This is a genomic window from Blastococcus jejuensis, assembly GCF_039534705.1.
GTDB lineage: Bacteria > Actinomycetota > Actinomycetes > Mycobacteriales > Geodermatophilaceae > Blastococcus_B > Blastococcus_B jejuensis.
This window is the reverse complement of record NZ_BAAAVV010000001.1, coordinates 113,864-229,206: the sequence shown is the minus strand read 5'-3', so window position 1 is coordinate 229,206 and position 115,343 is coordinate 113,864. Positions and strand designations below refer to the sequence as shown.

The 115,343-nt window shown below is 73.6% G+C and carries 97 protein-coding genes (2 of these 97 running past the window's edge); 53 read left to right on the top strand and 44 right to left on the bottom strand.

What is annotated here, in order from left to right; all coding sequences use genetic code 11:
• The 5 genes from ABD644_RS01020 to ABD644_RS01000 all read left to right on the top strand — a co-directional run.
• Window positions 1-486, top strand: partial view of a thymidine phosphorylase gene (locus tag ABD644_RS01020; RefSeq protein ID WP_344686619.1) — the 3' portion only. The gene continues 795 nt to the left of window position 1, outside the view; only the last 486 of its 1,281 coding nucleotides appear in the window; its start codon lies off the left edge, out of view; the stop codon is at window positions 484-486.
• A gap of 154 nt (window positions 487-640) precedes the next feature.
• Window positions 641-1,588, top strand: a complete 948-nt coding sequence (locus tag ABD644_RS01015) for an ABC transporter ATP-binding protein (RefSeq protein WP_344686618.1) — start codon at window positions 641-643, stop codon at window positions 1,586-1,588.
• Window positions 1,585-2,397 (top strand): ABC transporter permease, encoded by an 813-nt coding sequence (locus ABD644_RS01010; RefSeq protein WP_344686617.1) that lies wholly within the window; start codon window positions 1,585-1,587, stop codon window positions 2,395-2,397. The genes ABD644_RS01015 and ABD644_RS01010 overlap by 4 nt, the downstream gene beginning before the upstream one ends.
• 123 nt (window positions 2,398-2,520) lie before the next feature.
• Window positions 2,521-3,597 (top strand): adenosine deaminase, encoded by a 1,077-nt coding sequence (locus ABD644_RS01005; RefSeq protein WP_344686616.1) that lies wholly within the window; start codon window positions 2,521-2,523, stop codon window positions 3,595-3,597.
• Between the two features lie 233 nt (window positions 3,598-3,830).
• Window positions 3,831-5,267: a DEAD/DEAH box helicase gene (locus tag ABD644_RS01000; RefSeq protein ID WP_344686615.1), complete on the top strand. Its 1,437-nt coding sequence runs from the start codon at window positions 3,831-3,833 to the stop codon at window positions 5,265-5,267.
• A gap of 119 nt (window positions 5,268-5,386) precedes the next feature.
• Here the strand turns inward: ABD644_RS01000 and ABD644_RS00995 are convergent, their stop codons facing one another.
• The 4 genes from ABD644_RS00995 to deoC all read right to left on the bottom strand — a co-directional run bounded on the left by ABD644_RS00995 (window position 5,387) and on the right by deoC (window position 10,188).
• Window positions 5,387-6,742 (bottom strand): hypothetical protein, encoded by a 1,356-nt coding sequence (locus ABD644_RS00995; RefSeq protein WP_344686614.1) that lies wholly within the window; start codon window positions 6,740-6,742, stop codon window positions 5,387-5,389.
• Window positions 6,743-6,869: 127 nt separating this feature from the next.
• Window positions 6,870-7,736, bottom strand: coding sequence for an aldehyde dehydrogenase family protein (locus tag ABD644_RS00990; protein WP_344686613.1), 867 nt, complete (start codon window positions 7,734-7,736; stop codon window positions 6,870-6,872).
• Window positions 7,733-9,184: an aldehyde dehydrogenase family protein gene (locus tag ABD644_RS00985; protein WP_344686612.1), complete on the bottom strand. Its 1,452-nt coding sequence runs from the start codon at window positions 9,182-9,184 to the stop codon at window positions 7,733-7,735. The genes ABD644_RS00990 and ABD644_RS00985 overlap by 4 nt, the downstream gene beginning before the upstream one ends.
• 8 nt (window positions 9,185-9,192) lie before the next feature.
• Window positions 9,193-10,188: a deoxyribose-phosphate aldolase gene (gene deoC, locus ABD644_RS00980; protein WP_425547346.1), complete on the bottom strand. Its 996-nt coding sequence runs from the start codon at window positions 10,186-10,188 to the stop codon at window positions 9,193-9,195.
• 142 nt (window positions 10,189-10,330) lie between these two features.
• Here deoC and upp point away from each other — a divergent pair, with 142 nt between their 5' ends.
• Both upp and ABD644_RS00970 read left to right on the top strand, forming a co-directional pair.
• Entirely contained in the window at window positions 10,331-10,954 is a 624-nt protein-coding gene (gene upp, locus ABD644_RS00975; protein ID WP_344686611.1) for a uracil phosphoribosyltransferase, read from the top strand.
• 2 nt (window positions 10,955-10,956) lie between these two features.
• Window positions 10,957-11,847, top strand: a complete 891-nt coding sequence (locus tag ABD644_RS00970; protein ID WP_344686610.1) for a Gfo/Idh/MocA family protein — start codon at window positions 10,957-10,959, stop codon at window positions 11,845-11,847.
• Between the two features lie 64 nt (window positions 11,848-11,911).
• Here ABD644_RS00970 and ABD644_RS00965 read toward each other — a convergent pair whose 3' ends face one another.
• The 6 genes from ABD644_RS00965 to ABD644_RS00940 form a co-directional block, all read right to left on the bottom strand.
• On the bottom strand, window positions 11,912-12,364 hold the full coding sequence (locus tag ABD644_RS00965) for a hypothetical protein (RefSeq protein WP_344686609.1): 453 nt from the start codon (window positions 12,362-12,364) through the stop codon (window positions 11,912-11,914).
• A 454-nt stretch (window positions 12,365-12,818) separates the two neighbouring features.
• Window positions 12,819-13,397: a DUF6318 family protein gene (locus tag ABD644_RS00960; RefSeq protein ID WP_344686608.1), complete on the bottom strand. Its 579-nt coding sequence runs from the start codon at window positions 13,395-13,397 to the stop codon at window positions 12,819-12,821.
• Window positions 13,398-13,615: 218 nt separating this feature from the next.
• Window positions 13,616-14,308: a haloacid dehalogenase type II gene (locus tag ABD644_RS00955; protein WP_344686607.1), complete on the bottom strand. Its 693-nt coding sequence runs from the start codon at window positions 14,306-14,308 to the stop codon at window positions 13,616-13,618.
• A 2-nt stretch (window positions 14,309-14,310) separates the two neighbouring features.
• The gene (locus ABD644_RS00950) at window positions 14,311-15,930 is read right to left on the bottom strand and encodes a phospho-sugar mutase (RefSeq protein ID WP_344686606.1); all 1,620 of its coding nucleotides are present in this window, start codon (window positions 15,928-15,930) and stop codon (window positions 14,311-14,313) included.
• On the bottom strand, window positions 15,927-16,757 hold the full coding sequence (locus ABD644_RS00945) for an NAD-dependent epimerase/dehydratase family protein (protein ID WP_344686605.1): 831 nt from the start codon (window positions 16,755-16,757) through the stop codon (window positions 15,927-15,929). Before ABD644_RS00945 ends, ABD644_RS00950 begins: the two co-directional genes overlap by 4 nt.
• Window positions 16,754-17,563 (bottom strand): purine-nucleoside phosphorylase, encoded by an 810-nt coding sequence (locus ABD644_RS00940; RefSeq protein WP_344686604.1) that lies wholly within the window; start codon window positions 17,561-17,563, stop codon window positions 16,754-16,756. Before ABD644_RS00940 ends, ABD644_RS00945 begins: the two co-directional genes overlap by 4 nt.
• A 55-nt stretch (window positions 17,564-17,618) precedes the next feature.
• Between ABD644_RS00940 and ABD644_RS00935 the strand changes: the two genes are divergently transcribed.
• Complete coding sequence (locus tag ABD644_RS00935) at window positions 17,619-18,173, top strand: GNAT family N-acetyltransferase (RefSeq protein ID WP_344686603.1); 555 nt, start codon at window positions 17,619-17,621, stop codon at window positions 18,171-18,173.
• Between the two features lie 69 nt (window positions 18,174-18,242).
• Here the strand turns inward: ABD644_RS00935 and ABD644_RS00930 are convergent, their stop codons facing one another.
• Window positions 18,243-18,488 (bottom strand): hypothetical protein, encoded by a 246-nt coding sequence (locus tag ABD644_RS00930; RefSeq protein WP_344686602.1) that lies wholly within the window; start codon window positions 18,486-18,488, stop codon window positions 18,243-18,245.
• Between the two features lie 244 nt (window positions 18,489-18,732).
• Here ABD644_RS00930 and ABD644_RS00925 point away from each other — a divergent pair, with 244 nt between their 5' ends.
• The 6 genes from ABD644_RS00925 (at window position 18,733) to ABD644_RS00900 (ending at window position 27,344) form a co-directional block, all read left to right on the top strand.
• Window positions 18,733-19,917: a glutamate--cysteine ligase gene (locus ABD644_RS00925; RefSeq protein ID WP_344686601.1), complete on the top strand. Its 1,185-nt coding sequence runs from the start codon at window positions 18,733-18,735 to the stop codon at window positions 19,915-19,917.
• A complete protein-coding gene (locus tag ABD644_RS00920) occupies window positions 19,914-21,209 on the top strand; it encodes an amidohydrolase (protein ID WP_344686600.1) in 1,296 nt (431 codons plus the stop codon). Before ABD644_RS00925 ends, ABD644_RS00920 begins: the two co-directional genes overlap by 4 nt.
• Window positions 21,178-23,067 carry a methylmalonyl-CoA mutase family protein gene (locus ABD644_RS00915; RefSeq protein WP_344686599.1) on the top strand — a complete coding sequence of 630 codons (1,890 nt, stop codon included), beginning with the start codon at window positions 21,178-21,180 and terminating at the stop codon, window positions 23,065-23,067. Before ABD644_RS00920 ends, ABD644_RS00915 begins: the two co-directional genes overlap by 32 nt.
• Window positions 23,064-25,286 (top strand): methylmalonyl-CoA mutase, encoded by a 2,223-nt coding sequence (gene scpA, locus ABD644_RS00910; RefSeq protein WP_344686598.1) that lies wholly within the window; start codon window positions 23,064-23,066, stop codon window positions 25,284-25,286. Before ABD644_RS00915 ends, scpA begins: the two co-directional genes overlap by 4 nt.
• On the top strand, window positions 25,283-26,263 hold the full coding sequence (gene meaB / locus ABD644_RS00905) for a methylmalonyl Co-A mutase-associated GTPase MeaB (RefSeq protein WP_344686597.1): 981 nt from the start codon (window positions 25,283-25,285) through the stop codon (window positions 26,261-26,263). The genes scpA and meaB overlap by 4 nt, the downstream gene beginning before the upstream one ends.
• 136 nt (window positions 26,264-26,399) lie before the next feature.
• On the top strand, window positions 26,400-27,344 hold the full coding sequence (locus ABD644_RS00900; protein WP_344686596.1) for a hypothetical protein: 945 nt from the start codon (window positions 26,400-26,402) through the stop codon (window positions 27,342-27,344).
• A 55-nt stretch (window positions 27,345-27,399) separates the two neighbouring features.
• On the opposite strand, the gene ABD644_RS00895 is transcribed toward ABD644_RS00900, so the two are convergent.
• Window positions 27,400-27,855, bottom strand: coding sequence for a gamma-glutamylcyclotransferase (locus ABD644_RS00895; protein ID WP_344686595.1), 456 nt, complete (start codon window positions 27,853-27,855; stop codon window positions 27,400-27,402).
• A gap of 138 nt (window positions 27,856-27,993) precedes the next feature.
• Here ABD644_RS00895 and ABD644_RS00890 point away from each other — a divergent pair, with 138 nt between their 5' ends.
• The 8 genes from ABD644_RS00890 (at window position 27,994) to ABD644_RS00855 (ending at window position 40,624) form a co-directional block, all read left to right on the top strand.
• Window positions 27,994-29,400, top strand: a complete 1,407-nt coding sequence (locus ABD644_RS00890; protein WP_344686594.1) for an NAD(P)H-quinone dehydrogenase — start codon at window positions 27,994-27,996, stop codon at window positions 29,398-29,400.
• A gap of 176 nt (window positions 29,401-29,576) precedes the next feature.
• Window positions 29,577-31,190: a zinc-dependent metalloprotease family protein gene (locus tag ABD644_RS00885; protein WP_344686593.1), complete on the top strand. Its 1,614-nt coding sequence runs from the start codon at window positions 29,577-29,579 to the stop codon at window positions 31,188-31,190.
• A 110-nt stretch (window positions 31,191-31,300) separates the two neighbouring features.
• Window positions 31,301-34,204, top strand: coding sequence for a M12 family metallo-peptidase (locus ABD644_RS00880; RefSeq protein WP_344686592.1), 2,904 nt, complete (start codon window positions 31,301-31,303; stop codon window positions 34,202-34,204).
• A gap of 186 nt (window positions 34,205-34,390) precedes the next feature.
• Window positions 34,391-35,755 (top strand): rhamnosyltransferase WsaF family glycosyltransferase, encoded by a 1,365-nt coding sequence (locus tag ABD644_RS00875; RefSeq protein ID WP_344686591.1) that lies wholly within the window; start codon window positions 34,391-34,393, stop codon window positions 35,753-35,755.
• Window positions 35,748-36,671, top strand: a complete 924-nt coding sequence (locus ABD644_RS00870) for an NAD-dependent epimerase/dehydratase family protein (protein ID WP_344686590.1) — start codon at window positions 35,748-35,750, stop codon at window positions 36,669-36,671. The genes ABD644_RS00875 and ABD644_RS00870 overlap by 8 nt, the downstream gene beginning before the upstream one ends.
• Complete coding sequence (locus ABD644_RS00865) at window positions 36,664-37,728, top strand: glycosyltransferase family 2 protein (RefSeq protein ID WP_344686589.1); 1,065 nt, start codon at window positions 36,664-36,666, stop codon at window positions 37,726-37,728. The genes ABD644_RS00870 and ABD644_RS00865 overlap by 8 nt, the downstream gene beginning before the upstream one ends.
• Window positions 37,725-39,590 (top strand): class I SAM-dependent methyltransferase, encoded by a 1,866-nt coding sequence (locus ABD644_RS00860; protein WP_344686588.1) that lies wholly within the window; start codon window positions 37,725-37,727, stop codon window positions 39,588-39,590. Before ABD644_RS00865 ends, ABD644_RS00860 begins: the two co-directional genes overlap by 4 nt.
• Window positions 39,587-40,624 carry a glycosyltransferase family 2 protein gene (locus ABD644_RS00855; protein ID WP_344686587.1) on the top strand — a complete coding sequence of 346 codons (1,038 nt, stop codon included), beginning with the start codon at window positions 39,587-39,589 and terminating at the stop codon, window positions 40,622-40,624. Before ABD644_RS00860 ends, ABD644_RS00855 begins: the two co-directional genes overlap by 4 nt.
• A gap of 18 nt (window positions 40,625-40,642) precedes the next feature.
• On the opposite strand, the gene ABD644_RS00850 is transcribed toward ABD644_RS00855, so the two are convergent.
• Both ABD644_RS00850 and ABD644_RS00845 read right to left on the bottom strand, forming a co-directional pair.
• On the bottom strand, window positions 40,643-41,839 hold the full coding sequence (locus ABD644_RS00850) for an ABC transporter ATP-binding protein (protein ID WP_344686586.1): 1,197 nt from the start codon (window positions 41,837-41,839) through the stop codon (window positions 40,643-40,645).
• Between the two features lie 5 nt (window positions 41,840-41,844).
• Window positions 41,845-42,753 carry an ABC transporter permease gene (locus ABD644_RS00845; RefSeq protein WP_344686585.1) on the bottom strand — a complete coding sequence of 303 codons (909 nt, stop codon included), beginning with the start codon at window positions 42,751-42,753 and terminating at the stop codon, window positions 41,845-41,847.
• A 265-nt stretch (window positions 42,754-43,018) separates the two neighbouring features.
• Between ABD644_RS00845 and ABD644_RS00840 the strand changes: the two genes are divergently transcribed.
• Window positions 43,019-45,730, top strand: a complete 2,712-nt coding sequence (locus ABD644_RS00840) for a peptidoglycan recognition protein family protein (protein ID WP_344686584.1) — start codon at window positions 43,019-43,021, stop codon at window positions 45,728-45,730.
• On the top strand, window positions 45,727-48,033 hold the full coding sequence (locus tag ABD644_RS00835; RefSeq protein ID WP_344686583.1) for a hypothetical protein: 2,307 nt from the start codon (window positions 45,727-45,729) through the stop codon (window positions 48,031-48,033). The genes ABD644_RS00840 and ABD644_RS00835 overlap by 4 nt, the downstream gene beginning before the upstream one ends.
• A 71-nt stretch (window positions 48,034-48,104) precedes the next feature.
• Here the strand turns inward: ABD644_RS00835 and ABD644_RS00830 are convergent, their stop codons facing one another.
• The 4 genes from ABD644_RS00830 to ABD644_RS00815 form a co-directional block, all read right to left on the bottom strand.
• On the bottom strand, window positions 48,105-49,874 hold the full coding sequence (locus ABD644_RS00830) for an acetyl/propionyl/methylcrotonyl-CoA carboxylase subunit alpha (protein WP_344686582.1): 1,770 nt from the start codon (window positions 49,872-49,874) through the stop codon (window positions 48,105-48,107).
• 73 nt (window positions 49,875-49,947) lie between these two features.
• A complete protein-coding gene (locus ABD644_RS00825; protein WP_344686581.1) occupies window positions 49,948-50,556 on the bottom strand; it encodes a Maf family protein in 609 nt (202 codons plus the stop codon).
• Window positions 50,553-50,765 (bottom strand): acyl-CoA carboxylase subunit epsilon, encoded by a 213-nt coding sequence (locus tag ABD644_RS00820; protein ID WP_344686580.1) that lies wholly within the window; start codon window positions 50,763-50,765, stop codon window positions 50,553-50,555. Before ABD644_RS00820 ends, ABD644_RS00825 begins: the two co-directional genes overlap by 4 nt.
• A gap of 70 nt (window positions 50,766-50,835) precedes the next feature.
• Entirely contained in the window at window positions 50,836-52,464 is a 1,629-nt protein-coding gene (locus ABD644_RS00815; protein WP_344686579.1) for an acyl-CoA carboxylase subunit beta, read from the bottom strand.
• Between the two features lie 18 nt (window positions 52,465-52,482).
• Here ABD644_RS00815 and ABD644_RS00810 point away from each other — a divergent pair, with 18 nt between their 5' ends.
• Both ABD644_RS00810 and ABD644_RS00805 read left to right on the top strand, forming a co-directional pair.
• Window positions 52,483-53,310, top strand: coding sequence for a biotin--[acetyl-CoA-carboxylase] ligase (locus tag ABD644_RS00810; protein ID WP_344686578.1), 828 nt, complete (start codon window positions 52,483-52,485; stop codon window positions 53,308-53,310).
• A gap of 241 nt (window positions 53,311-53,551) precedes the next feature.
• The gene (locus ABD644_RS00805; RefSeq protein ID WP_344686577.1) at window positions 53,552-53,797 is read left to right on the top strand and encodes a hypothetical protein; all 246 of its coding nucleotides are present in this window, start codon (window positions 53,552-53,554) and stop codon (window positions 53,795-53,797) included.
• 46 nt (window positions 53,798-53,843) lie between these two features.
• On the opposite strand, the gene ABD644_RS00800 is transcribed toward ABD644_RS00805, so the two are convergent.
• A complete protein-coding gene (locus ABD644_RS00800) occupies window positions 53,844-54,254 on the bottom strand; it encodes a hypothetical protein (RefSeq protein WP_344686576.1) in 411 nt (136 codons plus the stop codon).
• 209 nt (window positions 54,255-54,463) lie between these two features.
• Here ABD644_RS00800 and ABD644_RS00795 point away from each other — a divergent pair, with 209 nt between their 5' ends.
• The gene (locus ABD644_RS00795) at window positions 54,464-55,039 is read left to right on the top strand and encodes a PH domain-containing protein (RefSeq protein WP_344686575.1); all 576 of its coding nucleotides are present in this window, start codon (window positions 54,464-54,466) and stop codon (window positions 55,037-55,039) included.
• Window positions 55,040-55,062: 23 nt separating this feature from the next.
• Here ABD644_RS00795 and ABD644_RS00790 read toward each other — a convergent pair whose 3' ends face one another.
• Window positions 55,063-57,618 (bottom strand): protein kinase domain-containing protein, encoded by a 2,556-nt coding sequence (locus ABD644_RS00790; RefSeq protein WP_344686574.1) that lies wholly within the window; start codon window positions 57,616-57,618, stop codon window positions 55,063-55,065.
• 144 nt (window positions 57,619-57,762) lie between these two features.
• Here ABD644_RS00790 and ABD644_RS00785 point away from each other — a divergent pair, with 144 nt between their 5' ends.
• From ABD644_RS00785 to ABD644_RS00775, 3 genes are all read left to right on the top strand, one after another.
• Window positions 57,763-58,911, top strand: coding sequence for an exonuclease SbcCD subunit D (locus ABD644_RS00785; protein ID WP_344686573.1), 1,149 nt, complete (start codon window positions 57,763-57,765; stop codon window positions 58,909-58,911).
• Complete coding sequence (locus ABD644_RS00780; RefSeq protein ID WP_344686572.1) at window positions 58,908-61,868, top strand: AAA family ATPase; 2,961 nt, start codon at window positions 58,908-58,910, stop codon at window positions 61,866-61,868. Before ABD644_RS00785 ends, ABD644_RS00780 begins: the two co-directional genes overlap by 4 nt.
• A gap of 145 nt (window positions 61,869-62,013) precedes the next feature.
• The gene (locus ABD644_RS00775) at window positions 62,014-63,915 is read left to right on the top strand and encodes a hypothetical protein (RefSeq protein WP_344686571.1); all 1,902 of its coding nucleotides are present in this window, start codon (window positions 62,014-62,016) and stop codon (window positions 63,913-63,915) included.
• A gap of 1,732 nt (window positions 63,916-65,647) precedes the next feature.
• Here the strand turns inward: ABD644_RS00775 and ABD644_RS00770 are convergent.
• The 9 genes from ABD644_RS00770 to ABD644_RS00730 all read right to left on the bottom strand — a co-directional run bounded on the left by ABD644_RS00770 (window position 65,648) and on the right by ABD644_RS00730 (window position 74,787).
• Window positions 65,648-66,376: an HAD family hydrolase gene (locus tag ABD644_RS00770; protein WP_344686570.1), complete on the bottom strand. Its 729-nt coding sequence runs from the start codon at window positions 66,374-66,376 to the stop codon at window positions 65,648-65,650.
• Window positions 66,373-68,508, bottom strand: a complete 2,136-nt coding sequence (locus tag ABD644_RS00765) for a glycosyltransferase 87 family protein (RefSeq protein ID WP_344686569.1) — start codon at window positions 68,506-68,508, stop codon at window positions 66,373-66,375. Before ABD644_RS00765 ends, ABD644_RS00770 begins: the two co-directional genes overlap by 4 nt.
• Window positions 68,472-69,089 (bottom strand): PI-PLC domain-containing protein, encoded by a 618-nt coding sequence (locus ABD644_RS00760; protein ID WP_344686568.1) that lies wholly within the window; start codon window positions 69,087-69,089, stop codon window positions 68,472-68,474. The genes ABD644_RS00765 and ABD644_RS00760 overlap by 37 nt, the downstream gene beginning before the upstream one ends.
• The gene (locus tag ABD644_RS00755) at window positions 69,086-69,835 is read right to left on the bottom strand and encodes a glycosyltransferase family 2 protein (RefSeq protein ID WP_344686567.1); all 750 of its coding nucleotides are present in this window, start codon (window positions 69,833-69,835) and stop codon (window positions 69,086-69,088) included. Before ABD644_RS00755 ends, ABD644_RS00760 begins: the two co-directional genes overlap by 4 nt.
• Window positions 69,813-70,235: a GtrA family protein gene (locus ABD644_RS00750; protein ID WP_344686566.1), complete on the bottom strand. Its 423-nt coding sequence runs from the start codon at window positions 70,233-70,235 to the stop codon at window positions 69,813-69,815. Before ABD644_RS00750 ends, ABD644_RS00755 begins: the two co-directional genes overlap by 23 nt.
• Window positions 70,225-71,907 (bottom strand): NTP transferase domain-containing protein, encoded by a 1,683-nt coding sequence (locus tag ABD644_RS00745; RefSeq protein WP_344686565.1) that lies wholly within the window; start codon window positions 71,905-71,907, stop codon window positions 70,225-70,227. The genes ABD644_RS00750 and ABD644_RS00745 overlap by 11 nt, the downstream gene beginning before the upstream one ends.
• Window positions 71,904-72,893: a class II aldolase/adducin family protein gene (locus ABD644_RS00740; protein WP_344686564.1), complete on the bottom strand. Its 990-nt coding sequence runs from the start codon at window positions 72,891-72,893 to the stop codon at window positions 71,904-71,906. Before ABD644_RS00740 ends, ABD644_RS00745 begins: the two co-directional genes overlap by 4 nt.
• 178 nt (window positions 72,894-73,071) lie before the next feature.
• Complete coding sequence (locus ABD644_RS00735) at window positions 73,072-73,596, bottom strand: GtrA family protein (RefSeq protein ID WP_344686563.1); 525 nt, start codon at window positions 73,594-73,596, stop codon at window positions 73,072-73,074.
• A gap of 66 nt (window positions 73,597-73,662) precedes the next feature.
• Window positions 73,663-74,787 (bottom strand): acyltransferase family protein, encoded by a 1,125-nt coding sequence (locus ABD644_RS00730; protein ID WP_344686562.1) that lies wholly within the window; start codon window positions 74,785-74,787, stop codon window positions 73,663-73,665.
• A 101-nt stretch (window positions 74,788-74,888) separates the two neighbouring features.
• Here ABD644_RS00730 and ABD644_RS00725 point away from each other — a divergent pair, with 101 nt between their 5' ends.
• From ABD644_RS00725 to ABD644_RS00715, 3 genes are read left to right on the top strand one after another with little or no spacing between them, the layout of a single operon-like run.
• A complete protein-coding gene (locus ABD644_RS00725; protein WP_344686561.1) occupies window positions 74,889-76,193 on the top strand; it encodes a 5-(carboxyamino)imidazole ribonucleotide synthase in 1,305 nt (434 codons plus the stop codon).
• Window positions 76,186-76,692: a 5-(carboxyamino)imidazole ribonucleotide mutase gene (gene purE, locus ABD644_RS00720; RefSeq protein ID WP_344686560.1), complete on the top strand. Its 507-nt coding sequence runs from the start codon at window positions 76,186-76,188 to the stop codon at window positions 76,690-76,692. Before ABD644_RS00725 ends, purE begins: the two co-directional genes overlap by 8 nt.
• A gap of 21 nt (window positions 76,693-76,713) precedes the next feature.
• Window positions 76,714-77,868 carry an acyl-CoA dehydrogenase family protein gene (locus tag ABD644_RS00715; protein WP_344686559.1) on the top strand — a complete coding sequence of 385 codons (1,155 nt, stop codon included), beginning with the start codon at window positions 76,714-76,716 and terminating at the stop codon, window positions 77,866-77,868.
• 7 nt (window positions 77,869-77,875) lie between these two features.
• Here ABD644_RS00715 and ABD644_RS00710 read toward each other — a convergent pair whose 3' ends face one another.
• Genes ABD644_RS00710 through ABD644_RS00700 form a run of 3 tightly spaced genes read right to left on the bottom strand, consistent with a single transcriptional unit; the run spans window position 77,876 to window position 81,115 of the window.
• The gene (locus ABD644_RS00710) at window positions 77,876-78,697 is read right to left on the bottom strand and encodes a DUF1028 domain-containing protein (RefSeq protein ID WP_344686558.1); all 822 of its coding nucleotides are present in this window, start codon (window positions 78,695-78,697) and stop codon (window positions 77,876-77,878) included.
• Window positions 78,694-79,503, bottom strand: coding sequence for a TIGR03089 family protein (locus tag ABD644_RS00705; RefSeq protein ID WP_344686557.1), 810 nt, complete (start codon window positions 79,501-79,503; stop codon window positions 78,694-78,696). Before ABD644_RS00705 ends, ABD644_RS00710 begins: the two co-directional genes overlap by 4 nt.
• Window positions 79,504-79,552: 49 nt before the next feature.
• On the bottom strand, window positions 79,553-81,115 hold the full coding sequence (locus ABD644_RS00700; protein WP_344686556.1) for an LCP family protein: 1,563 nt from the start codon (window positions 81,113-81,115) through the stop codon (window positions 79,553-79,555).
• Window positions 81,116-81,312: 197 nt separating this feature from the next.
• Between ABD644_RS00700 and rfbB the strand changes: the two genes are divergently transcribed.
• The 3 genes from rfbB to ABD644_RS00685 are packed head-to-tail and all read left to right on the top strand — an operon-like array spanning window position 81,313 to window position 85,035.
• On the top strand, window positions 81,313-82,332 hold the full coding sequence (gene rfbB, locus ABD644_RS00695) for a dTDP-glucose 4,6-dehydratase (RefSeq protein ID WP_344686555.1): 1,020 nt from the start codon (window positions 81,313-81,315) through the stop codon (window positions 82,330-82,332).
• Window positions 82,329-83,237, top strand: coding sequence for a dTDP-4-dehydrorhamnose reductase (rfbD, locus tag ABD644_RS00690; RefSeq protein WP_344686554.1), 909 nt, complete (start codon window positions 82,329-82,331; stop codon window positions 83,235-83,237). The genes rfbB and rfbD overlap by 4 nt, the downstream gene beginning before the upstream one ends.
• Before the next feature lie 34 nt (window positions 83,238-83,271).
• Entirely contained in the window at window positions 83,272-85,035 is a 1,764-nt protein-coding gene (locus ABD644_RS00685; protein WP_344686553.1) for a hypothetical protein, read from the top strand.
• Here ABD644_RS00685 and ABD644_RS00680 read toward each other — a convergent pair.
• The 3 genes from ABD644_RS00680 to ABD644_RS00670 form a co-directional block, all read right to left on the bottom strand.
• On the bottom strand, window positions 84,923-86,263 hold the full coding sequence (locus ABD644_RS00680; RefSeq protein ID WP_344686552.1) for a glycosyltransferase family 2 protein: 1,341 nt from the start codon (window positions 86,261-86,263) through the stop codon (window positions 84,923-84,925). The genes ABD644_RS00685 and ABD644_RS00680 overlap by 113 nt on opposite strands.
• Before the next feature lie 186 nt (window positions 86,264-86,449).
• Window positions 86,450-88,108 (bottom strand): LCP family protein, encoded by a 1,659-nt coding sequence (locus tag ABD644_RS00675; RefSeq protein WP_344686551.1) that lies wholly within the window; start codon window positions 88,106-88,108, stop codon window positions 86,450-86,452.
• Window positions 88,109-88,309: 201 nt separating this feature from the next.
• Complete coding sequence (locus tag ABD644_RS00670; RefSeq protein ID WP_344686550.1) at window positions 88,310-91,105, bottom strand: YfhO family protein; 2,796 nt, start codon at window positions 91,103-91,105, stop codon at window positions 88,310-88,312.
• A 155-nt stretch (window positions 91,106-91,260) separates the two neighbouring features.
• Between ABD644_RS00670 and ABD644_RS00665 the strand changes: the two genes are divergently transcribed.
• Window positions 91,261-92,208 (top strand): glycosyltransferase family 2 protein, encoded by a 948-nt coding sequence (locus ABD644_RS00665; protein ID WP_344686549.1) that lies wholly within the window; start codon window positions 91,261-91,263, stop codon window positions 92,206-92,208.
• A 30-nt stretch (window positions 92,209-92,238) separates the two neighbouring features.
• On the opposite strand, the gene ABD644_RS00660 is transcribed toward ABD644_RS00665, so the two are convergent.
• On the bottom strand, window positions 92,239-92,979 hold the full coding sequence (locus tag ABD644_RS00660; protein WP_344686548.1) for a class I SAM-dependent methyltransferase: 741 nt from the start codon (window positions 92,977-92,979) through the stop codon (window positions 92,239-92,241).
• Window positions 92,976-94,115 carry a glycosyltransferase gene (locus ABD644_RS00655; RefSeq protein WP_344686547.1) on the bottom strand — a complete coding sequence of 380 codons (1,140 nt, stop codon included), beginning with the start codon at window positions 94,113-94,115 and terminating at the stop codon, window positions 92,976-92,978. The genes ABD644_RS00660 and ABD644_RS00655 overlap by 4 nt, the downstream gene beginning before the upstream one ends.
• A gap of 72 nt (window positions 94,116-94,187) precedes the next feature.
• On the opposite strand from ABD644_RS00655, the gene ABD644_RS00650 reads away from it, so the two are divergent.
• Window positions 94,188-95,174 carry a lysylphosphatidylglycerol synthase domain-containing protein gene (locus tag ABD644_RS00650; protein WP_344686546.1) on the top strand — a complete coding sequence of 329 codons (987 nt, stop codon included), beginning with the start codon at window positions 94,188-94,190 and terminating at the stop codon, window positions 95,172-95,174.
• Window positions 95,175-95,195: 21 nt separating this feature from the next.
• On the opposite strand, the gene ABD644_RS00645 is transcribed toward ABD644_RS00650, so the two are convergent.
• A complete protein-coding gene (locus ABD644_RS00645; protein WP_344686545.1) occupies window positions 95,196-96,023 on the bottom strand; it encodes a class I SAM-dependent methyltransferase in 828 nt (275 codons plus the stop codon).
• Between the two features lie 118 nt (window positions 96,024-96,141).
• Between ABD644_RS00645 and ABD644_RS00640 the strand changes: the two genes are divergently transcribed.
• Window positions 96,142-97,293 (top strand): glycosyltransferase, encoded by a 1,152-nt coding sequence (locus tag ABD644_RS00640; protein ID WP_344686544.1) that lies wholly within the window; start codon window positions 96,142-96,144, stop codon window positions 97,291-97,293.
• Window positions 97,294-97,324: 31 nt separating this feature from the next.
• Here ABD644_RS00640 and rfbA read toward each other — a convergent pair whose 3' ends face one another.
• Window positions 97,325-98,197, bottom strand: a complete 873-nt coding sequence (gene rfbA, locus ABD644_RS00635) for a glucose-1-phosphate thymidylyltransferase RfbA (RefSeq protein WP_344686543.1) — start codon at window positions 98,195-98,197, stop codon at window positions 97,325-97,327.
• A 137-nt stretch (window positions 98,198-98,334) separates the two neighbouring features.
• Between rfbA and ABD644_RS00630 the strand changes: the two genes are divergently transcribed.
• From ABD644_RS00630 to ABD644_RS00610, 5 genes are all read left to right on the top strand, one after another.
• Complete coding sequence (locus tag ABD644_RS00630) at window positions 98,335-99,435, top strand: glycosyltransferase family 4 protein (RefSeq protein ID WP_344686542.1); 1,101 nt, start codon at window positions 98,335-98,337, stop codon at window positions 99,433-99,435.
• A complete protein-coding gene (locus tag ABD644_RS00625; RefSeq protein WP_344686541.1) occupies window positions 99,432-100,349 on the top strand; it encodes a glycosyltransferase family 2 protein in 918 nt (305 codons plus the stop codon). Before ABD644_RS00630 ends, ABD644_RS00625 begins: the two co-directional genes overlap by 4 nt.
• Window positions 100,350-100,374: 25 nt before the next feature.
• On the top strand, window positions 100,375-101,475 hold the full coding sequence (locus tag ABD644_RS00620) for a mannose-1-phosphate guanylyltransferase (protein ID WP_344686540.1): 1,101 nt from the start codon (window positions 100,375-100,377) through the stop codon (window positions 101,473-101,475).
• A gap of 82 nt (window positions 101,476-101,557) precedes the next feature.
• Window positions 101,558-102,328 (top strand): SDR family NAD(P)-dependent oxidoreductase, encoded by a 771-nt coding sequence (locus ABD644_RS00615; RefSeq protein WP_344686539.1) that lies wholly within the window; start codon window positions 101,558-101,560, stop codon window positions 102,326-102,328.
• A gap of 160 nt (window positions 102,329-102,488) precedes the next feature.
• Window positions 102,489-103,307 carry a DNA-3-methyladenine glycosylase family protein gene (locus tag ABD644_RS00610; RefSeq protein WP_344686538.1) on the top strand — a complete coding sequence of 273 codons (819 nt, stop codon included), beginning with the start codon at window positions 102,489-102,491 and terminating at the stop codon, window positions 103,305-103,307.
• 4 nt (window positions 103,308-103,311) lie between these two features.
• Here the strand turns inward: ABD644_RS00610 and ABD644_RS00605 are convergent, their stop codons facing one another.
• The 3 genes from ABD644_RS00605 to cofD are packed head-to-tail and all read right to left on the bottom strand — an operon-like array spanning window position 103,312 to window position 105,964.
• Window positions 103,312-103,917, bottom strand: a complete 606-nt coding sequence (locus ABD644_RS00605; RefSeq protein WP_344686537.1) for a dTDP-4-dehydrorhamnose 3,5-epimerase family protein — start codon at window positions 103,915-103,917, stop codon at window positions 103,312-103,314.
• A gap of 48 nt (window positions 103,918-103,965) precedes the next feature.
• Complete coding sequence (locus tag ABD644_RS00600) at window positions 103,966-104,994, bottom strand: coenzyme F420-0:L-glutamate ligase (protein WP_344686536.1); 1,029 nt, start codon at window positions 104,992-104,994, stop codon at window positions 103,966-103,968.
• A 19-nt stretch (window positions 104,995-105,013) separates the two neighbouring features.
• Window positions 105,014-105,964 carry a 2-phospho-L-lactate transferase gene (gene cofD, locus ABD644_RS00595; protein WP_344686535.1) on the bottom strand — a complete coding sequence of 317 codons (951 nt, stop codon included), beginning with the start codon at window positions 105,962-105,964 and terminating at the stop codon, window positions 105,014-105,016.
• A 360-nt stretch (window positions 105,965-106,324) separates the two neighbouring features.
• Between cofD and ABD644_RS00590 the strand changes: the two genes are divergently transcribed.
• On the top strand, window positions 106,325-106,579 hold the full coding sequence (locus tag ABD644_RS00590; protein WP_425547377.1) for a WhiB family transcriptional regulator: 255 nt from the start codon (window positions 106,325-106,327) through the stop codon (window positions 106,577-106,579).
• 70 nt (window positions 106,580-106,649) lie between these two features.
• The gene (locus tag ABD644_RS00585) at window positions 106,650-107,474 is read left to right on the top strand and encodes a hypothetical protein (protein WP_344686534.1); all 825 of its coding nucleotides are present in this window, start codon (window positions 106,650-106,652) and stop codon (window positions 107,472-107,474) included.
• 3 nt (window positions 107,475-107,477) lie between these two features.
• Here ABD644_RS00585 and ABD644_RS00580 read toward each other — a convergent pair whose 3' ends face one another.
• Both ABD644_RS00580 and ABD644_RS00575 read right to left on the bottom strand, forming a co-directional pair.
• Entirely contained in the window at window positions 107,478-108,377 is a 900-nt protein-coding gene (locus ABD644_RS00580) for a hypothetical protein (RefSeq protein ID WP_344686533.1), read from the bottom strand.
• 78 nt (window positions 108,378-108,455) lie between these two features.
• The gene (locus ABD644_RS00575) at window positions 108,456-108,929 is read right to left on the bottom strand and encodes a metallopeptidase family protein (protein WP_344686532.1); all 474 of its coding nucleotides are present in this window, start codon (window positions 108,927-108,929) and stop codon (window positions 108,456-108,458) included.
• A gap of 168 nt (window positions 108,930-109,097) precedes the next feature.
• On the opposite strand from ABD644_RS00575, the gene ABD644_RS00570 reads away from it, so the two are divergent.
• The 7 genes from ABD644_RS00570 to manA all read left to right on the top strand — a co-directional run.
• Complete coding sequence (locus ABD644_RS00570) at window positions 109,098-109,448, top strand: DUF3499 domain-containing protein (RefSeq protein WP_344686531.1); 351 nt, start codon at window positions 109,098-109,100, stop codon at window positions 109,446-109,448.
• A 72-nt stretch (window positions 109,449-109,520) separates the two neighbouring features.
• Window positions 109,521-110,885 (top strand): phosphomannomutase/phosphoglucomutase, encoded by a 1,365-nt coding sequence (locus ABD644_RS00565; protein ID WP_344686530.1) that lies wholly within the window; start codon window positions 109,521-109,523, stop codon window positions 110,883-110,885.
• On the top strand, window positions 110,882-111,082 hold the full coding sequence (locus ABD644_RS00560; RefSeq protein WP_425547342.1) for a Trm112 family protein: 201 nt from the start codon (window positions 110,882-110,884) through the stop codon (window positions 111,080-111,082). The genes ABD644_RS00565 and ABD644_RS00560 overlap by 4 nt, the downstream gene beginning before the upstream one ends.
• A 10-nt stretch (window positions 111,083-111,092) precedes the next feature.
• Complete coding sequence (locus ABD644_RS00555; protein ID WP_344686529.1) at window positions 111,093-112,235, top strand: SIS domain-containing protein; 1,143 nt, start codon at window positions 111,093-111,095, stop codon at window positions 112,233-112,235.
• 108 nt (window positions 112,236-112,343) lie between these two features.
• Window positions 112,344-113,300: a DUF808 domain-containing protein gene (locus ABD644_RS00550; RefSeq protein ID WP_344686528.1), complete on the top strand. Its 957-nt coding sequence runs from the start codon at window positions 112,344-112,346 to the stop codon at window positions 113,298-113,300.
• A gap of 63 nt (window positions 113,301-113,363) precedes the next feature.
• Window positions 113,364-115,136 (top strand): glycerol-3-phosphate dehydrogenase/oxidase, encoded by a 1,773-nt coding sequence (locus tag ABD644_RS00545; RefSeq protein ID WP_344686527.1) that lies wholly within the window; start codon window positions 113,364-113,366, stop codon window positions 115,134-115,136.
• A gap of 62 nt (window positions 115,137-115,198) precedes the next feature.
• On the top strand, window positions 115,199-115,343 hold the 5' end (the start) of the coding sequence (gene manA, locus ABD644_RS00540; protein WP_344686526.1) for a mannose-6-phosphate isomerase, class I. Its footprint extends 1,031 nt past the window's final position; the window shows 145 of its 1,176 coding nt (coding positions 1-145); its start codon is at window positions 115,199-115,201; the stop codon falls past the right edge of the window.

Genomic DNA, 115,343 nt, shown 5'->3' with positions numbered 1-115,343 from the left:
GGCGGCCCCGCCGACGTCGTGGAGCTCACCCTCGCGCTGGCGCGGGAGATGCTCGCCGGTGCGGGCCGGACCGACGTCGACCCAGCCGAGGCGCTGCGCGACGGCCGGGCGATGGACGTGTGGCGCCGGATGATCGCCGCGCAGGGCGGAGACCCCGACGCCCCGCTGCCGCGACCGGCCGAGACGCACGTGGTGACCGCCCCGGCGACCGGAACGCTCACCCGCCTCGACGCCTTCGCGGTCGGCGTCGCCGCCTGGCGGCTCGGGGCCGGCCGGGCGCGCAAGGAGGACCCGGTCTCGGCCGCGGCCGGCGTCACCTGGACCGCCGGCGTGGGGGAGCAGGTGACCGCCGGGCAGCCGCTGCTGGAGCTGCAGACCGACGACGCCGGCCGGATCCCGCGTGCGCTGGAGGCCCTCGAGGGGGCGATCGGCATCGACACCGACGACCGCCCGCTGCCGCTGATCCTGGACCGCATCACCGGGTGAAGCAGGTAGCCGCTTCCATTCCCTGAGCGATCAGGAAGCTCGGGAAGCGACGCGCCGTCCCGGGCCGGGGTGTCGCTTCCCGAACTTCATGATCGTCGCGAAGGGGTGGGGGGAGGCGCAGCGCACCCGGCGCGAAGGGGGAGACTGAGTCCTCGTGACCCGCACTTCTCCGGCCGTCGACCGCGCCGGGCCCGAACCGCTCGACGCGGACGCCGCGATCTCCATCCGCGGGCTGGTGAAGCGCTATGGCGACTTCGCGGCCGTCGACGGGGTGGACCTCGACATCCGGCGCGGCGAGATCTTCGCCCTGCTCGGGCCGAACGGGGCCGGCAAGACGACGACGGTGGAGATCTGCGAGGGCTACCGGGACCGCGACGCGGGTGAGGTCCGGGTGCTCGGCACGGACCCGGCCGACGGGGGACGGGCCTGGAAGGCGCAGCTGGGCATCGTGCTCCAGTCGAACTCCGGGGAGAGCCAGCTGACGGTGCGCGAGACGGTCGCCTCCCGGGCGCACCTGTACGCCGACCCGAGGGACCCCGACGAGGTGCTGGAGCTGGTCGGTCTCACCGAGAAGGCCGGTGCCCGCGGCCGCTCGCTCTCGGGCGGGCAGCGCCGCCGGCTCGACGTGGCGCTGGGCATCGTCGGCCGGCCCACCCTGCTGTTCCTCGACGAGCCGACCACCGGGTTCGACCCGGAGGCGCGGCGGCAGTTCTGGTCGCTGATCCGCTCCCTGCGTGAACTCGGCACCACGATGCTGCTCACCACCCACTACCTCGATGAGGCCGAGGCGCTCGCCGACCGCGTCGGCGTGATCGCGCGCGGGCGGCTGGTCGAGGTGGCGGTGCCCGCAGCGCTGGGCGGACGCGAGTCGGCGCCCGCGGTGGTGAGCTGGACCGAGCACGGGGTGCGTCGCAGCGAGGCGACCGCCACGCCGACGGCGCTGGTGGGGGAGCTCGCGGCGCGGTTCCCCGGGGAGGTCCCCGACCTCGCGGTGGCCCGCCCGACGCTCGAGGACGTGTACCTGGCGATGATCGGCGACGGCGACGGCGACGGCGACGGCGACGCAGCGAACGCCGATCGGACCGAGGGAGAACTTCAGTGACGACGTCGGTGGACCGGGCCGTCGAGTTGCCCTCGGTGCTCGCGGTCAGCCGGTCGCGCGCGCAGGTGGAGCTCAAGGAGTTCTTCCGGCAGCGCGAGGCGGTCGTGTTCACCGTCCTGCTGCCCGTCCTGCTGCTCACCGTGTTCGGGGCGGTGCTCGACTACGACATCGGCTCGGGCGTCACCTTCGTGCAGTACTTCATGGCCGGGATCATCGCGGCCGGCATCCTGGGTGCCAGCCTGCAGAACATGGCGATCAGCATCGCCACCGAGCGCTCCGACGGAACGCTGAAAGCGCTCGCCGGCACGCCGATGCCGAAGAGCGCGTTCTTCGTCGGCAAGGTGGTGCAGGTCCTCGCGGTGACGCTGCTGATCATCGGCGTGCTGCTGCTCATCGGCGTGGTCTTCTACGGGATCGACCTGCCCTCGGGCGGTGAGTGGCTCACCTTCGCCTGGGTGACGGTGCTCGGCGCCGCCGCCTGCACGCTGCTGGGGATCGCGGTGTCGAGCCTGGCGAAGAACGGCCGCTCGGCGTCGGCCACCGTGACGCCGTTCGCCCTGGTCCTGCAGTTCATCTCCGGCGTCTTCTTCCTGTTCAGCTCGCTGCCGCAGTGGATGCAGACCGTCGCCGCGATCTTCCCGCTGAAGTGGATGGGCCAGGGCCTGCGGTCGGTCTTCCTCCCCGACGCGCTCGCGGCCAGCGAGCCGGCCGGCTCGTGGGAGCTGGGCCGGGTGGCGCTCGTGCTCGCCGCCTGGTGCGTCGTGGGTCTGGTCCTCTGCGTGGCGACCTTCCGCTGGCAGGACCGATAGCCCCGCTCCTGATGATCAGGTGACCTGATCATCAGGGGCCCTGGCTCAGCGTCGGCGGTGAGCCAGGACCCCACACGGTGAGCCACGAACGGGCTGCGCCGTCCCATGTCATAGCGTCAGCGCGTGCCCGCACCCCTGAACGCCGACTCGATCCGCCGCGCGCCGAAGGTGCTCCTCCACGACCACCTCGACGGCGGCCTGCGCCCGCAGACGGTGCTCGAGCTCGCCGAGGAGAACGGCTACCGCGACCTGCCCGCGTCCGACGCCGACAGCCTCGGGCGCTGGTTCCGGGAGGCCGCCGACTCGGGCTCCCTCGTGAAGTACCTGGAGACGTTCGCGCACACCGTCGGCGTCATGCAGACCCCCGAGGCCATCCACCGGGTGGCCCGGGAGTGTGCGCTGGACCTGGCGGCCGACGGCGTGGTCTACGCCGAGGTGCGCTTCGCGCCGGAGCTGTCGACGGCGCAGGGCCTGGCCATCGAGGACGTCGTCGAGGCGATGGTGGACGGGTTCGAGGTGGGCGGCCGGGAGGCGACCGAGGCCGGCACCCCGATCCGGGTGGGCGCGCTGCTCTGCGCGATGCGCCAGGCCGACCGGTGGGACGAGGTCGCCGGGTTGGTCGTCCGGTACCGCGACGAGGGCGTCGTGGGCTTCGACCTGGCCGGCCCCGAGATCGGCTTCCCGCCGGACCGGATCCCGTCGGCGATCGGGGTGCTCGACGGCGCCCGCGCGCACCGGACCATCCACGCGGGCGAGGCCGACGGCATCGAGAGCATCCGCGCCGCCCTCGACGGCGCCCACGCGGAGCGGCTGGGCCACGGGGTGCGGATCGCCGACGAGGTGGCCGACGACGGCACTCTCGGCCCGCTGGCGCGGCGCGTGCTCGACGAGCAGATCACCCTCGAGGTCTCGCCGTCGTCGAACGTGCAGACCGGCGCCTACCCGTCGCTGGCCGCGCACCCGGTCGACCGCCTGCACCGGCTGGGCTTCGCGGTGACCGTCAACACCGACAACCGTCTGATGAGCGGGGTGTCGGTCACCAGCGAGGTCGTCGACGTGGCGAGCACGTTCGGCTGGACGTGGGACGACGTCGCGATGGTCACCGAGCGGGCGGTCGCGCGGGCCTTCGTGTCCGACGCGGAGCGGGCCCGGCTGCTCGACGGGGTCATCCGTCCGGGGTACGCGGCCCTGCGGGCGTGAGCACGGCCACCCTGCCTGCGGGAATCGGGGAGCGATCTTCGCTGCTAACCTGGGTGCACCGGCACATCGGCCGGTCATCCTCCCGGACGGAACGTCTGGGCATGAGCGCATCCGTGCAGATCCCGCGCGTTCCATCCTGAGCGCAACGATCGCCAGCGAGGACGCCCGCCATCTGCGGCGCCCTCCACATCCACGGGACGCGCTCCGAGCTGTAAACGGAGCCCCACCCCCGCATGTCTGTGGTCCACCCTGTCTCGTTCGAGTCGAACGACATCGTTCCCACCACCCCTGAAGCACCCGCCGGTCCCACCTTCGGTCAGCTGGGTCTGCCCCAGCTGCTGGTGACCGCGCTCGAGCGGCGTGGCATCCGCCACCCGTTCGCCATCCAGACCTCCGCCCTGCCCGATGCCCTCGCCGGCCGCGACGTTCTCGGCAAGGCCGCCACCGGCTCGGGCAAGACCCTGGCCTTCGGCCTGCCGCTGCTCGCCCGCATCGGCGCCGAGGTGAAGAACGGCCGGCGCGCCCCGCGCGGGCTGGTGCTCGTGCCCACCCGTGAGCTGGCCCAGCAGGTGCACGACAACCTGGCGCCCCTCGGCCAGGCCATCGGCGTCCAGCTGGCCACCGTCTACGGCGGAGCCCCCATGTACCGCCAGATCCAGCAGCTGCGTCGCGGCGTCGACGTCGTCATCGCCACCCCCGGCCGGCTGCAGGACCTGATCAGCCAGGGCGAGGCGACCCTCGCCGAGGTCGTCGTCACCGTGCTGGACGAGGCCGACTTCATGGCCGACCTGGGCTTCCTGCCCGTCGTCAAGGAGCTGCTCGACCAGACCGTGTCCGACGCGCAGCGGCTGCTGTTCTCGGCCACCCTGGACGGCGAGGTCGACTCCCTGGTCCGCCGCTACCTCAAGGACCCGGCCCGGCACGAGGTCGTCCGCCCCGGTGGCGAGGCCCCGCCGGCCGAGCACCTGGCGTTCAGCCTCGCCTTCCGCGACAAGCTGCAGGTCGCGACCGAGCTGGCCGGCCGCCCCGGCCGGACGATCATCTTCGCGCGCACCCAGCTGGGCGTGGACCGGCTGGCCGAGAACCTGAAGGCCGCCGGCATCAAGGCCGAGGCCATCCACGGCGGCCTGCCCCAGTCGGCGCGCAAGCGTGCGCTGGAGGAGTTCACCGACGCCCGCTCGCCGGTCCTGGTCGCCACCGACGTCGCCGCCCGCGGCATCCACGTCGACGACGTCTCGCTGGTGCTGCACTACGACCCGCCGACGGACGCCAAGACCTACCTGCACCGCTCGGGCCGCACTGCCCGCGCCGGTGCCGCCGGCGTCGTCGTGTCGCTGCTGCTGCCCGACCAGGTGGGGCAGTCCAAGCGCCGCTTCCGGACGGCGAAGGTCGACCCGCAGGTCGACCGCATCCGCCCCGGCGACGGCGCGATCGCCGACCTCGTCGCCAAGGGTGTCCACGTGGAGCCCAAGGAGCGCACCCAGCGGGACAACCGCCGTGGTCCGGGTGGACCGGGTGGGCGTCCGCGTCGGGACGGCGACCGTCCCGGTGGCCACCGTGGTGGCCCGCGCCGCTCGTACGGGGACCGCAACCGGTCGTCGTCCTCCGGTGAGCGTTCCTCGGGCGGGTACGGCGGGCGGCCGAGCCGTCCGGCACGCCACTCGAGCTAGCACCCACTGACCGCAGCGGCCGGCTCCCGGAAGATCCCGGGAGCCGGCCGCTGCGTTCAGGCCCCCTTCCAGGGCACCGCCCCGAGCTTGCGAGGGGTGGGGAGGAAGGGGGTCCTTTTTCAGTCGCGGAAGACCAGCGCGTTGCTGACCAGGGTGACGACCTCGTCCCACTCGCGCTTGAGCTCGCCGGCGTCCTCGGCCCGCAGCGTGGCATCGGGTTCCCGCTCGGCCCGCGCGACCGCCCGGCCCAGGGCCGACGAGGGCGCCAGCAGTTCCTCCACGCGCGCGATCCCGGCGTACTCGGCGAGATCCCGCACGCCCTCCACGGGGGCGACGAACGCCCGGTGGTCGACCAGGCCGGCGGCGCCGTCGGCCACCTCGGCGAGCACCTCGGACAGCTCCGTGAGGTCGTAGCGGTCCTGCTCGGCCGGGAGCGGCTCGACGTCGGTGTCGGCGACCTCCGGCCAGGAGGCGATCTCCTCCAGGTCGTGACCCTCGTTGCCGGCGATGAAGCGGGCCAGGTCGGCTGGGGTGGTGAACAGGTAGATCTCGCCGTCGCGGCCGAGGAATCGCGCCACGTCGTCGACGTAGCAGCGCAGGGTCACCCCGGCGCCCTCGGGGACGACGACCTCGACGGGCAGGATGCCCACCGATTCCCAGAACTGCGCGGCCTTGCTGACCGCGGCCTCGCTGGCGGTGATCCGGCTTCCGCCGCGGATCGTGCTGACGCCCGGGGCCGACGCGGCGGGCGCAGCGTCCTCCTCGACGTCGTCGTCGAGCTCCTCCACGTCGAGGACGTCGTCGCTCGCGACCTCCTCGAGCTCCGCCGCGGGCGGGTAGTCCTCCAGGGTCGCGGTGCCGGCGCCGGTCCAGTCGAAGTGCTCCTCGAGCTCGGCGACGACGTCCTCCCACAGGTCGTCGAGGACGCCGCCCACACCGATCCAGGCGTCCTCGCCGGACCGGCCGACGAATGCCTCGACCCCCAGGCCGAGGGAGCCGATCTCCGGCTTGGCCGCGAGCTCGGCGACGGCCTCGAACTGCCCCTCCTCGTCCTCGTCCTCGTCGTCGTCCTCCTCGTCACCGCCGGTGTCGAGGCAGTCGGCGAGCCGGCTGACGATGTCGATGGTCGCGGCGAGCTCGTCGACGGCCCACCGGTCGGGGTTCTCGGCGGCGATGTCGTAGACGCCGTCGAGGTCGAACCGGTGGTCCTCGTCGGGGGTGAGGTCGGCGGCGCCCAGCCCCTGCACGACCGGCCAGACGGGATGGTCGGCGAGGTCGTGGTCGGTGCTGCCGCGGCAGAACGCCGCCAGCGCCGCCGGTGTCGGGAAGAGGTGCACCTTCGCCGTGTCGCCCTCGGTCGTGCCGAGGAACGCCTGCCACTCCTCGCCGTCCTCCTCCCACGGAGGAGCCCAGAGGGTGTAGCCGGTGCGGTCGTCGAGGGTGAGTGCGATGGGGACGATGCTGGGCCTGGCCACGGGCACACCCTGCCAGATGAGGGCCCATGCCCCGAACGGTGCGTTCAGACCCGGATCGGATGCCAGTGGAAGGACCCCGTCCTCCCCACCCCTCGCGCGCTCGCGGTGGGACCCGGGACGGGGCCGTTCAGACGCCGATCGGATGCCAGACTGTTTTGGTCTCCAGGAACGGCGTCATCCGGGACAGGCCGGGGTCGGCGGTCCAGTCCGGTTCGGGGGTCTGCGTGCGCACGACGCGCTTGACCGTGCCGGCCGCCTCCCGCTCCAACTCCATCGCCCGCGAGGCGGGCGCGCCGGTGAGGTCGATGCCGTCGACGTCGGCGTGCTCGGCCAGCCACGGGCCCAGCTCGTCGGCGTCACCGGTGAGCAGGTTGACCACCCCGCCGGGGACGTCACTGGTGGCCAGCACCTCGGCGAGCGTGATCGAGGGCAGCGGACGGTCCTTCGACGTCACGACGACGGCGGTGTTGCCGCCGGCCAGGACCGGGGCCAGGACGCTGACCAGGCCGAGCAGCGACGACTGCTGCGGCGCGAGGACGGCGACGACGCCGGACGGCTCGGGCATCGAGAAGTCGAAGTACGGACCGGCGACCGGGTTGGCGCCCCCGAGGACGGCGGCGAGCTTGTCGGTCCACCCCGCGTACCAGACCCAGCGGTCGATGGCGGCGTCGACGGCGGTCCGCGCTTTGGAGTGCGAGAGCCCCTCGCCGGCCGCGACCTCGTCGCAGAACTGTGCGGCGCGGCCCTCCATCACCTCGGCGACGCGGTAGAGCACCTGGCCGCGGTTGTAGGCGGTCATGGCCGCCCACTTGCCGAAGGCGGCGCGCGCCGCGACGACGGCGTCCCGGGCGTCCTTGCGCGACGCCCAGGCGGCGTTGGCGAGGAAGTGCCCCTTGGGATCGGTCACCTCGTAGCTGCGACCGGACTCCGAGCGCGGGAACGCCCCGTTGACGTAGAGCTTGTAGGTCTTGCGGACGGCCAGCCGGTCACTCACTTGCTGTCAGCTCCCTTCAGGTACGCGGCGAGCCCGTGGCGGCCGCCCTCGCGGCCGTAGCCGGACTGCTTGTAGCCGCCGAAGGGCGACGTCGGGTCGAACTTGTTGAACGTGTTGGCCCACACCACGCCCGCGCGGAGCTGGTTGGCGATCTTGAGGATGCGCGACCCCTTCTCCGTCCAGATCCCGGCGGAGAGGCCGTAGGTGGTGTTGTTGGCCTTGGCGACGGCCTCGTCGGGGGTGCGGAACGTCAGGACGCTGAGCACCGGCCCGAAGACCTCCTCGCGCGCGATGCGGTGCGCGGGGGAGACGTCGGTGAACACCGTCGGCGGGAACCAGAAGCCACGCTCGGGCAGCTCGCAGGTCGGCTGCCAGCGGTTGGCGCCCTCGGCCTCGCCGAAATCGGACAGCTCGCGGATGCGGGCCAGCTGCTCGGCGGAGTTGATCGCGCCGATGTCGGTGTTCTTGTCCAGCGGGTCGCCGACGCGCAGGGTGCCGATGCGCCGCTGGAGGCTCGCGATCAGCTCGTCGTGGATCGACTCCTGGACCAGCAGCCGGGAGCCCGCGCAGCACACGTGGCCCTGGTTGAAGAAGATGCCCTGGACGATGCCCTCGACGGCCTGGTCGATCGGGGCGTCGTCGAACACGATGTTCGCCGCCTTGCCGCCGAGCTCGAGCGTGAGCTTCTTGCGGGTGCCGGCCACGGCGCGGGCGATCGACTTGCCCACCTCGGTCGACCCGGTGAACGCGACCTTGTCGACGTCGCCGTGCTCGACGACCGCGCGACCGGTGTCACCGGCGCCGGTGACGATGTTGACCACGCCCGGCGGGAGGTCGGCCTGGCGGCAGATCTCGGCGAACAGCAGCGCGGTCAGCGGGGTGGTCTCGGCCGGCTTGAGGACGACGGTGTTGCCGGTCGCCAGCGCCGGGGCGACCTTCCACGCCAGCATGAGCAGCGGAAAGTTCCACGGGATGACCTGCCCGGCGACGCCCAGCGCCCGGGGGTTGGGCCCGAGGCCCGCGTGATCGAGCTTGTCGGCCCAGCCCGCGTGGTAGAAGAAGTGCGCCGCGGCGAGCGGGACGTCGACGTCGCGGGACTCCCGGATCGGCTTGCCGTTGTCCAGGGACTCGAGGACGGCGAACTCGCGGGCGCGCTCCTGGAGCAGCCGCGCGATGCGGAACAGGTACTTGCCGCGGTCGGCCGGGCGCATCGGCCCCCACACGCGGGTGTACGCGCGGCGGGCGGCGGCGACGGCGCGGTCGACGTCGGCGGCGGTGCCGGTGGAGACCTCGGTGAGGACCTCCTCGGTGGCCGGGTTGACCGTCTTGAACGGCTCACCGGACCCGTCGACGAACTCGCCGTCGATGAACAGCCCGTAGGACGGCGCGATGTCGACGATCGACCGCGACTCCGGGGCGGGGGCGTACTGGAACGGGTTGCTGCTCACGGGGGGCCTCAGTCGATCGTCACGTAGTCGGGGCCGGAGTAGTGGCCGGTGCGGAGCTTCTGCCGCTGCAGCAGGAGGTCGTTGAGCAGGCTGGAGGCGCCGAAGCGGAACCAGTCGGGGTCGAGCCAGTCGGGGCCGACCGTCTCGTTGATCAGCACGAGGTGCTTCATCGCGTCCTTCGTCGTCCGGATGCCGCCGGCGGGCTTGAACCCGACCTGGCGTCCGGTGGCGGCGCGGAAGTCGCGGACCGCCTCGAGCATCACCAGCGAGACCGGCAGGGTCGCGGCGGGCGAGATCTTGCCGGTGGAGGTCTTGATGAAGTCGCCGCCGGCGAGCATCGCGATCCAGCTGGCGCGGCGGACGTTGTCGAGGGTGACCAGCTCGCCGGTCTCGAGGATGACCTTGAGGTGGGCGTCCCCGCACACCTCCTTCACGGCCACGATCTCCTCGAAGACGTCGAGGTAGCGGCCGGTGAGGAAGGCGCCGCGGTCGATGACCATGTCGATCTCGTCCGCGCCGTTGGCCACGGCGTCCTTCACGTCGGCGAGCTTGACCTCGCGGCTGGCGCGGCCGCTCGGGAAGGCGGTGGCGACGGCGGCGACGTGGATGCCGGTGCCGGCCAGCGTCTCCCGGGCGACGCCGGCGAGGTCGCCGTAGACGCAGACCGCGGCCACCGTCGGGCAGGTCGGGTCACCGGGGTCGGGCTGCTTCGCCTTCGAGGCGAGGCTGCGCACCTTGCCCGGGGTGTCGGCCCCTTCCAGCGTCGTGAGGTCGACCATCGAGATGGCGGTGTCGATCGCCCAGGCCTTGGCCGTGGTCTTGATCGACCGGGTGCCGAGCATCGCGACGCGGGCCTCGGCGCCGACCTGGTCGACGCCCGGCAGGCCGTGCAGGAAGGTGCGGAACGCCGAGTCGGAGCGCGTGACGTCGTCGTACGGCGGCAGGGGTGCCATCAACGCGCGCGCGTCGTCGGGCAGCGCGTCGGGGTCGAGCACGTGGGTCATGGCGACCATTGTCCCCTGTCCGGCCACCCCGTCCGACCGCGCGCCCCTCGTCGGAGGGACCGAACGGGTTCCGGTCCCGCGGCGATCAGACGTCTGCGGCGCCGAAGTGGCGTCACGAGGCTGGGCCGCTACGGTGTCGCGCGTGCAGCTGACCGTCGTCGACCACCCGCTCGCCCGTGCCCGGCTCTCCCGCATGCGGGACGAGCGCACGGACAACGCCAACTTCCGTGCCGCCCTGCGCGACCTCACGCAGATGCTGATGTACGAGGCCACGCGCGACCTCGCCGTCGCCGAGGAGCCGATCCAGACCCCGGTCACCGGCACGACCGGCTACCGGGTGGCCGCGCCCCCGCTGATCGTCCCGGTGCTGCGCGCCGGGCTGGGCATGGCCGACACCGCGCACCGGATGCTGCCCGAGGCGCAGATGGGTTTCGTGGGGCTGGCCCGCAACGAGGCGACCTTCGAGCCCGAGGCGTACATGGCCTCGCTGCCGGAGTCGCTGGTCGACCGCCAGGTGTTCGTGCTCGACCCGATGCTGGCCACCGGCGGCTCGCTCGTGCACTGCTGCGGGCTGCTCACGGCCCGCGGGGCCACCTCGATCACCGTGCTGTGCACGCTGGCCGCACCCGAGGGGCTGCGCCGGCTGGAGGAGAGCGGCCTGCCGCTGCGGGTGTTCACGGCGTCGGTCGACGAGGGCCTCAACGACAAGGCCTACATCGTCCCGGGCCTCGGGGACGCGGGCGACCGCCAGTTCGGCGCGGTCTGACGATGCGCTTCGGGGTGCTCGGCACCGGCTTCTGGGCCCGGGCCGTGCACGCCGCCTCGCTGGCCGAGCACTCCGACGCCGAACTCGCCGGCATCTGGGGCCGTGACCTCGCCAAAGCCAAGGCGGTGGGCGCGGAGTTCGACGTCGAAGGCTTCGACGACCTCGACGCGCTCCTGTCGCGGGTGGACGCGGTCGCGGTGGCCGTCCCACCGGACGTGCAGGTGGACCTCGCGGTGCGGGCCGCGGCCGCCGGCAAGCACCTGCTGCTGGAGAAGCCGATCGCACTGGACGTCGCCGCCGCCGACCGGCTGGTGACGGCGGTGCGCGACGCCGGCGTGGCCTCGGTCGTGTTCTTCACGTTCCGGTTCCGCTCGGCGACGTCGACCTGGCTGGAGCAGGCCTCGCGCACCCGGCTCGCCGGTGGGCACGGCTCGTGGCTGTCGTCGCTGGCCGGGTCGCCCTTCGACTCCTCGCCGTGGCGCAAGGAGCACGGCGCTCTCTGGGACATCGGCCCGCACGCGCTCTCGGTGCTGGTGCCCGCGCTCGGTCCCGTGGTGTCGGTGCAGGCCGGCGCGGGTCTGCGCGACACGGTGCACCTCGTGCTCGGTCACGAGTCCGGGGTCGCGTCGACCGTCACGCTGTCGCACACGGTGGCGCCGATGTCGGCCGGGACCGAGTTCTTCGTGCACGGCGACGCCGGGCGGCTGGTGCTTCTGCCCGAGACCGGTAGCGCGGAGGACGCGTTCGCAGTGGCCGTGGACGAGTTGACGGCCGCGGCGGTGTCCGGCGGGACGCACCCCTGCGACGTCGTCTTCGGGCGGGACGTCGTCGCGGTGCTGGCCGCTGCCCAGCGCGCGCTGGAGTCCGGCTGCCGGGAGTCGGTCGCGCTCTAGGGGTTCTTCTCGCGCCTCCTGGGTTCTGCAGCACGCCGGGACCGCGAACTCGACCCTGGGAGTGTCAGTCGTACGGGTTCGTCAGGACCGGTCGGGCCTGGAGGACGTCGAAGGTGACCGGAGGGCCGTCGGTGGTGGTGGTGCCGGGGACGGCGGTGCTGGCGCCGCCGTCGACGCTGAAGGTGGCGCCCCAGGTGGTGGTCAGCCAGGCGGTGTAGGTGCCGCTGGAGTAGTCGTGGGTGACCGTCTGGTCGGGGTAGGGGGCGCCGGGGTCGGTGCTGGTCAGGTCGGTGCCGTCGCCGGTGTGCCAGGTGAAGCCGGTGGCGGTGGCGACGATGTCGACGGTGAAGCCGCGGATGTCGAGGGTGAAGGTCTGCGTGGTCGGGCTGTCGGTGTAGAAGATGACCGGCAGGCCGACGAGTCCGTCGCCGGGGGGTTGCTGCTGGGTGGTCAGTTCGGGCAGCGGCAGGGTCTGGAAGTAGCGGAACACCTCGGCCGGCGACGGCGGCGGGTTCAACGCCGTGATGTCGACGCAGACGCGCGGCTGAGATGCCCAAGGCCCGACAGGTGTCCCGGGCGCAGCGCCATCAGGATCGAAGGAAGGGTCAATCGTGTTCCCGCCGGGCAGAACGACCAGTCGGCGCTCAACCACCATGACCTGCACGATGCGATCCGGCAGTGACGGGCAGAGCGCATCGTCATCTGGACGACAGACATCGCCCGCGTCCGTGTCCACGGCGCACGGGGTTCGCAGCCGGTAGGTGTAGGGCTGCGGCTCGGGCGGATCGTTGCTTGCGAGCCAGCCGTCGGCCGTCGACGCGACGTAGCTAGCCGTGAGAACCCCGGGACCTGTCGTCACGACAGGGCAAACTCGCTTTGAGCAGTCTGGATCGTCTGCGTAAGCGGATGGCATGGGAAAGGCGCAGGTGACCAGAGTTGCGAGGGCCGCCAGCCGGACCAGGCGCAACATGTCAGCCCAGTGTCAGAACGGTCATGACCCATGTGGCCAGCTCGGAGTTCCATCTCATTGCGGCACCACAGGAAACGTCCGCGAACGCTTCTGAGCTCATTTCCTCGTTGACACTGCCTGCTGCGTCGACCACCTGCAGTCGGGCCTGGTCTGCAAAGAACGCGATCTCCGCTCGGTCGCCTTCCAATCGAGGTTCGCCCATCGACGTGATGCTGAGGAGCCCATCTTCGTAATGGAGGCCATTCGCAGCGTCCTCTTCGGTGCTGCTGGCGATCCGGTTGCAGTCTTCGCAGCCGTCGCTGAACTCGCGGAGGGGTTGGGCGTCCATCACGTCGGACGTGCGGTTGATGAGGGCGATGTAGTACCGGACGAAGGCCTCGGCGCCGGCGGCGTCCTGGGTGCGGGCCTCGGCGGGCATCGGGAGGTCCTCGGGGCCGAGGGGCGGGAGTTCCTCCTCGGTCGGCGACGCGCTCGCGCTGGGCAGGGACTCGTTCGCCGGCTGCTTCTCCGCGCACCCGCTGAGCAGGGTCACACCCGCCAGCACGCCGATCAGCAGGCGCAGGGACCACCGCCGAGCCACGTCGTCACCCCTCGTGTCGATCTCCGGACCCCGGGAGACTACGCAGATCCGGAATGCCAGAGCATCTCCGGTTGTGGACAACCACCCGTCCGCGTTGCCGTCGCCAGGGCCCAGCCGCTTTCGGCGGGGTGCTTCCGGGGTCGATCTCTCGGTCTAGGGGTTCTGCAGGGCCCCGGGAGCGGGAACTCGACCCAGGAAGCCGTCGGTTGCGGCGCCCGTCACGCGCCCAGCCGCTCGGCCAGCTCGACCAGCGAGCCCACCGACAGGTCGGCGTCGGGGTCGCTGACCGGGGGAACCCGCATGCCGCCGAACTCGTCGGGCCGGTGCACGTACGCCGTCCGCAGCCCGCGTCCGCGGGCCGCCGCGAGGTCGTCGACGTGCGCCGCCACCATCAGCACCTCCGACGGCGCGAGCGCGAGCAGGCGGGGTGCGGCGTCGTAGACCTCGGCGTCGGGCTTGTAGTGCTGGACGATCTCGGCGCCGAGCACCAGGTCCCACGGCAGCCCGGCCCGCTTGGCCAGGTCGACGATCAGCGCGACGTTGCCGTTCGACAGCGGCGCGAGCACGTGCGACCGCGCCAGCCGGGTGAGACCCGGGACGACGTCCGGCCACGGGTCGAGCCGGTGCCAGGCCAGCACCAGCTCGTCGCGGGTCGCCGCGTCGACGTCGGTCCGGCCGAGATTGGCCAGCACCTCGTCCAGCGAGATCCGGTGCAGCTCGTCCAGGGGCGTCCAGGGCAGGTCGCCGGTGCGCACGCGCTCCATCGACGGCACGTACCGCGCCCGCCAGGCGTCGGCGAACGCGTGGGCGTCGACGCCCGGCCCGAGCACCCGGCGCACCTCGCGGGCGACGCCCGACCGCCAGTCGACGACCGTCCCGAAGACGTCGAAGACCAGCGCCCGGACGTCCACCGTCAGAGCCCCAGCGCCGCCGACATCTCCGCGCGCAGCTGGTCGAGCTCGTCGGCGCCGCGCCCGCGGGCGGCGATCACCCCGGCGTCGTCGTGCACGGGCACGACCGTCTCCAGGTACGCCTTGAGCTTGGGCTCGGTGCCGCTGGGCCGCACGATCACCCGCACGCCGTCGCCGAGCAGCCGCACCCCGTCGACGGCGGGCTGCTCGGTGAGCAGGTCGGTGAACGCGACGTCCCGCCCGAGCAGCCGGGTGGGCGGCGCGGCCCGCAGTCGCGCCATGGCGTCGGAGATGAGCGTGAGGTCCTCCACGCGCGCCGACAGCTGACCGGTCACGAACAGCCCGTGCTCGACGGCGAGCTCGTCGAGGCGGTCCAGCAGCGTGCGGCCGTCGGCCTTCAGCTCGGCCGCGAGCAGGGCCACCGCCAGCGCGGCCGAGATGCCGTCCTTGTCCTTGACCACCGACGGCGCCACCGAGTACCCGAGCGCCTCCTCGTAGCCGAACACCAGCGGCGACTCGTCGGAGCCGGCCCGCATGATCCACTTGAACCCGGTCGGGGTCTCCTCCGACGGCACCCCGTGCCCTCCGGCGATCACGTGCATCAGCGAGCCGCTCACCAGCGACGACGCGTAGGTCCCGCGCACGCCGCGCCGCAGCAGCCAGTCGGCCAGCAGCGCGCCGACCTCGTCGCCGGTCAGCTGCCGGCCGTCGCAGACGACGGCGCAGCGGTCGGCGTCCGGGTCCTCGGCGATCGCCACGTCGGCACCGACGTCGGCGGCCAGGGCTTTCAGCAGGTCGGTCGCTCCGGGCTCCTCCGGGTTCGGGAACACGACCGTCGGGAACGCCGGGTCCGGCCGGTCCTGCGCGGGCACGCTGTGCGGGGCGGTCAGCCCGGCGGCCGCGAAGACGGCGCGGGTCGTGTCGGCGCCCACGCCGTGCATCGCGGTGTAGGCGACGGTCAGCTCGGCGCGGTTCGCGACCCGGGAGGGCTGCAGCGCGGCCACGACCGCGGCGACGTAGTCGTCGGCGATGTCGTCGTCCAGCGTCAGCCACTCGTCGGACAGCGGGACCTCGCGCGCCGATCCGACGGCGCCGATCGCGGCCTCGATCTCCCGGTCGGCCGGCGGCACCAGCTGGGCGCCGTCGCCGAGGTAGACCTTGTAGCCGTTGTCGTCGGGCGGGTTGTGGCTGGCGGTCACCATGATCCCGGCCGCGCACCCCAGGTGGCGGACGGCGAAGGCGAGCACCGGCGTCGGCAGCTGCCGGGGCATCACCTGGACGGCGAAACCCGCACCGGCGAGCACCGCGGCGGAGATGCGGGCGAACTCGTCGGACCGGCGGCGGGCGTCGTAGCCGATGACCACCCCGGCGCCGGCGTGCCCGGACTCGGCCAGCCATCGACCGAGCCCGGCGGCCGCGCGGGTGACCACGGCCGCGTTCATGCCGGCCGGCCCGGCGCGCAGGGGTCCCCGCAGCCCCGCCGTCCCGAAGGTGAGCGGACCGGCGAACCGCCGGTCGAGCTCCTCGGTGTTCTCCGCCTCGATCAGCGACGCGATCTCGTCGCGGTCACCCGCGTGCGGATCGGCGTCGGCCCACTCCCGGGCCTTCTCCAGGACGCTCACAGCCGGCCTCCCGCCGCTTCGACGTGCTCCGCGTCGAACGCGGGCAGCGTGTACTGGCCGCCGACGCGGGAGTGGACCGGGTCGGTCGGGTCGGGCTCGCCGCACGCCTCGATCAGGGCCTCGGCGTACACCTCGGCGTCGTCGGCCGGCTCGTAGCCGAGCGCGCGGGCGGCGGCGAGGTCCCACCAGTTGCGCGTGTTGGCCGACACGCCCCAGACGATCTGGAAGCCCGGGGCGGGCGCGCGCAGGGCCGCGTCGACCAGCGACACGGTGTCGGCGGGGGAGAGCCAGGTGGCGAGCATGCGGAGCGTCGACGGCTCCGGGAAGGCGCTGCCGATGCGCAGGCAGACGACGTCCATGCCGTAGCGGTCGACGTAGAGCGAGCCCAGGGCCTCCATCGCCACCTTGGCCACGCCGTAGTACGTGTCCGGCCGCGGCGGGGCGTCGGCCTCCGTGAGCAGGCCACTCTCCGGGCGGGACGTGAAGCCGGTCGCGTGGTTGCTGCTGGCCAGGACCACGCGCTGGACACCGGCGCGGCGGGCCGCCTCCAGCGTGCAGTAGGTGCCCTCGATGTTGGCGTGGCTGATGGCCGGCCAGCCGGCCTCGCCCACCAGCCCCGCCATGTGCACGACGGCGTCCACGCCCTCGGCCGCGTCGACCATCGCGGCGAGGTCGGTGACGTCGGCGACGACCTGCTCCTCGCCCGGTCGCTCGTCGGGCAGCGGAGCCACGTCGAGGCTGCGCAGTGCCCAGCCGCGCTCGGGGAGCCCGCCGCGCAGCACCGTGCCGATCCGGCCCGCCGCCCCCGTCAGGAGGACCAGACTCACGGGAGCTTCCCGATGAACTCCACCAGGAAGGCTCCGAGCCGGCCGGCCGCCTCCTTGCCCGCGGCGAGCACCTCCTGGTGGTCGAGCACCTCGCCGGTGACGCCGGCCGCGGCGTTGGTGACCATCGAGAGGCCGAACACCTCCATGCCCGCGGCGCGGGCGGCGATCGCCTCGAGCGCCGTCGACATGCCCACCAGGTCGGCGCCGAGGGTGCGCAGCATCCGGATCTCGGCCGGCGTCTCGTAGTGCGGGCCCGGGAGCGCGGCGTAGACGCCCTCGATCAGCGAGGAGTCGACCTGCCGGGCCAGCTCGCGCAGCCGCGCCGAGTACAGGTCGGTCAGGTCGACGAACGTGGCGCCCACCAGCGGCGAGCGGGCGGTGAGGTTCAGGTGGTCGGAGATGACCACGGCCTGGCCGATCCGGTGCTCCGCGCCGAGACCGCCGGCGGCGTTGGTCAGGATCACCGTCTTCACGCCGGCCGCCGCCGCGGTGCGGATGCCGTGCACGACCGGCTCGACACCGCGGCCCTCGTAGAGGTGCGTGCGGCCGAGGAACAGCAGCACGCGGCGGTCGCCCACCTGCACCGACCGGACCTCGCCGCCGTGCCCCACGGCCGTGGGGGCGGCGAAGCCGGGCAGGTCGCCGATCGCGACGGAGGCCGTGGCGGCGCCGAAGGCGTCCGCGGCGGGCGCCCAGCCCGACCCCATGACGACGGCGACGTCGTGCTCCCCGCCGAGTGCGGCGGTGAGGGCGTCGGCCGCCTGGGCGGCGAGGGCGGCGGGGTCAGAAGCGGGGGGCTGGCTCACGCGGGGACGCTAGCGCAGCGCGGAGACGGCGCGTGCGGCCCGGCAGGATGCACCCGTGGACCCCCGCGCTGACCAACCGACGTTGACCGGGCCCCGCGTGCGGCTGCGGCCGTGGCGCGACGACGACGTCGACGCCGTGTTCGCCGCCTGCCAGGACGCCGAGATCCAGCGGTGGACCGAGGTGCCGGTGCCCTACCGGCGCGAGCACGCCGCCGGGTTCGTGGGGGAGATCGCCGCGCGGACCTGGGCGGCGGGTGGCGGGCAGTTCGCCGTCGAGACGCGGGAGGGCACCGGGCCGGTCGGCGCGATGACCCTGTTCCCGCCGCGGGACGGCGTCGGGGCCGGCGGCTACTGGACCGGCGGAGCGCACCGCGGCCGCGGGTTCACCGGCGAGGCCCTGCGGATCCTGGCCGGCTGGGCGTTCGACGAGCTCGGCCTGCGACGCCTGGAACTCGTCGTCGACCCGGCCAACGCCGGCTCCCGCGGGGTCGCCGAGAGCGCCGGCTTCCGCGCCGAGGGCGTCCTGCGCCAGCGGTCGCTGCACCGCGGGACGCCCGTCGACGACGTGATCTACGGCCTCCTGGCGGGCGATCCGAGGCCGGACGCGTGATCACCACGCGCTGAGGGGTGCCGGGCGGGGCGGGCGACCGTCAGGGCGTGGTGACCGGGGCGGGCCGGCTCACATCTGCGTCTGGCAGACCGGGTTCCGGGACAGGTAGTTGTCGTAGCCGTCGGAGACGAGCTGGACGTCGTCGGTGAGCGTGCCCGGCCACGCCTGGGCCCGGTCGAGGACGTTGCCGCAGGTCTCCGGGTCGAGCGCCGGCGGGTCGGCACCGGCCACGGGGACGCCGAAGCCGATCAGGGCGGCGGTGGCGACGACGGTGAACGAGGCGGCGAGAGCGCGGTGCGAGCGGCGAACGGACATGGGGGAGACCTCCGAGCGAACGCGGACCGGACCGGACCGGACTGCGACGGGCGCAGGGCGGAGGGGTGAGGCCGGTCCGGGATGGGGATGGACCGAGCCGCGGCTGGTGCCCGGTGCGCGCCGAGCGGAGCCGACACCGGGAGGAGACGGCGGCGCGGAACGGGGATACACAGGCGGGTGATCTGGACCTCACCGGGCCGCCGTCGGGGCGCTGACCGAGGGTGATCACTCCTAGACTTCCGACGTGCAGATCCCCTTCTCCTCCTCCGAGCGCGCCAGCCTGGGCGTGGAGTGGGAGCTGCAACTGGTCGACCGGGAGACCCGCGAGCTCTCCCCAGGTGCCGTCGAGATCCTCGAGCAGCTCCGGCCCGAGGGCGCCGCCGAGCACCCGAAGGCCAAGCACGAGCTCCTGCAGTCGACCATCGAGATCATCACCGGCATCTGCAGCACGGTCGCCGAGGCCAAGGCCGACCTGGCCGGCACGCTCGCCGAGGTCGTCGCCGTCGCCGACGAGCGGGGCCTGGGCCTCATGTGCGCCGGCACGCACCCGTTCACCGACTGGCAGACGCAGCTCATCTCGCCCAAGGAGCGCTACCTCCGGCTCGTCGAGCAGATGCAGTGGCCCGCACGGCGGCTGCAGATCTTCGGCGTCCACGTGCACGTCGGCGTCCGGGCGCCCGAGAAGGCGATCCCGGTGGTCAACGCGCTGTGCCAGTACCTGCCGCACTTCCTCGCGCTGTCGGCGTCGTCCCCGTACTGGGTGGGCGCCGACACCGGGCTCGCCTCGGCCCGCACGAAGATTTTCGAGGGCATGCCGACCGCCGGCCTGCCCTACCAGCTCTCCGGCTGGAACGAGTTCGAGAACTACATGGAGACCCAGATCTCCTCGAACGCCATCGAGAGCGTGCGCGAGGTCTGGTGGGACATCCGGCCGCACCCCGACTTCGGCACGGTCGAGCTGCGGATCTGCGACGGACTGCCGACCCTCGACGAGATCGGCGCCGTCGCCGCGCTGTCGCAGTGCCTGGTCGAGCAGTTCGACACGCAGCTGGACCGCGGCTACACCCTCCCGACCCCGGCCCGCTGGGTGCTGCAGGAGAACAAGTGGCGCGCCGCCCGGTACGGCCTCGACGCCGACATCGTCGTCGACGAGAAGGGCACCGTGCGCCCGGTGCGGCAGGCACTGCTCGACCTGGTCGAGGACCTCACGCCCACCGCGCGGAGGCTGGACTGCGTCACCGAGCTGCACGACGTGGAGCGGGTGCTCGCCGTCGGCGCCTCCTACCAGCGCCAGCGCGCGGTCGCCGCCGCGCACGACGGCGACCTGCGGTTCGTCGTCGACAGCCTGCTGGCCGAGATGCGCAATGGCCTCCCCACTCACCCTGGCCCCGCGGCCGAACGGACCCTCGTGGGAGGGGATCCGGGATGACCCCCGTCGTGGAGAAGCTGGGCGCGGCGGTCGACGACTGGGTCGCGGCGCACCACTCCCAACTGGTGTCCACGCGCCGGCACCTGCACGCCCATCCCGAGCTCGCCTTCGCCGAGTTCGAGACGACGTCCTTCCTCGAGCAGCGGCTGCGCACCCACGGGCTCCGGCCGCGGCGGCTGCCCACCGGCACCGGTCTGGTCGTGGACGTGGGCTCCGGCGATCCGGTGGTGGTCCTGCGCGCCGACATCGACGCGTTGCCGCTGGCCGACCTCAAGGACGTGCCCTACGCCTCCACCCGCGAGGGCATGTGCCATGCGTGCGGGCACGACGTGCACACCACCGTCGTCCTCGGGGTCGCGATCGCGCTGGCCGGCCTCGACGGCCTGCCGGGCACCGTCCGCTGCATCTTCCAGCCCGCCGAGGAGACCATTCCCGGCGGCGCCACCGAGGTCGTCGCCTCCGGGGTCCTGGACGGCGCGATGCGTGCTTTCGCCCTGCACTGCGACCCGTCGATCCCGGCCGGGACGGTCGGGCTGCGGACCGGCGCGATCACCGCCGCCTGCGACCGGATCGACGTGACGCTGACCGGCCCCGGCGGGCACACCGCCCGCCCGCAGCTCACCGTCGACCTCGTCGACGCCCTCGGGCGGCTGATCACCGACCTGCCGGGCCTGCTGTCGCGCCAGGTCGACCCGCGGGCCGGGATGTCGCTGGTCTGGGGCGCGGTCAACGCCGGGATCGCCGCCAACGCGATCCCGCAGCGCGGCCAGCTCCGCGGCACCGTCCGGGTGCTCGACCGGGACGCATGGAAGGGCGCCGAGGACCTGATGCGCTCGCTGGTCGAGCGCGTGGCGGCGGCGAGCGGCGCCGGGTGCGACGTCGACTACGTGCGCGGCCTGCCGCCGGTGGTCAACGACCCCCGCGCGGTGGTGCTGATGCGGGCGGCCGCGCTGGAGACGGTCGGCAGCGACCGGGTGGTCCTGACCCCGCAGAGCATGGGCGGCGAGGACTTCGGGTGGTTCGCCGACGTCATGCCGATCGCCCTGGCACGGCTGGGCACGCACGGCGGCGGCGCCCCCCTGGACCTGCACCGGGGCACCTTCGACGTCGACGAGCGGGCGATCGGGGTCGGTGTGCGGCTGCTGGCCCGCACCGCGCTGCACGCGTTGGAGGCCGACGCCGCCCCCGCGCGCACGGGCCGGCCCGCGCCCGGAGACACTTCTGCCCGACGAGCAGCCCACGAGAGGCGGGAACCCGACGATGAGTCCCCCCGATCAGCAGACCGGACATGACGGCGCGGCGACCACCGGCGCCGCGGACGCGGCCGTCCCGGCCGAGCACGAGGTGCCCGACGAGCTGACGCTCGCCGCCGGGTTCGACGCCGCCACCCGGGACGAGTGGCGCGAGTTGGTCGCCGGCGTGCTGCGCAAGGCCGGCCGGGAGGACCTGCCCGACCCGGTCGAGGACGCGCTGCGCGCGCCGGTGGCGACGGGCGTCAGCGTCGCCCCGCTCTACACCGCCGACGACGCCGGCGACCTGCCGACGGCGGTCGGGGTGCCCGGCCTGCCGCCGTTCGTGCGGGGCGGGGCAGCCGCCGGTGCCGTCGTCGAGGGCGGCACGCCGGCCGCCTGGGACATCCGGCAGCGCCACGCGCACCCCGACGTCGCCACCACGAAGGAGGCGATCGCCGCCGACCTGGAGAACGGCGTCACCTCCCTGTGGCTGGTGCTGGGGGAGGGCGCGATCCCGGTCGACTCGCTCGGCGACGTGCTGTCCGACGTCCTGCTCGACCTGGCGCCGGTGGCGGTCTCCGGCGGGCCGTCGGCCGCCGAGGCGTTCCTGGCGCTGGTGGAGGGCCGCACCGATCTGGCGCGGGGTGGCTCGCTCGGTCTCGACCCGCTGGGCGTGCACGCGGCCGGCGGGCAGCAGCAGGATCTCGCCGGGCTGGCCGACGTCGCCCGGCGGGCCGCCGCCCATGCCGGCCTGCGGACCGTCGTCGTCGACGCCACGGTGTACGCCGACGCCGGGGCGTCGGCGGTCGAGGAGCTCGGGTGCTCGCTGGCGGCCGGGGTGGCGTACCTGCGGGCGCTGACCGAGGGCGGGCTGAGCGTCGACGAGGCATTCGGGCAGGTGGAGTTCCGCTACTCCGCGAGCGCCGACCAGTTCACGACCATGGCCGCGCTGCGCGCCGCCCGCCGGCTGTGGGACCGGGTCGGGGAGGTCAGCGGCGCGTCGCCCGAGGCGCGCGCCCAGCGGCAGCACGCGGTCACGTCGTCGGTGATGACCACGAAGCACGACCCGTGGGTGAACATGCTCCGGACGACGGTGGCCTGCTTCGCCGCGGGCGTGGGCGGCGCCGACGCCGTCACCGTGCAGCCGTTCGACGCGGCGCTGGGCCTGCCCGACTCGTTCTCCCGCCGGATCGCCCGCAACACCCAGAACCTGCTGGTCGAGGAGGGGCACCTCGCGCGGGTGCTCGACCCGGCCGGTGGCTCCTGGTACGTGGAGTCGCTCACCGAGTCGCTGGCCCAGGCGGCGTGGGAGTGGTTCACCGAGATCGAGCGGGCCGGCGGCCTGGTCGCGGCGCTCGACTCCGGGCTCGTGCGGGACCGGATCGCCGCGGCGTGGGACGAGCGGGCCCAGCGGCTGGCCACCCGCACCGACGCGATCACCGGCGTCAGCGAGTTCCCGAACCTGGCCGAGCAGCTGCCCTTGCGCGAGCCCGCTGCCTCCGTGCTGCCCAGCGGCGGGCTGCCCCGCGTGCGGGCGGCCCAGGAGTTCGAGGCGCTGCGCGACGCCGCCGACGGTCAGCGGGTCTACCTGGCCACGATCGGGCCGATCGCCAAGCACACCGCGCGGGCCACGTTCGCGGGCAACCTGTTCCAGGCCGGGGGGCTCGAGACGCCCTCGGGTGACGGCACCGAGGGGTTCGCCGACGCGGGCACGACGGTCGCCTGCATCTGCGGCACCGACAAGGACTACGCGGAACACGCCGCCGCGCTGGCGAAGGAGCTCCGGGAGGCCGGGGCGACGCACGTCTGGCTGGCCGGGAAGACCGAGGTCGACGGCGTCGACGGGCACGTCTTCGCCGGGTGCGACGCGCTCGACGTGCTGCGCACGGTGCACGAGCAGTTGGGAGTCAAGGCATGAGCGGGATCCCCGACTTCGGGTCCGTCGAGCTCGGCCGGCCGTCCGGCGATCACTCGGCCGACGACTGGGCGAAGGCGTTCAAGGAGGCCTCCGGCCGGGGCGTCGAGGAGGCGACCTGGGAGACGCCCGAGGGCATCGCCGTCCCCCCGCTGTTCACGCCGGCCGACCTGCGCGGGCTGGACTTCCTCGACACCTATCCGGGCATCGCGCCCTACCTGCGCGGGCCCTACCCGACGATGTACACGACCCAGCCGTGGACGGTCCGGCAGTACGCCGGGTTCTCCACCGCGGCGGAGTCCAACGCGTTCTACCGGCGCAACCTGGCCGCCGGGCAGAAGGGCCTGTCGGTCGCGTTCGACCTGCCCACCCACCGCGGCTACGACTCCGACCACCCGCGGGTGGTGGGTGACGTCGGCATGGCGGGGGTCGCGATCGACTCGATCCTGGACATGCGTCAGCTCTTCGACGGCATCCCACTGGACCGGATGAGCGTGTCGATGACCATGAACGGCGCCGTCCTGCCGGTGCTCGCGCTGTTCATCGTCGCCGCCGAGGAGCAGGGGGTGAAGCCGGAGCAGCTGACCGGCACCATCCAGAACGACATCCTCAAAGAGTTCATGGTGCGCAACACCTACATCTACCCGCCCAAGCCCTCGATGCAGATCATCAGCGACATCTTCGCGTTCACGTCGTCGGAGATGCCGAAGTTCAACTCGATCTCGATCTCCGGCTACCACATCCAGGAGGCCGGGGCGACGGCCGACCTGGAGCTGGCCTACACGCTGGCCGACGGCGTCGAGTACCTGAAGGCCGGCCAGGCCGCCGGGATGGACATCGACGCGTTCGCCCCGCGGTTGAGCTTCTTCTGGGCGATCGGCATGAACTTCTTCATGGAGGTCGCGAAGCTGCGGGCCGGGCGGCTGCTGTGGGCGAAGCTGGTGAAGGAGGCCGGCGCGACCAACCCGAAGTCGCTGTCGCTGCGCACCCACTCGCAGACCTCGGGCTGGTCGCTGACGGCGCAGGACGTCTACAACAACGTCGTCCGCACCTGCCTGGAGGCGATGGCCGCCACCCAGGGGCACACCCAGTCGCTGCACACCAACGCCCTCGACGAGGCGCTGGCGCTGCCCACCGACTTCTCCGCCCGGATCGCCCGCAACACCCAGCTGCTGCTGCAGCAGGAGTCGGGGACGACGCGGGTCATCGACCCGTGGGGCGGGTCGGCGTACGTGGAGAAGCTGACCTACGACCTCGCCCGGCGCGCCTGGGCGCACATCGAGGAGGTCGCCGAGCACGGCGGCATGGCGCAGGCCATCGACGACGGCATCCCGAAGCTGCGCATCGAGGAGGCCGCCGCGCGCACCCAGGCCCGCATCGACTCCGGCCGCCAGCCGGTGATCGGGGTGAACAAGTACCGGGTCGAGGCCGACGAGGCGATCGAGGTGCTGAAGGTCGACAACGCCGACGTGCTCGCCCAGCAGAAGGCCAAGCTGGAGGAGCTGCGCGCTGAGCGCGACTCCTCGGCGGTGCAGGAGGCGCTCTCCCGGCTCACCGACGCCGCGCGCGCGGCCGCGGAGGGACGGCGGGGCAGCGACCTCGACTCGAACCTGCTCAAGCTCGCCGTCGACGCGGCGCGGGCCAAGGCCACCGTCGGGGAGATCTCCGACGCGCTGGAGGAGGTCTACGGACGGCACTCCGGTCAGGTGCGCACCATCTCCGGCGTCTACCGCGACGAGACGTCCGGCCACGAAGGGAGTTCCGGCCCGTTGGACGAGACCCGCCGCATGGCGTCGGAGTTCGAGGAGGCCGAGGGACGGCGGCCGCGCATCCTGGTCGCCAAGATGGGCCAGGACGGCCACGACCGCGGCCAGAAGGTCATCGCCACGGCGTTCGCCGACCTCGGGTTCGACGTCGACGTGGGCCCGCTCTTCCAGACGCCGGAGGAGGTCGCCCGCCAGGCCGTCGAGGCCGACGTGCACGTCGTCGGCGTCTCGTCGCTTGCCGCCGGGCACCTCACCCTCGTGCCGGCGCTCAAGCAGGCGCTCGCCGACCTGGGTGCCGACGACGTGCTGATCGTCGTGGGCGGCGTCATCCCGCCCGACGACGTCCCGACGCTGAAGGAGATGGGCGCGGCCGCGGTGTTCCCGCCGGGCACGGTCATCGCCGAGGCGGCGCAGGAGCTGCTGCGCACCCTGTCCGAGCGTCTCGGCCACGCGTGACCCTCGTCGAGGGAGTGCTCGAGGGCGACCGGCGCGCCATCGCGCGGGCGATCACGCTCGTCGAGTCCCGCCGCGAGGACCACCGGGAGAAGGCGCAGGAGCTGCTCGTCGAGCTGCTGCCGCACGCCGGGGGAGCCCGCCGGGTCGGGATCAGCGGCGTGCCCGGCGTGGGCAAGTCGACGTTCATCGACCAGCTCGGGGTGGACCTCACGGCCGAGGGTTCGAAGGTCGCCGTGCTCGCCGTCGACCCGTCGTCGGCACGGTCCGGCGGCTCGATCCTCGGTGACAAGACGCGCATGGCCCGGCTGGCCGTCGACGAGCACGCGTTCATCCGCCCGTCGCCCACGTCCGGGACGCTCGGCGGGGTGGCCCAGGCGACGCGGGAGTCGATGGTCGTCGTCGAGGCGGCCGGTTACGACGTCGTCCTGGTGGAGACCGTCGGGGTCGGGCAGTCGGAGGTGACCGTCGCCGAGATGGTCGACTCGTTCCTCTTCCTGACCCTGGCGCGCACCGGCGACCAGCTGCAGGGCATCAAGCGCGGGATCCTCGAGATCGCCGACGTCATCGCCGTCAACAAGGCCGACGGCGACGGCGCACCCGATGCGCGGAAGGCGGCACGGGAGCTGTCGGGTGCGATCCGCATGCTGCGGGGTCATCCGGACGACGGCTGGGACGTGCCGGTGCTGACCTGCTCGGGCCTGACCGGCGAGGGGCTCGACGAGGTCTGGGCGAAGATCGTCGAGCACCAGGACCGGCGCAAGGCGTCAGGGGCGTTCGAGGAGCGCCGCCGGTCGCAGCAGGTGCGCTGGACCTGGCAGCTGGTGCGCGACGGGCTGGAATCGGCGCTGCGCCACCACCCCGGCGTCCGGTCTCTCGCCCCCCAGCTGGAGAAGGCGGTGCTGGCGGGCGAGCTCACCCCGGCGCTGGCCGCCCGGCAGATCCGCGACACCTTCCTCGAGGCCCCCTCGTCCGACTGACCGGCCCCTCGTTTGGCGATCATGGGGCCGAGACCACCTCGGGCCGGCACTTGATGGTTCGCGCGCCATGATCGTGCTGGGTCCCCAGCCGGTGCCGCTCTCCACAGATTGATGGCGGCTCTACCGCCTCACCGGATTGGCACCCAGCGTCGTCGGAATGCAGCTGTCGTTCGTCAGAGCCGTCACCCGACAGGGCGGTGCCTTCACCCGCGAGCAGGCGCTGGACATCTGCTCTCCGGCTGAGCTGCGTGCTCGGCTCCGGCGCGGCATCTGGCGGCGAACCCCGTGGCAGGGGCTCTACGTCGACGGGGAGCTTCCGGACGACGTGCCCGCGCTGGTCCGCGCCGCGTCGCTCTGGCTTGGTGGTGACCTGCTCGCCTGCCACACGACAGCGGCCTCGCTATGGGGCTTCGATCTGCGATTCCCGGAAGCCGCGAAGAGCGAGCCGCTGCACTTCCTCGGTCCCGCGGACATCGACAACCGCCGGCTCCGAGGCCTGCAGGTGCACCCGTCATCCCTGGGGACCGACGACGCGGTGATGATCGCGGGTGTGTGGTGCACCCCGCCGGCGCGCACCGCCTGCGATGTCACGCGGCTCGGCGCCCCCATCGATGCGCTGGCAACCCTCGACGCCGCCCTCCGGACCGGCTGGTGCACTCGGGAAGAGCTGAACGCCGCGGCGCTACGCATGCGCGGCATGCGCGGCGCGGCCAGACTCGGCCGGCTCATCCCGCTGGCGGACCGGCGGGCGGAGTCGGCGATGGAATCCCGGATGCGGTGGCGCTTCCTCGACGCGGGGCTGCCGGCTCCCGACCTCCAGATCGAGGTCGGTGCCACAGGTCGTCGGCACCGGCTCGACATCGGCTGGCGCGAACATCGTCTCGGGGCCGAGTTCGACGGCCACGAGGCCCACATGACCCGCGCGCAGCTGGCCGCGGACCGCGATCGGCACAACTGGCTCACCGAGCATCGCTGGACGTTGTTCCACTTCACGGCCGTCGACGTGTATCGACGCTTCGAGCCGATGGTGGCCTACGCGCGCCGGTACCTGCTCTCCCCGACCGTGATCATGGCGCCCTGACCACTTCGGGAGCCCGAATGGTGGTCACGGCGCCATGATCACGAAGAACAGGGGGTCAGAACGCGGTGCGGCAGTCCCGGGCGCGCAGCTCGGCGACGTAGTCGTCGGGGGCGCCGGCGGCCTCGGCGCCGTCGGCGATCGCGCCGAGGTGCCGCGCGGAGGGCAGACCGCCCTCGAAGGCGTCCAGCACGTACACGTACGCGACCACGTCGCCGGCGAGGGTGTGCACCCGCAGGTGGACGCGGTCGTAGAGCCCCTGGTCGGCGCCCTCCCAGGCGTCGAGTGCACGCTCGTCGGCCTCGGTGAGGTCGTAGAGGGCGACGAACACACCGTCGGCGGCGTCCTCGTCGGGGACGAGCGTCGCGAGCGCCCCCTCCCAGCCGTACTCCTCGGCGCCGAAGGTGAGCCGCCAGCCGCGGATCCACCCGGTGCCGGTGTGCGGGGAGGACGGACACCGCCGCAGCATCTGCGCGGGATCCATGTTCGACCCGTAGGCGGCGTAGAGGCCCATCGACGCCGAGCCTAACCAGCGAGGACGGCGACGGCCCGCTCATCGGGGCGGCGGGCCGACAGGGAGCCGGTTCCGACGCCGGTGGGGTGCAGCGGCGACAATGGCCCGGAACGTCCGCTCAGAACCGGGGAAGGACCCATGACCCGCATCGTGATCATCGGCGGGGGACCGGCCGGCTACGAAGCCGCGCTGGTCGCCGCACAGCTCGGGGCCGAGGTCACCGTCATCGAGCGGGACGGCCTCGGCGGCGCCAGCGTCCTGACCGACTGCGTGCCCTCGAAGACGCTCATCGCCGCCGCCGGGACCATGACGTCGGTGCGCGACTCCGCCGTCCTCGGTCTGCGGGGCGCCGACGTCAGTACCGTCGCCCTCGACCTCGGCACGGTCAACCGCCGGGTCAAGGGGCTGGCCATGGCGCAGTCCGCCGACATCCGGGAGCGGCTGCTCGGCGAGGGCGTCCGGATCGTCGCGGGCACCGCGCGGCTCTCCGACGAGATCCGCGGCCTGGCCGAGCACCGGGTGGAGGTCATCGGGTCCGACGGCGCCGCCGGCGAGACGCTGGAGTGCGACGTCGTCCTGATCGCCACCGGCGCCGACCCGCGGGTGCTGGCCGGTGCCGAGCCCGACGGCGAGCGGATCCTGGACTGGCGGGACGTCTACGACCTCGACGAGATGCCCGAGCACCTCGTCGTCGTGGGCTCCGGCGTGACCGGCGCCGAGTTCGCCTCCGGCTACCTCGAGGCGGGCGTGCCGGTCACCCTCGTCTCCTCCCGCGACCAGGTGCTGCCGGGCGAGGACTCCGACGCCGCGGCCGTGGTCGAGGAGGTCTTCAAGGCCCGGGGCGGACGGATCGCCGAGCGGGGCCGCGCCGCGAGCGTGACCCGCACCGAGAAGGGCGTGCGGGTCGACCTGACCGACGGCCGGACGGTCGAGGGGTCGCACGCGCTGATGACCGTCGGCACCGTGCCCAACACCGCCGGGCTCAACCTCGAGCAGTGCGGGGTGGCGGTCTCCGAGTCCGGGCACGTCGTCGTCGACCGCGTCTCCCGCACCTCGGTGTCGGGCATCTACGCCGCCGGCGACGTCACCGGGGTCTTCCAGCTGGCCTCGGTCGCCGCGATGCAGGGCCGGATCGCGATGTGGCACGCGCTCGGCGAGGCGGTCACCCCGATCCGGCTGAAGACCGTCGCGGCCAACGTCTTCACCCATCCCGAGATCGCGACCGTCGGCGTCCAGGAGAAGTCGCTGCCCGAGGGCGTGCCGCTCGACGTCGTCCGGCTGCCCCTGGCGACGAACGCGCGCGCCAAGATGAGCGACCTGCGCGACGGCTTCGTGAAGCTGTTCGCCCGGCAGGCGACGGGGGTCGTCGTCGGCGGCGTGGTGGTGGCGCCGGGCGCGTCCGAGCTGATCCTGCCGATCGCGCTGGCGGTGACCAAGGGCCTCACGGTCTCCGATCTGGCGCACACGTTCGCGATCTACCCGTCGCTCTCGGGGTCGATCACCGAGGCCGGACGGCGGCTGATGGGGGCCGACGCCCTGGCGTAAGGCGGGAGGCGCGGGGGACCCGCGCGCCGGATGCGGCGGATGTGACGCGGATTTCGGCTCAACATCCGCGCTGACGGTGCCGATGGTCCCTGACCCCGCCGATGCAGGAGGGGATGCCTTCTGCCCGGGTCGATCGCCCCCCTGCCGGTCGCCGACGCCTGCTGCGCTCGTGCGCGGTGGCCTCGGCCGTCGCCGCCTCGGCGCTGCTGTCGGCGGTCCTGCCGGGTTCCGTCGCCCTCGCCGACGAGGCGGCCGGCGCCACCGTGGTCGGCGAACTGGTGCAGGCGTGGCCGGAGACCGGTGAGCACGGCGCCGAGGAGGCGCACGAGCCGGTGAGCTGGGTCGAGACCGCCGACGGGGAGGCCGTGCCGGTCGTGACCGGCGACGTCGACGGCGTCCCGGCCGGCTCCACGGTCTCGGTGACCGTCGGGGGGCAGGTCGACGCGGGCGACAGCGGTGAGGCGCACGAGGTTCTCGACTCCGAGGTCATCGAGACCCCGCAGGTCCTGCCCGCGCCGGCGGGCCCGGTGAGCAACCAGGTCACCGTCGTCATGGTCGCCCCCGCCGGTACCCCCGCCGGGTCGCGGACCGCCCTGCAGCAGGTCGTCGACCTGGTCGACGGGCCGGTCGCGGAGTTCTGGGCCGGCGAGACCCGCGGCGCCGTGCGGCTCGCCGTCACCGCCGCCCACGACTGGATCACGACGGCCGCCGGCTGCGGCACCGCCGCCCAGCTCTGGAACGAAGCCGCCGCGAAGGTCGGGTTCGTCGCAGGCCCGGGCAAGCACCTGCTGCTGTACGTGCCCCCGACCGCACCCGGCTGCGCCTACGCGCTGGCCGAGGTCGGCTCCTCGCTCACCTCCGGCGGACGCCTCTACGTGCGGGACACGGCGGCCTCGGTGATCGCCCACGAGCTCGGCCACAACTTCGGCCTGGCGCACTCCTCGGGCCTGCAGTGCGACGGCGGCGCCGACGCCGGCGCCTGCCGCACCACCGGCTACCGCGACTACTACGACGTCATGGGCGCCTCGTGGGCCGAGCTGGGCTCGCTCAACGTGCTCCAGGCCGCGCAGCTGGGCGTGCTCCCGGCGCAGCAGACCTCCCGCGTGCCGGTCACCGCCGCGCCCACCACGGTCACCCTGGCCCCGGTCTCGGGCCGCGACGGCGTGCGCGCCCTGAACCTCGTCGACGGCGACGGCGTCGCCTACTGGCTGGAGTACCGGCCCGCCGCCGCGCGCGACGCGTGGCTGGGCTCGGCGGGCAACCGGTTCGGTCTCGAGGCCGGCGTGCTGCTGCGCCGCGCGGAACGCTTCCCCGACACCTCGCTGCTGCTCGACGCGACCCCGGGCCCCGCGGCCGGCTGGGACGACGACTTCCAGGCCAGCCTGCCCGTGGGCGCGTCTGTCAGCCTCTCCGGCGGCGACTTCACCGTCGTCGTGCGCAGCACGTCCGCGGCCGGCGCGCAGGTCGAGGTCGTCCCCTCCGGCGTGTCCACGCCCGGCCCGGCCGCACTCGCGGGAGCCGGCAGCGTCCCACCCGGCGCCACGCTCCCCGGCGAGGCCGGCACCGCCGTGACGGCTCCGGCCGCGGCGGCCGCCGAGGCGCCCGCGGCCGACGGGGCAAGCACCCTCACCCGTCCGGACGCCGTCCGCGCGGAGCCGGCCACCGCGTCGCAGCACTCGCCGGTCGAGTCGGGGACCGCTACCACCTTCCTCGTCCTCGGTGCCGGGTGCGCCCTGGCCGGGACGCTGCTCGTCGCCGTCCGCACCCTCCGGAGGCGGTTCGCCCGCTGACCTTCCGGGCGGAGCGCCCGTGGACCGGTTCGCCCGATCGAGCGGATCCGGTCCGTTCCGGACCGCCGTGTGCCGATGAACAGCACATCCCCTCGCTCAGGAGTTCTCCCGTGTCCGTTCGTCGCCGGCCCCCGGTCTCCCGGCGGTTCCTGCTCGGCCTGGCCGTCGTGGTCGCCGCCCCGGTCCTCGCGGTACCCGGTGTGGCCGTCGGCGAGGAGGCGACCAGGGAGATCGTGGTGGGCGAGCTCGTCACCGTCTGGCCGGAGTACGAGGACCTGGACGAGACCGAGGAGCACGCCGACGAGGGGCCGCTCAGCTACGTCCGCACCGATGACGGGGACTCGGTCCGGGTCGACACCGCGGACGTCGAGTCGATCGCGAGCGGCGCGACCGTCGAGCTGACCCTGGGCCGGGAGGTCTCCGATCCCGCCTCGGTGGAGCAGGGGTTCGAGGAGGCCCACGAGGTCCTCAGCACGGAGGTGCTCGCGGCGGCTCCCGCCGAGCCGGGGCCCACCGCGCCCGCGAGCCCGCCCTACACGAACTCCGTGACCGTGGTCATGGTGAACCCCGCGGGCGGTGTCCGGGACTCGACGACGCTCACGGACGTGGTGGCCGCGGTGAACGGCCCGGTGGCCGACTTCTGGGAACAGGAGACCGGGGGGGCCGTCAAGGTCGGGGTGACGGCGTCGCACGACTGGATCGACACCGCGGCGTCCTGCGAGAACCCGTACGCCCTCTGGTACGAGGTCGCCGACGACGTGAATTTCGTCGAAGGGGCCGGCAAGCACCTGCTGCTGTACGTGACGAGCGCTCCCGAGGCCCTGCCCGGTTGCGCGTACGGGCTCGCCGAGGTCACCTCCATCCCGAGCTCGGGCAGCTCGGGTGGCTTCGCCTACGTCCGGGACGTCGAGACCTCGGTGATCGCGCACGAGCTCGGCCACAACTTCGGGCTCGGGCACTCGTCGGCCAGGAACTGCCGGGGCAGCGGGTACTCCGGCTCCTGCGCCGTCGCCGAGTACCGCGACTACTACGACGTCATGGGCGCCTCGTGGGACCAGTTGGGCTCCCTGAACGTCGAGCAGTCCCAGAACCTGGGCTACGAGGGCTCGACGAAGCCGTTCGCGCTCGGGTACCCCGCCGAGACCGTGTCGCTGGCCCCCGTGTCGCAACGCTCCGGCTACCGCGTGATCACGCTCGACGCCGGTGGGACCCGCTACTCGTTGGAGTACCGGCCCGCGAGCGGACAGGACGCCTGGCTGTCCAGCGGGGCGAACTGGATCGGCCTGCAGCCCGGCGTGCTCCTGCGCATGAGGTCCACCGGTGACAACACGTCGATGTTGCTCGACGGCACACCGTCGCCGGAAGCCCAGTGGAGTCAGGACCTCGAGGTCGCCCTGCCGGTCGGCACGCCCGTCCGCATCAACGCGAACGACGGGAGCGGCGACGCCTTCCTCGTGACCGTGGAGAGCGTCAGCGCCTCCGAGGCCCGGATCCACCTGGAGATGGCCCCGGTCGCGGGGAGTCCGCTGGTGCGGACCGCGGCCGACCCGGCGGTCTACCTGCTGTCGGGCGAGATGAAGTACGTTGTGCCCGATCTGAGCACCCTGGCGGCGCTGGCCCCCCTGGGCCAGGTCCGGTTCGTCTCGGACCAGGTGCTGAACAACCGGCAGACCTCGCCCCTGGAGATGAAGCGGGTCTTCACCGATCCCGACGGGTCGGCGTACTTCGTCGACGCCGGCATCAAGCTGCCCTTCCCCTCGTGTGCCGAGGTTCTCGAGTTCGGCCGGGCGTGCAGTTCCGCCATCCCGCTGGAGCAGGCGCTCATCGACAGGTTCCACGCCGGTCCGCCGATCACCCAGCTGTACCGGACGACGTCGGGCAAGACGTTCTACGTCGACGACGGGGTCAAGCGGGAGGTCGTCGACGACGCGGCGCTGACGGCCGCGGGCCTGCCGACCACCGGGGTGCGGCTGCTGGAGACCGGCATCGGCTACCTGCCCTACGGTCCGCCGATCACCCGCGACGGGGTCGCGCTGCTCAACCGGATGACCGGCGGGGTCACCCTCAGTGTGGGCGGCGGGTTCGCGGCCGTCCCCGAGCCGCTGCGGGCGGCCACGCCGCTGCGCACGCTGCCCATGCGCGCGCTGGACGACGCCAGCCTGCGCCAGCTGACCCGGCCGGTGATCTCCTCACCCGTGGTGCAGCAAGCCGGCGGCGGTCCGGCGTTCCTGCTGACCGAGACCGGCAAGCGGGAGATCACCGACCCGGGCATGCTACCGGCGGTCCCGACCGAGGTGAGCGCGGGATTCCTCGCGCTGTTCCCCGACGTGGGGAGCTTCGGCGGCACCGGGTTCGTGAAGGGCTCGGCGACGGGCGCGGTGTACGTGCTGGACGAGGGACGCCGGCGGGTGGTCAGCTCCTGGTCGGACCTGCTCGCGCTCAACAGCGGCAACGCCTCCCCGAGCATCCTGACCATCGACCAGCGCCTGGCGTCGTTGCTGCCGACCGGGCCGGCGCAGATGGGGCCGGGGGCGTTGATCCACTCCCCGCGCAGCGGGGCGGTCTTCTTCGTCAACGGGGCCTCGGAGCTGATCCCGGTGGGGTCGTTCAACACCACCGGCGAGTTGGGCGCCACGCGGGTCGTGGCGGTCCCGGACGCCGTCGTCGACAGCTACACGGTCCGGGGATCGGGGTTGGGCACGGCGGTCGACTGCTCCGGCACCCGCTACCTGGGGCTGGGTGGGCAGCTCCACCAGGTCGGCACGGACGTGGCCGCGCACTACGCGCTGGCCTACACGAGCCTCGACCCCCGCGCCTGCGCGGCGCTGCCCAAGGCCTGGAACCTGACCCGGTTCCTGCGCGCGGACACCGGGGCCATCTACTACGTCGAGAACGGGGTGAAGCGCCCGATCCGGTCCTACGGCGCCTACCTGGCGCTCGGCGGCACCCCCGCCAACACGATCCGGGCCTCGGCCTTCGCCCTGTCGCTGGTCCCGACCGGTTCGCCCTGGTGAGCCGTCCGGCCGTGGGCGGAGCCGGACGACGGGCGGGGGCGCCGAGCCGTCGCTGGTAGCGTGGCGCCGGCTGCGGTGGTGGGCCGCCGGGCGCTGCGGGACCGTCGGGGTGTCCCCCGCGCGGGGGCCTGCCGGACGCCACGCGGGCGGCTCCTGGGATCGAGCGCCGAGAAGAAAGAGGCATGCATGGGCGGGGACGCACGGCGAGCGGTCGAGATCCTCCGGACCGAGGGTGCGCGCCCGCTGGCCGTCAAGGCCGCCCGTCGCGCCACGCAGGGTCCGGGCGTGACGGCTCGGGCGCTGCGGACGGTGCGCCGCGCCGCGGTCATCGCCCGCAACGAGGGGATGCGGTCGCTCACGGTCAAGGCGCTGGACCGGACGCGGCAGCGCCTGGTCACCGCGCAGCCCGGGCTGGCGCCCCGCCAGGAGATCCGCATGCTGGTCCGCTACGAGGACGCCCTCGAGGCCGACTGGACCCCCACCCAGCCTTGGGCGGCGTCCCCGCTCGTGGTGCGGGACCGCGGCCTGTCGACCGCCTGGATCATGCATCCGCCGGGGGAGTCCTCGGGTGGGGCGCAGAACATCTTCCGGTTCATCAAGTACCTCGAGGACGCCGGACACCGCGCGAGCATCTACCTGTACCACTCCGCCGACCACGCGATCGACGCCACGTACCTCAAGCAGCTGATCTCGGCCAACACGTCCTACGCGCCGATCGCCGCGGAGTTCCACGCGTACTCGCACGAGCGTGGCGTCGCACCTGACACCGACGCACTGTTCGCCACCGGCTGGGAGACCGCCTACCCGGCGTTCCGCGACACCTCGCCGGCCCGCCGCTTCTACTTCGTGCAGGACTTCGAGCCGGCCTTCTACTCGGTCGGGTCCGAGCACGTGCTGGCCGAGAACACCTACCGCTTCGGCTTCCACGGCATCACGGCCGGCCACTGGCTCGCGGACAAGCTCGCCGCGGAGTACGGCATGCGGACCTCGGCGTTCGGGTTCGGGGCCGACCTGCGGCACTACAGCCTGACGCGGACCGAGGGCCGGGACGGGTTGTTCTTCTACGCGCGCCCCGTGACGACCCGGCGCGGCTTCGAGCTCGGCGTCATGGCGCTGCAGCACGTCGCGCGGGCGCAGCCGGACCGTCCCATCCACCTGGCCGGCTGGGACACCTCGAACTACGACCTGCCGTTCGCGCACATCAACCACGGCATGCTGCGGATCGACCAGCTCAACGACATCTACAACCAGTGCGCCACCGGGCTGGTCCTCTCCCTGACGAACATGTCGCTGCTGCCGCTGGAGCTGCTGGCCAGCGGCGTGATCCCGGTGCTCAACCGCGGTGAGAACAACACCAAGGTCGTGCAGAACGACTTCATCCGGTACGCCGACCCGTCGCCGCACGCGCTCGCCGAGGCGCTGATGGAGGAGATGGCGCGCCCCGATCTGGCCGACCGCGCCCGCCGGGCCGCGGCCAGCGTCGCGCCGATGACGTGGGACCAGCCTGGCCGGGACTTCGTGAACCTCGTGGTGGAGGCCATGCGTGGCTGACTGCCTGGTCATCGGCGGGAACGGCTTCATCGGGTCGCACGTCGTCGACTCCCTGGTGGAGCGCGGGCACCACGTGACCGTCTTCGACCGCCACCGGCAGGGCCCGTCGCGGTTCGAGGGCCGAGCGGTCGAGGTCGTCTCGGGCGATTTCCTCAACGCGGCCGACGTGAAGAAGGCGCTGCGCGGCCAGGAGGTCGTGCTCCACCTGCTGTCGACGACGGACCCCGCCACGGCCGAGGGCGACCCGACGATGGACATCCGGACGAACATCACGTCCAGCGTGCAGCTGCTGTCGGCCTGCGTGGACGCCGGCGTCTCGAAGGTCTACTACGCCTCCAGCGGCGGAGCCATCTACGGCGACCAGGACAAGAAGGTCTTCCGCGAGACCGACGTGACCCTCCCGGTGTCCCCGTACGCGATCGGCAAGCAGGCCATCGAGAGCTACCTGCGCTACTTCCACCGCACGCACGGCCTGGATTCGACGACCTTCCGGATCTCCAACCCGTACGGGCCCCGTCAGAACCCGCTGAAGCGGCAGGGCGTCATCCCGATCTTCCTGCGGCAGGTCGCCGAGGGGTTACCGCTCACCGTCTTCGGCGACGGGTCGATGATCCGCGACTACCTGTACGTGGGCGACCTCGCCGAGATGATCGCCGAGGTGGTCACCGTCGGTGCCCGGGAGAGCCTCTACAACGTGGGCAGCGGTGTGGGGACGTCGATCTCCGAGCTCATCTCGACGATCCAGCAGGTCACCGGCCGCGACGTTGCCGTCCGCCACGTGCCGCGGCCGGCGACCTTCGTGGACCAGGTGGTCCTGAGCGTCGAGCGCTTCGAGGCGGAGTTCACCACCCGCGCGACCACCGCGCTGCCGGCCGGCATCCGCCGCACCTGGGAGGAGATGACCGAGCATGGCTGAGCCCACCCACGAGCTCACCCCCGAGCCCACCCCCGAGCCCACCCCCGAGCCCGCCGACGAGTTCCTGGCGACCGTGGTGGTGCTGACCTACAACGGTGAGCGCTACCTGCGGGACCTGCTCAACGCGGTGACCGTCCAGCGGATCGAGGGCGCCGTCGAGATCCTCGTGATCGACTCGGGGTCGACCGACGCGACCCTCGACATCGTGGCCGACTTCCCGCAGGTCCGGCTCGTCCAGATCCCCAACTCCGAGTTCGGACACGGCCGGACGCGGAACTTCGCCGCGCACCAGGCCAACGGGCGCTACGTGGCCTACCTGACGCACGACGCCGTCCCCGCGCACGACCGGTGGCTCTACGAGCTGCTCAAGCCGTTCGAGCTCAGCGAGCGAGTGGTGGCGGTCATGGGCAGCCAGGTGCCGCGGCCGTGGTGCTTCCCGCTGCTGAAGTACGAGATCAACGCCGTGTTCGAGGGCTTCGGGCCCGGCTTCGGGACGACGCTGTTCTACGACGACGACTTCATCACCAGCGAGGGCGTGCGCAACGCGGTCACGTTCTACTCGGATGTGAACTCCGCCGCCCGGCGCGACATCCTCACCGGGCCCGTGCCGTACCAGGACGTGTCCTACGCCGAGGACCAGCTCTTCGGCCGGGACGTCATCGCGGCGGGCTACATCAAGGCCTACGCGCCGCGGGCCTCGGCCGTGCACTCGAACGACCTGACCCTGGCCGAGTACGACGAGCGCATGGCCGAGGAGACGATGGGGCAGCGGGAGGTCGGCATCGACGTCGCCGTCCCGTCGGTCGGGGTCGTCGGCCGGATGATGCTGCGGGGGATCGCGAAGGACACCATGCGGCTCCTGCGGGACCGCGACTTCCGCGCCCGGCGCAAGGCCTACTACCTCGCCGTCGGCCCCCTGTACCACCTGCAGAAGTGGCGCGGCGTGCGCCGTGGGGCCCGGGCGGAGCTCCCCGCCCCGGTCGTCCCCATCGCATCCGTGCGCGCGGGTGCCGACCACGGTCCCGGCCAGTCATCCGACGAAGGAAGAACAGCATGAGCGAGACGACCCCGCTGCGCGGGCTCGAGGTGCCGACGGAGCACGGGTACCGCGTGCTCTCCGCGCCCGACCTGGGCTACGCCGACGGCGCCGAGGGGCGGCTGCTGGAGATCGTCGAGGCCGCGTCCGACCTCTCGTCGAGTTCCCAGGAGCTGGCGTCCGCAGCCACCGACTGGGGCACGACCTACTCCCTGGTGCCGACCCGCGCCAACGTCATCCGCGCCCTGGACCTGCCGGCGGGCGCGAAGGTCCTCGAGATCGGCTGCGGGTGCGGCCCGATCACCCGGTACCTCGGCGAGCAGTGCGCGGTGGTCGACTCGGTGGAGCCGATGGCGGCCCGCGCGCGCGTCGCCCGCGCCCGGTCGCGCGACCTCGACACGGTCGAGGTGTACGTGGGCACGCTGGACGACGTCCCGCCGGTTCCCGCCTACGACGTCGTCGTGGTCATCGGCGTCCTCGAGTACGTGGCGCGCGGCGCGCTCGACGAGGCCCCGTACCTGGCGTTCCTGCGCCAGTGCCACGCCGTCCTCAAGGACGGCGGGACGCTGGTGGTCGCCATCGAGAACCCGCTCGGCGTCAAGTACATCAGCGGCGCGGTCGAGGACCACACCAACCGGCCCTTCGACTCCCTCGAGGGCTACGCGCTGGAGTCCCCGGCCCGCACGTTCCCGCGCCGCACGCTGGACCGGATGCTGTCCGAGTCCGGGTTCACCGCCGAGTTCCTCGGCGCCTTCCCGGACTACAAGCTCCCGCGGGCCGTCCTCAGCGACGAGCTGTTCCGCTCCTCCGGGCAGCTCGCCGAGGCGTTGCCCCGGTTCCCCAGCCCCGACTACCTCGTCCCGCGCCTGCAGCTCGCCGACGAGAAGCTGACGTGGCGCACGCTGGTGGCCTCGGGGGTGGCGGAGCACTTCGCGAACTCGTTCATCGCCCTGGCGGTCAAGGGGGAGGGGGCCTCGCTCTGGTCCTCGGAGCGGCAGGCGGTGCTGTTCAACTCCGAGCGCCAGCCCGAGTTCGCCGTGCGCAGCGAGGTGCGGGGGAGTGCGGACGACCTGCACCTGGCGCGTTCCCCGCTGTACCCGGACCGCCCCCGCACCGGTGACGGCAAGGACGTCCGCCACACCCCCGCGCCGACCGAGCCCGTGGTGGTGGGCCGCGACCTGCTCCAGGTGCTCCTCGACGAGCCGGGACGCCGCGCGGAGCTGCTGCGCCGGTGGGCGGCCCTGGTGCCCGACGAGGAGTGGGCGCCGGTGGACCTGGTGCCGCACAACCTGGTGCTCCGCGCGGACGACGAGCTGGTCGCGATCGACCAGGAGTGGCAGGTCCGCGGTTTCGACCGCGGGTCGCTGCTCGTCCGGGGGCTGTTCCTGACCGCCGTCCAGCTGGCCTCACGGACCCGGCCCGAGCGGCTGCAGCCGGCGGGAACGGTCGCCGAGCTCGTGGCCGCTCTCGCAGCCGACATCGGCGTGGAGATCGACGACGAGGCGTTCGACCGGTTCTGCGCCCAGGAGTCGGCCTTCCAGGCCGTCGTGAACACCACCGACACGAGCCTGAAGGACCGACGGATCCGTTCGGCCGACGACCTCCGGACGGTGTACCGGCACACGCTCGCGGAGGTCCGCGGCGGCGACCGCTTCGACGTCCAGTGGCAGCGCGCCAGCGCGGACATCGACCGGCTGTACGAGATGGCCCGGCAGCACGAGGAGGAGCGGGAGAAGCTGGTCCGCGACCTCGCCGAGCACCAGAAGGCCTTCGCGGAGGCTCGGGCGGAGATCGCCGGCCTGCGGGGCCGGCAGCCGGTCGCGCTGGCTCGCCGGGTGGCCCGCGGTGTGCTGGCCAGGACCGGCCTGCGCTCTCGCGAGTGACCGCCCGTCCCGCGGCGAGCGTCGTCGTCGTCAACTGGAACGGCGGCGACCTGCTGCAGGACTGCCTGCGCTCACTGGCGGCCGACGCCGAGGGCGCGGGCCCGGGCGGCGTCGAGATCGTCCTGGTCGACAACGCGTCCGAGGACGGGTCGGCAGAGGTCGCGCAGCGGACCGTCGACTCCCTGCGGGTGGTGCAGCGGCAGCGCAACGAGGGTTTCGCGGCCGGCGCCAACGCCGGGATCCGGGCGTCGGGTGGCGAGTTCGTCGTGCTGGTGAACAACGACGCCCGGGTGGAGCCCGGCTTCCTCGCGGCCATCCTGGAGCCGATGCGCCGGCCCGGCGGCGAGGACGTCGCCGCCGTCACCGGTCGCGTCCTGCTCGCCGACCGCTACCGCCCCGCTCCGGCGGGAACCGGACCCGACGAGGGCCTGGTGGGACATGACGGCAGCCGGTGGGTGCGGGTGGGCCCCGACGAGCCCGGGCATCGGCTGCTGAACTCGACGGGCAACCTCATGACCCGGTCCGGCAACGGCCGCGACCGTGACTGGCTCTCGCCCGAGGACTCGCCGCCCGCGGCCGTCGACGTCTTCGGGTTCAACGGCGGCTGCGCCGCCCTCCGCCGCGGCGCCCTGGACCAGGTCGGGCTGCTCGAGGCGAGCCTGTTCATGTACTTCGAGGACACCGACCTGTCGTGGCGGCTGCGCCGGGCCGGATGGCGGATCGTGCACGCCCACGGGGCGGTGACCCAGCACCAGCACGCCGCGTCGTCCGGGACGGCGACCGCGTTCTTCCAGATCCACAACACGCGCAACCGGCTCCTGGTCGCCCTCGCCCAGGCGCCCTGGCCGGTGGTCCTGCGGGCGCTGGCGCGCACGCTCTGGCGGTTCGCCGCCGGGCCGCACCGCGGGCGCACGGCGCGCGCGATGGGGCAGGCCCTCCGCATGGCGCCGTCGGCCCTGCGCCGGCGGCGTGCCACGGACCGGTCGGCGACCGTGTCCCGCCGCGAGGTCGCCGGCTGGCTCGTCCCGGACTGAGGGCAGCCCGGCCGGAGGTCAGGAGAGGACGTCGATCGCGGCGTCGACGGCGATGACGCCGTTGCCCGCGGTGGGCGACTCGACGGCGAAGGTGGCCGCATGGGCCTGGAGGTCGATCATCTCCCCGGCCACCTCACCGGCGCCGATCCGGACGACGTAGTCACCCTCACCCAGCGGGACGGCGGGGAGGGCGAACTCGACCTCGTGCCGGCCGCGGCCGAGCTTGAGCTCGACGCCCTCGGTGTGCGTGTTGACGTGGTAGACCCGCTGACCCAGCGGGGTCTCGATCGCGAACCCCATCATCCAGCGCTCGACGCTGTCGTCGAGATCGATCTCGACCCGGCAGACCATCGGTGACCCGCTGGGCATCGTCTCGAGGGGCTCCCCGGTGTCGGTGAGCAGACGCACGCTCTGGATCTTGCCGCGGTTCACCGGACGGCCGGCGTCACCGCGGCGTTCGGCCTCCTCCCGGCGGTCCTCCTCGAAGCCCGCCCGCAGCTCGCGGATGGCGTCGCGGGGGACGCCGTCGAACTGCATGTGCCCGTCGCGCAGGAGGACCGCGCGGTCGCACAGGTCACCGACCTGCTCGGCCGAGTGGCTGACCAGGACGATCGTCCGGCCCTCCTCCTGGAAGGTGCGGATCTGGTCCATGCACTTGCGCTGGAACGGCTCGTCGCCGACCGCCAGCACCTCGTCGACGAGGAGCAGGTCGGGGTCGACGTGGACGGCGACGGCGAAGGCGAGCCGCACGTACATGCCCGACGAGTAGAACTTCACCTGGGTGTCGATGAAGCTCTCGATGCCGGAGAAGTCGACGATGTCGTCGAAGCTGCGGTCGGTCTCCTGGCGCGTCATCCCGAGGATGGCAGCGTTGAGGTAGACGTTCTCGCGGCCGGTCAGCTCGGGGTGGAAGCCGGCGCCGAGCTCCAGCAGGGCCGCCAGGCGGCCCCGCCGCAGGACCTGGCCGGTGGTCGGCTGGATGATCGAGCCGATCACCTTGAGCAGGGTGCTCTTGCCCGACCCGTTGGAGCCCATGAGCCCCACGGTCGACCCGGCCTCGATGCTGAGGTTGATGTCGCGCAGCGCCCAGAAGTCCTCGACGTGGTCGCTCCTGCGGCCCAGGCGGAGCGCACGCTCCTTGAGGGACTTCTCCTTGTGCAGGACGAACCGCTTGGAGACGTCGGTGACTCGGATGATCTCCGGAGACGTGGTCACGCTGGTCAGAGCTCCTGGGCGAAGTTGCCCTCGAGTCGCGCGAAGACGCGCTGGCTCGCCCAGAGCAGCGCGAGCGAGATGAGGAAGGCGATGCTGAGACGGAGCGGCATGTTCGCGGGGAAGGGCTCGTCGGCGCCCGCGGTCCACATGCCGCGCTGGAAGGCGAGGATCGCGAGGGTCACCGGGTTGGAGAGGTACAGCTCCTCGAGCCAGCTCCCCTCGAGGAAGCTCGTGACGTAGGCGTAGGAGTAGACGATCGGCGAGGCCCAGAACAGGATGAGGATCACGATCTCCATCAGGTGCTGCACGTCGCGCAGGTAGACGTTGATCGCCGACAGCAGGAGCGCGAGGGCCGTGCCGAACACGAGCACGAGCGCGACGGCGACCGGCACGTAGACCAGCCGCTGTGACCAGGGGAAGCTGCCGGCGATGAGGGTGCCGGCGACCAGCACCAGGAACTGGATGCCGAAGTTGAAGATCGCCGCGCCCACCGTGCTCAGCGGGAAGACCTCGCGCGGCAGGTAGACCTTCTTGATCAGCCCGGAGTTGGCGACGATCGACCCGGCGCCACCGCTGACCGTCTCGTTGAACAGCGCCCACATCGTCAGGCCGCTGAACACGAAGATCGCGAACTCGGGGATGGCGCGGGCGGCGCCGAGGAACTGGCCGATGACGACGAAGTAGATGATCAGCTGGGCGACCGGCTTCACCAGGCTCCAGACGAAACCCAGCGAGCTGTTCTTGTACCGGGCCCGGAGCTCGCGCCGCACGAGCAGCGTCGTCAGCTCCCGATAGCGGTGGATGTCGAGCAGGGACGCCCACGTACCCGACACCAGACCGCGCTGGGGGCCCACCGCGGTCAGCTCCAGCTGACCGAGTCGGTTCAGACGCAGCCGTGCGTCCTCGTCCTGCATCCTGACCCATTCCCTCCGTCGGTCGCCCACGAGGGCACCCGGTGGCCCGCAGGAACGGTCCTGTTCACACCACGGGGTTCCGAGTCTAACGCCGACTGCCGGATCGCCCGGTCCCACGGCGTGGCGAGGCGTTTCGTCACCGTCGCTGGAGCTGGCCCACGCCCGCTCCGTCTCATCACTGTGCGCCACGCCGAAGGCACCAGGGGTCACCAATCCGCGGGACTCCTGGGTCAAGATGACACGGTTCTTTACCGAAGGGTTTTCCATGCGTGCCTCACGCGGCCTCCTCGTCTCCTTCCTCACCTGCAGCTTCGTCGCCGTCCCCGTCGTCTCCTTCCCTGCCCTGGGTGCCCCGGGCGACGACGCCGAGGTCACCGACGTGCTCCTGGAGGGCGTCGACGCGGCCTCGGTGAGCTCCGCCCCCCAGGGCCTGGTGGTGTCCGAGGAGCACGCGGGCGAGCCCGGGCACGCCGAAGGCGAGGCCGAGGTCGTCCCCACGGACGAGCCGCCGGCGGTGCTCACCCCCGAGGTGCCCACCGAGGAGTTCACGGCGGTCGGCTTCAGCTGGGACGCGGACTCCGGCGCCGACGGCGTCGTGGTGCAGGTCCGGGTCCGCGAGGACGACGGCTGGTCGGAGTGGTACCCGCTTCCCCAGTCCGACGACGGCCCCGACGACGGCACGGTCAACAGCGAGCGCTCCGGTGACCGCGCGGGCACCGGGCTGCTCCTGACCTCGGGCGCCGAGGCGGTGCAGGTACGCGCCGATGCGGCGACCGAGGCGCCGGTGGAGGATCTCCGCGCCGTCCTGATCGATCCCGGCGACACCGCGGACGAGGGCCCCGCGGCGACCGCCGGTGCGGTCACGAAGCCCGGCGTCATCAGCCGCGCGCAGTGGGGTGCCGGGGCGACGCCGACCGGCGAGTGCGCGCCCGCCTACAGCTCGGAGCTGAAGGCGGCGGTCGTGCACCACACGGTCTCGACGAACAGCTACGCCCCGGAGCAGTCGGCGGGGCTGGTCCGGTCGATCTACCTGTTCCACACCCGCCCGGTGACCCAGGGGGGCCGCGGGTGGTGCGACATCGGGTACAACGCGATCGTCGACCGGTACGGCCAGATCTTCGAGGGGGCGGCCGGCGGCCTCGACCGCAACGTGATCGGCGCGCACGCCGGTGGCTTCAACACCTACACCTTCGGCGTCTCCACCCTCGGTGACTTCCAGCAGGCGGCGCCGCCCGCGGCCCTCACCGAGTCGGTCAGCCAGCTGATCGCCTGGAAGCTCGAGCTGTGGGCCATCGACCCCCGTGGCACGACGCAGCTCACGTCGCGGGGCGGCGGCACCGCGAAGTACGCCGCGGGGACCACCGTCACCCTGCCGGTGATCATGGGCCACCGGGACGTCGGCTCGACGGCGTGCCCCGGTCAGAACCTCTACGACCAGGTCGGTGCCATCCGCGCGCGGGTGACCCAGCTCGTGGGCGACGTCGGCCGCACCCTGCTGCGGACGGCTGAGAACCCCGCGGTGTTCGTGGTGTCCGGGTCGAACAAGTACGAGATCGGTGACCTGGGCACCCTGCAGGCGCTGTCGCCGCTCGGCCCGGTGGGCTACGTCTCGCAGCAGTTCCTCGACCGGCGGACGACGGTGTCGCGGATGTCGCGCGTCGTGCTGTCCCCGGGTGGCTCGGTGTACTTCATCGACGCGGGGATCAAGCTGCCGTTTGGGTCGTGCGCCCAGGTCGCCGCCTTCGGGGCGTCCTGCGACTCCCTCGTGCGGCTCGAGCAGCCGCTGATCGACGCCTTCCACAGCGGTCCGCCGATCACGCCGCTCTACCGGACGACGTCGGGCAAGGCGTTCTACGTGACCGACGGGGTCAAGCGCGAGGTCGTCGACGACGCGGCGCTGACCGCGGCCGGCCTGCCCACGAACGGCGTGCGGCTGCTGGAGTCGGGGATCGGCTACCTGCCCTACGGGGTGCCGGTGACCCGGCCGGGTGTGGTGCTGCAGAACCGGGGGACCGGCGCGGTCACCGTGAGCACGGCGAGCGGGTTCACCACGGTCGCCGAGGGGCTCCGGGCGGCGACGGCGCTGTCCGAGGCTCCGGTGCGCCCCCTCGACGACGCGAGCATGCGGCGCCTCTCGGTCTCGATGGCGCCCGGCGCCATCGTGAAGGAGGCCGGGGGGACGCGGGTCTACCTGCTCACCGACCAGGGACGGCGGCACCTGCTCGACGCGGCGATGCTCCCGGCCTCGGTGCCGGAGGTCAGCGCCGGCTTCCTCGGGATGTTCCCCGATGCCGGCTCGCTGGGCGGCGCCGGCTTCGTGAAGGGCTCGGGCAGCGGCGCGGTCTACGTGCTGCGCGAGGGCCAGCGCCGGGTCGTCTCCTCCTGGTCGGACCTCGTCGCGCTCAACGGCGGCAACGCGTCGCCGGCAATCACGACCATCGACCAGCGGCTGGCCGATCTCCTGCCGGCCGGTCCGGCGCAGCTGGGTCCGGGAGCGCTCGTCCACTCGCCGCGCAGCGCGGCTGTGTTCTTCGTGAACGGTCGTGACGAGCTCATCCCCGTGTGGTCGTTCAGCACCACCGGCGAGCTCGGGGCGAACCGCGTGGTGCGGGTCGCCGACGCCGACGTCGACGCGTACACCGTGCGCGCCGGAGGCCTCGGCACGGCGGTGAACTGCGCCGGGACGCGCTACCTCGGGCTGGGCGGCAAGCTCTACCGGGTCGGGTCCGACGTGTCCGCGCACTACAACCTGAGCTACACCAGCCTGGACGCGCAGGCGTGCGCCGCGCTGCCCAAGGCCGGGTCGCTGACCCGCTTCCTGCGCGCGGACTCCGGGGCCATCTACTACATGGAGAACGGGGTCAAGCGGGCGATCCGTTCCTACGGCGCCTACGTGGCCCTGGGCGGCACCAGCGCCAACACCATCCAGACCTCGGACTTCGCCCTGTCCCTCATCGCCACGGGGCCGGCCTGGTGAGCACGCCGGTGCGCCCCCGGCGGAGGCGGGCGCGGTCCGCCGTCGTCGTGCTGGCCCTGCTGGCCGGGATGGTGATGTGGGTCGGCGGCGGCGAGCGGGGCGCCACCGCCGCGATCGCGGCGGACTTCGACCCCGGCAACATCATCAGCGACAGCGTGTTCTTCAACCCGGCCGCCATGTCCGACGGCGAGATCCAGACCTTCCTGAACGCCCGGGGCGCCAACTGCGTCGCGGGGGAGGAGGCCTGCCTGAAGGACTACACGACGACGACGACGGAGCGGCCGGCCGACGGGCTGTGCCTGGGGTACCAGGGGGGCCTGGTGCACTCGGCGGCGCAGATCATCGGCGGCGTCGCCCGCAGCTGCGGCATCAACCCGCAGGTGCTGATGGTCCTGCTGGAGAAGGAACAGGGCCTGGTGAGCCGGACCAAGCCGACCACGCGGAAGTACCGCGAGGCGGCCGGCTACGCCTGCCCGGACACCGCCCCCTGCGACCCGCGGTACGCCGGCTTCTTCAACCAGCTCTACTCCGCCGCGTGGCGGTACCAGGACTACGCGGCCCGGCCGGGCAGCTTCCGCCACAAGGCCGGCCAGGTGAACAACGTCTACTTCCACCCGGAGATCCAGCGGTGCGGGTCGAGCCCGCTCTACATCGCCAACCAGGCGACCGCCGGCCTCTACAACTACACGCCGTACCAGCCGAACGACGCGGCGATGAACAACCTGTACGGCGAAGGGGACTCCTGCAGCGCGTACGGGAACCGCAACTTCTGGCGGATCTTCACCGACTGGTTCGGCGATCCTCGCGCCGGCAGCCACCTCGTGCGGACGGTGGACAACCCCGCGGTGTACGTGGTGTCGGGCGTGAACAAGTACCTGATCGAGGACCTGGCCACGATGCAGGCGCTGTCGCCGCTGGGCGCGGTGGGCTACGTGTCGCAGCAGTACCTGGACCGGCGGGCCACCGTGTCGCGCATGTCGCGGGTCGTGGTTTCACCGGGTGGCTCGGTGTACTTCATCGACGCGGGCATCAAGCTGCCGTTCGGGTCGTGCGCCCAGGTCGCCGAGTTCGGGGCGTCCTGCGACTCCCTGGTGCGGCTCGAGCAGCCGCTGATCGACGCCTTCCACAGCGGTCCGCCGATCACGCCGCTGTACCGGACGACGTCGGGCAAGGCCTTCTACGTGACAGGAGGGGTCAAGCGCGAGGTCGTCGACGACGCGGCGCTGACCGCGGCCGGCCTGCCGACGTCGGGGGTGCAGCTGCTCGAGTCGGGGCTCGGCTACCTGCCCTACGGGGTGCCGGTGACCCGGCCGGGCGTGGTGCTGCAGAACCGGTCGACCGGTGCGGTGACGCTGAGCGTCACGGGCGGGTTCTCCACGGTCTCGGAGGCGGTGCGCGCGGCGACGGCGCTGTCGGCGCTGCCGGTGCGCCGCCTGGACGACGCGAGCATGCGGCGGTTGTCGGTCTCGAGCGCCCTCGGGGCGATCGTGAAGGAGTCCGGGGGGTCGCGGGTCTACCTGCTGACCGAGACCGGGAAGAAGCAGATCACCGAGCCGCGGATGCTGCCCTCGTCGCCTCCGGAGGTGGGGGCGGCCGTCCTGGGCTACTTCCCGGATGCGGGCACGATCAGCGGCACGGGGTTCATCAAGGGCTCGGCCAGTGGCGCGGTGTACGTGCTGCACGAGGGCCGCCGCCGGGTCGTCTCCTCCTGGTCGGACCTGCTCGCGCTCAACGGCGGCAACCCGTCGCCGAGCATCCTCAGCATCGACCAGCGCCTGGCCGACCTCCTGCCGGTCGGGCCGGCGCAGCTGGGCCCGGGAGCGCTCGTCCACTCGCCGCGCAGCGCGGCGGTCTTCTTCGTCAACGGCCGTGACGAGCTCATCCCCGTGTGGTCGTTCAGCACCACCGGCGAGCTCGGGGCGAACCGCGTGGTGCGGGTCGCCGACGCCGACGTCGACGCCTACGCGGTGCGCGGGTCGGGGATGACCACGGCGGTCGAGTGCTCGGGCACCCGCTACCTGGGGCTGGGCGGGAAGCTCTACCAGGTCGGGCCGGACGTCGCGGCGCACTACAACCTGAGCTACACCACCCTCGACGCGCAGGCATGTGCCGCCCTGCCCAAGGCCGGCGCGCTGACCCGCTTCCTGCGGGCGGACTCAGGGGCCATCTACTACGTGGAGAACGGGGTCAAGCGCCCGATCCGCTCCTACCCGGGGTACGTGGCGCTCGGCGGAACCAGCGCCAACACCATCCAGACCTCGGACTTCGCGCTGTCCCTCATCCCGACCGGACCGGCCTGGTGAGGGCCGCCGACCCCGCCTGAACGGCAGGCCCCGGTGGTCCCTGCGGGGGACGACCGGGGGCCGCCTCAGGTCTACTCGGCCGAGTCGGACGCCGCGTCGGCGATGGTGCAGATGACAGCACCGCTGGTGACGCCGGCGCCGACCTCGGCGTTCAGCCCGCTGATCGTGCCCGCCTTGTGGGCGGTGATGGGCTGCTCCATCTTCATCGCCTCGAGCACGACGACCAGGTCGCCGGCCTCGACGGTGGCGCCGTCCTCGACAGCGACCTTGACGATCGTGCCCTGCATCGGCGAGGTCAGGTCGTCACCCGAGGCCGCCGACCCGCTGCCCCCGCCACCACGCTTGCGTGGCTTCGCGGGAGCGCCGGCTGCCGGCCCCCCGGCGGCGAGCCCGGCGGGCAGCGACACCTCGAGCCGCCGGCCGCCCACCTCGACGACCACCGTCTGCCGCGGCGCCGCCTCGGCCGGCTCCTCGGGAGCGGCGTCGTAGGGCGGGACCTGGTTGTCCCACTCGGTCTCGATCCACCGGGTGTGCACCGTGAACGGCTCGCTGGTGAACGCCTCGTCGCGCACGACCGCGCGGTGGAACGGGATGACCGTCGGCATGCCCTCGACGACGAGTTCGTCCAGTGCGCGACGGGCCCGCTGCAGGGCTTCCTCGCGGGAGGCGCCCGTGATGATCAGCTTGGCGAGCATCGAGTCGAACGCACCGGCGACCTCGCCGCCGGACTCGACCCCGGAGTCCCAGCGCACACCGGGGCCGTGCGGCACCTCCAGGCGCTTCACGGGGCCGGGCGCGGGCATGAAGTTGCGGCCGGCGTCCTCGGCGTTGATGCGGAACTCGATGCTGTGCCCGCGCGGTGTCGGGTCCTCGGTGATCTGCAGCTTCTCGCCGGCGGCGATGCGGAACTGCTGGCGGACCAGGTCGATGCCGGCCGTCTCCTCGCTGACCGGGTGCTCCACCTGCAGACGGGTGTTGACCTCGAGGAAGGAGATCGAGCCGTCGGCGCCCACGAGGTACTCGACGGTGCCGGCGCCGTGGTAGCCGGCCTCGGCGCAGATGGCCTTGGCCGAGGAGTGGATCCGCTCGCGCTGCTCGTCGGTCAGGAACGGCGCGGGCGCCTCCTCGACGAGCTTCTGGTTGCGCCGCTGCAGCGAGCAGTCGCGGGTGCCGACGACGATGACGTTGCCGTGGGTGTCGGCCAGCACCTGGGCCTCGACGTGCCGCGGCTTGTCGAGGAACCGCTCCACGAAGCACTCGCCGCGGCCGAAGGCCGAGACCGCCTCGCGGACGGCGGAGTCGAACAGCTCCGGGATCTCCTCCTTGGTGCGGGCCACCTTGAGGCCGCGGCCCCCGCCACCGAAGGCGGCCTTGATGGCCACCGGCAGCCCGTGCTCCTCGGCGAAGGCGATGACCTCGTCGGCGCCGCCGACCGGGTCCTTGGTGCCGGGGACGAGCGGGGCGCCGGCCTTCGTGGCGATGTGCCGCGCCTGCACCTTGTCGCCGAGGGCGATGATCGCCTCGGGGGAGGGGCCGACCCAGGTCAGCCCCGCGTCGATCACCGCCCGGGCGAAGTCGGCGTTCTCGGACAGGAACCCGTAGCCGGGGTGGACCGCGTCCGCGCCCGACTGCTTCGCCGCGTCGATGATCTTCTCGATCACCAGGTAGGAGTCACCCGGCGTCGTCCCCCCGAGGGCGAAGGCCTCGTCGGCCACCCGGACGTGCAGGGCGTCACGGTCGGGCTCGGCGTAGACGGCGACGCTGGTCAGCCCCTCGTCCTTGCACGCGCGGGCGACGCGCACCGCGATCTCGCCGCGGTTGGCGATCAGGACCTTCTGCACCGGTGTTCTCCCTCTGCTCTGAGCCGGTCGGACTGTAGCTACCCGCCAGTAGTCGTTGCGCGGCAGGCGGACGTCAGCGCCGCCACAGGTCGGTGATCGCGAGCCCCCGCTTGGCCAGCTGGGTGCGCAGGACCGTCAGCGACAACCCGACCACGGCGGCGGGGTCGCCCTCGACGCGGCGCACAAACGGGGCGCCGAGGCCGTCCAGCGTGAACGCGCCGGCGACCGCCATCGGTTCCCCGGTGGCCACGTAGGCCTCCAGCTCCTGCGGTGTCGGCGATGCGAAGTACACGACCGTCGAGGCGACGGCGATGTCGCGGCTGGCGACGGCGCCGTCCTGGACGTCGAACAGCGCCTGGCCGGTGTGCAGCACCCCCGAGCGCCCCGCCATGCGGCGCCACCGGTCGCGGGCGTCGGCGGCGTCGGCCGGCTTGCCCAGCGGCCGGCCGTTGAACTCCAGGAGCGAGTCCGCGCCGATCACCAGGGCATCGGTCTCCTGCTTGGCGACGTCGGCGGCCTTGGCGGCGGCCAGGAGCGCCACCTGCTCGGCGACGCGTGGCGCCGTCACGCCGTTCTCGTCGACCTGGCTGACGACGACCTCGGGGGCGAGGCCGGCCTGGCGCAGCAGCGAGAGCCGCGCCGGGGACGCCGAGGCGAGCACGAGCCTGCGGTCGGAGCTCACGCGAACCTCCCCGCTGCATGCCAGCCGCCCTGTCCGGGCTGCAGCGGACGTCGGTGGGCGTCGCCGTAGGACGCCCAGGCGCCCACCGGCGTCGAGCGGCGGCGTTCGCGGCGCTGCGACAGCGTCGCGACGACGACGGTGAGGGCAGCGAGCTCCTCCATGGTGGGCTCGCCCTTGACGACGTGCAGCAGCGGGCGGTTCTCGCTCACAGTGTCATCTCTCGCTCCGCGAGGCTGTTCGCTCCGCTCCTCGGTCGCTGGCGCTCCCGGCGATGCTCACTCACAGGGGGATGTTCCCGTGCTTCTTGGGCGGCAGGGTCTGCCGCTTGTTGGCCAGCACCCGCAGCGCCTTGGTCACCTGTACGCGGGTGTGCGACGGCGGGATCACCGCGTCGACGTAGCCGCGGTCGGCCGCGATGTAGGGGTTGGCCAGGGTGTCCTCGTACTCGGCGATCAGCTCCGCCCGACGGGCGTCGGGGTCCTTCGCCTCCGCCAGCTCCTTGCGGTACAGGATGCCGACGGCCCCCTGCGCCCCGACCACGGCGATCTGGGCGCTCGGCCAGGCCAGGTTGATGTCGGCGCCGAGGTGCTTGGACCCCATGACGTCGTAGGCGCCGCCGTAGGCCTTGCGCGTGATCACCGTGACCTTCGGGACGGTGGCCTCGGCGTAGGCGTAGATCAGCTTGGCGCCGCGCCGGATGATGCCCTCCCACTCCTGCGAGGTGCCCGGGAGGAAACCCGGCACGTCGACGAAGGTGAGCACCGGGATGTTGAACGCGTCGCAGGTGCGCACGAAGCGCGCCGCCTTCTCGCTGGCGTCGATGTCGAGCGTGCCGGCGAACTGCGTCGGTTGGTTGGCCACCACGCCCACGGGCCGACCCTCGATCCGGCCGAAGCCGATCAGGATGTTCGGCGCGAACAGCGGCTGCACCTCGAGGAACTCGCCGTCGTCGAGGACGTGCTCGATGACGGTGTGCATGTCGTAGGGCGTGTTCGGCGAGTCGGGGATGAACGTGTCGAGCTCGGTGTCCTCGTCGGTCAGCGCCTCGGGCAGCACGGTGTCGACCGGGGCGACCTCGATCGCCGGCAGCGGGTCGAGGTTGTTGCTCGGCAGGTAGGACAGCAGCGCCTTGACGTAGTCGAGGGCGTCGGCCTCGTCCTCGGCCAGGTAGTGCGCGACGCCGGACTTCGTGTTGTGCGTGCGGGCGCCGCCGAGCTCCTCGAGCGTGACCTCCTCGCCGGTGACGGTCTTCACCACGTCGGGGCCGGTGATGAACATCTGGCTGGTCTTGTCGACCATGACGATGAAGTCGGTCAGGGCGGGGGAGTAGACGTGCCCACCGGCCGCCGGGCCCATGACCAAGGAGATCTGCGGGATCACCCCGGAGGCGTGCACGTTGCGCTGGAAGATCTCGCCGTAGAGGCCGAGGGAGACCACGCCCTCCTGGATGCGCGCGCCGCCGCCCTCGTTGATGCCGACGACCGGGCAGCCGTTCTTCATCGCGAAGTCGAGGACCTTGACGATCTTCTCGCCGTAGACCTCGCCGAGGCTGCCGCCGAACACGGTGACGTCCTGGGAGAAGATCGCCACCGGCCGGCCGTCGACGGTGCCGTACCCGGTGACGACGCCGTCGCCGAACGGCCGTTTGGCCTCCATGCCGAACGTCGTCGACCGGTGACGGGCGAACTCGTCGAACTCGGTGAACGACCCGGGGTCGAGCAGCGCGTCGATCCGCTCGCGGGCGGTCATCTTGCCCGCGGCGTGCTGCTTCTCGATGGCGCGCTCCGAGCCCGCGTGCGTTGCCTCCTGCACGCGTCGCTCGAAGTCGGCCAGCTTTCCGGCGGTGGTGTGGATGTCGATGTCGTCGGGGATGTGCTCCCCGCCGCTCGCTCTCTCGGCCGCTGTCACGCGCCGTAGCGTAAGGGAGTGCCCGACGCCCCCTCATCTCGATGGTCGGATCTGGAGCGCCCGGCGCTCGACGGTCCGGCCCTGGCCGCCGCCCTCATCAAGGACAGCGGGCTCTGGCGCTCCCTCGAGGTGGTCCCCGAGATCGGGTCGACCAACGCCGAGCTGGTCCGGGCCGCGGGCGAGGACGCCGCCGAGGGCACCGTGCTGGTCGCCGAGCACCAGGTGGCCGGGCGTGGCCGGCTCGACCGGGTGTGGACGTCGCCGCCGCGGGCGGGCCTGACGGTCTCGTTCCTGCTGCGCCCCGACGTGCCGGCGGCCCGCCGGGGCTGGCTGCCGCTGCTCACCGGCGTCGCCCTCGCCGAGTCGGTCGCCGAGGGGACGGGGGTGCTGGCCTCGCTCAAGTGGCCCAACGACCTGCTCGCCCGCGACGGCCGCAAGCTGGCCGGGATCCTCGCCGAGAGCACGGGGACCGCGGTCGTCGTCGGGGTCGGGCTCAACGTGTCGACGACGGCCGAGGAGCTGCCCGACACCGGCACCTCGCTGACCCGGATCGCCGGGGCCACGGTCGACCGGGGGCCGGTGCTGCTCGCCTTCCTGCGGGCCGTCGAACGCCGGTACCTCCGGTGGACGGAGGCATTGGGCGACCCGGTCCTCTCCGGTCTGGCCGCCGACTACCTGGCCTGGTCGTCGACGGTCGGCGCGACGATCGCCGTCACGCTCCCGGACGGGTCGATCGTCGAGGGGGTCGCGGAGGCCGTCGACTGGGACGGGCGCCTCGTCGTCGCGACCTCCGAGGGCCGGCTGGACCTGGCCAGCGGCGACGTCCGCCACGTCAGGACACGCTGACACCATCTTTGTCTGAGCGAGCCACTCGTGTGGCTGACGACGATTCCGCGAAATCGTCAAGGACTACGGCTTGACGCTTCCGCGGAAGCGCGTCCGTCGAAGACGGGAAGCGCGGGCGTTTGCTGTGTCGGTCTCTCTAGGCGGCACACTATGAGACACCCTGGCTCTACCGGGCTACGCGGCGACGGTGGGCGGCCTCAGGGCGCCGGGCAACCGCTCCCGAGGGAGGAACCGAACAGACGTGGACCTCAACAAGGCACTGGATCGCGTCTCGGACGCCAAGTCGTTGGCTGCTTTTCTTGAGCAGCTTAGAAGGGACCCGATCATGAACGAGGTGGGTTCCGCCGAGATGTTGATCGAGCGTATGCAGGCGTTTCTGATGGATACGGCGACTGACGGTGGCTACATGCAGCGCTATGCGAACGTCACCGGCAAGGGGTGGCGCATGGCGGGGGACCTTGTGTTCTCGTCGTTCATCTACGAATGACCAACCCTCCATGCCCAAGGCCGTGGGAGGCGTCGCACGGCGCGCTCTAGTCGGGGTAGTGGACCCGGCTCACACGGCGACCCAGCTCCCATTCCTGGTTGTCGACCTGGATTCTCAGCACCGGTCGGGAACGGATCAGGCCGCGCCTGTGCTCGACCCGCCCCTCACCGCGTAGGTAGGCGCGGACGACACGAGCGAGCGCACGTAGTACGGCTTCCTTGTCCTCTTCATCGTCGTCGTAGTCGAACAGTGTTGTGGAGACACCGAGGCCGAAGATGGTGGCGTCGAACCATTCGTAGGACGCGCGCAGGCCCGCGTGGCGCTGGCCACTCGGGTCGCTTAGCCGCACGAGATGCAGGTACGGAGTTCTCGGGTTTGTCGAGTACGTCGCTTCGACGTCCGCGTCGAAGACTTCGCCCACTACCCGTCGCAGGAGGGCCTCTACGTCGATCGCCACGGGAACGCAGGTTGCCATGCCCGCACCCAGCGACGCTCTTCACGGCGCGGGTCCAGGTTTGAAGGCAAGTTGTCTCTTAGGCCGCTTTCCGCGACACTCGGTAGGCGGACCGCGGCCACGGTCGGGTTGCCTCGGAACGGTTCGGCGCAGTTCGCGACACCGCGGCTTGGAGCCGTGACGGGGCACCTCTCGTCCGTCATCCTTTCCGCGTGGCGTACCCGGAGAAGCTGCTGGCCGAGGACGAGGAGATCGTCCGGCACCTGCACCCGCACTGGCTGACCGTCTTCTGGCCGATCGTGGCGTTCCTGCTGATCGTCGGCGGGGCGTCCTTCGGTGCCGCCGTCATCCCCGTCGGGAGCAACCAGGGCCTGTACCGCCTACTGGTCATCGCGACGGCCGTCGTCCTGCTGATCGCATTCGTCGTCGTGCCCGTCCTGCGCTGGCGGACGACGCACTACGTGGTCACCACGCACCGACTGCTGTTCCGGCAGGGGATCCTCGCCCGTCACGGCCGTGACATCGGGCTCTCCCGGATCACCGACGTCTCCTACCGCCAGTCCGTGTGGGAGCGGCTGATCAACTCCGGCACGCTGATCATCGAGTCCGCCGGCGACAGCGGCGCCACCGTGCTGCGACAGATCCCCGACAGCGATGGCGTCCAGCAGCTGCTCAACCACATGATCGAGGAGGACGCCGACCGGCGGGCGCAGGAGAACGCCGGGTACATCCGCGGGGAGGAGCCCTACCGCCCCGGCGAGGGAGGACACCCGACGACACGGTTCTGAGCTGCGCGGGGCGGGACGGCGTGCTAGCGAGGGCCCCACGCGGGGGCCGAGTCGTCGGCACCCTCGGGGCCGGCCGGCAGCTGCCGCAGGTCCGACCCGTCGGTGCGCACCAGCCACAGGTGGTTGCCGTCCCGGTCCGAGGGCCCCGAACGGTTGCTCTTGAACGCGATCTGGTCGCCCTCGGGCGACCAGGACGGGTCCTGGTCGAAGCCGGGCCCGCCCGCCAGGGTGCGGGCGCCGGAGCCGTCGGCGTTCATGACGAGGATGTCGGACTCGCCCGAACCATCCAACGGTGCCCGTCGGAACGCGATCTGCTGCCCGTCGGGCGACCACACGGCGTCCGCGTCCTCGGCATCCCCGCCGGCGGTGAGCTGGACGGGGTCGCCGCTGCCGTCGGCGGGGACCTTGAACAGCGCCGAACCCTCGGAACCGTTCCTGGCCCAGAAGACGAGCGTGCTGCCGTCGTGGGAGAACGACACGTCGTCGACGACGTCGAAGCCGACGTCGAGGTCGCGGACCACGGTGCCGTCAACGTCCACGATGTGCAGCGAATGGCCGCCGCCGTCGTCGATGCACACCAGCGCCAGCTGCCGGCCGTCGACGGGGTTCCAGGCCGGCCGCAGCACCGAGCCGCAGCCCGGCGGCGGGGTCTCGAACATCGGCCGGTCGCCGGAGGCGTCGGTGGCCACCACGCGCAGGGAACCCCGGCCGTCCGCCGACTTCTGGATGTAGGCGATGGTGCGGCGGTCGGGCGACAGGAGTGGCGCCGTGTCCGCCTCGGGCGCTGAGGTGAGACGGAGCGTCGTGCTGCCCGTGCCGGTGTCGAGCAGGTAGAGGTCGGTGTTCCCGTCCTGGCTGCGGGGGGCCACCAAGGTGGCGGATGGCAGTTCCTCCGCCGCGGGCAGGCCCGGGATGCCCGGGGGTGTGGTCGACGACGACGTCTGGCTCGCCGACGAGGATCCCGAAGACCCCGGTGTGCCGTCCCGGCTGAACCACCACACGGTTCCGGCCGCCACCACCAGCACCAGGATCACCATCGCGACGAGCAGGAGCCGCCCGCGGCGGGGCGCCGGTGCCGTGCCGCCCGGGTACGCCCGCGGGGCGTCGGGCCCGCCCGGGCCGCCGGGTGGGACCGGCTGGCCCGGGCCATAACCCGTGCCTGCATAACCCGTGCCCCCGGTGACGTGCGGGGAGAGGTAGGCCGGCAGCGGCCTGGGCGGCTGCCGCACGGGTGGCGGCGCGCCGGTCCGCGCCGGGTGCGGCGCTTCGCGGACCGTCGGGCCGAGGGAGGCCCCGGCGCCGGTCGGCGCCGGGGGCGCCTGCGCTGCCGCGATCACCCCCTGCGCCGCGCGCAGGTCGTTGAGGACCGTCGCGGGTGCGGGCGGGTGGTCCGGTGTGGGGGAGAGGTGCTCGATGACGTCGACGAGCGCGTCCAGCGTCGCCGGTCGGCGCGCCTCGTCGAGGTCGGCGGCCACCCGCCCGACCCGCTGCCCCGACCGGATCTCGATCGTCACGGGTCGCCCGCCGCGGGGGCGGTGCCCGGTCGTGGTGCGGCCGGCCACCTCGTGGATGTTCTCCGGTAGGTCGAAGAACCGGGTGCGCCGGACCAGGTCCACCAACCGCTCGGTCGCCTGCTGGGAGAGGGAGTCGGTGATCATGGGCCCCACCACCGGTCCCGTGCCGGTGTGGGCGAGCAGGACCGTGTACGGCGGCCCCGGCGGCTCGGGGAAGTCGGCCAGCGCCCGCGCGGTGGCCGCCGCCATGGCGCGGCAGGTGGGAAAGCGGTCCGCGGGATCCTTGGCCATCGCCCGGGCGACGACGTCGTCGATGCCCGGGGCCAGCCATGGGACCAGGGATGTCGGCCGCGGTGGCGGCAGCTGCAGGTGGCCGTGGATGGCGGCGGCGACGCCCGGGCCCGGGAACGGGACGCGGCCGGTGAGCAGCTTGAACAGCACGCAGCCCAGCGAGTAGATGTCGGACCGGGCGTCGGGGGAGCGGGACTCGATCTGCTCCGGCGAGGCGTAGTCGAAGGTCGCCACCACCGCGCCGGTGCGGGTCAGCCGGGTGTCGCCGGACTCCAGCGACTTGGCGATCCCGAAGTCGGTCAGGAACACCTGTTCCGGATCGTCCTCGTCGGCCGCCGGTGACAGCAGGATGTTCGCCGGCTTCACGTCGCGGTGGATCAGGTGGGCGCGGTGGGCCGCGTCGAGCGCCGCGGCCACCTCGGTCACGATGTGCGCCACCCGCTCGGCCGGCAGCAGCCCGCCCGCTCCCTCCAGCGCCTGCTCGGCGTCGATGCCGTCGACGTACTGCATCGTCAGCCACAGCTGCCCGTCGTCCTCGCCGCGGTCGAGGACGGAGACGATGTTGCGGTGGGAGAGCCCCGCGACGACGTCGGCCTCGCGCAGGAAGCGTCGCGCGAAGTCGGGATCGGCCGACAGCTCCGACCGCAGGAGCTTCAGGGCGTCGTACCGGGGCAGGCGGGGGTGCCGCACCAGGTAGACCGCGCCCATGCCGCCGCTGCCCAGCGGGCGGACCACCGTGTACCCGGCGATCGTTTCGCCCGGGGCGAGTGGCACGGCAGCCTCCTGTGGCCGGGTGGCCAAATGCTATGAGTCCGGCGGGTGGCTGTCATCGACACTCGGCGCCGGTACCGCGGTGTGACGGTTCCGTCACGGCGCGCCTGACCGTTTCTGTCGTACCCCGTGCCTACGTTCCGGGCCATGCGGCTGCTGCACACCTCCGACTGGCATCTCGGCCGGTCGCTGCACGGCACCGACCTGCTCGCCGAGCAGGAGGCCGTGCTGAGCGGGCTGGCGGCGGTGGTCGCGGCCGAGTCCGTCGAGGTCGTCCTCGTCGCCGGTGACGTCTACGACCGGGCCGTCCCGTCGGCCGACGCGACGGCCGTCCTCGACCGGGTCGTCGGGCGTTTGCTGTCCGCGGGGGCCGCGGTGGTCATGACTCCGGGCAACCACGACTCCGCCCGGCGGCTGGGCACCTTCTCCGGGCTGCTCTCGGCGGCGGGGCTGCACGTGCGCGCGTCCACCCCCCGGCTCGACGAGCCGGTGCTGCTGTCCGACGAGCACGGCGACGTCGCCGTCTACGGGCTGCCCTACCTGGAGCCCGAGGTCGCCCGGCACGAGCTGGGCACGGAGGGGGCGCGCAGCCACGAGGCGGTGCTCGGGGCCGCCATGGAGCGGGTCCGCGCTGACCTGTTCCTCCGTCCGGGCACGCGCTCGGTCGTGCTCGCCCACGCGTTCGTGGGCGGTGGCGTGGCCAGCGAGAGCGAGCGCGACATCTGCGTCGGCGGGGTCGACCTCGTGCCCGCGTCGGTGTTCGACGGCGTCGACTACGTCGCGCTCGGGCACCTGCACCGGCCGCAGACCCTGTCCCCCCGGCTGCGCTACAGCGGCTCCCCGCTGGCCTACTCGTTCGGTGAGGCCGGCCAGCAGAAGCAGGCCTGGCTGGTCGAGCTCGACGGCACGGGCCTGGCCGGTGTCCGCCCCGTGCCGCTGCCCACCCCGCGGCGGCTCACGGTGCTCGAGGGCACGCTCGACGAGCTGCTGGCCGATCCGGTCCACGCGGAGGTCGAGGACCACTTCGTCTCCGCCCGGCTCACCGACCCGGCCCGTCCGACCGACCCGATGCGCCGGCTGCAGACGCGCTTCCCGCACTGCGTCCACCTGGAGTGGACCGGTGCCGGGGGTGCCGCCGACGCGCGCAGCTACCAGGAGCGCATGCGCGGCCGCAGCGACGTCGAGATCGCCGGCGAGTTCGTCCAGCACGTCCGCGGGGTGGCCGCGAGCGCCGCCGAGCGAGACCTGCTGGCCCGGGCGCTCGGCGCGCACGGCCGCGCAGAGGCGGCCCGGTGAGGCTGCACCGGCTCTCGCTCTCGGCGTTCGGCCCGTTCGCCGGCACCGCCGAGGTCGACCTCGACGAGGTGGGGCGCGACGGGCTCTTCCTGCTCTGGGGGCCCACCGGCGCGGGCAAGACGACCCTGCTCGACGCGGTCGTCTTCGCGCTCTACGGCACCGTGCCCGGCGCCCGCGGCGAGGAGAAGCGGCTGCGCAGTGACCACGCCGACGCCGCCACGCGCACCGAGGTCACCTGCGAGCTCACGCTGGGCGGCGAGCGGCTGCGGGTGGTGCGTCGTCCCGAGCAGCAGCGGCCGAAGAAGCGGGGCGAGGGCTGGACGACCGAGCAGGCCAAGCTGACCGTCACGCGGCTCACCGACGGCGGGTGGGAGCCGGTCAGCACCCGCATCGACGAGGGGTCCGAGCACCTGCGCCTCCGGCTGGGGCTCGACGTCCACCAGTTCTGCCAGGTGGTGCTGCTGCCCCAGGGTGACTTCGCCCGGTTCCTCCGCGCCGAGCCCGAGCACCGCGCCGAGCTGCTGCGCACCCTGTTCGACGTCGACCGCTTCGCGAAGGCCGAGGAATGGCTGGCCGAGGAGCGGGCGACGGCGCGGGAGCGCGTGGTCGTGCACCGGCAGCGGCTGAGCACCCTGCTGGCCCGGGTGGCGCAGATCGCCGACGTCGACGTGCCCGAGGCGCTGGCCCCGGAGCTGGTCGGTGGCGGTCCCGGCAGCCACGTGGCGCCCTGGGTCGGCGCCGTCCGGACGAGGGCGGCCGGCCGGCTGGCCGCCGCCGAGGAGCAGGCCGATCGCGCCGCGTCCGACGCGCGCACCATCGACGCCGAGCTGGCCGCCGCACGCGCTCTCGACGAGCGGCACGAGCGCCGTGCCCGCGCCGCCCAGGAGCTCGGGAGCCTCACGGCCAAGGAGCCGGCCCTCCTCCCGTTGCGCGCCGAGCGCGACGCCGGGCGCCGGGCCGAGGTGCTCCGCGACGTGCTGGACGCCGCCGGCCGGGCGGCGCTGGCCGCCGAGGAGGCCGCCGACGGTCTCGAGGCGGCACGGGTTGCCTGGCGCCCGGTGTCGGAGCGGCGGGAAGGCACGTCCGCGGTTGCCCGGGAGCTGCGCGACCAGGCGGCGGCCGCGGCCGCGCTCCTGCCCGAGGTCGACCGCGCCGCCACGACCGGCCGTGCGATCGCGAAGCTCGACGCGCTGATCGCCGAGCTGGGGGAGGCCTGCGACGCTGCCGCCCGTACGGGGGAGTCCTGGCCGGCCCGCCTCGCCGAGCAGGAGCGGCTGGTCGCCGAGGCGCAGGCCGCGGCGGTGCGGCTGCCCGCGCTGCGGGCATCGGTCGCGACGACGCAGGCCGCCCTCGACGCGGCCCGCGCCGCCGATCGGCTGGAGGCGACCCTCGCGCGCACCCGCGCCGAGGTGGCGGCGCGCCGCACAGCCTGGAACGACGCCCGCGAGCACTGGCTGGACCTGCGCACCCGCCGCCTCGACGGCATGGCGGCCGAGCTCGCCGCGGGCCTGGTCGACGGCGCCGACTGCCCGGTCTGCGGCGCCGTCGAGCACCCGCGGCCGGCCCTGCACACCGGCCCGGTCGTCACCGCCGACGACGAGCAGGCCGCCCGCGACGCGGTGGAGTCCGCCGAGACGGCATCCAGCGCCGCCACCGCGACGCTCGACCGGCAGGAGCGCGAGCTCGCGGGGCTGCGCGCCCAGGCTGGTCCGGTGCCGGCGGGGGAGCAGGAGGCCGCGCTCGTGGCCGTGCGAGCCGAGACCGCCGCGGTGGGGGAGCTGGCCGACGGGCTGGCGCCTGCGCAGGCCGCGCTGCGCACCCTGCTGGCCGAGCGCGACGAGACCGCCGCCCGGCTGGCCGCCGACCGCGAGGAGCTGGGGGCGCGCACCGCCGAGCGGGAGGCGCTCACCGCCAACCTGTCCGAGCTCCGGGCGCGGCTGACCGCCGCCACCGGCGACGACGTCGACCTCGCCGCCCGGATCGCCCGGCTGGCCGAGGCCGCCGAACGCTGCGAGGCGCTGGTCGCGGCGGAGACCGACGAGCTGCGGGCTCGGGCGACCGCCGACGCGACCCGGCGGACGGCGGAGGAGCGGGCGGCCGACGCCGGCTTCGACGACGTCCTCGACGCGGCCGGAGCGCTGCTGCCCCCCGGGCGGCTCGCCGTCCTCGACCGCGACATCGAGGCCCACGACCGCCAGCTGGCCGTCCTGCGGGCGCGGCTCGCCGAACCAGACCTCACCGACCTGCCCGCCCGGCCCGACCTCGCAGCGCTCGAGGAGCGCTGCGCGACCGTCACCCGGCGGCGGGAGGAAGCGGTCGCCGAGCTCGAGAGCGCCCGGCGCTGCGCCGGCGCGCTCGAAGGGCTGGCCGGCGACGTCACGGCGGCCGAGGTCGAGCTCGCGGACCTGCGCGCATGGTCGGACCAGGTCACGGCGCTGGCCGACCTCGCCCACGGCCGCGGCTCCAACACCAAGCGCATGAGGCTGCAGTCGTTCGTGCTGGCCGCCCGGCTCGAGCAGGTGGCCGAGGTGGCCAGTCTGCGGCTGCAGGACATGTCCGGTGGGCGCTACACCTTCCTGCACAGCGACGCCCACGCCCGCAACGGCGCCCGCGGGGGTCTCGGGCTCGACGTCTTCGACGAGTACACCGGCGTGCGCCGGCCCACCAAGACGCTCAGCGGCGGGGAGAGCTTCATGGCGTCGCTGGCCCTGGCGCTCGGCCTGGCCGACGTCGTCACCGCCGAGACCGGTGGCGTGCAGATCGACACGCTGTTCGTCGACGAGGGGTTCGGCACGCTCGACCCGCAGGCCCTCGACGCCGTCATGAGCGTGCTCGACGAGCTGCGCCGCGGCGGCCGGACGGTGGGCGTCATCAGCCACCTGGAGGAGTTGCGCACGCGGATCCCCACCCGGCTCGAGGTCCTCACCGGACGGCACGGGTCGCGGCTGGCGGGCTGAACAGCGCCGACCGGCAACCTCCCGCAGTTCGCGCACGGTGCGCGGTACCGTCGCCCGAGAGCCGGGGCGCTGTGCAGACCCCTCCCGGTCCGGGGCCGGGTTCCTCGTGCCCCCGCGGCTGCCACCGTGGAGAACGAGGGGGACCGTGACCGCCGGATCACGCGTGGCCGCCTGGTCGACGAGGGCGCGGAACGTCTTCCGGCGGTGGTTCGTCTCCTACCCCCTGGCGGCGCTCGTGGTCGCCGGCGTGTCCACCCTGACGTTCGTGCTGCGCCGGCAGGTGCCGCCCCAGCTGAACATGTCGGGCCTGGACGGCCTGCTGTACGCGCGGCAGGCGGGCTCCATCGCCGCGGGGGACTGGCTGGGCGCCTACGACCACACGACCCTGGCCAAGGTCCCCGGGTACCCCCTGCTGATCGCCGCCGCCACGCACTTCGACGTGGCGCTCAAGGATCTCGAGCACGGGGTGGCGCTGCTCGCGGCGGTGTCCGTCGGCGTCTGCGTCCTGCTGGCGACCCGGCGCATGCTGTGGGCCCTGGCTGCGTTCGTCTTCTGCGCGTTCGACCCGCTCTTCTTCAGCAGTGCCGCCGGCGACGTGCTGCGCGACTCCGTGTTCTCCTCGCTCAGCGTCCTGGTGGTCACCTCCCTGTACCTCGTGAGCTACCTGCTCGTGTTCCGGCGCTCGCGGGTCTGGTCGGTCGTCTGGTCGGTCGTGTGCGCGGCGCTCGCCGGCCTGCTCCTGGCCGGCTACCTGCTCCTGCGGGAGGAAGGGATCGCCGCCGCCCCGATGGTCGTCACGGCGCTCCTGGCGGCGCCGGTGCTGCGGCTCGTCCAGTCGCGCGCCTGGCGAGGTGGCCGGCTGGGGCGCCGGGTGCTGCGTTCCACCGCGCGGGCGCTGCCGAGTGCCCTCGTGCTGGGCGTCTGCGTCGTGCTACCGGTGCAGGCCGTCACCGACCGGAACGAGGAGGAGTACGGGGTTGCGCTCACCAGCGACTGGTCGGAGGGGGCCTTCGCCGAGGCGTACGGCCAGTGGCAGCGCGTGGAGGCCGGTCCCGCGACCTTCCGGGTGCCGCTGACCGGGGCCCAACGCCGGGCGGTCTACCAGATCAGCGAGACCGCGCGGCTGCTCGCGCCGACGCTCGAGGACCCGGAGAACCCCTGGCGGTTCGTCCGGTGCACCACGCGGCCGATCTGCGACTACCAGGGCGGCTGGCTCCCCTGGGCCCTGCGCGACGCCGCCGCCGCGGTCGGGGCCTTCGACTCGGCGCGCCAGGCGCAGTCCTTCTTCACGCGGGTGGCCCGCGACATCGACACGGCCTGCTCGGACGGGCGGCTGACCTGCCGGCCGCGCCTGCCGGCCGCGCTGCAGCCCGTCCTGCGGATCGACCTCGAGCACGTGATCGACGCGTGGACGCGGAACACCGGCGATCTGCTGGTCTCCCGGGGGATGTACGACCAGCTCACCACCCTGGTCGACGTGCCCGACGAGGGCCGCAGGGAGCTGGCGGAGGTCTCGACCAGCGTCCCGCGGACCGAGCGGGCGGCGGCCGAGCAGGTGGCCCGGTTCGAGGAGCACCGGACGCCGTTCCTCTGGCTCGCGCTGGCCTACACCGTCCTGATCCCCGCGGCCGCAGGCCTAGGGCTGGTCCTGCTCGCGGGTGTCGCGTTGAGCCGCCGCGGCCGCGCGCACGCCGGCCCGCTGTTCGGCCTGGCGCTGGCCCTGCTCGTCGCGGTCTTCACCCGGCTCGGGCTGGTGACGATCGTGGACGCGGCCGATTTCGAGACCCCGGCCCGCTACGCCTTCGCGGCGCACACGCTGCTGCTCGCCTTCTCGGCGGTCGCGCTGGCCGAGGGCTTCCGGGCGCTGGACCTCCGGCGGGTGGGTGAGCTGGTGCGAGGGAGCCTCGCTCAGCGCGGCAGCCCCAGCCAGAGCGCCAGCGAGGCGTCGTCGTCGTCGGAGGCGTCCTTCACGGCGACCTCGACCGGCGAGTCGAACACGAGCCGGACCGAGCGGACGTCGGCGAGCAGCGGCGCCGGGACGTCGTAGAACTGCAGCACGCCACCCTCGGCGGGCAGCTCCGCGTCCGCCGCCAGCACCGTCTCCCGATCGTCGTCCTGGGTGATGACGGCCCGTGCCGACACGGACTCGACGCCGTCCGGGGGCCGCACCATCACCGCCACGGACGCGAGCGCGGCGTCCTGCACCGTGCGGGGGACGGGCAGGTCGAGTTCCCAGTCGTCCCCCTCGGGCGAGGCGGGCTGCCACTCGAACGTGACGGGGGTGCCGCCGATGTCCGACAGCGGCACGCAGCCCCGGCCGCCGATCCAGCCGTAGGGGTTGAGGGGAATGCAGACGACGGGCTCGGCGCCGGCCATCACCGGGCTCATCCGCTGCCACTGCGAGGCGTTGCCGTACTGGACGGCGAGCGGTTGGTTGACCGAGACGGCGTACGGCACCCAGCCGACCGCGAGCACCCACGCCGCCAGCACGGCGGTCGCGACCAGGCGCGTCGCCCCCGGTGCCCCCGCGGGCCGGAACCGCCGCACGAGGGCCGCCGTGCGCGGCGACTCCGCGACCATGGCCACGAGCCCGGTCAGTGCCATGAGCACGCCCACGACCGCGCCGACCAGCCGCCGGTCGAAGCCGGGGATCGCCAGCATGCCCATGTCCCTGCCGAAGGCGGCCGCGAACGTGAAGGCGTCGACCAGCATGGTGAAGAACAGCAACGCGACACCGACGCCGACCAGCGCGGAGGCGCGCGACCGCAGGAACACCGCGCCCGCCAGGCAGAGCAGGAGGAAGACCCCGCCGGCGAGCATGAGCGCGCCCGGTCCGAGCGTCGTGCTCGGCGCGAGCACCAGTCGGCCGGCGAAGCCCAGCGTGTACTTGATCGCGGCGATCAGCTTCGACAGCGCCGACTCGTCACTGGCCTGCAGCGGGGTGCCGCCCGCCAGCGCGCTGCGGAAGAGCTGGACCACCTGCACCGCCCCGACCGCCGCGGAGACCAGCGCGATCCGGCGGAACCGGGGGCGGCTGATCAGCGCGACCAGGAGCATGGCGGGCAGCGCCGCCAGCACGGCGGGCTTGGAGAGCATGAACAGCGGGAGCACCCACGCCCAGCCGGGGACGTCGGAGTCCCTCTGGACCGCCGCCAGAGCGGTGACCGCGACGAGCGGGACCACCGCGAAGTAGGTGACGTTGATGAAGGTCCGGGTCTCGAAGTCGGGTGCCAGCATCAGGGTGAGCGCGAGCACCAGCCGCAGCCCGTCGCTGGAGACGACCGGCCGGAACGCGGGCAGGCACACCGTGGCGATGAGCACCGCGCCCAGGACCACCGCCGTCCCGGTGTAGAGATAGGGCACGGCGCCCGGGGTCATCCCGAGCTCGTGCCCGGCCATGGCGATGATGCGCTGCGGGAGCGGGATGTAGCCGGCGTCGGTGGCGAACAGCTGGTCGAGCACCGAGTCCGACTGCGCCTTGACGTAGTAGTTCGTCGCCATCTCGGCCCACATGGAGCCGCTGAGCAGGTACCCGCCCCGGGTCAGGAACTGGTGCAGCACGTAGAACAGCGCCGCGACGACGAAGAACGCGTACGCCCGCCCGGTCGCCGGAGCGGGCGGAGCGGCCTCGTCCAGCCCGAGGATCCGGTCCCGCCGCCCGGAGAGGACCGCCACCGCGTTCCTCCCGCGCTGCCGAGCACGGTGGTGGAGGGGACGGTTCCCCGCCACCGCCGGCCGGGAGGCCGTCGCGGCCGGGCGGGTCGCCTGCTCGGCCGAGCTCACGCCGCCCGGCCGGCGCTGCGCTCGAGCAGGTCCTCCACCTCGCGGACGGAGTTCCAGTGCTGCACCCGCTCCTGCCCGGTGGCACCGTGCACGAAGCCGAAGCCGTCGCGGATGACGCCCTTCTCCACCAGTGCGTCCACGGGGGCGTCGAAGTCCTGGTCGCCGACGAACCAGACGCAGTCCAGCGCGTCGGGGGCCACCCGGGAGGCCAGCAGCTCGAAGGGCTGCAGCGACGCCTTCTCCAGCGCCGTCTCCTCGGAGCAGACCACGTGGTCGATGAGCTTGGCGATGTCGAGGTGGTACAGCTTGCGGAACTGGATCTGCGCGGTGAGGTCGGTGACGATCGCCGTCACCACGTCGTTGAAGCGCAGCGTCTGCAGCAGGTCACCGACACCGGGACGCAGCTCCATCGCCAGCATGTAGTTCCGCCAGTACTCCTGCTCCATCACCAGCGCCACGTGCGGCTCGCTGCGCAGACCGACAAGCTCCATCGCCTCGTGGCAGTACAGCAGCCGGCTGTGGCTGCTCGCCGTCGGCCCGAGCCGCTTCTTCACGTTCACCCGGGCCTGGGCGTACGCCTGCTCGAAGGCCGGCGACATCACCCCGAGCTCCTCGGCCGCGAACCGGAACAGCGCTGCCTTGCCCGCGGCGTCGCAGGGGGCGTACTCGTAGAGGGTGTCGTCGAGGTCGAACACGACCATCGTCGGCATCGTCGTGGCGGTCACCGCACGCGTCCGTTCTTCCGTCGTTCCAGCAGCGCCAGAACGGTGATCAACTGCATGGCGCCCCGGCTCTTGTCCAGCCACACCGGCGTACCGGTGAACAGCTCCTCCGGGCGTTCGATCAGGTGCTGGGCGACCGCCGCCGTGTCCGCCGGTCGCAGGTGCTCCGGGTGGACGACGACGCGCACGGAGCCGGGGGTGCCCAGGTACTCGATCCAGGTCGGGCAGTTCGCGATGGAGATCAGCGCCCGCTGCAGCTTCTCCACGAACGAGGACCCGCGCAGGTACGCGACCAGCGTCATCTCCACCGGCCGGTCGTCCACCCGCTCCTCCACGGGAAGGGGACGCACCGGCTCCAGGCGGAAGACGATGCTGGCGAGGTCGGCCTGCGGCTCGATGAAGCGGTGGGCGTGCGGGTACCGGCGCTCGATCGAGGCCACGACCCCCTCCAGGGCGTGCCCGCGCTGACCGACGTCCCGGTTGATCTTCAGCTGGCGGCGGAGCCGCTCGTCCATCGACGTGAACACCGTCAGGTCGGCCGTGCGGCGCACCTCCTCGGAGGTGAGCGCGTGCAGCCCGTTGACCACCACCAGCTCCCGCTGGCGGATCGGGCGCGGCTTGGTGAACCGCCCCCGGGTGTGGTCGTAGTGCACGGCCGACACCGGCTGGCCCTGCATGAGGGAGAGCGCGTCACGGTTCATCGACGGCAGGTCGTTGGCGGCCGGGTGCAGGTGCGTGGTGACCTTCCACAGCGGCGCTTTCCGGTCGTAGAGGTGGTAGTCGTCGCCCATGAGGAACGACGTCGCGCTCACGCCGAAGACGTTGGCCAGCGAGATGCACAGCGTGTCCTTGCCGGTCCCGCTGTCGCCGGCGATGGCCACCGACATCGGCGACCCGCTGAGCCGGTACATGTCCAGCCGCGGGCGCGCCCGCCGATAGATCAGGACCAGCATCAGGACGCCCACGAGGATGGTGGCGGTGGAGAGCAACGCCCCGAGCGTCCCCGTGCGGTTGACGAAGCTGCCCACCTCGACGAAACGCCCGTCCGGCCCGTCGGACCCGCGCCACGACGCCGGGGACGCGCGCAGCGCCAACGTGACCGTCGCCAACGCCCAGAACACCCAGACGGCGGCGACGGCCTGCCGCCCCAGGGGCGTCGCGAGCACCGCGAGGAAGGGGATCGACCAGACGTACCAGCCGGGGCTGGCCGGGGTCAGCAGCGTGACCGCCGTGAGCATGACGCCGAGGACGAGCACCACGATGTCGGGATTGCCGCGCTTGAACCGGTACAGGAGGCCGGCGAGCGCGAGGTAGACGACCGGCAGGACGACCAGTGACAGCCCGGGGCCCAGCTCCAGGGCGTAGGACACGGCCGTCTGGCTGGTGGGCGTCTCCAGGACCATCGTCCGGTACCCCGGGAACAGGACCGGGAGGACCGTCAGCAGCAACCCGGGCAGCAGCCCGAGGACGTACGCGCGGGTGTGCTCGCGAAAGCGGACGTTGCGCAGCAGGAAGATCAGCACGAGCGGCGGGACGAACACCGACGAGAACTTGGCCGCGACGGCCAGCCCGGCGAGCACCCCCGACGCCGACCACCGGCGCTCCCGCAGAAGCAGGGCGCTGGCGAAGATCAGCACGGTCGGCAGCATGTCCAGCTGCCCGTGGACGTAGCCGGCGTACACCGCCACCGGGCTGAACGCGATGAGCAGCAGCGCGAGCCGGGAGGCCGCCCGGTTCCACCGGGACACGAGCGCCCACAGGAGCAGCTCGAGCACCAGGAGGCCCAGGCTGACACCGATCTGCGTGCCCCAGGGAGCCGGGAGCCAGCTGGTGAGGAAGGCCCACACGCCGAACCAGGCGAACATGACCGGCCCGTAGGGGAACGACGCCGGATCGCCGCCGCGGTCGAGGAAGGACTGCCACGGATCCCACGAGGGGTGCTCGACGGCGTTGTCGAGGAACGGGACGAACCACGCGGCCTGGATGTCGGGGACGACGGCCAGGACGAGCACGAACCGGACGAGCACGGCGATGCCGAGGAGCACCGCCGTCTGCGGCGACAGCGCGGCGAGGGTGCGGCTGGAACGCAGCCGCGCGATCACCCGTCCCACCACGCCGCCTCCGGTCGGTGCCACGTGGCGGGCGACTTCGTGCACACGCCGTGCAATGGCACGCCCGCGTCCACGAAGCGGCCGGTGATGACGTCGATCTCGTCGGCGAGGGACCGGCCCTGCAGCTCCGGGCTCACCACCATGAGGCGGAAGCCGTGCGCGGCCAGCGAGCGCAGCTCGTCGGCGGCCGGCCACCGGCCGGTGAAGGAGTCCACCCACACCCAGTCCGGGCGCGGCTCGAGGGCCAGGGCGGTCACGACCGACTCGTACTCCGAGACCCGGACCATGGTGCGGGTCTCACCGGCACGCAGGCCGCGGACCAGGAACGGGAACGACTGGTCGAGGAACGCCCAGTCGGTGATCCCGCGCTCGTCGAGCAGGGCCGCGATCCGCTGCTCGAGGCCCTCCTCCTTCGTGTTCAGCACGATGAACCGGTGCCGGTAGTCCGCCAGCCACGACTCGAAGTCGGGGCCGGTGGAGAACGGGTCGTGCACCAGCACGAGGCGGTCGCCGTCGGCGTGGAGGTCGATCTCCACGCCCAGCTCGGTGGGTACGTCGCGCAGCGCGGCCGGATCGTTGACGCGGTGGGCGCAGATGAGGGTCACAGCGTCTTCCTCAGCTGGAGGCTGTAGTCCAGCGTCCGGCGGATGAACCGGCGCTTCGCCGACCAGTCGGTGTTCCAGCTCGACACCCCCCACTTCCGGGGCGCGAAGATGACCGGGAAGCGCCGCACGCGGAAACCGGCGTCCAGCGCCGAGTACAGGGCGAAGAGGTCCAGCGAGAAGTCGGTCGGCGGTGTCCCCCACCGGTCGAGCAGTTCGCGGGAGAACAGCGTCGGCTGGGCGTTGATGTCCCGCAGCGGCCGCCGCAGCAGGGCGGTCTCGAACGCCGACATGCCGGCGGTGAAGACCCGGTCGGCGAGGGGCCGCCCGAAGCGGCGGCCCTTGACCAGGAGCCTTTCGCCGCCGTCCTCGAACAGCGCCATCGCGCGCAGGACGTCGGCCGGGTCGGTCTGCAGGTCGGCGTGCGTCCAGCCCACGACGCCGGCCCGCGCGTCGGCGAGCCCGCTGGTGATGCCGAAGCCGTACCCCTGGTTCACCGGGACCCGGACCCAGCGGACGCCGTCGACCCCGTCCGAGCCCGCCGGCCCGAGCCGGCCCTCCAGGACGGCGGCGGAGTCGTCCGCCGAGCCGTTGTCGACCAGGATGACCTCGCCCCGGCCCTCGGCGGCCACGTAGGCGCACCGGCGGATGAGCTCGGGCAGCCCGGCGGCCTCGTTGTAGCAGGGGATGACGAGGGAGAAGGCGAGCCCGGAGGCCCGCTCGTCCTCACCGCTGCGCGACGCGGTCAACGCTGGACTCCTCCCGACGGAACACGAACAGGGACATGCCGATGAAGTTCCAGGCGGCCGACAGCCCGGTCGCCACGAGGAACGCGAGCGTCGCACCGGTCGTCTCCGTGCCCAGCCAGGCGCGGACCGCGGCGTTCGCCGCGATGTTCAGGACCAGGGCGAGCGCGTAGACGGCGACGAACAGCACCTCGCTCCAGCGACTCCGGCGGGCGCCGAAGGTGAAGCGCCAGTTGGCGAAGTACGCGAAGACGGCCCCGCTGACGAAGCCGATGCCCTTGGCCGCGTCGACCGGGACGCCGACCGCTGCCACCGCGACGTAGACGACCGCGTCGATCGCCACCGCGGTGGCCCCGACGAGCGCGAACCGCAGGAGCGAGCGGAGGTGCTGGTCACGCGCCACGACGCGAGGCCTCCGGCGCGGCGAGCACGGGCTGGAACTGCCGGAAGCGGTGGTCGAGCCGGGCCCGGTCGGCCGGACGCGCCAGCGGGTCCGCGGCGAGGGCGTACGAGTGGTGCGCCCACTTGTGGAAGCAGGACTGCCAGTAGAGCAGCGCCTCGTACTCCGCCGGGGTCCCGACCGAGCTGAACGTGTCGACCACCAGCCCGGCGACCGGCAGGCCCTGCTTGATCAGCCGGGCGACGAGGCTGTCGAGGTAGAACTCCCCGTTCACGCGCTCGTCGTCGCTCATCAGCGACTCGATGTGCGCGATGCCCGCGTCGCGGGAGCCGAAGGTGAACGTGCCGATCATGACGCCGGCGGTGGGGTCGGCGGGCGTCGTCTTCAACCAGGACTCGCCGACGGTGCCGTCGTCGAGGATCGAGCACCAGCCGTACTGCCCGGGCCGGCGCGCCGCGGCGTGGTACGGCCGGGCCAGCCAGACGACGAGACCGTCGTGCCCGGCGGTGGCGAGCGCCTCGTCGAACGCGGCCTGGGAGATGGTCGGCAGCGCGTCGCAGGCGCCGACGGTCACGGGGACGTCGCCGCTGACCGCCTCCAGCCCGCGCAGGGCCGACTCGGCCTGCCCGCGGGTCATGCCGGGCAGGGCGACCAGCCGGGCCCCCACCTGCTCGGCCAGCGCCGAGAGCGCCCCGGAGTCGGGCAGGTCCTGCCGGGTCACGAGGACGGTCTCGCTGCCGGGCAGCCCGGCCAGGGCGTGGTCCACGACGGGCCGCCCGGACAGCGGCAGCGCCGGCTTGGGGAGGTCGTAGCCCGCGTCCTTGAAGCGCTGCCCGGCACCGGAGGCCAGCAGCACCCGCGCCTTCGGGCCGTCGTCCCCGGCGCCGGAGGGCCGCACCCGGGGGGCCGTCCACGCCGCGACGGCCCGGCTGGCCTCCCGGTACTCCTCGAAGTCCTGCGGGGTGCCCCACTGCATGAAGTGCTGGAGCTCGAGCACCTCGACCCGGCCGCCGCGAGCCAGCAGCGGCTTGAAGGTGAGGCTCAGGTAGTACTCGCCCTTCAGCAGGTGGCCCTCCTCGACCTGCTGCTCGAGGGAGTCCAGCAGGAGCCGCCCCGACGCGAAGGCGTAGGTCCCGCTGGACGCGAACTCGCGCAGCGGGTCGTCGGTCCAGGGCTGCTTCTCCTGGATGTCGACCACCCGCTGCCCGTCCATGCGGACGTAGGCGTAGGAGGTCGAGTGCGCCATGTGCGGGTGCCCGCCGGTGTAGACCGGGATGACGCCGTCCACCTCGCCGCTCGCCAGCCGCGCGGCCAGCAGGTCGCTGTCCTGGTAGGCGGCGAAGTCGCAGTAGTTCACGACGACCGGCCGATCCAGGGCGATGTGCTCCCGGGCGCGCAGCACGGCGTCCCCCGGGCCCAGGGCGGGCGTGTCGACGCGGACCACCGTCGCTCCCGGTCGCCGGGCGAGCAGGTGCTCCTCCAGGCCGAAGCGGGGATCGTCCAGGTGGACTGCGTTGCAGATGAAGACGACGTCGTCCCAGTCGGGGTACATGTCGACGACGTGGTCGATGACCAGCTGGCCGTCGGTCTCGAGCAGGAACTTGGGCCGGTCGTAGCCGGCCGCGGTGAACCGCGCGCTGACCCCGGTCATCGGGATGACCAGCTGGGGCTTCATCGCTTGAGCTGCTGGCGCCACTTCTCCGCCTCCCAGTTGATCAACGCGTCGATGTGGTCGTCGGTCAGGGTCACCACGTGCGGGTCCTCGACCTGCCGGGCGACGTCGACGAGGCTTGCTGCCACCTCCCGCTCGTCGGCACCCAGGCCGGGCCGCAGCCACACCGAACCGTCGTCGGCGACGAAGCCGGCGTGGGGTGAGCCCCCGTCCTGCGGGGCCGGGCCGCGGTCGATCCGGCCGAACGGCCGGGGGCCGAGGAACACCGCGGAATCCGGCGTCAGGGCGCCGGCACAGAGGACGGCGGCCGCCGTGGCATCCACCGATCCTGGCGGGCACAGCGGCCCGGCGTCGTCCGCGAGGTCGGCGACCGGTGCATCCGTCCTCCGCAAGGTGGACTCGACCTCGTCGAGGATCTCCGCCGCGGTCGCGGTGTCGGAGGCGCCCACGACCAGGCCGTGGTTGCGGAGGATCAGCACCAGCGGGCGCTCGGCGGTCAGGTCCGCGGGAGTCCGGTCGAGGACGGCGCGGGCGAGTTCCACCCCGGGCTTGGCGTACGGCACGACCACGGTGTCGAACCGCGCCGACAACTGCTGCACCGCCTCGAGTGCCCCGTCGCTGAGACCGGCGGCGATGGTGCCCGTCCCGTGGACGTGGACGACCACGGTGTGCGGGAGCAGGACGTGCAGGGCGGTCTCGATGCTGGGTCGCAGACCGCTCGTGCGGGCGGCGGGGAGGACGTACGGAGCGAGCACCTCGGTCGTGGCGACGGCCTCGCGCGTGGCGGCCTCGTCCATGGGGACGAAGATGTCCTGGTCAGCGGCCTGGCTCAGCCGGGTGCCCGAGGCCTTGATCCACAGGACGCCGTCGGACTTGATCGAGAGGTTCCCGCCGGCCCCCTGGACCAGTCGGAGGTCCGACCCGAGGCGGACGCTGCACTGGATCAGGTCCCGCAGGCCCGCGGGCGCGTCTGTTTCGTGTGAACGCATGTCTACTTCCTGCGGCGACGGTCGGGGAGTCTCTGCTCACCCCGTCGCGCACCCCGGATCGTCGGTCAGGCGACTCCAGGCACGGTACCCCGGCGGCTCGGATCCTCCGTGACGCCTGGGGTCCCGGGCGTCGGGTGGGGCGCGCGGGATGGACGTCCCCTCCGTAGGTCCCGGCGCGTCAGCGCCCGGTCTCGGCCACCGGGCGACGGGTGGCGCCGGTCGTCGTCGCCAGGTGCGTCCGCTCGGCCGCGGCATCCGTGGGCCCGACGGCCGGGAAGACCCATCGCCGGTAGCTGAGGTACCGGATGACCGTGCCGACCCCGATGGACGCGATGTTGGCGATCTGCAGGACCAGGGCGCTCTCCTGCTGGAGGGGGTGGCGCACCACGAAGATGATCAGCAGGCCGAGCAGCAGGGTCGCGCCGTTGATCACGACGAACAGCAGGTACTCGCGGCGGACCCCGGTGCGGGCGCGATGGGAGAACGACCAGTAGCGGTGCCCGACGTAGGCGACCGTCATCGACACCAGCGTGGCGAGCAGCTTGGAGAGCACGGCGTCCGCGCCCGCGTAGGTGTAGAGGACCTGGAACAGCACGATGTCCAGCGCGAAGCAGACGGCGCCGACGACGCCGAAGGCGCCGAGTTCCTTGGCCAGCACGCGCCAGGTCGACCTCAGGCGCTTGATCGCCTCTCCACGCCGCACGGCACCGAGTCTAGGTGGCGCGCGCCATCGCCCGGTCGGGCCCGCGTCGGCGCTGCCCCGGAGGGGTCACACCGCGATCTGGCCGGCGCCGCGGGGAGCGCGGTACGGGCGGACCGCCACGTCCGGCCGGATCGGCACGGCGGCCCCGGCTCCTTCGGTCGTCCGCGCGGCGAGCACGCGGCCCAGCCGGATGCTCGGCCGCTCGACGAGACGGTAGGTCGCCTCGCTGACGCCGAGGACGACGACGGTCCACACGGCCGCGGTAAGGAGCGGGTGCGGGGTGGCCGGGACGGCGAGCAGCACCACGGCCTGGACGAGGTAGACGGAGTAGCTGATCGTGCCCAGGCGGCGCAGCCAGCCCGGGACGGCGCGACGACGCAGCGCCACCCCCAGGCCGAAGACCGCGTACGCGCCCAGCCACGCGGTCAGCATCGGCGCGGCAGCCGTGCCGGTGGACACGAGCATCGCGACCCCACCGAGCAGGGTGCCGGCAGCGCAGCCGAGCACCCCCCGGAGCCGCACGTCGCCGGCGTGCCAGCGGTGGACGACGGTGCCCAGGAACATCGTGGCCAGGCAGAACAGCCCCAGTGGTGCGGGGCGGCCCAGCAGCGGCTGCGCCGTCGCCGCCGCGGCCAGGCAGGCGCCCGACGCGGCGAGGGAGAGGAGCACGCTGCGGCGGTGCCAGCCGAGCAGGAACAGGCCGGAGACGAGGGCGTAGAACACCATCTCGAAGGCCAGGGTCCAGTAGAGACCGAGCGCGTGCGGGGCCCCGGCGGGCAGTTGGAGCAGGGCGGCGTTGGCCAGCCAGTCGCCGGCCGACAGGGGCGTCCCGGGCGCGTACCGGCCGGCGGCGACGAGCGCGGCCGCGGCGGCGAGGCTGAGCCAGTACAGCGGGTAGAGCCGGAAGACGCGGCTGATCCAGAACGCGCGCAGCGCCGGGAGGCGCCCCGGCTCCCGGCGGCCCCGCTCCAGGCTGGCCGGGATGATGAATCCGCTGCAGAGGAAGAACACGAGCACGCCGAGCTGACCCAACTGCAGGGTGCCGGCGGTGAACGACCGGACGGCGGGGAAGCAGAGCTCCCCGACGTGCTGCAGCAGGACCAGTCCGACGGCGACACCGCGGAGGCCGTCGAGGAAATCCAGCCGGCGGAAATCCAGCCGGCCGGACGGCGACCCGGTGCGGGGCCTCACTGGGAGTGCTCGCACCGTCACTCGGCGAGGCTAGAAGTCCGGGCGGCCCGCCCCCCGGCGGACAGGCCGGACCGCGGACCGATCTAGCCTCACCAATCACCATGTCCCCATCCGTCGATCCGGCCTCACCCGTCGATCCCCGTACCGGCCTGCCCGTCGTCGCGATGGTCGGGGGCGGGCAGCTGGCCCGCATGACGCACCAGGCGGCGATCGCCCTGGGTCAGACGCTGCGGGTCCTCGCGACGGACCCGTCCGACTCGGCCGCGATGGCCACCGCCGACGTCGTCCTCGGCGACCACCGCGACCCCGAGGCGCTGGCCCGGGTCGCCGACGGCGCCACCGTGCTCACCTTCGACCATGAGCACGTGCCCACCGAGCACCTGCACGCCCTGGAGCGGGCCGGACACCGGGTCGCCCCGGGTCCCGACGCGCTCGTGCACGCCCAGGACAAGCTGGTCCTGCGCCGGGCGCTGGCCGACGCGGGGGAGCCGCAGCCGGTCTGGGCGCGCGCCGAGACGCCCGACGACGTGGTGGCGTTCGCCGCGGAGCACCGCTGGCCGGTGATCCTCAAGACCCCGCGCGGTGGCTACGACGGGAAGGGCGTGTTCGTCGTCCACAACCGCGAGGAGGCGCAGACGCTCCTCGAGCGGCACGGCGTCCTCCTCGTCGAGGAGCGCGTCGATCTCCGACGCGAGCTCTCCGCCCAGGTCGCCCGCTCGCCGTACGGCCAGGTCGCGGTGTGGCCGGTCGTCGAGACCGTGCAGATCGGTGGCGTCTGCGCCGAGGTGCTCGCCCCGGCCCCCGGCCTGTCCGAGGAGCTGTCCTCGGCCGCCCAGCAGCTCGCCGTCCGGATCGCCGACCGGCTCGGTGTCGTCGGGATGCTCGCGGTCGAGCTGTTCGAGACCGGGGACGGCGTGCTGGTCAACGAGCTGGCCATGCGGCCGCACAACTCCGGCCACTGGACGATCGAGGGTGCCCGGACCAGCCAGTTCGAGCAGCACCTGCGCGCGGTGCTCGACTACCCGCTGGGGTCGACGGCGATGACCGCCCCGGTCGCGGTGATGGCCAACGTGCTCGGGGGCGCGGCGGCCGCCGACGACTGGGACGGCCCCGGCCTGGACGAGCGCGTCCACCACCTGATGGCGCACTGGCCCGACGTCAAGCTGCACTGGTACGGCAAGGGCCAGCGGCCCGGCCGCAAGCTCGGGCACGTCACCGCCCTGGGCGACGACGTCACCGAGGTCCGGGCCCGCGCGGTCGCCGCGGCCCGCTACCTCGCCGACGGCGTGGTCGACCCGCGCTATGCCTTCGAGAAGCCAGCCTTCGAGAAGCCAGCCTTCGAGAAGCCGGCCTTCGAGAACCAGCCTCCGACTCCGACCACCCCCAGGGAGCCCGGCCATGAGTGAGCCCGTCGTCGGCATCGTCATGGGCAGCGACTCCGACTGGCCGGTCATGGAGCCGGCCGCGCTGGCCCTCGAGGAGTTCGACGTCCCGTACGAGGCGCACGTCGTCTCCGCGCACCGCACGCCGCGCCGGATGCTCGACTACGCCGAGACCGCCGCCGACCGCGGGCTGCGGGTGATCATCGCCGGGGCCGGGGGAGCGGCGCACCTGCCCGGCATGGTCGCCGCGGCCACGCCGCTGCCGGTGATCGGCGTCCCCCGCCCCCTGGACCGGCTCGACGGTCTGGACAGCCTGCTGTCGATCGTCCAGATGCCGGCCGGGGTGCCCGTGGCGACGGTGAGCATCGGTGGTGGGCGCAACGCGGGGCTGCTCGCCGTCCGCATCCTCGCCGCCGGCGACGACCGGCTGCGGCAGGCGGTCGTCCGGTTCCAGGCCGAGCTCGCCGACTCGGTCCTGGCGCGCGACGCCGCCCTGCAGGAGCGGCTCTCGTCGGAGGACTGACTCCGGGCTTACGATCTACCCGTGGGTAACAACGGTGGGCTGTACGCACTGACCGAGGAGCACGAGGCCATCCGCGCCGCCGTGCGCGACATCGCCGAGCGGGAGATCGCCCCGTTCGCCGCCGAGGTCGACGCCGACTCCCGGTATCCGATCGAGGCGCAGAAGGCGCTGACCGCCGCGGGCTTCCACGCCACGCACATCCCCGAGGCCTACGGCGGGGAGGGGGCCGACGCGATCGCGACCTGCATCGTGATCGAGGAGGTCGCCCGCGTCGACGCCAGCGCCTCGCTGATCCCCGCGGTCAACAAGCTGGGCTCGGTGCCGATCATCCTGTCGGCCTCGGAGGAGCTCAAGCAGCAGGTGCTGCCCTCGATCGCCGCCGGCCGGGCGATGATCAGCTACGGGCTGTCCGAGCGCGAGGCCGGCTCCGACGCCGCGGCGATGAAGACCCGCGCCCGCCTCGACGGCGACAGCTGGGTGCTCAACGGCACCAAGGCGTGGATCACCAACTCCGGGATCTCCGAGTGGTACACGGTCATGGCCGTCACCGACCCGGAGAAGAAGGCGAACGGGATCAGCGCGTTCGTCGTCCACCGCGACGACCCGGGCTTCGCCGTCGGGCCCAAGGAACGCAAGATGGGCATCAAGGGCTCGCCCACCTGCGAGCTGTACTTCTCCGACTGCACCATCCCGGCCGACCGGATCATCGGCGCCCCCGGCACCGGGTTCAAGACCGCGCTCCGCACGCTCGACTTCACCCGCCCGACCATCGGTGCGCAGGCCGTGGGCATCGCCCAGGGCGCGCTCGACGCCGCGGTGGCCTACGTGAAGGACCGCACGCAGTTCGGCACGAGCGTCGGCAGCTTCCAGGGCGTGCAGTTCATGCTCGCCGACATGGAGATGAAGGTGGAGGCGGCCCGGCACCTGGTCTACGTCGCGGCCGCGCGCGGCGAGCAGGGCGGTGCCGACGTCACCCGCGTCTCGGCGTCGGCCAAGGCCTTCGCCTCCGACGTCGCGATGCAGGTGACCACCGACGCCGTGCAGCTCTTCGGCGGCGCCGGCTACACGATGGACTTCCCGGTCGAGCGGATGATGCGCGACGCCAAGATCACCCAGATCTACGAGGGCACCAACCAGATCCAGCGCATGGTGATCGCCCGCAGCCTGCTGCGCTGACGCGCACTCAGTCGAGCAGCCGGCTGACCGCCGACAGCCGGGAGTCCCCGGCCATGGCGGCCAGCCACGCCGACCACCCCGGCCGCGTCCGCATGGCCTCCAGCGCGGTGCGGGCGGCCTCCCGGTCGCCCCGCCCGGAGGCCGCGGCGGCGGCGTAGAGGTCGCGCGCGCCCTCGGGGGCGAACAGCGCCAGCATCTCGTAGTCGCGCTCGTCGTAGGCCCGCTGGAGGTTGCGCAGCATCCGCAGCTGGGCGACCGGGTCGCCGGAGTCGTCGACCCGCAGGTCCATCCGGACGCCGTCGTCCTCGTCGGTGGCCGGGTCGCCGCTGACCACGAGCAGGGCCGCGGACTGCCGGCCGCGCAGGTCACCGCCGGCGTCCTGGCCGGCCGTCAGCGCGGCGAGCAGCCGGTCGGGCAGCCCGCCCCGGGCCGCGACCAGGGCCTGCGCCATGGCGGGCAGCACCTCGGTCGAGGCCAGCATGTTGCCCTGGACGCTCCAGCCGTCGCCGACGAGGTGGCCGCTGACCGGGAAGGACCCCTGGCCGGTGTCGGCCGCGATCCGGCCGCTCGCATCGAGGACGGCGATCTGCCGGTCGGCGTCCTCGGCGGCGTGCGCCGCCCGGCGGACCAGGTCGGCCGGCGCCGCGCCCTCGGCCAGCCCGCTGAGCAGCCGGCCGCCGAGCCCGCGCCGGCTGCGCGCCTGGACGGCCACGACCCCGACGCCGGGCCGGGCGCTGGGCACGGCCCGGCCGACGGCGAGGATGCAGGAGGAGACGGCGATGCCGAGCTCCCCGGTGGTGGGGTCGCGCGCGACCACGGAGAAGGTCATGCCCGTCCCAGCTCCCGCAGGCCCTCGATCCGCCGTCCGAAGGTGGCCGTGACCCGCTCGTCGGCCGCCCGCCGGGGCAGCGTCTGCTCGACCGGGTTGCGGACGAGCACGAGCGAGGCACCCGCGGCCAGGGGAGCGAGCAGCCACGCCACGGGCCCCGCCTCCTCGGCGACCCGCTCGTCGAGCAGCACGCGCTCGCCGTCGGCGATGCCCAGGCGGGCGGCGAGTTCCCGGGCCGCCTCGGCGAGGCCGCCCAGGGTCAGCTCCAGCCCGCCGAGGCGCAGGCCCACGACGGCGGGATCCGGCGGCTGGTAGGGGGTGAAGAAGTCGCCGTGCGCCCGGACCTCGACGGCGAAGTCCCGCGCCGGCCCGACGTACCCGGCCATGCCCAGCCCGAGCGGGTGCAGCGAGAGCCCGACCAGCTCGGCGGCGTCCTCGGGGAACTCGTCCTCCAGCGCCGGCAGGCGGTCCTGGGCGGCCAGGACGACGTCGGCCTCGGCCAGCCGGCCCTTGTCCTCCGTGGCGGTGTCGAGCACGGTCGCGCCGCAGCTCCACACGGCCAGGAGCACGGCCGCGGTCTGCCAGTGCACCGGCAGGGCGAGGGCCACCGTGCTGCCCGGGCCGATGTCGAACTCGTCCTGCAGCAGGTTCGCCGCCTTGGCGACCCAGTTGGCGAGCGTGGCGCCCGAGAGCTCGACCCGTTCGCCGGTCGAGTCGTCGTACTGGGTGAACAGCGGCCGGGCGGCGTCGGTGCGCAGGACGGCGGTCAGCAGGTCCGCGGGCAGTGCGGGTCCGGTGGCAGGCACGACGCCCAGGGTGCCAGCGCTCTCGACACCCTGGGCGGCGGCCCTGCCGTCAGTTGATGCAGGTGGTGTCGGCGGCGGTGCGCGCGTCCTCGCCCTCGACCGTCTCGGTCGGCTCCGGGGTCGTCACGGCCTGCCCGACCCCGTTGAAGTTCGACCCGAGGACGAGGTCGACGGTGCCCGGCGTCGGCTCCTCCGCCTCGGCCGTGGTCGCACCGGGGATGGTCGCGGCCAGCGTGGCCGCCAGTGCCTGGTCGCCGGCCGCGTACCGGATCTCGGTCGCCGTGTACTCGTGGTTGTCCGCGTTGCCGGTGCTCGTCACGACGAAGCCCTGCGCCTCCAGGGCGGCCGCCGCCGAGGCGGCCAGGCCCGAGATGCCCGACCCGTTGTAGACGGCCACCGACACCTCGGCGGGGGCGACCGTCTCGGGGGCCGCGGTCTCCGTCGGCTCCGGCTGCGGCTCCGGGTCGGCCGAGAGGTTGGCGAAGAACTCGTGGAGCGTGTCCTCGTCCTCGAGCCGGAGGATGTAGCGCCCCTGGTCGTCCTCGTCGTCGCCGATGTAGGGGATGGTCTGGAAGTCGACGGTCCCGGCCGTCACCGCCTGCATCTGACCGGCCAGGCCGAGCAGGTCCAGCGAACGGTCGACGGTCAGCGAGTTCGCCGCGGCCTCCACCAGCTGCCGCTGCTTGCCGAGGTCGAACAGCACGTTGTCGCTCAGCAGCTTGCGGATCATCCCGCCGATGAACACCTGCTGGCGGATGATCCGGTCGAAGTCGCCGCGGGGCAGGCCGTGCCGCTGGCGGACGAAGGCCAGCGCCTGCTCGCCCTCGATGGTCTGCACGCCGGCCGGCAGGTTCACGCCCGAGTATGCGTCCTGCACCGGCTCGCAGAGGTTGACCTCGACGCCGCCGACGACCGAGCTGAGGTTGAAGAAGCCGAGCAGGTCCACCTCGGCGTAGTGGTCGATCTGAAGGCCGGTCAGGCTGCTGATGGTGCGGATGAGCAGCTGGGCGCCGGAGGCCTGGCGCTCGGCATCGGTGGCCTCGTCGCCGGCCTCGTTCTGGTAGCCGTAGGCGTAGGCCGCGTTCAGCTTGTCCATGCCGTAGCCCGGGATCTCGACGTAGGAGTCGCGGGGGAAGGAGACGAACGAGGCCTTCGAGCCGTCGGCCGGCACGTGCACCAGGATCATCGTGTCGGTGTTGACGCCCTCGTGGGCGGTGGTGTTCAGGTCGTCGAGCTGATCCGGGGTCGCGCTGGCCCGGCTGTCGTTGCCCACCAGCAGCAGGTTCATGGCCTCGCCGCCGCCGATGCCGTCGTTGCCCTCGGTCGGGATCGCGTCGGTGCGGTTGACGCTCGCGTCGGCGACGCGGCCCAGATACCAGCCCCAGCCGCTCGCGGCGAGGATGCAGACGGTGACCAGGCCGGCGACGGCGCGCGCCGTGATGGCGATCCGGGTGCCGCCGGACCGGCCGGAACCCTGACCGGAACCCCGACCAGGACCCTGACCGCCCCGGCCGTCCCGCGAGCGCGACGTGCGCGGTGTCCCCAGGCGCGGGTCCAGGCGCGCAGGCAGCGGCGGCCGTTGCGGCTCGTTGCCTCGGTCGAACGTGCTCACGGGACTTCCTCACGTCGGGCTGGCCTGCTCGGACGACAGCGCGCGAGCTCGTCGTCCAGCGGCGGAGTCGGCCGCGACGATACGACTCTTTCCGTCACAGGTCGGGGACCCGGCCGGGGTCTCTGTAACACTGGCACCGTCCGTGTCTCACGTCCGCGTGCTGATTGTCACGTCCACCCCGGAAGGGTTCCCACTCGATGCGCATCCTGGTCACCGGCGGCGCCGGCTTCATCGGCTCGCACTACGTGCGCACCATGCTCACCGGGGGCTACCCCGGGTTCGAGGATGCCGAGGTCACGGTCTTCGACAAGCTGACCTACGCCGGGAACCTGGCCAACCTCGCCCCGGTCGCCGACAACCCCCGCTACCGGTTCGTGCAGGGTGACATCTGCAGCTCCGAGGACCTCGACCGGGCCGTCCCCGGCCACGACATCCTGGTCAACTTCGCGGCCGAGTCGCACGTGGACCGGTCCATCCACGGCGCCGCCGACTTCGTCCTGACCAACGTCCTCGGCGCCCAGCAGGTGTTCGAGGCGGCGCTGCGCCACAAGGTGGGGCGCGTGCTGCACGTCTCCACCGACGAGGTCTACGGGTCGATCGACGAGGGCTCCTGGACCGAGGACCACATCCTCGAGCCCAACTCCCCGTACTCCGCGGCGAAGGCCGGCAGCGACCTGATCGCGCGGGCCTACGCCAAGACCTACGGGCTGAACATCTCCATCACCCGCTGCAGCAACAACTACGGGCCGTACCACTTCCCCGAGAAGGTCATCCCGCTCTTCGTCACCAACCTGCTCGACGGCGAGAAGGTGCCGCTCTACGGCGAGGGCGCGAACGTCCGCGACTGGCTGTTCGTCGACGACCACTGCCGGGGCATCCAGCTGGTGGTCGAGAAGGGCCGGCCCGGTGAGTTCTACAACATCGGCGGCGGCCGCGAGCTCTCGAACAAGGAGCTCACCGAGAAGCTGCTCGAGGCGACCGGCCGCGACTGGAGCTACGTCGAGAACATCATCGACCCGCGCGGCGGCGGTCACGACCTGCGGTACTCGGTCGACTACTCCAAGACCGCCGAGCTGGGCTACGCCCCGCGGATGACGTTCGAGGACGGCCTGGCCCTGACGGTGCAGTGGTACCGCGACAACCGCGCCTGGTGGGAGCCGCTCAAGGCCGCGGCGGCGACGGCGCACCAGGTAGTGGGCTCGCAGGACGCGGAGTGACCAGCGGCGAGACCATCGCCTGGCTGGTGACCGGCGCCCGCGGGCAGCTCGGTACGGATCTCCTGGCGGTGCTCGCGGGCCGTCCCGGGAACGACGTCACCGGCCTCGGCCGCGCGGAGCTGGACCTGACCGACGAGGCCGCCGTCCGGTCGACCGTCGACGACTGGCTCTCCGGCGTGCGGGCCGACCGTGCGGTCCTGGTCAACGCGGCGGCCTACACGGCGGTCGACGCCGCGGAGACCGACGAGGAGACCGCGCAGGTCGTCAACGGGCTGGCCCCCGGGTGGCTGGCCGAGGAGATGGCCGGCCGGGGGCGGCTGGTGCACGTGTCCACCGACTACGTCTTCGACGGCACGGCGAGCGAGCCCTACCCGGTGGACGCCCCGATCGCGCCGCGCTCGGCGTACGGCCGCACGAAGGCGGCCGGTGAGCAGGCGGTCGCCGCGGTCGGTGGGGACGCCGCCGTCGTCCGCACGGCCTGGGTGTACGGACGGCACGGTGCCAACTTCGTGCGCACCATGATCCGGCTCGAGGGTCAGCACGAGACCCTCACCGTCGTCGACGACCAGGTCGGGTCGCCCACCTGGTCCGCCGACCTCGCCGCAGGCCTGGTCGAGCTCGGGGTCCGCGAGGGCGACGTCCCCCCGGTGCTGCACTGCACCAACTCCGGCCAGGTCAGCTGGTGCGGCTTCGCGCGGGCCGTCTTCGAGGAGATCGGCGCCGACCCCGAGCGGGTCCGGCCGATCACGACGGCCGAGTTCCCCCGCCCGGCGCCCCGCCCGGCGTACTCGGTCCTCGACGGCGGGGCGTGGGCGGCCGCGGGCTTGACCCCCACCCGTCCCTGGCGCGACGCGCTGGCGCGGGCCATGGAGGGGTGGCCCCGCGAACCCGATCCCTCGGGCTGAGGGCGGTTCGTCGTTGCGGGCACTGGCCCCCAGGGTGCGGTCGTGGTCAGCGCTGGCCGTGCAGGCCGTCGTCGTCGTGCTGGCCGGCTGGGCGAGCCTCGTCCTGCGCAGCGGCGTCCCCCTGGTGCCCAACACCTCGAGCTACGACGGGCTGCTGTTCGCCCGGCTCGGCCGCAACCTGGTCGTCGGTGACTGGCTCGGCGACTACGACCTGCTGACGCTGGCCAAGGGGCCCGGCTACCCGTTCTTCATCGCCCTGGCCCACGGGTTCCGGGTCGACCTCAAGGTGGCCGAGCAGCTCGTCCACCTGTGCGCGGCGGCCGCGGTCGCCCTCGCCGTCCTCGTGTGCACGCGGCGCCCGTGGATGGCCACGGCGGGCTTCGTCTTCCTGGCCCTCGACCCGGCGAACTTCGGCGTCAACAGCGCCGACGTCATGCGGGACAACCTGTTCGCCTCGTTCGGCGTCCTGGTCCTGGCCCTGGGGTTCCTGACCGCGGTGGGCGTGGCCCGCCGGAGCCGCTGGGTGTGGATCGTGCTCGGCGCGGTGAGCACCGGGATCGTCGGCGCCGCGTACTGGCTCACCCGCGAGGAGGGGGTGACGATCCTCCCGCCCCTGGCCGTGATGGTGCTCGCCGTCCTGCTGGTGGCCTGGCGGGGACGGCGCCGGGACGACGAGCCCCGGAGCCGGTGGTGGATCGCCCGGCCGGCCGTGGCGACCGTGCTGGTCGCGGTCTTCGCCGTGGCGCCGCTGTACGCCGTGGGTGCCGTGAACGAGGACCGGTACGGGGTCTTGCTGCTCAACGACCAGGGGGAGGGCACCTTCCTCCGGGCGTACGCGGACTGGAGCCGGGTGGACGCCGGCCCCCGGCCGGCGCGGGTCCCGATCGACGCCGACCAGCGCGAAGCGGTCTACGAGGTGAGCCCCGCCGCGCGACAGCTGCGCCGGAGCCTCGAGGACCCGGAGAACCAATGGCGCGGTTTCGGGTGCGTGGTCCAGGACGGCGCCGTCTGCGACTACTCGGGCGGATGGATGATCTGGGCCCTGCGCGAGGCGGCGGAGGAGCGGGGGCACTTCGACACCGCCGAGGACGCGCAGGCCTTCTTCGGGCGGCTGTCGGCCGACATCGAGGCGGCCTGCGACGACGGCCGGCTGACCTGTGCCGCGCGGCTGCCGGCCAGCCTGCAGCCGCTGCAGCGGGCGCCGCTGGGGCCCCTCGCTGCGAACATCGCCGGGTTCGCCTGGGACACGCTGACCGCCCGCGACCTGTACCAGACGCCCACGGTGACGCCGGAGCTGCCGGAGCTGTTCCGGGCGGAGTACGCCCTCGTCGTCAGCGATCTCCCGGACAGCTCCGCGGCCGCGGAGCAGGAGATGACCGAGTTCCGCGAGCGGCAGGGGCCCTACGACGCCCTGGGCAGCCTCTACGGGGTGCTGGTGCCCGCATCGGTCCTGCTGGGCCTGGCCGGGTGCGGGACGGCCGTCGTGCGCGCGGTCCGCGGCCGGCGGCCCGCGGGCTTCCTGCTGGCCCTCGCGCTGGGTCTGGCGGCCGGGTTCGCCGTCCGGTCCTTCCTGCTCGCCGTCATCCAGACCGCCGACTTCGACGTGGTCGCCCGCTACCTGCTCCCGGGCTACGCGATGGCGACGGCCTTCGCGGTCGTGGGCATCGCGGCCGGGGTCGCGTCGATCAGCGCAGGACGGTCGAGCGCTCCGGGTCGGGGTGGGCGACGTCGTCCCGAGCCGCCGGAGCCGCGGCGGGAGCCGGAGCAGGATCCTGCCGAGCCGCTCCCGACAGGCTGACCGCGAAGGCGGTCACCGCGATCTGGACGCCGCCGACCACGAACACCATGCCGAGGATCGGCAGGCGCATCGAGGAGACCGGGTCGAGCTCGCCGAATCCCTCGGCGCCCCAGCTGGCCAGCGCGTAGACGAACGCACCGATGCCGAGCAGGACCGAGACGGCGCCCAGCATCAGCCCGCGTTCGACGGTCACCCGGTCGATCCACTTCTCCAGCTGAGGGCTGGGTGGCAGCAGACCGAGCCCCGACGCGTAGGCGCGCGCCACCAGGGCCAGCCCGCCCACCTGCAGGCCGACGACGACCAGCGTGGCGCTGGCGAGCATGGTGTGGATGCCGAAGGTGACGTCACCCACCTGCACCGAACCACCCGAGAGCGCCGCCAGGCCGACGGTGCCCACGGCCAGCAGCAGCAGCGCGGGGTACAGGAAGAGCCAGCGCGGGCTGAACGCGAGCAGGAAGCGCAGGTGCCGCCAGCCGTCGGACCAGGTGCGCAGGTGCGGCGGCCGGCTGCGGCCGTCGGGCCGCAGGGTGGTGGGCACCTCGGTGATCCGCAGGCCCGCCAGCGCGCTGCGGACGACGGTCTCGCTGGCGAACTCCATGCCGTCGGTCTGCATGCCGAGGCTGCGGATGGTGTCGCGGTGGAACGCGCGCATGCCGCAGTGGAAATCGCCGACCGGGATGCCGAAGAAGCGCCGGCCGACCCAGGAGAGCACGGGATTGCCGAGGTAGCGGTGCAGCGGGGGCATCGCGCCGGGGGCGATGCCGCCCTGGAAGCGGTTGCCCATGACCAGGTCGGCGCCGCCGCGCAGTGCCTCGAGGAACGGACCCAGGTCGTCGAGGGCATAGCTGTCGTCGGCGTCGGCCATCAGCACGTACCGGCCCCGGGCGGCGTCGATGCCGCCGCGCAGCGCGGCCCCGTACCCGCGACGATCGACCGGGACGACGCGCGCGCCGGCCGCCTCGGCGATGGCCTGCGAGCCGTCGGTCGAGCCGTTGTCCGCCACGACGATCTCCCCGCGGACGCCGAGCTCGTCGAGGCTCGCGCGCGCCTTGCGGATGCACAGTTCCAGCGTCTCGGCCTCGTTCAGGCACGGGAGGACGACGCTGAGCTCGATGTCCTCGACGTGGTTGTCGTCGAACCGGACACCGTCGGTCTGGACGACGTTGCCCTCGAACCGGTGACGGGTGGCCGCTCCGTGCGGCATCTCGTGGCGCCCTGTGATCGTCACCGGGGCACCGCCGACACGAAAGAGACGGCGAAACAGCCGGTCGAGGGACTCCAGGAACCGCACTTCTCAACGTGACCCACGCACCTACCATCACCGCAGGAGCAGCGATGCGCCAGCGCGACGGCCGGCACCCACTCCGGAGAGTCGGCCCTGACCGGCGTTTTCACCCGTTCGGTGTCTGGTACGTCACCTGCTCGTCGGAGGCTGGCCTTCGTCGAGCGCCTCGCGGGCGGCAACCGGGTCGTACGCGCAGGCATCGGCGGTGGCGCGTACCGGGGGAGCCGACGTCGTCGCCCCGGTCTGCCCGCCGGCCACCGACGGCTCACCAACGGCGACGGGGGCTCCCGCTCCCGGCTCGCCCGTGGGGGCCCCGGCCGGCGCCGGTGCCGTGCCGCCCGTGGCGACGGCCTCGCTGACCAGGCTGCGGATCAGGTCGTAGTCGGGGTAGGCCGGCCGGATGACGCTGTCGTCCAGGACGAGGCTGCGGATGCCGGCGTCCTTGACCTTCAGGGCCAGGTCGGCCAGGTCGCCGACGACCGACTGCGGGATGTCGGTGGTGACGATGTCCTGCGTCGTGGCGGCGATCTCCTGGTACTGGCGCAGGAGGGTCATGGGGTCCGCTGCCGCGATCATCGCGTCGATCATGCAGCGCTGACGGTCCATCCGCTGGTAGTCGGTGAGCCCGAACCGCCCGCGGGCGAAGTGGAGGGCCCGTTCGCCGTCCATGAGCTGGTTCGGGCCCGGCGCGATGTAGGCCAGCGGCAGGTAGCCCAGCGTGGGCTCGCCGCCGATGGGCACGTAGTAGTTGACGTTGACCGTGATGCCGCCGAGGGCGTCGATCAGCCGGCTGAAGCCCTCGAGGTTGACCAGCACGTAGTAGTCGATGGTCAGGCCGAGCGCTTCGCCCACGCCGAGCTTGAGGAAGTCCGCCCCGGGGTTGTCGGTCGGGCCGAGGATGTCGGGGTGCGCCGCGGGGCCGTTCCGGTACACCGCGTTGAGGAGGCTCTCGCTCTCGCTGCCGGCCCAGAACCCGTCGGGGTACACGTCGGCCAGCGGGCTGTCCTCGGGGAACGGCAGTTCCTGCAGGTTGCGCGGCAGGCTGATGGTCGTCGTGAGGCCCGTCTCGGTGTCGATGCTGGCGACGATCACCGTGTCGGTCCGGACGCCGTCCCGGCCGTCGCCGCCGTCGCCGCCGAGCAGCAGGATGTTCACGCGCTCCTTGCCCGCCCAGGCGTCGGCCGTCGGCACGGTCGCCGACCTCCCCGAGTCCCCGAACAGGCCGCTCACGAGGTCGCGCTGGACGGAGGCGAGGTGGGCGACCTCGAACGCGGGTGCGGCGACGGCCAGCGCCAGCAGCACGACGAGCAGGCCGCCGAACGCGTGCTGCGGCCGCGAGGTGGAGTCGGGGGCCAGCATCCGGTAGCCGGCGATGATCACGAGTGACCAGACGACGGCCAGCCCGACCGCGGCCGCGATGACCAGCAGGAGGGCCGTCGGGTCCACCGCGACGCGGACGGCGACGTCCTGCCCGGCCGTGGCCAGCCACGCGGCGCCGCCGACGACGGCGACCAGGCCCGCGATCAGCAGCCACCCCAGACGGCGGCGGCCCGCGACCACCAGGGCCGAGCCCGGGATCAGCGCACCGAGGACCGTGAGGGCGAGCACGCGGCCGAAGCCGGGATCCTCCTCGACGGCCTCGCGGTCCCACGACCGGGAGGAGCCCGCCAGGGAGCCGTGGTCGCGGTGCGGGCGGGGACGGGGAGGTCGGCCGAGGCGCGGGTCGAGCCGTGCGGGGAGGGGGCGGCCGCTCGTGGCGCCCGGCCCGGGGACCCGCTGTCGATTCACCGGCTTCCTCACTCTCGGCGGGCTGTGACGGGCCCGTCCGCCACCACGATCCCCGGGGGCGCCGGTCCGGCGCCGCACGGGCGGTGGGGGAGCGCCGATCGTAGGCACGCCGGGCCCGCGCGGACCCGCGACACGAGCAACCGGACGCAGCGGGTGGTACCCGTCGGTCACATCCGTCGCAGGGGTCCCGGCGTGCCGGGATCAGGCGCGGTCGGGCCGGAGCCGACGGCCGCGGGGCAACCAGGGCGCGAGGGCCATCAGCAGGATCAGCACGGCGCCGAGACCGGTGGCGGCGAGGCCGGCCGCGGCGCCCCGAGGCGTGTACGTGAAGGTGACCTCGTGGTCGCCGGCCGGGACCGGCACGGCGCCGAAGGCGTGATCGGCATCGACGATGTCGACCGGGGCCCCGTCGACCGTCGCCGTCCAGTCCACCTGGACGGAGTCGGCCAGGACCAGGTACCCGGCACCCTCGGCGGTCACGTCCACCCGCACGCGGTCGCCGCTGTCCTCGAGGACCTCGACCGTCGCCGGGCTGCCCTCGAGGGGGTCGTCGGCCGCCCGGTCGAGGACGACCGTGTCGGCGGGGAGGTCGCCCCCGGTCAGGGCCGCCACCCGGTCCTCCGGTGCCGCGATCACCTCGGTGGCCGACGCCCAGCGCACGCGGGGCGCCAGGGTCAGGCGCTCCCAGATCACCGCCCCCTCGGCGTGCACCATGCGCAGCCCGTCGTCCTCGGGGCGGACGACGGACAGGCCGGGCCGTCCGGACCCGTCGGCACCCACCAGGGGTGCGTCCGACGACCCGACCCAGGAGATCTCGACGGTGGCGGTGCCACCCTCGGGCAGGGACTCGCCGACCAGGGGCACCGTCAGGGACGACGGTGGCCGGGGGTACTGGACGTAGCGGCGGGTGGCCGCCAGCTCTGCCCCGTCCTCGTCGAGCACCCGCACCACGAGGTGGCCGTCCCCGGGCGTGGCCGGGCTGCTGCGGAAGTCCAGGACCAGCCCGCGCAGCGGCCCGCCGGGGATCTCCGCGGTCATCGGGGGGGCGTCGGCCGTCGGGACGGCGACGGGCTCGAGCTCGGCCTCCTCCTCGGACTCCACCGGTTCGACGCGGCCGGGCACCTCCTGGTCGGGGTCGACGGTGATGTAGCGCACGCCCATGCGGTCCAGGCCCGGGGACTGCCAGATGTCGAGGTCGGTCTCGCGCGGCAGCACCCAGTTCGTGGCGCTGAGCAGGCAGGGCTCACACACGGCGCGGCGGAGGTCGTTGAACTCCGAGGTCGAGAACACGTGCCCGGGTGCGGTGCGCAGGCCGTAGTAGGCGGTCGGCCCGCTGACCATGGTCGACCCGGTCACGGCGATGCGGTCGCTGCCCTGGTGCTCGAGCAGGAAGTCGTGGACGGGGGTGGTCGGGTAGAAGGCCTCGCGGTCGACCTGCGCCCACATGGGCCGGGCGGCGGTGACCGCCTGGACCGCCACGAGGACGGGGACGACCGCCAGGACGGCCACCCGCCAGGACGGGCGGAACGCGGTGACGACGACCGCGCCCGCGGTGGCCACGGCCGCCGCGATCGCGAGGGCGAGGATGGCTCGCTGCTGCGCCGGGTCGAGCGGTCCCGCCGTCCGGCGGTACACCCACAACGCCGCCAGGCCGACCACGGCCACGGCCGCGCCCATCCCGGCCAGCAGCGCCGGACGGGACCACCGGCCGGTGACCGGGAGGCCCCGCAGCGCGGCGTCGAACCCCAGCCCGGCGAGCACGGCCGCGGCCAGGAGCACCACGGAGGTCAGCCGGCCGATCGGGTTGCCGGAGAAGATCGGCAGCGCACCCACCCAGTCCAGCAGCGGGCCCTGCACGTAGATCAGCAGCACGCCGACGGCGGCGACGGCGGCGAAGTAGGAGCGCGCGCCCCGCGGCACGCCACCCCCCGGGCGCACCAGCAGCGCGACGACGACCAGCACCGCGGCGGCCGCGCCGAGGTAGGCGTCGGCCTCGATCGGGTTGGTCGCGGTCTGGAAGGGCTCGCCGTGCAGCGTCCCCCAGGCGTTGGGGAACAGCGAGGTCAGCGCCATGCGCAGCGGGATCAGCCGGTCGAAGGACTCCGCCCGGTAGCTCGTGTCGAGGTCGACGAAGGTGTAGACGAAGCCCGCGAGCTGCACGCCGGCGAGCAGGAAGCCCGTCGCCAGCGCGGCGACCAGCCGGCCCACGTCGAGCAGGGCGGCCCGCAGCCGGGGGCCGTCCACCGCGCGGGTGGCCAGGCGGAGCAGCACGTAGCCGCCGGCCGCGTAGAGCCCCAGGCCGGTCACCGCCGGGAACCCGCCGAGGAGGAGGAAGGCGACGGTCAGCGCGACCGGGATCTGGGCCCGCCAGGTGCGCACCTGCAGGGCGCGCTCGACCGACCAGAACAGCCACGGCAGCATCGCCGCCACACCGGCGTGCGGCCAGTTCGTCCAGGCGATCATGAAACCGCTGCCGGCGTAGACCATGCCGCCCAGCCACGCGGCGTGCGGGGCCAGCCTCCACCGCCGGAGGAACAGAGCCGTGCCGGCCGTGGCCAGCACGAGCACGGTCAGCTTCTCCCAGGCCGGCGCCATGCTGTGCGGGAACACCCACCAGGCCCACCCGGTGGGTGCCAGCAGGCCGTACGACGGGGTGCTGAGCAGTGCACCCCCGGCGCCCTGGCGCGAGGACCAGCCCGCCCAGTCGCCGTCGCGGGCCCGGTCGACGATCTCGGCGCGCCCGGGTATGGCGGAGTCGATCGTGTCGCCGATCGTGTTGTTGGTGACCTCGATGGGCTCCTGGCCGTAGGCGAGCCACGGCTTGTGGTTGACCAGCTCGCCGCCGCCGTAGAACGCCGTCTGCCCGACCAGCGACGACCCCAGCGTCAGGACGACGAACGCCAGCGCGGACAGGACGAGGACGGCGGTCAGGAAGCGGGACGCGCTCCGCCCGAGCCCGGGACGGTCCGACTCGGCCTGGTCGGCGGGGTGCGGCACGGAGTTCCTCCGGATCGGTCACGGGCGGGTCGGTCCGCTGACCTGCGACGAGTCGCGCGGGGACCGTGGCCGATGACAGCGGACTCCCGGCGCAGTGCCTGTCGCCAGGCGCGGGCCGGGGCGGTGACTGAGGCCTTTGCCTAAGCTAGCCCACTGTGACCGCTGCTCCTGCGCACCTCTCCGTGACCGCTGCCGAGCAGCCGGCGGGGGAGAACAGTCTCGACGTCACCGTGGTGCTCCCGTGCTTCAACGAGGAGGCGCACGTCCTCCAAGAGGTGGAGCGCATCACGAAGGCGATGGACGACAGCGAGTTCAGCTACGAGCTGCTGGTCATCGACGACAAGTCCACCGACCGGACCCTGGAGGTCCTGCGGGAGGCGCTGCCGCGCTTCCCGCACATGCGGCTCATGCCCTTCCGCGTCAATGGCGGGTCGGGCACGGCTCGCCGGATCGGCACCCGCGAGGCCTACGGGCGGATCGTCGTCTGGACCGACGCGGACATGACGTACCCGAACGAGCGGATCCCCGAGTTCGTGCGGTACCTGGTGCAGGACCCGGGCGTCGACCAGGTCGTGGGCGCCCGGACGACCGAGGAGGGGACGCACAAGTTCCTCCGCGTGCCCGCCAAGTGGATGATCCGGAAGGTGGCCGAGCGGCTGTCGGCGACCAAGATCCCCGACCTCAACTCCGGTCTCCGGGCGTTCCGGCGCGACGTCTCCCTGCCCTACCTGCGGCTGCTGCCCCCGGGGTTCAGCTGCGTCACCACGATCACGATGTCGTTCCTGTCCAACCAGCACCCGGTGGAGTACCTGCCGATCGACTACGCGAAGCGGTCCGGCCAGTCGAAGTTCCACTTCACCAAGGACGCCTACCGCTACATCCTCCAGGTGCTCCGGATGGTCATGTACTTCAATCCCATCAAGGTGCTCATGCCGCTGGCGCTGACCCTGCTGGGGCTGTCGTTCGTGAAGGGCGTCATCGACGTCATCCGCTACAACTTCGGCATCACCACGAACGCCGTCCTGCTGTTCATCAGCGGGCTGCTGATCTTCACGCTGGCGCTGCTGGCCGACCTGATCGTCCGGTCGCGCGGCGAGACCTGACCCGGCGCCCCGGGTCAGCGGTGTCAGCGGTCAGGCCGGCCGCCGGGCCAGGACGATCAGTCCGGTGCCGCGGTCGCGCCGGAGGCGCTGGGCGACGCGGAACGGCAGGCTGAGCCACTGGGTGGCCAGCCCGGCGGCAGTGCTGCGGGGCTGGAAGGCGCGTCCGCTGCCGGCCGACCGGGAGTCCATGGACCGCTCCGCCGCCGCGGCCTCCGCCCGGCGCAGCGCGCGGTTGCGGACGTCCTCGAGCACGTACGCCAGCGGCCAGCCGTACAGGACAGTCCGCACGACCTCCAGCTCGGTGGTGGCCAGGACCGCGGCCAGCTGGTCGGGGTCGTAGCGCCGGAAGTGACCCACCTCGGCGTCCATGGGGCCGTAGCGGTCCTGCCAGGCCGGGACGGAGAGCAGGAGGTGCCCTCCGGGACGCACCCGGCGGGTCCACGACTGCAGGGCGGCGCGGTCGTCCTCGATGTGCTCCAGGACCTCGAACGCGCAGACGAGGTCGAACGTCTCCTCCGCGGGGAGCGACTCGTCCCCGGCCAGCACGCGACCGGATGCCCCGACCCGCTCGGCCGCGACCGCGCGGGACTGGGCGTCGGGCTCGATGCCGGTGTACGTGCGCCCGCGAGCCAGGCGGCTGCCCGCGGCGCCCATGCCGCAGCCGAACTCGAGCACCGTCGCGGGCGCGATCTCCTCGACCCACCGCCGGATGAAGTCCCACCGGAGCCACGCCCGGAGGGTCAGCGGCGGGAGGGGCGGGGCCTGGGTCATCTGTGCTCCTGGAGAGACGTCGACGGGGGATGGCGCCGGGCGAGGGCCTGCTGCAGCGGTGCGGTCACGGCCCGCGGCGAGAACATCTCGCGGGCCCGGGCGGCGCTCGCCGTCCGCAGCTCCGCGGTCGCCGCCCGGTCGTCGGCCAGCCGCCGCAGGGCGACCGCGAGCGCGGCGGCGTCGCCGGCCTCGACGAACACGCCCGCCGATCCCAGCGCCCGGCGCTGCGGCGGGGTGTCACCGGTGACGACGACGCAGCCCGCGGCCGCGCCCTGGTAGGCCTTGTTGGGCACCACGCGCCGGCTCTTCGGCCCGGTGCCGAAGATGCCGAGGCAGACGTCGTGGGCCGCGACCAGCGCCGGCAGCTCGTGGGCGGGGATCCACTCGTGCCAGGTGACGTGCGGGTTCGCGCGGCCGAGCGCGTGGGCGCGCTCGAAGTCCTGGCCGCTGCCGGCCATCGTCACCTCGATGTCGGGGCGGTCGGCCAGCAGGGCCAGCGCCTGCGCGATGGTGACGGTGCCCTGCAGCGGGGTGTGCAGCCCGAAGAAGACGGCACGCAGCGGCCGGTCGGCCCGCGGGGCGGGGGCGGCCTGCTGCGCCTCGAACCACGAGACGTCCGCGCCGACCGGGCAGACCACGGTGTCCTCGCGGCGCCGGCTGGGGACGAGCGCGGCATGCTCCTCGGTGTCGACGACCACCACGTCGGCGCAGGCCAGGGCGAGGCGGTCCAGCCCGTCCAGCAGCCGGCCGCGGAGCCCCGCGCCGGCCCCGCGGTCGCGGGCGGTGTCGCCGGCGAACACGAGGTGATCGAGGACCACGGTGGTCCGCGGGAAGGCCAGCCGGGCCAGGACGACGTCGAAGTGCCCGAGGTAGCCCACGAGCACCGCGTCCACGGGCGACCTGCGGACGGCCCGGACGCCGCGCACGAGGATCGAGGTCCAGCACCGCAGCAGCCGCACCACGAGCAGCGGCAGCCGCCAGGGCTGCTGGAGCATGCGCACCCGCTCCGCGGTGCTCAGCCCGAGCGGCCGGACGACCTCCTCGACCTCGACGCCCCGGTCGCGGAGCCCGGCGACGAGGACCCCGACCCGGGGATGACGCGACACGTCGTAGGTGCCGAAGGCCAGGACGCGCATGCAACCTCTCGGGTGGGGGTGGTGCCGTGGCGTGAGCCGGGACGGGACTGTCCGTAGCCTAGGGTGGCCGCGATGTCCGAACAGGAGTGGGCAGCCGTGTCGGCCCCCGCGGACGGGGCCGGGCGGACGCGGGTTCGCGGGTGGCGCTGGGTGGTCCGGACCGCCTTCCTCGTGGCCGCTCTCGTGGCGTGCGGGCTGGTCATCTGGCGGACCCGCGAGGACTTCCTGGCCGCGGTGGCCGACGTCTCCGCCTTCCCGCTCGTGCTCGCGTTCCTGGCTGTGCTCGTCGGCGGCGTCGTGCCCATGTTCGCCTGGCGGGTGCTCATCCTCGACCTCGGGTCCCCGATCCCGCTCGCGGCCGGCGCCCGCATCTACTTCGTCGCGCAGCTCGGGAAGTTCATCCCGGGCTCGGTGTGGAGCGTGCTCGCGCAGGTGGAGCTGGCCCGGGAGTACCGGGTCCCGGCCCGCCGCTCCGCGACGGTGGGGCTGCTGACCATCGTCACCGCGGCGGTCAGTGCCGTGCTCGTCCTGGGCCTGGCCCTGCCTTTCTCCACCGAGGAACTGCGGCGCGGGTACTGGTGGGTCGTCCTGCTCCTGCCGCCATTGCTGGTCCTGCTGTACCCGCCCGTGATCCGGCGGTGGTCGGCGCTGCTGTTCCGGCTGCTGCGCCGCCCGGCGGACGACCTGGACGTGTCGGTGCGGGCACTGGCCGCATCCGTCGGCTGGATGGTCGTCGCGTGGGTGTTCTACGGCCTGCAGCTGTACGCGCTCGTGGCCGACGCGGCACCCGACGACGTGTCCGCGGGCCCCCAGGTCGCCCTCCAGTGCCTGGGCATCTTCGCCCTGGCCTGGGTGGCGGGCCTGCTGTTCGTCGTGGTGCCGGCCGGCGCCGGCGTGCGGGAGGTGATCATCGTCCTGGGGCTGGCGTCGGTGCTGCCCTCGGGCGCCGCGCTGGCCGTGGCGCTGCTGTCGCGGGTGCTGCTCACGGTGACCGACCTGCTCCTCGCGGGCCTCGCCGTCCTCGCCTACCGCGCCCGGCGCTCGCGCGACGCGGTCTGACCCGGCCGCCGGAGCGGCGCGTCAGGCGCGGGCGACGACGACGACGTTCACCGACGGCGCTGCGGTCGCGGAGATCTCGATGTCGTCGAGGCCGAAGCCGAAGTCCTGCGGCGCCGACGGCGACGTCGCCGCCGACGCGGCTCCGTCGAGCTTCTTCAGCGCGTGCAGCCCCCGTGTCCGCCAGGCCTCGGGAGCCCCGGGGAAGGTGAAGGGGTAGGCGGCGATCCGCAGCTTGCGGCAGCGGTTGATCTCGAGGGCGATGACGTCGGCCGGGGCGGACATCCCGAGCGTCTCCTGCACGTCGAAGCCGGCCGCGGACACCAGGCCGGTGAGCTCCTCGGGCGTGAACTCGTGCAGGTGCCACACGTTCCAGGGGCGCTGTTTCGGGAAGAGCCGGGTGGCCCGGTCGGGCGTGACGCACAGCAGCGTCCCGCCGGGCTTGAGCACGCGCCGGGCCTCGGCGAGGTAGGCCGGGGCCGACGGGACGTGCTCGATCACCTGGAAGGACGTCACGACGTCGAACGAGTCGTCCGGGAACGGCAGGGGCGTCTCCTCGACCGGCGCGATCCGCTCGAAGCTCAGGTTGTCCGCCGAGTACCGGCCGCGGGCGTAGCGCACCGCGTCCTCCGACACGTCCACCCCGACGACCGAGGCCGCCGACGGCGCCATGCGGGCGGCGCCGTACCCGGTGCCGGTGCCGTAGTCGAGCACCCGGGCCCCGGCCGCCTGCTTCGCGGCCCAGTCGTAGGTGGCCACGTGGAGCAGGTAGATCAGGTGGTCCCCGGCCGAGGACTGGTAGCTGTCCTCGGTCATGCGCTCGCTGGTGGCCTCGTAGTCCTCGGCTGCCATCCCCCTGCCCTCCTGTGCGGGTCGACCGGTCGGCCCAGCCCAGAGCATCGCATCCGGGGGTCGTGCGGCCGACGCCCGTCCGGATCGGCGGCGGAGGGGCCGTTGCTACGGTCTGCGGGTGGCCGCAGGGCAGTCGACCGGTGCCGGCCCGGACAGCCGGCCGCGGGCCGACCTGGCGGTGGCCGTCCTGCTGGAGCAGTGCCTGGCCCCCGTGCCGGGGGGCACCGGCCGCTACGCGGCCGAGGTGTTCCGCGCGCTCGCCGAGAACCGCCCGCCCGGCGCCACCGTCAGCGGCTGGACGGCGTGGCACGCCGACGTCGGTGGCGCCCGCGTCCCCGGCGGTCCGGCTCCCCGCCGCCTCCTGCTGCCCCGGCGCCCGCTGATCGCGGCGTGGGAGCGGGGTGTCGGCCCGGCGCCGCGGGGCGCCGGGCTCGTCCACGCCCCGACCCCGCTGTTCCCGCCCCGCCGGGGCCGGCCGCTGGTCGTCACGGTCCACGACGCGGTGCCCTGGACCCACCCGGAGACCCTCACCCCGCGGGGCGTGCGCTGGCACCGCACGATGATCGAGCGGGCCGCCCGCGTCGCCGACGCCGTCGTCGTCCCGACGGAGGCGGTCGCCGAGGCCCTGGCGCCGCACGTCGCGTTCCGCCGTCCCGTGGTCGTCGTCGGGGAGGGGGTGAGCGCCGGCCTCGAGCCGCCGGCCGACGCCGACCGCCGGGCCGCGGCGCTCGGCCTCCCCGAGGGCGACTACCTGGTCACGCTCGCGACCATCGAACCGCGCAAGGGCCTCGACGTGCTGCTCGACGCGCTGGCCCGGCGCGCGGCCCCGGAGGTCCCCCTCCTCGTCGTCGGCCAGCCGGGCTGGGGCGGGATCGACGTGACGCAGCGGGCCTCCGAGCTCGGCCTCGGCGACCGCGTGCGGCTGCTCGGTCGCCTGGACGACGAGGACCTCGGGGTGACCCTCGCCCGAGCCGCCGTGCTGGTGGCCCCGAGCAGAGCCGAGGGCTTCGGCCTGCCGGTGCTGGAGGCGATGGCGGCCGGCGTCCCCGTCGTGAGTTCCGACGCGCCGGCGCTGGCGGAGGTCGGCGGCGGTGCCACGGTCACCGTGCCGGTCGGCGACGACGCGGCGCTGGCGAGCGCGCTCGCGGACGTCCTGGGGTCGCCGTCGACCCGCGCGCAGCTCGCCGCGGCCGGCCGGCGGCGGGCAGCGGACTTCAGCTGGTCACGGACGGCCGCGCAGCTGTGGGAGCTCTACGCCTCGCTGTGCTGAGACGGCGGCCCTGTGCCGACGCGGTGGCCGGTCAGCGCTGGACGTCGTCGAGCAGGCCGAGCAGGTAGTCGCCGTAGCCGCTCTTCTGCAGCGGCTTGGCCAGCGCCGCGAGCTGGGCGTCGTCGATGAAGCCGCGGCGCCAGGCGATCTCCTCGATGCAGCCGATCTTCCAGCCCTGCCGGTCCTCGACGACCCGCACGAACTCGGCCGCCTGCATCATCGAGACGTGCGTGCCGGTGTCGAGCCACGCGGTGCCGCGCGGCAGGACGCTGACCGTGAGCTCGCCCCGACGCAGGTACTCGTCGTTGACCGCGGTGATCTCGAGCTCCCCGCGCGCGCTCGGGCGGATGTTCGCGGCGATGTCGACGACCTGGTTGTCGTAGAAGTACAGCCCCGGGACGGCGTAGGAGCTCTTCGGCTTCTCGGGCTTCTCCTCGATGGAGATCACCTTGCCGTCGTCGTCGAACTCGACGACGCCGTACTCGCTGGGGTTGGCCACGTGGTAGGCGAAGACGTGCCCGCCGGTCGGGTCGGTGTTGGACCGCAGGTTCTGCCCGAGGCCGGTCCCGTAGAAGATGTTGTCGCCGAGGACGAGGGCCACCGACTCGTCGCCGATGAAGTCCGCGCCGATGACGAACGCCTGGGCCAGGCCCTCGGGCCGCGGCTGGACGGCGTAGCTGATCTCGATGCCGAGTTCGGACCCGTCGCCCAGCAGGCGCTGGAAACCGGACTGGTCCTCGGGCGTCGTGATGACCAGCACCTCGCGGATCCCGGCATTCATCAGCAGGGAGAGCGGGTAGTAGATCATCGGCTTGTCGTAGATCGGCATCAGCTGCTTGCTGATCGCCTTGGTGATCGGGTAGAGCCGTGTGCCGCTGCCACCGGCCAGGATGATCCCTCGCATGGGCGCAGCGTAGGCGGCTGACCTCGGACGCGCGGACCCCGGACCCGGTTCTCGTAGTCTCGGACCGTTCGCGTCCGACCGCCGCGCCGTCCCGACCACCCGCCCCTCAGGAGTTCGTCCTGCCTCCTCCACCCCGTGTGGCCGTCGACGCCACCGCCGTTCCTGCCGATCGCGGCGGTGTCGGCCGGTACGTCGACGAACTCCTGCCCGCCCTGGCCGCGGAGGGCGCCGACCTGGTGGTCGTCTGCCAGGCGCACGACCTGGCCCACTACGCGCAGCTCGTGCCGGGCGCCGACCTGCGCGCCGCCCCGGCGGCCGCGGCGCGCATCCCCGTGCGCCTCGCCTGGGAGCAGGTCGGCCTCGCCCGGCTGGCCCGCCGCGCGGGCGCCGACGTGCTGCACTGCCCGCACTACACGATGCCGCTGGTCCCGGGCCTGCCGGTCGTGACGACGCTGCACGACGCCACCTTCTTCACCCACCCCGAGGTGCACCTGCCGGTGAAGCGCCGCTTCTTCCGCACCTGGACGCGGATCTCCCTCGCCCGCGCCCGGCGCTGCCTCACCCCGTCGGCGGCCACCCGGAACGAGCTGGTGCGGGTCGCGGGCGCCGACCCGGCGCGCGTCGACGTCGCCCACCTCGGCGTCGACCCGGAGCGCTTCCACGTGCCGACGGACGAGGAGCGGGCCGCCGCGCGCGCCCATCTGGGCATCGACGGCCCCTATGTCGCCTTCCTGGGCACGCTCGAGCCGCGCAAGAACCTGCCGGCGCTGATCCGGGCGTGGAGCACGCTGCCCGACGCGCCCGACCTGGTGCTGGCCGGCGGCCGCGGCTGGGACGAGGACGTCGACCGTGCCGCGGCCCAGGTCCCGGCCGGGCACCGCCTGCACCTGCCGGGCTACCTGCCGCTGGAGCTGCTGGCCGGGTTCCTGGGCGGCGCGGAGCTGGTGGTCTACCCGAGCCTCGGCGAGGGATTCGGGCTGCCGGTCCTGGAGGCGATGGCCTGCGGCGCGCCGGTCCTGACCACCCGGGTGCTCGCGATCCCGGAGATCGGCGGACAGGCCGTGGCCTACACCGGCACCGACGAGGAGTCGATCGCCGCGGAGCTCGCCGCGCTGCTGGCCGATCCCGCCCGCCGGGCCGAGCTCGCCGCCGCGGGCCGCACCCGCGCCGCCGGGTTCGACTGGCGGTCGTGCGCGCGGGAGCACCTGCGCGCCTACGCCGCGGCGGCCGCCGCATGAGCGGCGCGCTGCGGGTCGCGGTGGTCACCTATTCGCCGGGCGAGGCTCTCGAGGAGTTCGTGTCCAGCCTCCGGCGGGCGACGGTCCGACCGGTCGACGTCGTGCTCGCCGACAACGGGTCGACCGACGGCGTCCCCGAGCGGGTGGCGGCCGCGCACGGCGACGTCCGGCTGCTGCCGACCGGGGGCAACGTGGGATACGGGGCCGCGGCGAACGCGGCGCTCGCCGACCTGCGCACCGGCTGGGCCCTGGTGGCCAACCCCGACCTCCGCTTCGAGGACGGCGCGGTCGACGAGCTGCTCGCCGCGGCGCAGCGCTGGCCCCGCGCCGCGACGCTGGGCCCGGCGATCCGCACGCCGCAGGGCGAGCTCTACCCGTCGGCGCGCGACCTGCCGTCGCTGTCGACCGGCATCGGGCACGCCGCGCTCGGCTGGCTCTGGCCGGCGAACCCGTGGACGGCGCGCTACCGGCGCGAGCGCGACGAACCGCGGGAGCGGCCCGCGGGGTGGCTGTCGGGCTCGTGCTTCCTGGTCGACATGGCGGCGTTCCACTCCGTCGGGGGCTTCGACCCGGCCTTCTTCATGTACTTCGAGGACGTCGACCTCGCCGAGCGCCTGACCCGCAAGGGCTGGCTGCACGTGTACGTGCCGTCGGCGGTGGTGACCCACGAGGGCGGGCACGCCACGTCGCGGGAACCCCGGCGGATGCTGCGGGTGCACCACACCAGCGCGATGCGGTACCTGTCGGCGCAGTACCCGCTCCGGCGACACGCGCCCCTGCGCTGGGCTCTCCGTGCTGGTCTCGGCGGCCGGATGCTGCTCTCCTACGTCAGCGACCGGGTCGGCGCCGGTGCGCAGTTGCAGCAGAAGGCCGCGCAACTGCCCAGGCCGTGGCGCCTCCGGCGCCGGCGGTGACCGGTCCGGCCGGAAGGGAGGGCCCGTGCAGCACGCGGTGATCATGGCCGGGGGATCCGGCACACGGCTGTGGCCGCTGTCGCGGGCATCCCGTCCCAAGCAACTGCTCGACGTCGTCACCACACCCGACGGCGGGGCGCACAGCCTGCTCGCCGAGGCCTTCGAGCGGCTGGAGAAGGTGCTGCCGGCCGAGCGGATCTGGGTCTGCACCGCCGCGCGCTACGCCGACGCGGTGCGGGCGGCCCTGCCGCGGCTGCGCGCCGACCGGCTGGTGCTGGAGCCCATGGCCCGGGACACCGCCAACGCGGTCGGCCTCAGCGCCGCCCTCGTGGCCGACGTCGACCCCGACGCCGATCTCGCCGTCGTCAGCGCTGATCACGTCATCCGCCCCGTCCAGCGGTTCGCCGACGCCCTGCGCACGGCGTATGCCGCACTCGCCGAGCGCCCCCGTGCGCTGGTCACCCTCGGGATCACCCCGACCTCGCCGGCGACCGGCTTCGGGTACGTGCAGCGCGGTGCGGCCACCGCGACCGCCGGCGTCGCGGAGGCGGCGTCGTTCCGGGAGAAGCCGGACCGGGCGACCGCCGAGCAGTACCTGGCGTCGGGGGAGTACCTCTGGAACTCGGGGATGTTCGTGTGGCGCGCCGGCACCGTGCTCGACGCGCTGGCCGAGCACCTCCCCGAGACCGCCGACGGCCTGCGGCGGATCGTGGCCGCCCCGGCCGGGCCGGCGCGGGACGCCGTGCTCGCCGAGGTCTTCCCGACCCTGCCGAAGATCAGCGTCGACTACGCGGTGCTGGAGCCGGCGGCCACCGAGCCCGGACGGGTCCTGGTCGTCGACCTCGACGTCGACTGGCTGGACGTGGGGTCCTGGCCGGCGCTGGCGCACACCCTGGCCGTCGACGGCGACGGCAACGCCGTGCGCGGGCTCACCGTCCTCCTGGACGCGTCGGGCAACGTCGTGCTCAGCGACGACCCCGAGCACCTCGTCGCGCTCGTCGGCGTGCGCGACAGCATCGTCGTGCACACCGCCGACGTGACGATGGTCTGCCCGGTCACCGACGCCGAGCGGGTCAAGGCGCTGCTCGCGGAGGTCGAGCAGCGGTACGGCCTCCGGTACAGCTGAAGAAGGACCTCCCTGCCCCGCCACTCGCAGGCTCGTGGCGGGCCCCTGCAGCGAGGCCGACCCTCCGGGATAGCTTGCCGGAATGAAGAGCTTCGATGTCGCAGCTGTCGTGTCCGGAGGAGCCTCCGGGCTCGGCGAGGCCACCACCCGTGCGCTGGCCGCCAAGGGCGTCGCCGTCACCGTCCTGGACCTGAACGAGGAGCGCGGTTCGGCGCTCGCGGCGGAACTGGGTGGGCACACCACCTTCGTCCGCACCGACGTCACCGACGAGGCGTCGGTGCAGGCCGCCATCGCCGACGCGACCGGCAAGGACCGCCCCCTGCGCATCGCGATCAACTGCGCGGGCATCGGCTGGGCCCAGCGCACCGTCGGCCGCGGCGGCGAACCGCACGACCTGGGGGCCTTCACGACGACGGTGATGGTCAACCTGGTCGGCACCTTCAACGTGCTCCGTCTCGCGGCCGCGGCGATGGCCGCCACCGAGCCGGAGGAGGACGGCGAGCGCGGGGTCATCGTGAACACCGCCTCGATCGCGGCCTACGACGGGCAGATCGGGCAGATCGCCTACGCGGCGTCGAAGGGCGGCATCGTCGGCCTGACGCTGCCGGCCGCGCGCGACCTCGCCACCGTCGGCGTCCGGGTGTGCACCATTGCCCCCGGCCTCGTCGACACGCCGCTGCTGGGCAGCCTGCCCGAGGAGGCGCGGCAGGCGCTCTCGGCGGGCATACCCTTCCCCAAGCGGCTGGGCCGGCCCGACGAGTACGCCCAGCTGGCGCTCGCGATCGTCGAGCACGGCTACCTCAACGGCGAGGTCATCCGGATGGACGGCGCGCTGCGCATGGCGCCGCGCTGACCGGAGCGGAGCCGGACACCGCACCACCCCGGGGGAACTCCTGAGCACCGCCACGCTGTCAGCGACGCCGTCGGCCTTCGAGTCGGCCTGGACGCCCGACTGGCCCCTGGACCTGGTCCGGGCGCTGGGCCCGCACCGGCGCGGCACCGGCGACCCGACGATGCGGGTGGCCGACGACGGGCTGTGGCGGACCACGACGACGCCCGACGGACCGGCCACGGTGCGGATCGCGGTGGCGGCCGGGGTCGTCCGCGTCTCGGCGTGGGGACCGGGTGCGCAGCGGGCCGGGTCGGCGGTGCCCGAATGGCTGGGCGCCGCCGACCGGCCCGAGGGCTTCGACCCCTCGGGCCACCCGCTGGTCGCCGAGCTGCACCGCACCACCCGGTGGCTGCGGCTGGGCCGCACCGGTCGCACGTGGGACGCGCTCGTCCCCGCCGTCCTCGAGCAGAAGGTGACGACGGTCGAGGCCAACCGGGTGTGGCGGGAGCTGCTGCGCCTGGCAGGTGACGCCGCGCCGGGCCCGGCGCCCGCGGGGATGCTCGTCCCGCCGTCGCCGCAGCGGGTGCTGGACGTGACCGACTGGCAGTGGCACCGCTGCGGTCTCGACGGCGCCCGGCGCCGGGCGCTGCGGGCGGTCGCGTCGGTCGCCTCCCGGCTGGAGCCGGAGGTCGCGGGGGACTCACCGACCCTGCAGCGGCGGCTGCGGTCGATCCCGGGCATCGGGGTGTGGACGGCGGCCGAGGTGGTGCAGCGGGCGCTGGGCTGCCCCGACACGGTCAGCGTCGGCGACTACCACCTGAAGAACACCGTGGGCTTCGCGCTCGCCGGCCGGAGGAACACCGACGACGCCGGCATGCTCGAGCTGCTCGAGCCCTGGCGCGGGCACCGGCAGCGGGTCGTGCGGCTGCTGCTGGCCGGTGGCCCCCGGCGGCCGCGGCGCGGACCCCGCTACGCGCCCACGGACTACCGCCGGATCTGAAGGGTCAGGCGCCGGCCCGGAGTTCTGCGTACCGGGCCGCGCACTGCTCCATCGTGGGCAGCAGGCCCTGCTCCCTGGCCTCGGCGAGGGTCGGGGCGGCCTGGTCCTTCGCGGAGAACGAGAACTCCATGTCCGCCGGCCACGGGAGGTCCAGCTCCGGGTCCATCGGGTGGATCCCGAACTCCCGCCCGGGGGAGTAGCCGGTCGACACCAGGTAGGTCACCGAGCTGTTGTCGGCGAGGGAGACGAAGGCATGGCCCAGGCCCTCGGACAGGTAGACCGCCCGGGGCTCGTCGCTGTCGAGGACGACGGAGTCGTGGACGCCGAACGTGGGTGAGCCCTCGCGGATGTCCACGATCACGTCGAGCACCCTGCCCGACGGGCAGTAGACGTACTTGGCCTGCCCCGGCGGCACGAGCGCGAAGTGGACGCCCCGCAGGACGCCGCGCGCCGACACGCTGTGGTTGGCCTGGGCGAGGGTCAGGCCGAAGCCGGTCGCGCCGGCCAGCACGTCCGCGCGGTACCACTCGGTGAACCGGCCGCGCTGGTCGCCGTGCGGCACGAGGTCGAGGACGTAGGCGTCGGGAACAGCGAGTTCGCGGATCTCCACGCCGACGACGCTATCGAAGGCCCCCGCGGCGGGCAGCGCGCGGGCAGGTCACGAGGGCGCCGTCCCGAGCCAGAGCCGCCCGACCAGCGAGGTGCCCCCGGCGGTGGCGGCCGGCTCCCAGCGCGTGGCCCAGCCGCCGGCGTGCAGCTGCACGATCGCGGCGCCGAGCAGCGCGCCGAGGTTGAGCGCCGTCGTCGTGGTGACCGCGTCGGTGAGGTGCACGTCGACGACCCCGTCGTCCTCACCGCCGTAGCGGAGCACCACGGGGAACTCCGGGAGCGCGGCGCTGGCGATGCGGAAGGCGTCGGCCACGGCCTCGAGGTCGCCGGGCCGGGGGACCAGCTCGGCGCTGGGCGCTCGGGACGGGACGAGGTCGCGCGAGCCGTAGGGGAAGAGGTCGTCGCCGGGCAGCCGCACGAGCGGGCGGGTGCCCGGATCGGGGTCGGGGCGCTCCGTCCGCAGCCCGCGGACGACGGCCACCGGCACGCCCTCGAGCTTGCCCTTCACCAGGTCGGCCGCCGACGCCAGCTCGTCGACCAGTGCGATCCGGGTCGTCTCCAGCCGGTTGCCGTGGGCGTCCACGGCGCCCCGGTGGTCGATCAGCGCCGGCAGGCCGGCCGCGCCGACCGCGACGTCGGTCAGCCCCTCCCGCCAGGTCCGGCCGAAGGTGTCGCTGACGACCACGGCCACGTCGACGCCGAGCAGCGTGGCCAGCCGGTCGCGCAGGGCACGGGCCGAGGCGTCGCCGTCCTCGGGGAGGAGGACCAGCAGGTCGGGCTCGACGTTGGACGCGTCGATGCCCGCGGCCGCGACCACCCACCCCTGGCCGGTCTGCACGATGGCCAGCGGTCCGCGGCGGGCGACCACGCGGACCGCCTCGTCCTCGATCGCCTGCAGGCGCACGGCCTCGCGGTCGGCGCCGGCCGGAACCCGCACCAGCCGACCCTCCACCTTCGACACGACCTTGGACGTCACGACGACGACGTCCCCGTCGGCCAGCCACGGCGCGGCGCCGGCGACGGCCCCCGCGAGGTCGTCACCGGGCGCGAACTCGGGGAGCCCCGCGACGGGGTGCACGGAAACTCCGGCCGGCGGGCTAACCACGGGCGGCGTCCAGGGCGGCGCGGGCGAGGGCCTCGGTGGCCTCGGGAGAGGACATCAGCAGCGGGACCTGCCGGACGTCGACCCCGGGCACGTCGGCCGGGTCGTCGGGTGCGACGAGCCAGGCGTCGAGCAGGCCGCCGTCGGTGCGGGCGCCGTAGTGCCGGCCGACACCCTGCGCGCTCACCTCGATGCCGAGCACCGGCAGGCAGCGGTCGGCCATGCCGCGCACGACCGCCCCGCCGACGATGGGCGAGACACCGGCGATCCGGGCGGGTGAGGCGAGCAGCGCCTCCCGCAGGCCCGGGACCCCGAGGATCGTGCCGATCGACACCACCGGGTTCGAGGGCGCCAGCAGGATCGCGTCGGCCGCGGCGAAGGCCTCGACCACCCCCGGCCCGGGGCGGGCGGCGTCGACGCCGACCTGGACGAAGGCCGAGGGCTCCAGAGCCGCCCGGTGGCGGACCCACCACTCCTGGAAGTGGATCGCCTGCGGGCGCCCGCTGTCCGGATCGGGGACGACGACGTGGGTCTCGACCCGCTGGTCGCTCATCGGCAGCACGGTGACGCCCGGCTGCCAGCGGGCGGCGAGGGCCGCGGTCACGGCCGACAGCGGGTAGCCGGCGTCGAGCATGCGGGTGCGGATCAGGTGGGTCGCGAGGTCGCGGTCGCCGAGCCCGAACCAGGCGGGGTCGGCGTCGTAGGCGGCGAGCTCCTCCTTGACCGTCCAGGTCTCGCCGGCGCGGCCCCAGCCGCGCTCCTCGTCGATGCCGCCGCCGAGGGTGTAGACGACGGTGTCGAGATCCGGGCAGATGCGCAGCCCGTGCATCGTCACGTCGTCGCCGGTGTTGACGACGGCTGTGATCTGGGCCCCGGGGGCGGCGGCACGGACTCCGCGGAGGAAACGAGCCCCACCGGTCCCCCCGGCGAGCACGACGATCTGCACGAAACGCATCCTTCCGCATAGGCAGTTGTCGACTGTTCCATGGGCGTGTCGAGGGTCCCCACGAGATCTGACGAACGCGTGTTACAGGTGGGGCTGGTGTGGCGTGTCGCTTACACCGAGCGAAGTTGACGGCTGAGCAACGACACGCGTGTAATTCCGTCGATGTCATCGAGTGCAGAGCGGGCCGGGATCGTCCTGGGAGCCGCGCACCGGGACGAGAGCGAGAGGGGACGCATCGTCATGGCCGAGGTTTCTTGGTTGAGCGACTACGTCAGTGCGTCCGAGCGGTCCACGGACCGGATCGGGGCAGGCGCCGGCCAGGGGATCGGCATGACGGGTGGTCTGGGACAGAGCCAGGGCATCGCCGGGCTGCTGGGCATCGGCCTGGAGGCCGACGCGCAGTCGTGGCAGGAGCAGGCGCTGTGCGCCGAGACCGACCCGGAGGCGTTCTTCCCCGAGAAGGGCGGCTCGACCCGCGAGGCGAAGAAGATCTGCACCGGCTGCGAGGTCAAGGCCCAGTGCCTCGAGTACGCGCTGGCCAACGACGAGCGCTTCGGCATCTGGGGCGGGCTCTCCGAGCGCGAGCGTCGCCGGCTGCGCCGCCGCGCCGTCTGAACCCCGACCCGGAAGGGTCCCTCCACAGCCGCCGACACCTCGTGTCGGCGGCTGTGGTCGTATTCGGGCCGTGTTCACCCGGGTGGCGATCGGCCGGGCCCGCGTGGTCCGGGAGGTCCGCGCCGCCGGTCCGCTGATGGCCGCCCTGCGGGCCCCGGTCCCGGCGCGCGGCCCCTGGCTCACCGCCGTCCTCGACGAGGGCGCGACGCGGCATCCCCGGGCCCGGCCGGTCGCGGTGGTCGTCGAGGCCGGCGTCCAGGCGGTTGCCCAGGGGCGGCCGGAGGCGGTGGCCTTCCTCGAGCTGCGCCGCCGCGGTCCGTGGACCGCCGTCACGCTGCTGGGCGCCGGCACCGACGCGCGGCCCCAGGGCCGCCCGCCGGGCCGGCTCCTCGCCCGGGACCCGGCGGCGGCCGCCCTGCTGGCCGGCGGGATCACCGCGCTGCTCGACTCGCTGCGCGGCCCGGCGACGGTGGACCTCGCCGGCCTGCCGCTGGGTGACCCCACGGTGGCCGCACTCGCCGCCCGGCTGCCGACGTCGGTGGTCGCCACCACGCGCAGCCGCGGCCTGGTCGACCGGCTCGACGAGGTCGGCGATGTCCTCCGCACCCGGGACCCGGTCGCGCTGGAACGGTGGCTGCCCGTCCTGCCGGTCGCCGGCCTCCGGCCGCGCGCCCGGCGGTTCCTGCGGGCGGCCGCCCGGCTGCACGTCGCGATCGACCAGCTGGAACTCGCGGTCGTCGAGCACCGGGGCGTCGTCCGCGCGGCGCTGCTCACGCTGGTCGACGGGGCCGACCGGTGGCCCTGGTGGGGGACCACGACGATCGGCGGGCTGGACACCGAGATGGGTGTGCCCCTGGTGGGACTGACCGTGCCCGCCCGCCGCTGGCCCCGCTGACCGTCAGCGGCCGAGCCGCAGCTCGCCCTCGACCGACGCGGCCTGCCGCCCGCCGAGCTCCAGCTCCCCGTTCGCGGGCGTCCATCGGCCGGGCCGGGCCCGGCCGTCCGAGGTGACCGTGACGACGAGGTCGTAGGCGCGCCCGGTGGGCTCGTCGGCACCGGAGGTGGGGCGGGTGGCCGTGGCGAACTCGCCGCGCAGCCGCAGCCCGTCGCCGGTCCGGGTCACCGCGAGGCCGGGGGCGCCCAGCTCGGCGTACTCGGTGCGCCCGGCGGCGCACCCTTCGGCGACCGGGTCGTCGGGCGCCTCGCTCGCCAGGCAGTTCCAGGTCGGCAGCGTGAGGGAGGCGACCCCGCCCTGCAGCACCAGCTCCGGGTAGGTGACGGTCACGCCCACCGCGCGCTCCTCCAGCACGACGCCCTCGAACGTCAACCGGGCCTCGGTGGCCGCGCCTGCCGGGCCGGGGCGGTGGGCGTCGCCCCGGTCGGCGCGCCCGTCCCGGTCGGGGCCGTGCCGCTCGCGGGGGACCGCCGCGGCCACGGCGGCGACGACGACGGTCGCCACGAGGAGCAGGGCGGCGGCGCCGAGGGCGAGGGAGCGGGCGGACGGCGGGGCCGGGCGGGACGGCGCGGTCGCGCGCGGGGCCGGGACGGCGAGGGGGACGGCGGTGTCGCCGGCCGGCCGCTGCGCGAAACCGGGCGGTGCGGATCCGGGCGGGGTCGCCAGGAAGCCGGGCAGGTCGTCGTCGGGCCAGCGCTGCGCGGGTGCGGCGCCGCGCGGAGCGGTGCGCCGGCGGGCCACGAGGAGGGCGACGAGACCGGTGAGCAGGAGCCCGGCGATCCCCAGCAGGACACCGAGCGCGATCCAGGGCTCCACCGCCGCCCGTGCCGCTCCGATGTCCATCCCGACCAGCATGTCAGGGGCCGGCGCGCGGGTCGTGGCCCGCGGGGAGCCGGTCCACCGCGGGACCGCGACGACCGGTCAGGCCGTGGGGTCGATCTCCTCGGGATCGCGGCCGAGCAGCACGGCCACCTGGTCGACGACGACGTCGCGGACCAGGTCGGCGAGGTCCTCGCGGTCGTGCGCGCGGATCTCCAGCGGCCGCCGGTAGACCACGATGCGCGGCGGCACCTCGGTGCCGTTCTCCCGGTGCGCGGGCAGCACCCGGGCCAGCGGCACGCTGCCGTCGTCGAGCACATCGGCGTCGAGCACGACCTCGTCGGGGCTGGTGTGCTCGACCCACGGGACGTCCTCGACGGCGAACTCCACCCCGGCCAGCTCCCGCTGCCAGCGGCGCTCGATGTCCTCGACCGCGTCGAGGACCAGGTCGTCGAACTGCTCCGCGCGGCTGCGGGCCAGCGGGACCTCGTCGGGCACCAGCCGGCCGCGCAGGCCGCGGCCGTGGCGGTCGCGGCGGGATCTCGCCGGGCGGCGCGGTGGACGTTTTCCGCTCATGACGGGCGAAGACTACGGCGCGGGGGCGGGCTCCGGAGACCCCTGTCGGTGCCCACGGGGTCATCGTGCAGGATGGGACGGGGCGTTCCGTGCACACCCAGATTTCCGGTGCGCCTGCTCCCATCGGCCGCTGGGCAGGATTACTGTGCCTGGCGTGAGGAACCGGTGGTGAGGCAGTCACGTCGCTGCTCGCGCAGCGGCTGCGCGCAACCGGCAGCGGCGACCCTGACGTACGTGTACGCGGAGTCGACGGCCGTTGTCGGGCCGTTGGCGACCTTCTCGGAGCCGCACAGCTACGACCTCTGCGAGTTCCACGCCGAGCGCCTGACGGTGCCGCGTGGCTGGGAGGTCGTCCGGCACGAGATCGACCTCGAGGACTCCGGCCCGACCGGCGACGACCTGCTCGCTCTGGCCGACGCCGTCCGCGAGGCGGCCCGCCCCGAGCCGCCGCGCGACCCGGCCGACGACGGCAGCGGCACCCGCCGCGGGCACCTGCGCGTCCTTCCCGACATCCCCTGACACGGCCCCGCCCTTCCCCTCGCAGGGCGGCCGTTCCAGCACCTCACCAGGCGCGCCGATAGGGTCGCGGACGTGCGAGACCTCTCATCGATCATCAAGGCCTACGACGTCCGCGGCGTCGTGCCCGATCAGTGGGACGAGGACGTCGCGCGCGCCATCGGGGCCGCGTTCGCCGAGTTCGTCGCGGAGGAGACCGGCGCGACCGCGGTGGTGACCGCCCACGACATGCGCGACTCGTCGGTGCCTCTCTCGCGCGCCTTCGCCGAGGGCGTGATCGGCCGCGGGCTCGACGTCGTCGAGGCGGGCCTGGGCTCGACCGACATGCTCTACTTCGCCGCCGGCTCGCTGGACCTGCCCGGCGCCATGTTCACGGCCAGCCACAACCCCGCCCAGTACAACGGGATCAAGATGTGCCGGGCGGGCGCGGCGCCGATCGGCCAGGACTCGGGCCTGGCCACCATCCGCGAGTGGGCCGAGCGCGACAGCTACGACCGCACCCCCGACCGGGTCGGCGACGTGACCGCCCGGGAGATCGTCCAGGAGTACGCCGCCTACCTGCGCGCCCTGGTCGACCTCACCGGGATCCGCCCGCTGAAGGTCGTGGTGGACGCCGGCAACGGGATGGGCGGGTACACCGTGCCCGTCGTGCTCGACGGGCTGCCGCTGGAGATCGTCCCGCTGTACTTCGAGCTCGACGGCTCGTTCCCCAACCACGAGGCCAACCCGCTCGAGCCGGCGAACCTGGTCGACCTGCAGAAGGCGGTCCGGGAGCACGACGCCGACATCGGCCTGGCCTTCGACGGCGACGCCGACCGGGTCTTCGTCGTCGACGAGCGGGGCGAGCCGGTCAGCCCGTCGGCGATCACGGCGCTCGTCGCCGTCCGGGAGCTGGCCACGGGCCGCGGGACGACGATCATCCACAACCTGATCACCTCGCAGGCGGTGCCGGAGATCGTCCGCGAGCACGGCGGCACGCCGGTGCGCACCCGGGTCGGGCACTCGTTCATCAAGGCGGAGATGGCGCGCACCGACGCCGTCTTCGGCGGCGAGCACTCCGCGCACTATTACTTTCGCGACTTCTGGCGGGCCGACACCGGCATGCTCGCCGCGATGCACGTGCTCGCGGCGCTGGGGGAGCAGAGCGCTCCGTTGTCCGAGCTCACCGCGGCCTACAGCCGGTACGCCGCCTCGGGGGAGATCAACTCCACCGTCGCGGACGCGCGGGCCAGCACGGCCCGGGTCCGCGAGACGTTCGCCGCGCAGGACGGTGCGACCGTCGACGACCTGGACGGGCTGACCGTCCACCTGCCCGACGGCGCGTGGTTCAACCTGCGCGCCAGCAACACCGAGCCGCTGCTGCGGCTGAACGTGGAAGCCCCCGACGAGCAGAGGATGGCCCAGGTGCGCGACCAGGTGCTCGAGATGGTGCGGTCGTGAGCGGCGGCGGCACGGGTCCGTTGGGCCTCGATCCCGACCTGCTGGCGATCCTGGCGTGCCCCGACACCCACCACAGCCCGCTGACCGTGGACGAGGCAGCGAGCGAGCTGCTGTGCACCACCTGCGACCGCGCCTTCCCGGTGCGCGACGGGATCCCGGTGCTGCTGCTCGACGAGGCCCGGCACCGGACGCTGTGACGGGCCGCTCGTGACCCCGCCCGAGTTCGCCGAAGAGGTCCTCGACGACCTCGAGGTGCTCCGCGCCCGCGACCCCCGGGGCCTGCTGCCGGCCGTCGCCGGGGCGGGGGCACAGGTGCGCGAGACCGCCCGGCTGACCGCGGAGGCCGGTCTGGGCCGGGTGACCGAGGGCGGCCGTCCCCGGGGGCTGGTGATCGTGGCCCGCCGGGAGGGGGCCGTCGCCGCGTCGGTGCTACGGGCGCTGCTGGGCTCGGCAAGCCCGGTCACCGTCGACGTCGTCCCCGGGCCGGTGCTCCCGGTGTGGACCGGACCGAGCGACATCGCGGTCGTGGCGACCCGCACCGGGGCCGGCGCCTATGCCGTGGCCCCCGCCTACGAGGCGGCCCGGCGCGGGGTGGCGCTGCTCGGCATCGGGGCCGAGGACGCGCCGCTGCACGCGGCGTGCGCCACCGCGCGGGCGCCCTACGTGCAGCTGCCCCGGTCCCGGGTGAGGCACACCACGCTCTGGTCGCTGCTCACGCCGATGCTCCTGCTGGTCACCGAGCTGGGCCTGCTGCCCGCGGACGCGGCCGAACCCGAGGCGATCGCCGCCGCCCTCGACGAGGTGGCCGGTGAGTGCGGGCCGGCCCAGGAGTCGTTCGTCAACCCGGCCAAGACGCTGGCGCTCGAGCTGATGGACGCGCTGCCGGTGATCGCCGCCGAGGGGCCGCTGGCGGGTGCCGCGGCCATCCGGATCGCCGACCAGCTCGCCACCCTGGCGGGTCTGCCGGCCACCACCTTCCGGCTGCCCGACCAGCGGGTGGCCGCCTGTGCCGTGCTGCGCGGACCGCTGGCGCCCAGCGAGACCGAGGACTTCTTCCGGGACCGGTCGGCGGACGAGGGGCGCCGGTTGCGGCTGATCACCATCCGCGACACCGACGCCGGCGAGCACGACGGCGCGGGGGAGCGGGAACCCCGCTCGGCCGCCGAGGCCATGCACGAGGTGCTGCGGACCGCGGCGACGCACAACATCCCGGTCAGCGGGCTGGCCGAGCACGGCGATCCCGCGCGCTTCGCCCGGCTGCCGCGCCTGGCCCGGCAGCTCGCCGTCGCCGACTTCACGGCGGTGTACCTGGCGCTGGCGCTGGACAACGAGAGAGCGCTCGGGACATGAGCACCCCGGTCTCCTCCGTCCGGGGCGTTCGACGGACCTCCGGTGGGTACCGCGCGGGCACCATCACCGAGACAGCACGCAGCTGATGACCGACCGGAAGGACGTCCCGTGGCCGGTGGACTCGTAGCCCTGCTCGACGACGTGGCGGTGCTGGCGCGCGCGGCCGCCGCGTCCATCGACGACATCGGGGCCGCTGCTGGGCGGGCCAGCGTGAAGGCGGCCGGCGTCGTCGTCGACGACACGGCGGTCACCCCGCAGTACGTGCACGGCCTGGCGGCGGAGCGGGAGCTGCCGATCATCCGGCGCATCGCCGTCGGATCGCTGCGCAACAAGCTGCTGATCATCCTGCCCGCGATCCTGCTGCTCAGTCAGTTCCTGCCGTTCCTCCTCACCCCGATCCTGATGATCGGTGGCGCCTACCTGTGCTACGAGGGTGCGGAGAAGGTCTGGCACAGACTCAGCGGCCACCACGAGGATCACGCGTCGGTGCAGCAGGCGATGCCCGACGAGAAGACGATCGTGTCCGGGGCCGTGCGCACCGACTTCATCCTGTCGGCGGAGATCATGGTCATCTCGCTCAACGAGGTAGCCGACGAGGCGTTCGTGTCCCGGGCCATCATCCTCGCGGTCGTCGCGGTCGGGATCACCGTTCTCGTGTACGGCGTCGTCGGCCTGATCGTGAAGATGGATGACGTCGGGCTGTCGCTGTCGCAGCGCGCCGGCAAGAGGATCTCCCGGTTCGGCCACGGGCTGGTGAAGGCGATGCCGCGGCTGCTCACCGCGCTCACCGTCGTCGGGACCGCCGCCATGCTGTGGGTCGGCGGCCACATCATCCTGGTGGGCACCGACGAGCTGGGCCTGCACGCGATCTACGACGCCGTCCACCACCTCGAGGAGCTGGCGCACGAGGCCACCGGGGCCCTCGGCGGGGTCGTGGCCTGGCTGGTCAACACGGTCGCCAGCGCCCTCCTCGGGCTCGTCGTCGGCGTCGTGGTGGTGCTCGTCGGCAACCTCACCTGGCACCGGCGCAAGGCCCAGCCCGCCGGGGAGCCCGCGGGGCACTAGCCGGCGCGCGCGTGTGATCCGGATCGCAGCGCCGCGCCACCGGAGCCAGGGACAGTGGAGGGCATGGCACGGACGCAGCTCTCGCCGGAGCGCCGGCGGGCCGACCGCGCCCGGCTGGTCGAGGAGGTCGTCGACGTCCTCGTCATCGGCGGCGGGGTCACCGGCGCGGGCGCCGCGCTCGACGCCGCGAGCCGCGGGCTGTCGGTCGCGCTGCTCGAGGCGCGGGACTGGGCGGCCGGCACCTCCAGCCGGTCCAGCAAGCTGATCCACGGCGGGCTGCGCTACCTCGAGCAGTTGGCGTTCCCGCTGGTGCACGAGGCGCTGCAGGAACGGGCGCGCCTCGTCCAGACCATCGCCCCGCACCTGGTGACCCCGCTGCCCTTCCTGCTGCCGCTCACGGCGCCGGTCTGGCAGCGCGCGTACTTCGGCGCCGGCATCGCGCTCTACGACGTGCTCGGCGCCGCGCTGACCAGCGAGCGGGAGATCCCGACCCACCGGCACCTCTCCCGGCGGGCGACCCTGGCGGCCTTCCCGGGCCTGCGCGCCGACGTCGTCCGCGGGGCGATCCGCTACTGGGACGCCCAGGTCGACGACGCCCGGCACACGCTGGCCGTCGTCCGCACCGCCGCCGGATACGGCGCGCGGGTGCTCTCCAGCGCGCGGGTCGTGGGCCTGCTGCGGGACGGCGGGGGAGACAGGGCGCCGGTCGTCGGCGTGCACGCGGCCGACCTCACCGACGGCTCCACCTTCACCGTCCGGGCGCGCAGCGTGGTGGCCGCCACCGGCGTCTGGAGCGACGACATCGGGGCGATGCTCGGCGACTCCGCGCCCAGCCTGCGGGTGCGTGCCTCCAAGGGCGTGCACCTGGTGGTGCCCCGGTCGGCGGTCGACGGGGGTGTGGTGGGCGAGGGAAGGATGCCGCCGACCGGTCTGATCCTGCGGACGACGACGAGCGTGCTGTTCGTCATCCCGTGGGGCGAGCACTGGATCATCGGCACGACCGACACGCCGTGGAAGCTGGACCGTGCGCACCCGGCCGCGAGCAGTGCCGACATCGCCTACCTCCTCGACCAGGTCAACCGCGTGCTCACCCGGCCGGTCACCCCCGACCAGATCCTCGGCGTCTACGCGGGCCTGCGGCCCCTGCTCGCCGGCGAGTCCGACGAGACCAGCCGGCTGTCCCGCGAGCACGCCGTCGTCACGCCCGTGCCCGGGCTGGTGCTGGTCGCCGGCGGGAAGTACACGACCTACCGGGTGATGGCCGAGGACGCCGTCGACGCCGCGGCCGCGGGGTTGCCGGGCGTGCCCGCGTCGCGGACGGCGCACCTGCCGCTCGTCGGGGCCCGGGACTGGGCCCTCGTCCGCGACCGCGCCGCGGAGCTGGCGGCCGGAGCCGGGCTGCCGGAGGAGGCGGTCCGGCGACTGCTGCACCGGCACGGGGACAGGGTGAGCGATCTGCTCGACCTGGTGCGCGCCGACCCGGAGCTCGGTCGGCCGCTCGCCGGTGCTCCGGCCTACCTCGCCGCCGAGGTCGTCCACGCGGTCACCGCCGAGGGGGCGCTGCACCTCGACGACGTCCTGACCCGCCGGACGCGGGTGTCGATCGAGACCGGGCACCGCGGGGTGGAGTCGGCGCCGCAGGTGGCCGCGCTGATGGCCGGCCCGCTGGGCTGGGACGCCGAGCGGACCGAGCGCGAGGTCGAGCACTACACCGCGCGCGTGGCCGCCGAGCGCGAGTCGCAGCGCATGCCCGACGACCACACCGCCGACGCGGCCCGGCTCGGCGCGCCCGACGTGCGGGCCGCCGCGCCGGAGACCTCCCTCCTTGGAGGGTGATCCGCGTCCCGGTGGCCTCGGGGCGTACCCGCCGGTCGGGCGCGCACCGTAGCCTGACCTCGATGTGGCAGCTCAGCAACGGCGTGCGCTACTACCCGTGGGGTAGCCGGACGGTGATCCCGGAGCTCCTGGGGCTGCCCGTTCCGGCCGACCGGCCGCACGCCGAGCTGTGGGTGGGTGCCCACCCCGACGAGCCGAGCCTGCTTC

What these genes read in the sequence shown, in the direction of transcription:
- ABD644_RS00575 (WP_344686532.1), bottom strand. Translation starts at nt 108,929, where the DNA reads ATGAGCGGAAAACGTCCACCGCGCCGCCCGGCGAGATCCCGCCGCGAC.
- ABD644_RS00895 (WP_344686595.1), bottom strand. Translation starts at nt 27,855, where the DNA reads ATGGGCCTCTACGCCGCCTACGGGTCGAACATGGATCCCGCGCAGATG.
- ABD644_RS00875 (WP_344686591.1), top strand. Translation starts at nt 34,391, where the DNA reads ATGGGCGGGGACGCACGGCGAGCGGTCGAGATCCTCCGGACCGAGGGT.
- ABD644_RS00865 (WP_344686589.1), top strand. Translation starts at nt 36,664, where the DNA reads ATGGCTGAGCCCACCCACGAGCTCACCCCCGAGCCCACCCCCGAGCCC.
- scpA (WP_344686598.1), top strand. Translation starts at nt 23,064, where the DNA reads ATGAGCGGGATCCCCGACTTCGGGTCCGTCGAGCTCGGCCGGCCGTCC.
- ABD644_RS00890 (WP_344686594.1), top strand. Translation starts at nt 27,994, where the DNA reads ATGACCCGCATCGTGATCATCGGCGGGGGACCGGCCGGCTACGAAGCC.
- ABD644_RS00580 (WP_344686533.1), bottom strand. Translation starts at nt 108,377, where the DNA reads ATGGACATCGGAGCGGCACGGGCGGCGGTGGAGCCCTGGATCGCGCTC.
- deoC (WP_425547346.1), bottom strand. Translation starts at nt 10,188, where the DNA reads ATGACCCACGTGCTCGACCCCGACGCGCTGCCCGACGACGCGCGCGCG.
- ABD644_RS00645 (WP_344686545.1), bottom strand. Translation starts at nt 96,023, where the DNA reads ATGGCAGCCGAGGACTACGAGGCCACCAGCGAGCGCATGACCGAGGAC.
- ABD644_RS00610 (WP_344686538.1), top strand. Translation starts at nt 102,489, where the DNA reads ATGCGGGTGGCCGACGACGGGCTGTGGCGGACCACGACGACGCCCGAC.
- ABD644_RS00970 (WP_344686610.1), top strand. Translation starts at nt 10,957, where the DNA reads ATGCGCTTCGGGGTGCTCGGCACCGGCTTCTGGGCCCGGGCCGTGCAC.
- purE (WP_344686560.1), top strand. Translation starts at nt 76,186, where the DNA reads ATGAGTGAGCCCGTCGTCGGCATCGTCATGGGCAGCGACTCCGACTGG.
- ABD644_RS00745 (WP_344686565.1), bottom strand. Translation starts at nt 71,907, where the DNA reads ATGAAGCCCCAGCTGGTCATCCCGATGACCGGGGTCAGCGCGCGGTTC.
- ABD644_RS00710 (WP_344686558.1), bottom strand. Translation starts at nt 78,697, where the DNA reads ATGACCTTCTCCGTGGTCGCGCGCGACCCCACCACCGGGGAGCTCGGC.
- ABD644_RS00740 (WP_344686564.1), bottom strand. Translation starts at nt 72,893, where the DNA reads ATGCGTTCACACGAAACAGACGCGCCCGCGGGCCTGCGGGACCTGATC.
- ABD644_RS00625 (WP_344686541.1), top strand. Translation starts at nt 99,432, where the DNA reads ATGAGCGGCGCGCTGCGGGTCGCGGTGGTCACCTATTCGCCGGGCGAG.
- ABD644_RS00785 (WP_344686573.1), top strand. Translation starts at nt 57,763, where the DNA reads ATGCGGCTGCTGCACACCTCCGACTGGCATCTCGGCCGGTCGCTGCAC.
- ABD644_RS00930 (WP_344686602.1), bottom strand. Translation starts at nt 18,488, where the DNA reads ATGTCCGTTCGCCGCTCGCACCGCGCTCTCGCCGCCTCGTTCACCGTC.
- ABD644_RS00915 (WP_344686599.1), top strand. Translation starts at nt 21,178, where the DNA reads ATGAGTCCCCCCGATCAGCAGACCGGACATGACGGCGCGGCGACCACC.
- ABD644_RS00920 (WP_344686600.1), top strand. Translation starts at nt 19,914, where the DNA reads ATGACCCCCGTCGTGGAGAAGCTGGGCGCGGCGGTCGACGACTGGGTC.
- rfbA (WP_344686543.1), bottom strand. Translation starts at nt 98,197, where the DNA reads ATGCGAGGGATCATCCTGGCCGGTGGCAGCGGCACACGGCTCTACCCG.
- ABD644_RS00840 (WP_344686584.1), top strand. Translation starts at nt 43,019, where the DNA reads ATGCGTGCCTCACGCGGCCTCCTCGTCTCCTTCCTCACCTGCAGCTTC.
- ABD644_RS00545 (WP_344686527.1), top strand. Translation starts at nt 113,364, where the DNA reads ATGGCACGGACGCAGCTCTCGCCGGAGCGCCGGCGGGCCGACCGCGCC.
- rfbB (WP_344686555.1), top strand. Translation starts at nt 81,313, where the DNA reads ATGCGCATCCTGGTCACCGGCGGCGCCGGCTTCATCGGCTCGCACTAC.
- ABD644_RS00655 (WP_344686547.1), bottom strand. Translation starts at nt 94,115, where the DNA reads ATGCGCGTCCTGGCCTTCGGCACCTACGACGTGTCGCGTCATCCCCGG.
- ABD644_RS00845 (WP_344686585.1), bottom strand. Translation starts at nt 42,753, where the DNA reads ATGCAGGACGAGGACGCACGGCTGCGTCTGAACCGACTCGGTCAGCTG.
- ABD644_RS01000 (WP_344686615.1), top strand. Translation starts at nt 3,831, where the DNA reads ATGTCTGTGGTCCACCCTGTCTCGTTCGAGTCGAACGACATCGTTCCC.
- ABD644_RS00615 (WP_344686539.1), top strand. Translation starts at nt 101,558, where the DNA reads ATGAAGAGCTTCGATGTCGCAGCTGTCGTGTCCGGAGGAGCCTCCGGG.
- ABD644_RS00660 (WP_344686548.1), bottom strand. Translation starts at nt 92,979, where the DNA reads ATGACCCAGGCCCCGCCCCTCCCGCCGCTGACCCTCCGGGCGTGGCTC.
- ABD644_RS00650 (WP_344686546.1), top strand. Translation starts at nt 94,188, where the DNA reads ATGTCCGAACAGGAGTGGGCAGCCGTGTCGGCCCCCGCGGACGGGGCC.
- ABD644_RS00725 (WP_344686561.1), top strand. Translation starts at nt 74,889, where the DNA reads ATGTCCCCATCCGTCGATCCGGCCTCACCCGTCGATCCCCGTACCGGC.
- ABD644_RS00860 (WP_344686588.1), top strand. Translation starts at nt 37,725, where the DNA reads ATGAGCGAGACGACCCCGCTGCGCGGGCTCGAGGTGCCGACGGAGCAC.